The organism is Falsiruegeria mediterranea M17 (assembly GCF_900302455.1).
In the GTDB taxonomy this organism is placed as follows: domain Bacteria; phylum Pseudomonadota; class Alphaproteobacteria; order Rhodobacterales; family Rhodobacteraceae; genus Falsiruegeria; species Falsiruegeria mediterranea.
In genome coordinates this window covers 286,583-377,752 of sequence record NZ_ONZG01000005.1, presented here as the reverse complement: position 1 = coordinate 377,752, position 91,170 = coordinate 286,583, and the positions used below count along the sequence as shown (strand labels likewise).

91 protein-coding genes, 1 tRNA gene and 1 pseudogene are annotated in these 91,170 nt (G+C 57.4%); 60 read left to right on the top strand and 33 right to left on the bottom strand.

Features of this window, described 5'->3' with window-relative positions:
- Positions 1-126: pseudogene (locus tag TRM7615_RS12520) on the top strand (bifunctional methylenetetrahydrofolate dehydrogenase/methenyltetrahydrofolate cyclohydrolase); the annotation flags it as partial.
- An 82-nt stretch (positions 127-208) separates the two neighbouring features.
- Here the strand turns inward: TRM7615_RS12520 and TRM7615_RS12515 are convergent.
- A complete protein-coding gene (locus tag TRM7615_RS12515) occupies positions 209-1,060 on the bottom strand; it encodes an EamA family transporter (RefSeq protein ID WP_108787948.1) in 852 nt (283 codons plus the stop codon).
- A gap of 139 nt (positions 1,061-1,199) precedes the next feature.
- On the opposite strand from TRM7615_RS12515, the gene TRM7615_RS12510 reads away from it, so the two are divergent.
- Positions 1,200-1,619, top strand: coding sequence for a group II truncated hemoglobin (locus TRM7615_RS12510; RefSeq protein WP_108787946.1), 420 nt, complete (start codon positions 1,200-1,202; stop codon positions 1,617-1,619).
- 20 nt (positions 1,620-1,639) lie between these two features.
- Here the strand turns inward: TRM7615_RS12510 and TRM7615_RS12505 are convergent, their stop codons facing one another.
- The 7 genes from TRM7615_RS12505 to TRM7615_RS12475 form a co-directional block, all read right to left on the bottom strand.
- The gene (locus tag TRM7615_RS12505; protein ID WP_235824081.1) at positions 1,640-2,299 is read right to left on the bottom strand and encodes a type 1 glutamine amidotransferase; all 660 of its coding nucleotides are present in this window, start codon (positions 2,297-2,299) and stop codon (positions 1,640-1,642) included.
- A 130-nt stretch (positions 2,300-2,429) separates the two neighbouring features.
- Positions 2,430-3,758, bottom strand: coding sequence for a type III glutamate--ammonia ligase (glnT, locus tag TRM7615_RS12500; protein WP_108787942.1), 1,329 nt, complete (start codon positions 3,756-3,758; stop codon positions 2,430-2,432).
- Between the two features lie 79 nt (positions 3,759-3,837).
- Positions 3,838-5,166 carry an FMN-binding glutamate synthase family protein gene (locus TRM7615_RS12495; protein WP_108788018.1) on the bottom strand — a complete coding sequence of 443 codons (1,329 nt, stop codon included), beginning with the start codon at positions 5,164-5,166 and terminating at the stop codon, positions 3,838-3,840.
- 20 nt (positions 5,167-5,186) lie between these two features.
- Positions 5,187-5,870: a GltB/FmdC/FwdC-like GXGXG domain-containing protein gene (locus TRM7615_RS12490; protein ID WP_108787940.1), complete on the bottom strand. Its 684-nt coding sequence runs from the start codon at positions 5,868-5,870 to the stop codon at positions 5,187-5,189.
- A 1-nt stretch (position 5,871) separates the two neighbouring features.
- Positions 5,872-6,801 (bottom strand): class II glutamine amidotransferase, encoded by a 930-nt coding sequence (locus TRM7615_RS12485; protein WP_108787938.1) that lies wholly within the window; start codon positions 6,799-6,801, stop codon positions 5,872-5,874.
- A gap of 148 nt (positions 6,802-6,949) precedes the next feature.
- Positions 6,950-7,165 carry a hypothetical protein gene (locus TRM7615_RS12480; RefSeq protein ID WP_108787936.1) on the bottom strand — a complete coding sequence of 72 codons (216 nt, stop codon included), beginning with the start codon at positions 7,163-7,165 and terminating at the stop codon, positions 6,950-6,952.
- 12 nt (positions 7,166-7,177) lie between these two features.
- A complete protein-coding gene (locus tag TRM7615_RS12475) occupies positions 7,178-8,551 on the bottom strand; it encodes an ammonium transporter (RefSeq protein WP_108787934.1) in 1,374 nt (457 codons plus the stop codon).
- Between the two features lie 338 nt (positions 8,552-8,889).
- Between TRM7615_RS12475 and TRM7615_RS12470 the strand changes: the two genes are divergently transcribed.
- From TRM7615_RS12470 to TRM7615_RS12455, 4 genes are read left to right on the top strand one after another with little or no spacing between them, the layout of a single operon-like run.
- Positions 8,890-10,035 (top strand): aminomethyl transferase family protein, encoded by a 1,146-nt coding sequence (locus TRM7615_RS12470; protein ID WP_108787932.1) that lies wholly within the window; start codon positions 8,890-8,892, stop codon positions 10,033-10,035.
- A 55-nt stretch (positions 10,036-10,090) separates the two neighbouring features.
- Positions 10,091-10,687: a dimethylamine monooxygenase subunit DmmA family protein gene (locus tag TRM7615_RS12465; RefSeq protein WP_108787930.1), complete on the top strand. Its 597-nt coding sequence runs from the start codon at positions 10,091-10,093 to the stop codon at positions 10,685-10,687.
- A complete protein-coding gene (locus tag TRM7615_RS12460) occupies positions 10,684-11,646 on the top strand; it encodes a PDR/VanB family oxidoreductase (protein WP_108787928.1) in 963 nt (320 codons plus the stop codon). The genes TRM7615_RS12465 and TRM7615_RS12460 overlap by 4 nt, the downstream gene beginning before the upstream one ends.
- An 11-nt stretch (positions 11,647-11,657) precedes the next feature.
- Positions 11,658-12,725 (top strand): heme-dependent oxidative N-demethylase family protein, encoded by a 1,068-nt coding sequence (locus TRM7615_RS12455; protein ID WP_108787926.1) that lies wholly within the window; start codon positions 11,658-11,660, stop codon positions 12,723-12,725.
- A 52-nt stretch (positions 12,726-12,777) separates the two neighbouring features.
- Here the strand turns inward: TRM7615_RS12455 and TRM7615_RS12450 are convergent, their stop codons facing one another.
- The 4 genes from TRM7615_RS12450 to TRM7615_RS12435 all read right to left on the bottom strand — a co-directional run bounded on the left by TRM7615_RS12450 (position 12,778) and on the right by TRM7615_RS12435 (position 17,414).
- Positions 12,778-13,407: a helix-turn-helix domain-containing protein gene (locus TRM7615_RS12450; RefSeq protein ID WP_108787924.1), complete on the bottom strand. Its 630-nt coding sequence runs from the start codon at positions 13,405-13,407 to the stop codon at positions 12,778-12,780.
- A 961-nt stretch (positions 13,408-14,368) separates the two neighbouring features.
- Entirely contained in the window at positions 14,369-15,880 is a 1,512-nt protein-coding gene (locus TRM7615_RS12445) for a tripartite tricarboxylate transporter permease (protein ID WP_108787922.1), read from the bottom strand.
- 1 nt (position 15,881) lies between these two features.
- Positions 15,882-16,364 carry a tripartite tricarboxylate transporter TctB family protein gene (locus TRM7615_RS12440; RefSeq protein ID WP_108787920.1) on the bottom strand — a complete coding sequence of 161 codons (483 nt, stop codon included), beginning with the start codon at positions 16,362-16,364 and terminating at the stop codon, positions 15,882-15,884.
- Between the two features lie 69 nt (positions 16,365-16,433).
- On the bottom strand, positions 16,434-17,414 hold the full coding sequence (locus TRM7615_RS12435; protein ID WP_108787918.1) for a tripartite tricarboxylate transporter substrate binding protein: 981 nt from the start codon (positions 17,412-17,414) through the stop codon (positions 16,434-16,436).
- A gap of 109 nt (positions 17,415-17,523) precedes the next feature.
- Between TRM7615_RS12435 and TRM7615_RS12430 the strand changes: the two genes are divergently transcribed.
- From TRM7615_RS12430 to TRM7615_RS12420, 3 genes are read left to right on the top strand one after another with little or no spacing between them, the layout of a single operon-like run.
- The gene (locus TRM7615_RS12430) at positions 17,524-18,192 is read left to right on the top strand and encodes a response regulator transcription factor (protein WP_108787916.1); all 669 of its coding nucleotides are present in this window, start codon (positions 17,524-17,526) and stop codon (positions 18,190-18,192) included.
- Between the two features lie 34 nt (positions 18,193-18,226).
- Positions 18,227-19,549, top strand: a complete 1,323-nt coding sequence (locus TRM7615_RS12425) for a sensor histidine kinase (protein WP_235824080.1) — start codon at positions 18,227-18,229, stop codon at positions 19,547-19,549.
- Positions 19,528-20,535, top strand: a complete 1,008-nt coding sequence (locus TRM7615_RS12420; RefSeq protein WP_108787912.1) for an ABC transporter substrate-binding protein — start codon at positions 19,528-19,530, stop codon at positions 20,533-20,535. Before TRM7615_RS12425 ends, TRM7615_RS12420 begins: the two co-directional genes overlap by 22 nt.
- A gap of 161 nt (positions 20,536-20,696) precedes the next feature.
- Here the strand turns inward: TRM7615_RS12420 and TRM7615_RS12415 are convergent, their stop codons facing one another.
- Positions 20,697-21,584, bottom strand: a complete 888-nt coding sequence (locus tag TRM7615_RS12415; protein WP_108787910.1) for a LysR family transcriptional regulator — start codon at positions 21,582-21,584, stop codon at positions 20,697-20,699.
- 159 nt (positions 21,585-21,743) lie between these two features.
- Between TRM7615_RS12415 and TRM7615_RS12410 the strand changes: the two genes are divergently transcribed.
- Both TRM7615_RS12410 and TRM7615_RS12405 read left to right on the top strand, forming a co-directional pair.
- Positions 21,744-22,592, top strand: coding sequence for a TauD/TfdA dioxygenase family protein (locus TRM7615_RS12410; protein WP_108787908.1), 849 nt, complete (start codon positions 21,744-21,746; stop codon positions 22,590-22,592).
- A 54-nt stretch (positions 22,593-22,646) separates the two neighbouring features.
- Positions 22,647-23,681: a zinc-binding dehydrogenase gene (locus TRM7615_RS12405; RefSeq protein ID WP_108787906.1), complete on the top strand. Its 1,035-nt coding sequence runs from the start codon at positions 22,647-22,649 to the stop codon at positions 23,679-23,681.
- A gap of 216 nt (positions 23,682-23,897) precedes the next feature.
- Here TRM7615_RS12405 and TRM7615_RS12400 read toward each other — a convergent pair whose 3' ends face one another.
- The 3 genes from TRM7615_RS12400 to TRM7615_RS12385 all read right to left on the bottom strand — a co-directional run bounded on the left by TRM7615_RS12400 (position 23,898) and on the right by TRM7615_RS12385 (position 26,099).
- A complete protein-coding gene (locus TRM7615_RS12400) occupies positions 23,898-24,275 on the bottom strand; it encodes a hypothetical protein (RefSeq protein WP_108787904.1) in 378 nt (125 codons plus the stop codon).
- A gap of 17 nt (positions 24,276-24,292) precedes the next feature.
- The gene (locus TRM7615_RS25565; RefSeq protein ID WP_165821424.1) at positions 24,293-24,952 is read right to left on the bottom strand and encodes a short-chain dehydrogenase; all 660 of its coding nucleotides are present in this window, start codon (positions 24,950-24,952) and stop codon (positions 24,293-24,295) included.
- A gap of 442 nt (positions 24,953-25,394) precedes the next feature.
- The gene (locus TRM7615_RS12385; protein WP_108787900.1) at positions 25,395-26,099 is read right to left on the bottom strand and encodes a helix-turn-helix transcriptional regulator; all 705 of its coding nucleotides are present in this window, start codon (positions 26,097-26,099) and stop codon (positions 25,395-25,397) included.
- A gap of 106 nt (positions 26,100-26,205) precedes the next feature.
- Between TRM7615_RS12385 and TRM7615_RS12380 the strand changes: the two genes are divergently transcribed.
- Genes TRM7615_RS12380 through TRM7615_RS12365 form a run of 4 tightly spaced genes read left to right on the top strand, consistent with a single transcriptional unit; the run spans position 26,206 to position 28,188 of the window.
- Positions 26,206-26,643, top strand: a complete 438-nt coding sequence (locus tag TRM7615_RS12380) for a VOC family protein (protein ID WP_125133680.1) — start codon at positions 26,206-26,208, stop codon at positions 26,641-26,643.
- Positions 26,644-26,680: 37 nt separating this feature from the next.
- On the top strand, positions 26,681-27,037 hold the full coding sequence (locus tag TRM7615_RS12375; RefSeq protein WP_108787896.1) for a VOC family protein: 357 nt from the start codon (positions 26,681-26,683) through the stop codon (positions 27,035-27,037).
- A gap of 51 nt (positions 27,038-27,088) precedes the next feature.
- On the top strand, positions 27,089-27,715 hold the full coding sequence (locus tag TRM7615_RS12370) for an NAD(P)-dependent oxidoreductase (RefSeq protein ID WP_108787894.1): 627 nt from the start codon (positions 27,089-27,091) through the stop codon (positions 27,713-27,715).
- Positions 27,712-28,188, top strand: coding sequence for a GNAT family N-acetyltransferase (locus tag TRM7615_RS12365; RefSeq protein WP_108787892.1), 477 nt, complete (start codon positions 27,712-27,714; stop codon positions 28,186-28,188). Before TRM7615_RS12370 ends, TRM7615_RS12365 begins: the two co-directional genes overlap by 4 nt.
- Before the next feature lie 212 nt (positions 28,189-28,400).
- On the opposite strand, the gene TRM7615_RS12360 is transcribed toward TRM7615_RS12365, so the two are convergent.
- Together TRM7615_RS12360 and TRM7615_RS12355 are read right to left on the bottom strand one after the other, a co-directional pair.
- Positions 28,401-29,657, bottom strand: coding sequence for a hypothetical protein (locus TRM7615_RS12360; RefSeq protein WP_108787890.1), 1,257 nt, complete (start codon positions 29,655-29,657; stop codon positions 28,401-28,403).
- Between the two features lie 130 nt (positions 29,658-29,787).
- On the bottom strand, positions 29,788-30,141 hold the full coding sequence (locus TRM7615_RS12355; protein WP_108787889.1) for a hypothetical protein: 354 nt from the start codon (positions 30,139-30,141) through the stop codon (positions 29,788-29,790).
- A gap of 361 nt (positions 30,142-30,502) precedes the next feature.
- On the opposite strand from TRM7615_RS12355, the gene TRM7615_RS12350 reads away from it, so the two are divergent.
- The 11 genes from TRM7615_RS12350 to TRM7615_RS25930 all read left to right on the top strand — a co-directional run bounded on the left by TRM7615_RS12350 (position 30,503) and on the right by TRM7615_RS25930 (position 45,473).
- Positions 30,503-31,129 (top strand): hypothetical protein, encoded by a 627-nt coding sequence (locus TRM7615_RS12350; protein ID WP_108787887.1) that lies wholly within the window; start codon positions 30,503-30,505, stop codon positions 31,127-31,129.
- Positions 31,130-31,332: 203 nt separating this feature from the next.
- Positions 31,333-33,315 carry a winged helix-turn-helix domain-containing tetratricopeptide repeat protein gene (locus TRM7615_RS12345; protein WP_165821423.1) on the top strand — a complete coding sequence of 661 codons (1,983 nt, stop codon included), beginning with the start codon at positions 31,333-31,335 and terminating at the stop codon, positions 33,313-33,315.
- An 18-nt stretch (positions 33,316-33,333) separates the two neighbouring features.
- Positions 33,334-34,518: a phosphatase PAP2 family protein gene (locus tag TRM7615_RS12335; protein WP_125133679.1), complete on the top strand. Its 1,185-nt coding sequence runs from the start codon at positions 33,334-33,336 to the stop codon at positions 34,516-34,518.
- Positions 34,519-34,529: 11 nt separating this feature from the next.
- The gene (locus tag TRM7615_RS12330; RefSeq protein ID WP_108787881.1) at positions 34,530-36,554 is read left to right on the top strand and encodes a S8/S53 family peptidase; all 2,025 of its coding nucleotides are present in this window, start codon (positions 34,530-34,532) and stop codon (positions 36,552-36,554) included.
- Positions 36,555-37,053: 499 nt separating this feature from the next.
- Complete coding sequence (locus TRM7615_RS12325; RefSeq protein WP_108787879.1) at positions 37,054-38,316, top strand: ABC transporter substrate-binding protein; 1,263 nt, start codon at positions 37,054-37,056, stop codon at positions 38,314-38,316.
- A gap of 7 nt (positions 38,317-38,323) precedes the next feature.
- Positions 38,324-39,037: an ABC transporter ATP-binding protein gene (locus TRM7615_RS12320; protein ID WP_108787877.1), complete on the top strand. Its 714-nt coding sequence runs from the start codon at positions 38,324-38,326 to the stop codon at positions 39,035-39,037.
- The gene (locus tag TRM7615_RS12315; RefSeq protein WP_108787875.1) at positions 39,030-39,725 is read left to right on the top strand and encodes an ABC transporter ATP-binding protein; all 696 of its coding nucleotides are present in this window, start codon (positions 39,030-39,032) and stop codon (positions 39,723-39,725) included. The genes TRM7615_RS12320 and TRM7615_RS12315 overlap by 8 nt, the downstream gene beginning before the upstream one ends.
- Positions 39,725-40,651: a branched-chain amino acid ABC transporter permease gene (locus TRM7615_RS12310; protein ID WP_108787873.1), complete on the top strand. Its 927-nt coding sequence runs from the start codon at positions 39,725-39,727 to the stop codon at positions 40,649-40,651. The genes TRM7615_RS12315 and TRM7615_RS12310 overlap by 1 nt, the downstream gene beginning before the upstream one ends.
- Positions 40,648-42,174, top strand: coding sequence for a branched-chain amino acid ABC transporter permease (locus tag TRM7615_RS12305; protein ID WP_108787871.1), 1,527 nt, complete (start codon positions 40,648-40,650; stop codon positions 42,172-42,174). Before TRM7615_RS12310 ends, TRM7615_RS12305 begins: the two co-directional genes overlap by 4 nt.
- Before the next feature lies 1 nt (position 42,175).
- Positions 42,176-44,476, top strand: coding sequence for a N,N-dimethylformamidase beta subunit family domain-containing protein (locus TRM7615_RS12300; protein ID WP_108787869.1), 2,301 nt, complete (start codon positions 42,176-42,178; stop codon positions 44,474-44,476).
- A 25-nt stretch (positions 44,477-44,501) separates the two neighbouring features.
- Positions 44,502-45,473, top strand: a complete 972-nt coding sequence (locus TRM7615_RS25930) for a helix-turn-helix transcriptional regulator (protein ID WP_165821422.1) — start codon at positions 44,502-44,504, stop codon at positions 45,471-45,473.
- A 289-nt stretch (positions 45,474-45,762) separates the two neighbouring features.
- Here TRM7615_RS25930 and TRM7615_RS25925 read toward each other — a convergent pair whose 3' ends face one another.
- Positions 45,763-47,199: an ATP-binding cassette domain-containing protein gene (locus TRM7615_RS25925; RefSeq protein WP_108787865.1), complete on the bottom strand. Its 1,437-nt coding sequence runs from the start codon at positions 47,197-47,199 to the stop codon at positions 45,763-45,765.
- Between the two features lie 68 nt (positions 47,200-47,267).
- Positions 47,268-47,426 (bottom strand): hypothetical protein, encoded by a 159-nt coding sequence (locus TRM7615_RS25555; RefSeq protein ID WP_165821421.1) that lies wholly within the window; start codon positions 47,424-47,426, stop codon positions 47,268-47,270.
- A gap of 77 nt (positions 47,427-47,503) precedes the next feature.
- On the opposite strand from TRM7615_RS25555, the gene TRM7615_RS12285 reads away from it, so the two are divergent.
- Together TRM7615_RS12285 and TRM7615_RS12280 are read left to right on the top strand one after the other, a co-directional pair.
- A complete protein-coding gene (locus TRM7615_RS12285; RefSeq protein ID WP_108787863.1) occupies positions 47,504-47,725 on the top strand; it encodes a type 2 periplasmic-binding domain-containing protein in 222 nt (73 codons plus the stop codon).
- Between the two features lie 151 nt (positions 47,726-47,876).
- Entirely contained in the window at positions 47,877-48,380 is a 504-nt protein-coding gene (locus TRM7615_RS12280) for a hypothetical protein (protein WP_108787861.1), read from the top strand.
- A 9-nt stretch (positions 48,381-48,389) separates the two neighbouring features.
- Here the strand turns inward: TRM7615_RS12280 and TRM7615_RS12275 are convergent, their stop codons facing one another.
- From TRM7615_RS12275 to TRM7615_RS12265, 3 genes are all read right to left on the bottom strand, one after another.
- Entirely contained in the window at positions 48,390-51,071 is a 2,682-nt protein-coding gene (locus tag TRM7615_RS12275; RefSeq protein WP_108787859.1) for an AsmA family protein, read from the bottom strand.
- A gap of 174 nt (positions 51,072-51,245) precedes the next feature.
- Entirely contained in the window at positions 51,246-51,800 is a 555-nt protein-coding gene (locus tag TRM7615_RS12270) for a hypothetical protein (RefSeq protein ID WP_108787857.1), read from the bottom strand.
- 171 nt (positions 51,801-51,971) lie between these two features.
- On the bottom strand, positions 51,972-52,994 hold the full coding sequence (locus TRM7615_RS12265; RefSeq protein ID WP_108787855.1) for a LacI family DNA-binding transcriptional regulator: 1,023 nt from the start codon (positions 52,992-52,994) through the stop codon (positions 51,972-51,974).
- A 140-nt stretch (positions 52,995-53,134) separates the two neighbouring features.
- Here TRM7615_RS12265 and TRM7615_RS12260 point away from each other — a divergent pair, with 140 nt between their 5' ends.
- The 5 genes from TRM7615_RS12260 (at position 53,135) to TRM7615_RS12240 (ending at position 59,096) form a co-directional block, all read left to right on the top strand.
- Complete coding sequence (locus TRM7615_RS12260; RefSeq protein WP_108787853.1) at positions 53,135-54,646, top strand: tripartite tricarboxylate transporter permease; 1,512 nt, start codon at positions 53,135-53,137, stop codon at positions 54,644-54,646.
- Positions 54,643-55,098, top strand: coding sequence for a tripartite tricarboxylate transporter TctB family protein (locus TRM7615_RS12255; protein WP_108787851.1), 456 nt, complete (start codon positions 54,643-54,645; stop codon positions 55,096-55,098). Before TRM7615_RS12260 ends, TRM7615_RS12255 begins: the two co-directional genes overlap by 4 nt.
- A 43-nt stretch (positions 55,099-55,141) precedes the next feature.
- Positions 55,142-56,101, top strand: coding sequence for a Bug family tripartite tricarboxylate transporter substrate binding protein (locus TRM7615_RS12250; protein ID WP_108788014.1), 960 nt, complete (start codon positions 55,142-55,144; stop codon positions 56,099-56,101).
- A gap of 80 nt (positions 56,102-56,181) precedes the next feature.
- Entirely contained in the window at positions 56,182-57,591 is a 1,410-nt protein-coding gene (sauS, locus tag TRM7615_RS12245) for an acylating sulfoacetaldehyde dehydrogenase (protein WP_108787849.1), read from the top strand.
- The gene (locus TRM7615_RS12240) at positions 57,588-59,096 is read left to right on the top strand and encodes an AMP-binding protein (RefSeq protein ID WP_108787847.1); all 1,509 of its coding nucleotides are present in this window, start codon (positions 57,588-57,590) and stop codon (positions 59,094-59,096) included. The genes sauS and TRM7615_RS12240 overlap by 4 nt, the downstream gene beginning before the upstream one ends.
- Before the next feature lie 55 nt (positions 59,097-59,151).
- On the opposite strand, the gene TRM7615_RS12235 is transcribed toward TRM7615_RS12240, so the two are convergent.
- The 5 genes from TRM7615_RS12235 to TRM7615_RS12215 form a co-directional block, all read right to left on the bottom strand.
- Positions 59,152-59,637, bottom strand: coding sequence for a helix-turn-helix transcriptional regulator (locus TRM7615_RS12235; RefSeq protein ID WP_165821420.1), 486 nt, complete (start codon positions 59,635-59,637; stop codon positions 59,152-59,154).
- 54 nt (positions 59,638-59,691) lie between these two features.
- A complete protein-coding gene (locus TRM7615_RS12230) occupies positions 59,692-60,171 on the bottom strand; it encodes a hypothetical protein (protein WP_108787843.1) in 480 nt (159 codons plus the stop codon).
- A 185-nt stretch (positions 60,172-60,356) separates the two neighbouring features.
- Entirely contained in the window at positions 60,357-60,917 is a 561-nt protein-coding gene (locus TRM7615_RS12225; protein ID WP_108787841.1) for a hypothetical protein, read from the bottom strand.
- A gap of 254 nt (positions 60,918-61,171) precedes the next feature.
- Positions 61,172-62,989, bottom strand: coding sequence for a translational GTPase TypA (gene typA / locus TRM7615_RS12220; protein WP_108787839.1), 1,818 nt, complete (start codon positions 62,987-62,989; stop codon positions 61,172-61,174).
- Positions 62,990-63,068: 79 nt separating this feature from the next.
- Positions 63,069-63,404 (bottom strand): DMT family transporter, encoded by a 336-nt coding sequence (locus TRM7615_RS12215; protein WP_108787837.1) that lies wholly within the window; start codon positions 63,402-63,404, stop codon positions 63,069-63,071.
- Between the two features lie 484 nt (positions 63,405-63,888).
- Here TRM7615_RS12215 and TRM7615_RS12210 point away from each other — a divergent pair, with 484 nt between their 5' ends.
- The gene (locus tag TRM7615_RS12210) at positions 63,889-65,151 is read left to right on the top strand and encodes an agmatinase family protein (protein ID WP_235824078.1); all 1,263 of its coding nucleotides are present in this window, start codon (positions 63,889-63,891) and stop codon (positions 65,149-65,151) included.
- On the top strand, positions 65,132-65,674 hold the full coding sequence (locus TRM7615_RS12205) for a DUF3299 domain-containing protein (protein WP_108787833.1): 543 nt from the start codon (positions 65,132-65,134) through the stop codon (positions 65,672-65,674). The genes TRM7615_RS12210 and TRM7615_RS12205 overlap by 20 nt, the downstream gene beginning before the upstream one ends.
- A gap of 13 nt (positions 65,675-65,687) precedes the next feature.
- Here the strand turns inward: TRM7615_RS12205 and TRM7615_RS12200 are convergent, their stop codons facing one another.
- The 3 genes from TRM7615_RS12200 to TRM7615_RS12190 are packed head-to-tail and all read right to left on the bottom strand — an operon-like array spanning position 65,688 to position 67,758.
- Positions 65,688-66,851: an HD domain-containing protein gene (locus TRM7615_RS12200; protein ID WP_181893257.1), complete on the bottom strand. Its 1,164-nt coding sequence runs from the start codon at positions 66,849-66,851 to the stop codon at positions 65,688-65,690.
- Complete coding sequence (locus tag TRM7615_RS12195; RefSeq protein WP_108787829.1) at positions 66,848-67,105, bottom strand: hypothetical protein; 258 nt, start codon at positions 67,103-67,105, stop codon at positions 66,848-66,850. The genes TRM7615_RS12200 and TRM7615_RS12195 overlap by 4 nt, the downstream gene beginning before the upstream one ends.
- The gene (locus tag TRM7615_RS12190; RefSeq protein ID WP_085795704.1) at positions 67,105-67,758 is read right to left on the bottom strand and encodes an alpha/beta hydrolase; all 654 of its coding nucleotides are present in this window, start codon (positions 67,756-67,758) and stop codon (positions 67,105-67,107) included. The genes TRM7615_RS12195 and TRM7615_RS12190 overlap by 1 nt, the downstream gene beginning before the upstream one ends.
- A 181-nt stretch (positions 67,759-67,939) precedes the next feature.
- Between TRM7615_RS12190 and iscR the strand changes: the two genes are divergently transcribed.
- The 11 genes from iscR to TRM7615_RS12130 all read left to right on the top strand — a co-directional run bounded on the left by iscR (position 67,940) and on the right by TRM7615_RS12130 (position 77,517).
- Positions 67,940-68,401, top strand: coding sequence for a Fe-S cluster assembly transcriptional regulator IscR (gene iscR, locus TRM7615_RS12185; RefSeq protein ID WP_108787827.1), 462 nt, complete (start codon positions 67,940-67,942; stop codon positions 68,399-68,401).
- Positions 68,402-68,438: 37 nt separating this feature from the next.
- Positions 68,439-69,482: a cysteine desulfurase family protein gene (locus TRM7615_RS12180; protein ID WP_108787825.1), complete on the top strand. Its 1,044-nt coding sequence runs from the start codon at positions 68,439-68,441 to the stop codon at positions 69,480-69,482.
- A gap of 18 nt (positions 69,483-69,500) precedes the next feature.
- Complete coding sequence (sufB, locus tag TRM7615_RS12175) at positions 69,501-71,024, top strand: Fe-S cluster assembly protein SufB (RefSeq protein ID WP_085795701.1); 1,524 nt, start codon at positions 69,501-69,503, stop codon at positions 71,022-71,024.
- Positions 71,021-71,827, top strand: a complete 807-nt coding sequence (locus TRM7615_RS12170) for an FkbM family methyltransferase (RefSeq protein WP_108787823.1) — start codon at positions 71,021-71,023, stop codon at positions 71,825-71,827. The genes sufB and TRM7615_RS12170 overlap by 4 nt, the downstream gene beginning before the upstream one ends.
- Positions 71,828-71,954: 127 nt before the next feature.
- Positions 71,955-72,776 (top strand): polysaccharide pyruvyl transferase family protein, encoded by an 822-nt coding sequence (locus TRM7615_RS12165; protein ID WP_108787821.1) that lies wholly within the window; start codon positions 71,955-71,957, stop codon positions 72,774-72,776.
- Between the two features lie 14 nt (positions 72,777-72,790).
- Positions 72,791-73,546 (top strand): Fe-S cluster assembly ATPase SufC, encoded by a 756-nt coding sequence (gene sufC / locus TRM7615_RS12160; protein WP_108788012.1) that lies wholly within the window; start codon positions 72,791-72,793, stop codon positions 73,544-73,546.
- The gene (locus tag TRM7615_RS12155; RefSeq protein WP_108787819.1) at positions 73,546-74,826 is read left to right on the top strand and encodes a SufB/SufD family protein; all 1,281 of its coding nucleotides are present in this window, start codon (positions 73,546-73,548) and stop codon (positions 74,824-74,826) included. The genes sufC and TRM7615_RS12155 overlap by 1 nt, the downstream gene beginning before the upstream one ends.
- Positions 74,826-75,311, top strand: a complete 486-nt coding sequence (locus tag TRM7615_RS12150) for a YIP1 family protein (protein WP_108787817.1) — start codon at positions 74,826-74,828, stop codon at positions 75,309-75,311. Before TRM7615_RS12155 ends, TRM7615_RS12150 begins: the two co-directional genes overlap by 1 nt.
- Positions 75,308-75,874, top strand: a complete 567-nt coding sequence (locus tag TRM7615_RS12145; RefSeq protein ID WP_108787815.1) for a YIP1 family protein — start codon at positions 75,308-75,310, stop codon at positions 75,872-75,874. Before TRM7615_RS12150 ends, TRM7615_RS12145 begins: the two co-directional genes overlap by 4 nt.
- A 15-nt stretch (positions 75,875-75,889) precedes the next feature.
- On the top strand, positions 75,890-77,110 hold the full coding sequence (locus TRM7615_RS12140; RefSeq protein WP_108787813.1) for a cysteine desulfurase: 1,221 nt from the start codon (positions 75,890-75,892) through the stop codon (positions 77,108-77,110).
- A gap of 330 nt (positions 77,111-77,440) precedes the next feature.
- A tRNA-Arg gene (locus tag TRM7615_RS12130) sits at positions 77,441-77,517 on the top strand.
- Positions 77,518-77,561: 44 nt separating this feature from the next.
- On the opposite strand, the gene TRM7615_RS12125 is transcribed toward TRM7615_RS12130, so the two are convergent.
- Together TRM7615_RS12125 and TRM7615_RS12120 are read right to left on the bottom strand one after the other, a co-directional pair.
- Positions 77,562-78,026 carry a site-specific integrase gene (locus TRM7615_RS12125; protein ID WP_165821419.1) on the bottom strand — a complete coding sequence of 155 codons (465 nt, stop codon included), beginning with the start codon at positions 78,024-78,026 and terminating at the stop codon, positions 77,562-77,564.
- 23 nt (positions 78,027-78,049) lie between these two features.
- Positions 78,050-79,945: a fasciclin domain-containing protein gene (locus tag TRM7615_RS12120; protein ID WP_108787809.1), complete on the bottom strand. Its 1,896-nt coding sequence runs from the start codon at positions 79,943-79,945 to the stop codon at positions 78,050-78,052.
- 785 nt (positions 79,946-80,730) lie between these two features.
- Here TRM7615_RS12120 and TRM7615_RS12110 point away from each other — a divergent pair.
- From TRM7615_RS12110 to TRM7615_RS12050, 14 genes are all read left to right on the top strand, one after another.
- Positions 80,731-81,063 (top strand): amidohydrolase family protein, encoded by a 333-nt coding sequence (locus tag TRM7615_RS12110; RefSeq protein ID WP_108787805.1) that lies wholly within the window; start codon positions 80,731-80,733, stop codon positions 81,061-81,063.
- Positions 81,064-81,108: 45 nt separating this feature from the next.
- Positions 81,109-81,258 carry a hypothetical protein gene (locus TRM7615_RS25550; protein ID WP_165821418.1) on the top strand — a complete coding sequence of 50 codons (150 nt, stop codon included), beginning with the start codon at positions 81,109-81,111 and terminating at the stop codon, positions 81,256-81,258.
- Between the two features lie 105 nt (positions 81,259-81,363).
- Entirely contained in the window at positions 81,364-81,702 is a 339-nt protein-coding gene (locus TRM7615_RS12105) for a hypothetical protein (protein ID WP_108787803.1), read from the top strand.
- Positions 81,703-81,762: 60 nt separating this feature from the next.
- Positions 81,763-82,935, top strand: a complete 1,173-nt coding sequence (locus TRM7615_RS12100) for a dipeptidase (protein WP_108787801.1) — start codon at positions 81,763-81,765, stop codon at positions 82,933-82,935.
- A gap of 26 nt (positions 82,936-82,961) precedes the next feature.
- Complete coding sequence (locus tag TRM7615_RS12095; RefSeq protein WP_108787799.1) at positions 82,962-83,357, top strand: GYD domain-containing protein; 396 nt, start codon at positions 82,962-82,964, stop codon at positions 83,355-83,357.
- Between the two features lie 25 nt (positions 83,358-83,382).
- The gene (locus tag TRM7615_RS12090) at positions 83,383-83,634 is read left to right on the top strand and encodes a DUF3302 domain-containing protein (RefSeq protein ID WP_108788010.1); all 252 of its coding nucleotides are present in this window, start codon (positions 83,383-83,385) and stop codon (positions 83,632-83,634) included.
- Positions 83,631-84,554, top strand: a complete 924-nt coding sequence (locus TRM7615_RS12085; protein ID WP_108787797.1) for an HlyD family secretion protein — start codon at positions 83,631-83,633, stop codon at positions 84,552-84,554. The genes TRM7615_RS12090 and TRM7615_RS12085 overlap by 4 nt, the downstream gene beginning before the upstream one ends.
- Complete coding sequence (locus TRM7615_RS12080) at positions 84,551-84,841, top strand: hypothetical protein (protein WP_108787795.1); 291 nt, start codon at positions 84,551-84,553, stop codon at positions 84,839-84,841. The genes TRM7615_RS12085 and TRM7615_RS12080 overlap by 4 nt, the downstream gene beginning before the upstream one ends.
- A 54-nt stretch (positions 84,842-84,895) precedes the next feature.
- Positions 84,896-85,804 (top strand): carbohydrate porin, encoded by a 909-nt coding sequence (locus TRM7615_RS12075; protein WP_108787793.1) that lies wholly within the window; start codon positions 84,896-84,898, stop codon positions 85,802-85,804.
- 451 nt (positions 85,805-86,255) lie between these two features.
- Positions 86,256-86,744 (top strand): Lrp/AsnC family transcriptional regulator, encoded by a 489-nt coding sequence (locus TRM7615_RS12070; protein WP_108787791.1) that lies wholly within the window; start codon positions 86,256-86,258, stop codon positions 86,742-86,744.
- Between the two features lie 164 nt (positions 86,745-86,908).
- On the top strand, positions 86,909-88,051 hold the full coding sequence (locus TRM7615_RS12065; protein WP_108788008.1) for a glycine cleavage T C-terminal barrel domain-containing protein: 1,143 nt from the start codon (positions 86,909-86,911) through the stop codon (positions 88,049-88,051).
- Positions 88,052-88,131: 80 nt separating this feature from the next.
- Positions 88,132-88,581, top strand: coding sequence for an OsmC family protein (locus TRM7615_RS12060; protein ID WP_108787789.1), 450 nt, complete (start codon positions 88,132-88,134; stop codon positions 88,579-88,581).
- A 21-nt stretch (positions 88,582-88,602) separates the two neighbouring features.
- Positions 88,603-89,403: an enoyl-CoA hydratase gene (locus TRM7615_RS12055; protein ID WP_108787788.1), complete on the top strand. Its 801-nt coding sequence runs from the start codon at positions 88,603-88,605 to the stop codon at positions 89,401-89,403.
- 3 nt (positions 89,404-89,406) lie between these two features.
- The gene (locus TRM7615_RS12050) at positions 89,407-91,047 is read left to right on the top strand and encodes an acyl-CoA synthetase (protein ID WP_108787786.1); all 1,641 of its coding nucleotides are present in this window, start codon (positions 89,407-89,409) and stop codon (positions 91,045-91,047) included.
- Positions 91,048-91,170 lie beyond the last annotated feature (123 nt).

The window sequence follows — 91,170 nt, the reverse complement described above, 5'->3', positions numbered from 1 at the left end:
GCCGGCGCCATCACCCCGGTTCCCGGCGGCGTCGGCCCGATGACCATCGCCTGCCTGCTGGCCAACACGCTAACCGCCTGCTGCCGCGCAAACGGCCTGACGGAGCCAGAAGGCCTGACTGCCTGAGCGAAGCGGGAAGGAGGGCGCAGCGCGTCAAGGTTATGCTCTTCGTCGTTCCGGCGCGGATACATCGCAAAGTGTCGAACCGTCAGGCGCTGAAGGCAAGATAGCCGATGCCCGCAAAGGCAACGATACAGCCAAGCCATTGGCTATTGGCCATGCGCTCTTTTAAAATGGCCCAGGCAAGCACAACCGTGAGTAGGCCAAAAACAGAGGCCGCCACTGAGGCATATTGCGCATTTGGCAACCCGCCAGCAGCCACCACACTCAGGATCGCGATAGCATCCAGCACGCCCATCACGCATAAAAGCGGAAGAGCTTTTACCCCAGGCCACATCGATCTGCGCGAGACAAGAGTAATCGCGAGCAGCGCGCTGATCGCCGTTACACGCCCGATCAGGGATACATTAAATTCGTCGCTAAGCTCGGTCGCATACTGGCCCAAGGCAAAGGAGGCCGCAAACCCCGCAGCGGCCAGCATCGACAATGCAATTGTCGGCCCTGTTGCAGGATAAGAGGTGTCTGTATCGTCTGATTTTGCGGCGACAATCGAGACTCCAACTCCAATTGCGATGACGGCTAACCATTGCCAAATGCTGACGGTTGACCCTCGCCAAATCGCCACAGAAATCGACAGAACCGGATAACTTGCCACCACGGGGGCTACCAGCCGAACCGGCCCACGATGAAAGGCTGCGAACATGCTAAGCCCGGCCAAAAGATAGAAACCACCTGCAGCAATTGCATAGAAAACTGCATGTCCCGGCATGGGGGCAAAATGCCCCCAGGTGACAAGCAGCCCAAGTTGCAGGATGGCGCCAACAATCAACACAGTCATGAGCGATGCGACAATACTGACGGATTGACTGATGTATCTGACCGAAAGGTCATGAATACCCCAGCACAAAGCGGCCAGAAGTCCAAGAAGCAGGGCGCTCATTGCTGAGCCATGAGCAAGTGTTCGGGTGCGATCAGCATGAAGGTTTCCAGCAAACAAGTAGAGCCAATATGACACTGTTGATAAACAAATATTCCTGTTAAGCAATATTCTAAGCGACAAGATCTCGGAGATTGCACTTATGCCCTCGGCTTTGGATCAACTTGGTGGTGAAGATCAACTGCGCGCACTGGTTGAACGGTTTTATGATCGAATGGAGACGGATCCAGCTGCGCATGCTCTGCATCGACTGCATTTTCGAGGCCATGGGCTGAACCACACGAGACAGACCCAGTTCGAGTTCCTAAGCGGGTTTCTGGGTGGTCGGGCGTATTACCGTGAACGGTTCGGTCATATGGATTTGCGCGAAATTCACGCTCATGTACCGATCCGCGAAGCGGATGCAGAACTGTGGTTGGAAACTTTTGACGCGGCATTGGCCGATTGTGAAATGCAAGGTCCTGTCGTGGACAAGATGCGGGCCTCGTTGCGCCGCGCGGCATTGATGCTGGTCAACGATGTGCCTGACTGGCGGGGCGAGGCTGACAAAGGTCAGGTGTGACACAGAGTTTTGTGGTGGCGCTAAATCTGACGCAAGCGGTTGTAAATCTCGGACGTTGCTTTGAATTGATCCGCGGCGATCTCATTGCTCTCACGGGTCATAGTGCCAACTGCTTGCGCTGTCCCCAGCCATTCAACAGCACTTTGGTAGTTTGCCGGATCGCCCATCCAGGATTCAATAGTACCCCGCACAAGTTCGGGGTGAAATTGAACGCCCCAGGCGTTGTCGAACACGCGTAGGATTTGAACAGCACAGGTGTTTGATCGTGCCAGAACAACCGCACCCAAAGGCAGCTCAACCGCTTCGACCCCGTGCCACTGAAGAACTGGAAACTGATACTTTGACGCCTGAAAAAGCGGGTCGTGTCGTGCGGGATCAGTCAACGTTATCGGCAAGACGCCGATTTCCGGGGACGTCATTCGGGCGCACCGTCCGCCAAGAGCATCCACCAGCAACTGATGGCCCAGGCAAATCCCAAAAAACGGGCGCCTGAGGTCGAGTACCCATTCCCTGATCGCGCGTTTTTCAAGGGCTAGCCAAGGGTGAGCTTCGGTCTCCCACACATCCATAGGCCCGCCGAGGACCAGCAGTATGTCGAATACGTCAAGTTTGGGGATGTTCTGTCCATCATACAGATGCACGATCTGAGCAGTGTCGCCGTGCGACGCGATATGATCCACGAATGCGCCTGGGTTCTCTCCCGGTGTGTGTTGAAAGATCAAAACATTCATCAGGCAGCAGGTGTTGCTAAATCAAATAACAAAGGACCGCAGAAATACTGCGGCCCAGATGTTCGCGCGCGTCATCGGTTTAGATGTCGAGCGTGTGCTGCTTTTCCCACCGCGAAAAATGGGACACAAACGAATTCCATTCCTGGTTCTTCATCTTGAGATAAGCCGCCGAAAACTCGTCGCCCATCATGGACTTAAGCTCGGTGTCTTTGTCGTACTCGCGCATGGCATCCAGCATGTTCAGTGGCAGGCGCGGCGCGTCTTTTACGGTATGCCCTTCAGCGTACATGTCTATGTCGTGGCGTTTGCCGGGATCCGCTTTGGATCGGATGCCAGACAGACCGGCCGCGATGATGACCGCTTGAAGCAGGTAGGGGTTTGTCGCCCCATCGGGCAGGCGTAGTTCGAACCGGCCTGGACCGGGAACGCGAACCATGTGTGTCCGGTTGTTGCCCGTCCATGTCACGGTGTTGGGCGCCCAGGTTGCACCCGACATGGTGCGCGGTGCGTTGATCCGCTTGTACGAATTTACCGTCGGGTTGGTGATTGCGGCCAAGGCGCTGGCGTGTTTCATGATGCCGCCCAGGAAATGCTTGCCACGTTCAGACAACCCAACCTCGCCGGTTTGGCCATCGCCTTCACCCGCAAACACGTTGGTTTTGGCGTCCGCTCCGGGCGCGTCCCAAACCGAGATATGCGCATGGCATCCGTTACCGGTCAGCCCCTCGACGGGTTTGGGCATGAACGTCGCGCGCAGCCCATGCTTTTCGGCAACCGACTTGGTCATAAACTTAAAGAACGAGTGTTTGTCGGCGGTGCGCAGAACGTCATCAAACTCCCAGTTCATTTCGAACTGGCCGTTGGCGTCTTCGTGGTCGTTCTGGTAAGGGCCCCAGCCCAGTTCCAGCATATAATCACAGATCTCACGCACCACATCATAGCGGCGCATGACCGCCTGCTGATCGTAGCAGGGCTTTTCTGCCGTATCGAACGGGTCGCTGATCTGCTCGCCATCCGGCGTCAGCAAAAAGAACTCTGCCTCGATACCGGTTTTGACGTGCAGCCCCTCGGAGGCGGCTTCATCTATCAGGCGGCGCAACACGTTGCGGGGGGCTTGGGCGACGTCTTCGTCTTCCATGACGCAGTTACCCGCGACCCAAGCAACCTCCGGTTTCCATGGCAACTGGATCACCGATGATGGATCCGGCACCGCCAGCATGTCTGGATGGGCCGGTGTCATGTCCAGATAGGTGGCGAACCCGGCAAAGCCTGCGCCCTCTTCCTGCATGTCTGCGATGGCTTGGGCCGGAACCAGTTTTGCCCGCTGCCCACCGAACAAGTCGGTGAACGAGATCATGAAATACTTGGCGCCTTTTTCTTTTGCGAAAGCTGCGAGATCTGTTGTCACGATTGCTTTCCTTTCCCTGTTGTTTTTTGGTATTCAAAGCAAAAACGCGGCCCCCTTTCGGGAGCCGCGCAGCATCGGTTCAGAAGCCTTCCTTGCCGGGGTACCAGCTGGTACCAGCCAGCGGCACGCGGGCCATTGCAGCGGCCTCCATCGTCAAGGCACACAGATCCTCGGGTTCAAGGTTGTGCAAATGATTGTGTCCGCAAGCGCGCGCGATGGTCTGCGCTTCAAGTGTCATAACCTTGAGATAGTTACGCAGACGACGCCCGGCCTCGACGGGGTCAAGACGGGCTGCCAGTTCCGGGTCTTGGGTGGTGATGCCTGCCGGGTCCTGGCCCTCGTGCCAGTCGTCATACGCGCCGGTTGTGGTGCCCAGTTTCTGATACTCGGATTCCCATTTGGGATCATTGTCACCCAAAGCGACCAGGGCAGCTGTCCCGATCGCAACAGCATCAGCACCCAGGGCCAAGGCTTTGGCCACGTCTGCGCCGGTGCGAATGCCACCCGAGATGACCAGTTGCACCTCGCGGTGCACGCCCAGATCCTGCAACGCCTGAACGGCGGGGCGGATACAGGCCAGTGTCGGAATACCGACATGTTCAATGAACACATCTTGCGTGGCAGCAGTGCCGCCCTGCATCCCGTCCATGACCACAACATCAGCCCCGGCTTTCACAGCCAGCGCGGTGTCGTAATAGGGGCGGGTGGCCCCGACCTTGACGTAGATTGGCACCTGCCAGTCGGTGATTTCGCGCAGTTCAAGGATCTTGATTTCCAGATCATCGGGTCCGGTCCAATCCGGATGACGACAAGCTGAGCGTTGGTCAATGCCCTTGGGCAGGGTGCGCATCTCGGCCACGCGATCGCTGATCTTTTGACCCAGCAACATGCCACCACCACCGGGTTTTGCACCCTGACCGACAACGATCTCGATCGCATCAGCCTTGCGGAGGTCGTTGGGGTTCATACCGTAGCGCGAGGGTAGGTACTGATAGACCAGCTTGTTGGAATGACCGCGCTCTTCCGGGGTCATGCCGCCATCACCGGTGGTGGTCGAAGTGCCTGCAGCAGACGCGCCACGGCCAAGGGCTTCTTTTGCGGGGCCGGAAAGCGCACCAAAGCTCATGCCCGCAATGGTAACCGGAATGTCCAGCTGGATCGGCTTTTTGGCAAAGCGTGTGCCCAATGTGACCGAGGTGTCGCAGCGCTCGCGGTACCCTTCGAGCGGATAGCGGCTGACACTGGCGCCTAAAAACAGCAGATCGTCGAAATGAGGCACCTTGCGTTTGGCACCGCCACCCCGAATGTCATAAATGCCGGTGGCCGCCGCACGGCGGATTTCGGCATTGATCGGGTTGGTGAATGTCGCCGACTGGATCGGCAGGGTGCGGGGGATCTGATCGTCCATATCTTTCATACCCTTTGTCCTTAGTACGCGGCTGCGTTGTCGACGTCGAAGTTGTATAGTTGCCGGGCCGAGCCATAGCGCTTGAACTCTTCCGGTTTTGCGTCTGCGCCAGCCCTCTCAAGCAGGTCAGCCAGAATTTCCAGATGCTCGTGGCGCATTTCCTTTTCGACGCAATCCGCGCCAAGGCTCTTGACGGACCCGCGCACGAATAAGCGCGCCTCGTACAGGCTGTCACCGAGCGCATCACCAGCATCGCCACAAACCACAAGGTTCCCAGCCTGCGCCATGAAGGCCGACATGTGGCCAATATTGCCATGCACCACGATGTCGATCCCCTTCATCGAAATCCCGCAGCGCGAGCTGGCGTTGCCTTTGATGACCAGCAAGCCACCATGACCGGTGGCGCCCGCATACTGGCTGGCGTCCCCGTCGATGATGACCGTGCCTGACATCATGTTCTCGGCCACGCCCGGCCCGACCGAGCCGACAACATGCACGGTCGCCTGCTGGTTCATTCCAGCGCAGTAATAGCCGGTGGAACCTTTGACAGTGACTTCAATCGGGGCGTCCAGCCCAACGGCAATTGCATGGCTGCCTTTGGGGTTAACAATCTCCCAGCTGGTCTGGTTGGTTTCACCACTTTGGGCCTGCAGGATCGAATTCATGCCACGCAGGCCGTCCGCTTCTAGATCATAGGTCTGCATATCAGGCGGCTTTCTGACTAGGGGTGGTGCTGTCGTTGTGGGTCCAGAAATAGACTGTCGCGGGCTCAGGCTCCCATACGCGGGCGTCTTCGATACCCGGCAGGTTCACCAGCGCGCGATATTCGCTGCCAAAGGCCACGTATTGATCGGTTTCGGCCATAACAGCGGGTTTGCAGGCAATCGGGTCGCGCACGACGCCAAAGCCATCCTTGGTTCCAACAACAAAGGTGAAGAAGCCGTCCAAGTCATCCAGGCTGCTTTCCAGCGCCTCACCCAGAGAGGCCCCGTTCATCATCTTCCACGTCAGGTAAGCGGCCCCAACTTCGGTGTCGTTCTCGGTCTGAATGACCACCCCTTCGCGGCGCAGTTTGCGACGAAGCGAATTGTGGTTAGACAGGGAACCGTTGTGGACCAGACATTGATCCGACCCGGTATTGAACGGGTGCGCACCCATCGTGGTTACGGCGGATTCCGTTGCCATGCGCGTGTGGCCAATGCCATGGGTGCCGGTCATGCCGCTCAGGTTAAAGCGCTCTGCCACATCTTTGGGCAGACCCACCTCTTTATAGATTTCAAGGGTATCGCCCCGACTCATGATGCGCACATCGGGCCGGATTTCTGCAAGCGCATCGCGCGCAGCTTCAAATTGACCTGCCGGAATCTCCAACACGGTATGTGTGCTGATGTCGTTTTGCGTGACCGTCGCACCTAGGCTTTTGCCCAGATCTTCGGCCAAATTGGCAAAATCGGATTCAGCGTTTGGCGATTGTAACGTGATCTTGGTTTTGCCCTGCGCCCCATCGCCATAAATGGCAATGCCAGCACTGTCAGGGCCGCGATCGGTCATGGTGATCAGCATGTCTGTCAGCATATTGCCCAACTCGGGCGCAAGAGACTGATCTTTGAGGAACAATCCAACAATTCCGCACATGGCTGGCAGATCTCCTTGTGAGTTTCATTATGATTCTAAGGTACCAGCAAACATTTGGGACATCAATAATCATAGGAAAGTTATTTTCCTGTCATGCAATGTGCGAGAAGCAATGCTCCCCGCCCATTTTTGGCCTTTTACAGCACGATCAATATCGCTCGAGCTGTGCCTTCACCTTCTCTTCGTCCCCGGTGTGGCGCGCCTTTTCCAGATGCTCGCGTTCACGCACGAATTGAATGCGATGCCACCCGATCCAGAAGGCAACGCCGACGATGACCATCAAAACCTCGGACCCCTGAAAGGGATAGATTGCTCCGACGTCGGCCATGTCGACAGCCCAGTTTGAATATCCGTTCGTAGACATATCAGTTCTCCCTTACTTTGCAGCTACGCCGCGGTTGGCCAGTTCTTCCTTGTCAGCCGCGATGATCGCGGCTTTGGCGTCCTCGTAAGCGTGATGCTCGGCGTAATCGAGACCCTGCAATTCGACCTCTTCGGGGATCCGCAGAACCCCGGCAGCAGCCTGCATCTTGGCGACGGCCCAGCCTGGTACGAAACCAAGGACAAAGAACATGATGATGGCACCGATGAACTGACCGACCGGGTTGATCGCGGCGTACCCTTCATATGGCGACGACGGGACACCCCACAGGACAAAGCCCGAGATCACAAGGCCGACGAAACCGGCATAGCCGTGCACGGCAACCGCGCCGACCGCATCATCCAGCTTGAACTTGCGCTCCATCCAGTAGTGCAGCTTGTACACGATCACGACACCAACAGCGCCGATGATCATGGCCTGAATCGGGTGATACAGATCGTTGCCTGCAGATGCGGTGATGATACCGGCAAGACCGCCCGAGAAGGTCCAGAACGCGTCACCCTTGGAGATCACATAGGCTGCCATCAACCCGCCCGAGAGTGACATCAGGAAGTTGAATGTGATGCCCGACAGTGTGGTCGGTGCCAGATAGATGTTGGTTGCGGTCCAGGTTACGCCCGTGATCTGACCATCAATTCCTTCGGGTGAGATGACCGGAACATTGCACGCGGCATAGAAACCCCAGAAACCAGTGTAGATCAGGAAGATGCCAATGGTCAGCAGCCATGGATTGTGCGGAGGGATGTCCCGAGGTGTTCCATCCTTCGCAAATTTGCCCAGACGCGGCCCCAGAACCATGATCACGCCAAGCGCGTAACCCCCTGCAATCGCATGGATAACACCTGACGCATAAGCATCGTGATAGCCAAGTTCGCGCACCATCCAGCCGCCATAATGCCAGCCCCACGCCGCATCAATGATCCACCAGACCGAACCGATGAGAACGGCGTGTACCCAAAGCGCCGAAGAGCGGATCCTCTCGATCACCGAACCGGATACGATCGACGCAGCCGTCCAGGAAAACAGCAGGAACGCGGCCCAGAATACCCCTGTGATTCTGTCGCCTGCGTTGGGCCCCATAGTGTCTGCCCAAGGCAGGTTTGCGGCTCCGGATTCGGTGTCCAGCCCACCCCAGAACGGAAAGTTCGGGAACGCCCAGTAGATCCACCAGCCAAAGAAGAAGAATGTGACCGTGACCAGAGGAATGATCATGATGTTTTTCATCAATGTGTGCATGTGGTTACGTGCCCTGCTGGCGCCAACCTCGTACATGCAAAATCCAACATGGATCAGGAACATGAAAACAACCGTCACCCAGTAGTAAAACTCGGTAAACACAGTTGTGAGTGCGTTTAGATTACCGTCCACTTCTTACTCTCCCTTTTGTTGCAGCAGGAGGCTTCCCCATGGTAATTTTCCTGCTGGGAAATTTTATCCACTCAGGGGACAATCTGAAATCTCACCTGTCAATAGATATGTGGGGCAAACATCTTTCACTCACCTGTCGCAACTGACATTTGAAGGGTCGTTTTGCCCCTCAACTATTTGCAAGTTAATTACTTTTTGTAACTCCACGCCGGAACCTTTGGGTCTAATAATTGCAGTCAAATATTCCCAACAGGAAAAACTTCTGCACGTAGGTGTTGATTTTCAATCTGACATCGGCCTCAATATCGGTAACAAATGATCAACGGGAGAGCTGAACCATGGCCATTCTTTGGAGGACGTCCGCGCTTGCGCATCGCCACGCCGAGATCGGCGGCGAGTTGGAAGATTGGAACGGAATGGGCACCGCGTGGTTCTATGACCACTCACCAGAACGGGCCAAAGCCGACTATGAAGCGGTCCGCACCAAGGCTGGTTTGATGGATGTTTCCGGCCTGAAAAAGGTTCATGTGGTTGGCGAAGACGCGGCATATGTGATTGACCGCGTCACCACCCGTAACGTCGAAAAGATCATGCCGGGGCGGTCGACCTATGCCTCGATCCTGAACTCCGAAGGCAAGTTCGTAGACGACTGCATCATCTATCGACTGTCGGTGAACACTTGGTTGGTCGTGCATGGAACCGGAACCGGGATGGAGCAGCTGACCTCCGTGGCGGCGGGTAAGAATTGTTCTGTCATTTTTGACGACGACATGCATGACATGTCGCTACAAGGCCCGGTGGCCGTTGAATTCCTGGCCAACCATGTGCCCGGCATACGCGATCTGGCCTATTTCGGGATCATGCAGACCAAGCTTTTTGGTTGCCCCGTGATGATTTCGCGAACTGGCTACACGGGTGAACGCGGGTATGAGATTTTCTGCCAGGCGAAGCACGCCGTGTACCTGTGGGATAACATCCTGGCCGAGGGCAAAGACATGGGTATCGTCCCGGTCCAGTTCTCGACCCTCGATCTGCTTCGGACCGAAAGCTATCTGTTGTTCTATCCCGGCGACAACTCGGAAACCTACCCGTTTGATGGAGAAACCTGCGGCGACACCCTGTGGGAGCTGGGTCTGGAGTTCACCGTTTCGCCCGGCAAAACCGGCTTTATCGGCGCGGAGAACCACTATGCCTCGCAGGGCAAAGAACGGTTTAAGATCTATGGGGTACTGCTTGAAGGTACGACGCCAGCAGACGAAGGTGCCGATCTGCTGCAAAACGGCGAAAAGGTCGGCGTTGTCACCTTTGGAATGTATTCCGAGGTCAACGGCCACAACGTCGGCATTGCCCGCATGCCGGTTGCCTGCGCCTCGCCCGGTACCAGTCTGACGGTCAGGAACGGCGACGGCACCGAGATCGCAGCAACGGCGCAAGAGATGCCGTTCTACGACAAAGACAAGTCGATCCGTACCGCCAAGGGCTGATCTTTCAAGGGCGCGACGGGCTTTCCGTGGCGCCCTTTTCCTATCTGAGGGCACGATGTCAAAGTTCGAATTTCCCAAGTCAATCGCAAGCCGCCCGGTCTGGGGCACGTTAGAACCTCGCCAGGGCGAACATCATCTTATGATCGCCGATGCCGAAGGCGCCGAAGCCGTTCTGGACATAGCGACACCCGACCTGATGGCCAAAACCCATCTGATCTACATTCCGAAAGGGACGGACTACGTGGAACGGCTGCAGGCGCTCAACCCTGCGCAGTTCTACGAGGGTCCATCTTATGAGGCCGCGCTGCAGCGCATTCGCCGCGTTCTGGAAGACGCCCATATGGGGCTGCAGGTCTATTTGACCGGCACCGAGGGGATGATGGGGCAGGCCATGAACGAGGTGATGACCGTTGGCCTGCCACATACCGCAATCCAGACCGAGCATCGCGGATCGGCCGCGCGCCGGATGCAATGCGTGCATTGCAAGGGCATCACCGAGGATGTCGAGGTTGACCCGTTTGTGTGTTCACATTGTGGGTTGAACCTGTTCGTGCGCGATCACTATTCCCGCCGCCTTGCCGCCTATCAAGGAGTCCGCGTAGACGCCGAGGATCACGGCAACCTGCCCGAGCCAAAGGGGATCTACGAATGAGCGGTGCCGAGAAAATTCAGGTCAAGGTGACCGAAATCACTCCGCTGAACGAGCTTGTGACACGGTTCCGGTTCGAACGCATTGATGGCGGGCATCTGCCAACCTTTTCGGGTGGCGCACATACCGTTGTCGAAATGCAGGACGGCGGGATCACACGGCTGAACCCATATTCACTGATGTCATCGCCCTTTGATCAGTCGTCGTACACGATATCTGTGCGCCGTGACGATCAGGGCAGAGGCGGGTCGCTGTTCATGCACCAGCAGGTCAAGCTGGGCGATGAAATGACGATCAGTTACCCGGTTAACCTGTTCTCGCTCGATCTGCGCGCACGCAAACATCTGTTTCTGGCCGGTGGCATCGGGATCACGCCATTTCTGGCGCAGATCAAACAGTTGGAACTGCTGCACGGTCACTGGGAGTTGCACTACGCCTGCCGGAATGAAGGGCTGGCATCCTATGCCGACCAATTGACCGACCGGCATCCAAACGAAACGCATCTGTATTACGACGATCAGGACCAGGTTATTGATCTGAAAAACCTGCTCAGAGGGCAGCCTTTGGGCACGCATGTCTATGTCTGCGGCCCCAAGGGCATGATCGACTGGGTGCGCAACACCGCCTCCGCCGACGGCTGGCCCGAAGACTGTGTGCACTACGAAGAGTTCCTGGCACCCCAACCTGGCAAACCGTTTGAGGTGCGACTAGCCAAGTCCGACAAGGTTATTCATGTGGGCGAAAATGAAAGCCTGTTAGAGGCCATTGAACGTGAAGGCGTGGATGCGCCGTATCTGTGCCGCGGCGGGGCTTGCGGGCAATGTGAAACCGTTGTGCTTGATCACGATGGAAACTTTGTACATCGCGACCATTGGCTGACTGACGAAGAAAAAGCTGCGGGCAAGAAAATCATGCCCTGCGTATCGCGTTTCGAGGGCAAGGCCCTCGTGCTGGACCGCTGAAGGGGGCCTACATGACCATTCAATTCAACGATGAATCCTTTCGCGACGACTATACGTTCCACAACTCGGACTGGGCAATCAAACGCTTTCCGTTCCCGTTCCACGAAGACAGCTACATGTATTCGGTCAACATGGAACAGCATAAGGGCGGGCCCGAAGGGTCGGTTTACGAGATGCGGTTCGATGTCGACGAGCACTATGTATCCGAGATGAAAGATCGCGCTCTGGTTCTGGATCAGGACCCGCTGCGCTGCCAGTCCCTGCCTCATATGACTTTGGCTGGCTGGGATCTGCTGGAGTTGATCATGGTCAGCAAGTCCGAGGACTATCCAGACCTGTTCGAATTGCATCGCAACGGCAACCAATGGCGATGGATCAACAAGCCAATGGGCATAGACCACAGCTTTACCTTCATGGACGAAACCACCCTGCCTTATGGACCGATGGAATACATCACCCGTCAGGCACAGGGCGATTTCGTTGTGCTGGACCAAAGGGATGAGATGTTGTGGATGGATGCCGGTATGGTGACCACGCAGGCTGATTGGAGCCTGGATTTCGATATCGGCATGAACTTTTTCGAGTGGCACGCACCAGTGCCCAAAGCGCATGAAATGGGCATCTTCAAGCGGGCGCTCAAATTCCTGCTGAACATCCAACAGGGCGCACCGGCGCGGCGTCTGAACTGGACCATGACGGTGAACCCACTGCTGGATACAAGCCCGGAAAATTACCATCAGTGGGGCATTCAAAAGACCACGCTGACACCGGAAAACATCGGCCACAAACAACACCTGCGGGTCGAGCTGCAGACGTTCTTCCGCTTGCCGCGCTCAAATGCTCTGGTATTCCCGATCCGTTGCTATCTGTGCAGTTTTCAGGATTTGATGACCGCTCCCAAATGGGGGCGTCGCCTGCACCGGGTTATCCGGGATCTGCCGGATGAACTGGCCACTTACAAAGGCTTTATCGACAATCGCCCGATGATGCTGGACTATCTCAGTCAGTTTGACGATGGGTTGCCGACCTCAGCCGGAGTTTGGCCCGATTTGGAAACCGAACCGCCTTTGGCCAAGTAAGGCACCACCGGGCCAGGCAAAGCGCACACTGAAAGCGGGTGAACGCCCGCCTTTAGTTTGTTTGCGGATAGCTGATCACCGACAGATACCGGGCTGGTAATGTGACCAGGCGCTCTGGTCCATGCGGTGCATCTGCATCAAAGAACAGGGTATCGCCGGGTTTCAGCGGATAGATGTTGTCGCCGTGACGATAGTCAACTTCGCCTTCAAGCAAGTAAATCGTCTCAATCCCGCCGTGCTGGAATGTTGGGAATACGTCGGACTCTGCGGTCAACGTAATCAGATACGGCTCGACAATGACACCCGATCCGTTGGCACCGATGTGGCCAAGCAGGTTGTATTGATGATTGGCACGTGTCCCTTCACGCTCCAGCTCTACGCCTTCGCCTGCTTTGGTATGTACGGCCTCACGGCGTTCTTCGAATTGGCGGAAAAAGCTTGTCAAAGGCACCGACAAAGCATCGGCCAGCAGCTGTAACGTTGTCAAAGACGGTGACGTATTGCCGTTTTCGATCTTTGACAGCATGCCGATGGACAGGCCCGTGAGATTGGCCACTTCGGCAACAGTGATGTTTTGCTGCTTTCGAAAAGCACGGACTTCGCGACCGATGGCAACTTCGAGCACTTTTTCACGCTCGCCTGTCCGAACAGAGTGTGGATTCTGGGTCAGATTTCCGGCCATTTCTGTATCACGTTTCTTCAATTTAGTACCTTCAGCGGCTTGCTACACGTGTCCAAACAGGTTCCGCAAGCAAGTGCCACACAATACGTGTTTCACTTGGGTTATCCAAGTATCAATCTTTCCTGACAGTGAAGTTATCATGCTGGCAGGCAAGGTGCCGGTGGCGTGATTTCTTGCGACTTGCACGTATTTGGTGGTTTAGTGAAACTTGATCTTTGACCTGTGGTGAACAAAGAGTGGATCGCCAAGAACGAGACGCGGTCGTTAAGACGTTGATCTTTGAAATTTTGAGAATGCTCAGTCCAAGTGCAAAAAAAACAGCTTTGCAGTTGAGGTGAACTTGTTGTTTGCAAACCCGCCAAAATCCTCCACCAGCTAGACAGCCCATTCACTGAGTTTGAAAACCATGAAGACAGAGCACGGACAATGTGAAAATCACTCACACGGCTTCGCTTTGTTTTAGTTTTGTTCGTGTGTCCAATTTTGTGCAAGCGGTTGGAAATGTTGCTTTTTTACATGATTTATAATCCCCCGCCTTCACGGGCGTGAAAGTTCGAGTCTTTCCTTGGGCACCACTTTTTCTGCAAGTATTGAAAAATAAATGAATTTCCGGGATGAAAGTCCCCGAAAGGACCCTCTTGTGGTTCCCCCTTAGAGGGTGAGATCCTCTTCTAAGAAGCGATCGACGGTTGGCATCTATAGTGATTAGTCCCAAAGTGGACCCAACTTAAGGTTAGCTAACATGCCGAAAAAGAAACACAAAATACCTAAGCATGTGGTCATCAAGCGACCCACTAATGTGTACCACTACAAGCGCCTGAACGTCACGGCACCGTGCGACTAGCCAAGAGTGCCGGCTTGATGACCTGCTTTGTATCACGCGGCAATGCAGGCTGGGCAACGGATACGACAGTTCATATGGCCGGACACGGGGGTCCGGCCTTGACCACATCAATGATGTTCAGTCCCCGTCGGCAACCCCGTCTGCCCGAGCTTTCGACCGCCGTGCACGATAGCTTGGCAGCACGACCAGAAGCGCGGCGATGATGAGAAGGGCCAGTGTCATTGGGCGTTCCCACATGAAGGCGATACCATCATACAGCTGCATTGAGCGGGCGAAATTATCCTCCATCATCCCGCCAAGGATGAATCCGATTAACAGCGGGGCGAGGGGGTAGTCGGCAAATTTCAGTGCCGTGGCGCAGATTCCAAAACCAACGAGTATCAGCAACTCGGTCGCGTTGTTTTGCCCGATATAGGCGCCCATCAGCGTGAAGAACAGAATGAACGGGATCAGGTAGTTGCGCGGCACGGACAGCACCTTGGCGATATATGGGATCAGCGGCAGGTTCAGGATCAGCAGAACCAGATTGCCGATGAACATCGACATGATGACGGCCCAGAAAATCTGTGGTTCATCAATCATCAGGCGCGGGCCGGGGGTTACGTTCAAGGCGATCAATGCGCCAAGCAGGATGGCGGTGGTCCCGGACCCCGGAATGCCCAACGTCAACAGCGGAACGAATGAGCCCGTACAGGCCGCGTTGTTGGCGGATTCAGGAGCGGCGAGCCCTTTGATCGAGCCCTTGCCGAATTCATCCTGCTCCTTCTTTGGCGCGATGTTGCGTTCGACCGCGTAACCCAGGAAACTGGCGATTGTGGCCCCGGCGCCCGGCAGGACACCGATGAAAAAGCCCTGGATCGATTGGCGGCCGATCACGGGCGCAATGGCCTTTGCTTCGTCCTTGGTAATTCGCAGGTCCTTGATCTCTCCGTCGCCGCCTTTCAGGTCCTTTGGTTTCAGAACCAGAAACAGCGCTTCGGGCAGGGCGAACATGGCCATGGCGAGGGTGATGAAGCCAAAGCCCGATTGCAGATCCATGATCCCCATGGTGAAGCGGGGCAGGTTGAACAGCGCGCCTTCACCGACAGTGGCCATGATCAGGCCAAGGATCGTCATGATCAACGCCTTGGCAACCTGACCCGATCCGGCAAAGGCCGCAATCGCAGACAGGCCTACGACCATCAGGGCGAAGTATTCTGCCGAGTGAAACAGCAGCGCGACCGAGGACAGGGCAGGGGCGAAGACCATCAGCAGAACGGCTCCCAATGTACCGCCTGCGAAACTTGCGATCGCCGCAATGGTCAGAGCTTTGCCGGCCTTGCCTTGTCGCGCCATCGGATAGCCGTCAAAGCTGGACGCAACAGTGCCTGCGACCCCCGGCGCATTGAGCAGGATGGAAGAGGTCGAGCCGCCGAAAATCGCCCCATAGTACACGCCTGCCAGTAGGATCAGGGCAGCCGAAGGGTCGCCCATCGAAATTGCGACCGGGATCATGATGGCGATGATCGACATCGGGCCAAGGCCGGGCAACATCCCGATGAATGTGCCGATCAGGCAGCCTGCGACAACCATCAGCAGGTTTTGGATTGAAAAGGCCGTTTGCAGGCCGATCAGAAGTCCTTCGAGCATGTCAGCCTCCGAAAATGCCGGGCAGGGGGCGCATGTAGATGCCCAGGACTTCCTGAACCAGATACCAGACCGTGCCGGTGGCGATGAAGGCGACGGGCAGCATGATGTGCCACTTGCGCTCGCCCAGAATGAAAGACCCAAGGATCAGGAAGGCCGAGGTTGAGATCAGAAAGCCAACAGGCCGCAGGCACAGTGCGTAGATCACCATCAAGGCCAACAGCATCAGGGCCTGATCAAGGTGATAGTCTCCCAGCCGTCGGTAATCGATGTCGGCCTCTTTCGGCTCGGACTTTTCAAGGCCCAGCAGGATGATGACGCAGGCAATGATGCCCAGAATCGATAGCACTTTGGGGAATGTGCTTGGCCAAATGGGGTTGCGTTGCATGAAGGGGGGCAGGCCTCCGTCCATCGTGAACCAGGCGGCATAGCCATAGGTCAGACAGACCCCAAGCAAAACAAGCGCGATCCAGCGATCCAGCGCCATGACATTCCCTCCCTCGTGTGTCTTGGTGGTTGTGGCAGAGCGGATGGACCGCTCTGCCAAGTGCTGTGCTTAGAGGAAGCCCAGCTTTTTCATCAGATCGCCGATCTGCTGTTCCTGCTGCTCAAGGAAAGACTGGAAGTCGTCGCCCGAGTTGTGGATGTTTACCCAACCGTTGCGTGCGCGTACTTCTTCCCACTCGGGGGTGTCGTACATCTTGGCAATGGCTGCCTGATAGGCGGCCAACTTGTCTTCGGGCAGGCCGGGGGCGGCGAAGAAACCGCGCCAGTTCACGAATGTAGTGTCGATCCCCTGTTCCTTCATGGTCTGCGCGTCAGGCGCTGCATCGACGCGGTCCTCAGAGGTGACGCCAATGATCTTGACTTCGCCTGCGTTGGCCAGATCGACGGCTTCCGAGAACCCGGTCGAAAGTGCCGCGATTTCTCCGGACAGCAGCGCCGCCATGGCTTTGCCACCCGCATCATATGGGATGTATTTGACGCCAAGCGCGTCCTTTCCTGCGGCTTCCATGACCATGGCCGCGACCAGGTGATCCATGCCACCGGGAACAGAGCCACCACCGATGGCCGTACCGGACGGATCGGCGTCAAAGGCTGCCATCAGGTCCGCCATGGAATTGATCGGGCTGTCCTTGCCAACGACAATTGCGGCGTAGTCGCCAATTGTGCCGGAAACCAGGGTCAGATCGCGGAAGTTGTGTGGGAACACACCGGTCAGCGAGCGGATCACGATGGGGGTCGAGTTGACCATCAGCGTTCCATGGTTGCTGTCTGCGTTTTCGATCAGGAACCCGATGGCCTTGCCGCCGCCGCCGCCCGACATGTTTTCGTACGACGCAGTGCCCACAAGACCGGCGTTGGTCAGCGCCTCACCGGTTCCGCGCGCGGTTCCGTCCCAACCACCACCAGCGCCGCCGGGGATCAGGAAGTGAATGCTGTCAACGACTTGATCTTCGGCCAGAACAGGCCCGACCAGACCAAACGCCGCAACGGCCGAAATAAGGGCCCGACGGCCCAGTTTGAAATTCCACATATTGTCCTCCCATTTGACAACTGCCCGCATGGCAGTTCAGCTAGCAGGGACAACTACACATCAACCTGACATCAACCTGTCACAACAGAAAAGGGGCCCAGAGAGGGGGATGAAGTTCCTACTGGTGGAAGACAATCAAGACCTTGCCAATGCAATCCTTTCACGGATGACGATGGCCGGACATGTTATTGATCATGCAGCGAATTTAGGGGATGCGTCGGCCTTTGTCGCGACCGGACAGTACGATCTGATTCTGCTCGATATCATGCTGCCGGATGGCGATGGCCGCACATTCCTGAAGCAGCATCGCGCCAGTGATCTGGACACGCCAGTGATCGTTCTTACCGCGAGAAGTCAGGTTTCAGATCGAATCGGTTCGCTTGATATGGGGGCCGATGACTATGTTACCAAGCCATTTGACCACGCCGAGCTTGAGGCCCGCAGTCGCGCGGTTTTGCGTCGCAAGTCCGGCTATGCCAAAACAACGATCGAGATCGGAGGCGTCGTCTTTGATCCGGTCGCGGGTCACCTGACCGTAGGTGGTGAAGAAGTCCAGATGCGCAATCGCGAATTGCGTCTGCTTGAACTGTTCTTGAACGCTCCGGGGCAAATATTTTCAAAAAACAAATTGGCTGACCGGCTGTTTTCTTATGATGACGACGTCTCGGAAAACGCGATCGAAGTCTATGTCGGCCGCTTGCGCAGGCATCTGAAACCTTCTGATCTGAGTATCACGACACTGCGCGGGTTGGGCTATCGATTGGATCACGATGAATAGTCCCGCCGTTTCCGGGTCGCTCAGGAACCGGTTGATGCTGACGTTGATCGGAGGGGCCGCGGTCCTGGCGTTGATCCTTTTTTTCGCGGTTCGAAACTATGCGGTTCAGGTCGCGCAACAGGGTCAGGACACCATCCTTGATGCATCGGTCACGTCGATGCTTGACGCGGCGACAATCCAAGATGGCACGGTCGAGCTAGATCTGCCCTACGCCGCATTCTCGATGCTTGCGACATCGGCCGATGATCGGGTTTTCTATGCGATCTTGCGAGACGGAAAGTTCCTGTCGGGCTACGAAGAATTGGCAACTGCTGGTAATTTTCTACCCGACAGCCCCGTTTTCCAAACCAGTCAAATACGCGGTGCACCGGTAAGGACAATCAGTGCCAGCCGAACATTGATCGGTGCGAACGAAAGGGTCGACGTCCAGATTTTTCTTGCTCAGACGCAGGACGCTCTGTCCGAAACGCTTGACCAGATCTCGCGCAACGCTGCCCTATTGGGTGTCGGGTTCTTTACCCTGGCGGCAGTGCTTTCGTTCTGGGCCACGTCGGCAACCATCGGACAGCTTGGCAAGCTGACCACGTCGGTGACGCGACGAGGGCCACAGGATCTAAGACCATTCACCAAACCGGTTCCGCGGGAAATGGTTCCCCTGGTGAGTTCGCTCAATTCCCTGGTTGGGCGACTGGACCAATCGCTCACCCAGTCTGAGGATTTCATTGCCGAGGCGGCGCATCGGGTTCGAACGCCGCTTGCCACGGTAAGGTCGTACGCTGAGGCGACGTTGCAGCGTGTCGACAAAGAGGAAAACCGCGAAGCGATGCGATCAATGATAAAGGCAATCGACGAAAGCTCGCGCGCTGCAGGCCAGCTTCTGGATCATGCGATGATCACCTTTCGCGCAGACCATCTGGAGCGGGACGCAATTGACCTGACCGAATTGGTGAGTGACCTGGCACAGCGATTGGCCCCCATCGCGGAAATGAAGGACCTTTCGATTGCGCTCCGGGGGGATCCACATGTTCCTTACTCCGGTGATCCCGTTCTTCTTCAGAACGCCGTACGCAACCTGATCGACAATGCGATGAAGTACGGACCAGCCGAAAGCTCCATCGAGATTACCGTCTCCGGCAAACCCAAACCGCAGATCATGGTTTGCGATCACGGTCCCGGCTTCCCCGAGAACGAAATCGAAACCTTGACCACACGTTTCCAACGTGGGGCAAATGCCACGGATTCGATTGGCTCGGGCCTTGGGCTGACCATCGCGCAGGATGTTGCGATGGCCCATGGTGGCGGCATCCATCTAGAAAACCGGTTGGAGGGCGGCGCGTGCGTTACTTTATCGCTTTAGCTCTGAGCTTCTTGAGTCACGCCGTATGGGCGCAGGACTGGGAGGATCGGCAGACCTTCAATGAGGCGGATGCAACAACAAGCTTGCGGATTATCTCAAGCACGGACACGGACTTGTTTGCGCCGCTGATCGAGGCTTTCGTCGCTGAAAACCCTGATGTCGCCATCGACTACCTGGTGACCGAAACCGCAGACATCGACCGGCGGTTTCGGAATATGCCGGACGCTTTTGACATTGCGATATCCAGTGCCATGGACCTGCAATTCAAGCTCACGAATGACGGGTATGCCCTGGAGCTGCAAAACGTCTCTCATCCGGCCTGGGCGCAATGGCGGCAAAGCCTGTTTGCGTTCACGTCCGAGCCCGCAGCGATTGTCATCAACCGGGCCGCATTCGATGGTCTTCCGATCCCACGAACGCGGCAAGAGCTGATCGAGGCGCTACGCGCGCGCCCAGAAGTGTTTCGGGGTCGCGTTGGCACCTATGATGTCCGCCAATCAGGTCTGGGCTATCTGTTTGCGACGCAGGACGCGCGGGCGTCAGAGACATTCTGGCGGCTTATGGAGGTGATGGGCGGACTTGATGTCCAGCTTTACTGCTGTTCGGGCGAAATGATCGACGACCTGACAGACGGAACAATCGCGGTGGCCTACAATGTCCTTGGAAGCTATGCCGAAGCCCGCACCGAAAGCCGAAACGCATTTGAGATCGTTCTTCCGTCCGACTTTCCGACGACAATGATGCGAACCGCTTTTGTATCAAAAGCTTCTGCCGAGCCTGCGGCGGCAGAGCGTTTCATCCAGTTTTTGGTGACCTACCAGTCCAACCCCATCGACGGAACACGGTTGCTGCCGTCGCTTCAGGATAGAGACAGCGGCACCGAACGCGCGACCATCGCGTTGGAACCGGCTTTGATGACCTTTCTCGACGCCTTGAAGCGAAACAAGTTCACGTCTGAATGGGAAAACGCGCTTATTCAAAACTAAGGTCGATCATTCCTGTGTGAATGCACCATTGGGTCATCAGGGGGCGGTGCGGCCATTCTCCGCGTTGCACGCCAATGATTGACCCGGGCCAAACCTGACCTCCAGATTTCCTAGTTTAAGTGGTCGAAAACCATCTTGTGGGGACTTGCTGGAGTGCTAGCTCAAAAATGAACTTGCTGGTCACCTGCTGCGTCCAATAGTGCCGTCGTAACAGCGTCGATCATCTTGGTGCGAGGCGACGCTGACATACTGGCCAGGCCAACAATCCGCTTAGGTCCATTCTGCTCAAGCGGGATTCTTTTGAGCCGCAGATGGTCATATGCAGCCAAATGGCTGTCTGGAATGATGGATACACCTAGGTCAGCGGCCACCATACTTGAAATTGCTTCAAGGCTCTCCAGTTCCATGGCGTCCCTGACTTCAATGCCGTTCCTTTGCAGCCAAGTCTCGATTTGCCGCCCAACAACCGCATCGCGCGTAAAGCGAATGAATGGGGACGCAGCGAGCAAGTCTTTTGGAGGTAGATCCGGGGTGTTCTCGGAAACAAGCAGGACCAATTTCTCGGATACGATCTCAGAGAACTCCAAGGTGCTTGGCAGAATATCTGGACGAGAGACAATTGCCGCTTGGATCTGCCCGCGATCCAACTGCAGCAAAAGCTGATTGGTCAAACCCGGGACAATCCTCACATGGATGTTCGGATGCACGGATTTCAGCTTTGACAGGGCAATCGGCACCAATCCAGTCAGGGTTGTGGGAACGGCACCCAAAGTGATTTCGCCAGAAAGTTCGTTGTTCGACCTCACTCTTTCCGCCAAACCGTCATATGCGGCCACCACTGCAGCGGCCTTTCCGACGAACATTAGACCGGTATGGGTCAGTTCGGGTGATTTGGCCGTTCGGTCAAACAACTCGAGCCCCAACGAGACCTCGAGGTTGCGCATCTGGTGGCTGACCGCCGACGGTGTCAGATGCTCTGCCTCTGACGCGGCACGGAAGCTTCCATGTCGATGAACTGCGATCAGAGTTCGCAGTGACCGAATGCTCATACCGATACCCTCGCTACCGTCTAGTCAGTGTTTTATGTGTGAAAGTTTTTCACTTAAGGGTCAAATATTTTTCGTTTTTGTTCATTTTTTTTAATCTGTATCTTGCGCGGAGCACGCCCAACGAAACCACGCCCAACGAAACCACGTCCAGAGGTCCTTATGGTTGCTCCCATATCCAACGCCTATACGTCCATCATCGCCAAACCCTTTGCTCCAAACCTTGGCGCCGAGATCTATGAGGTCGATCTAAGTCGGCCTGTGCCTGACGATCAGTTTGCCGAGATTCGCGACGCATTTCACACCTATCAAGTGCTGTTCTTCAAAGAACAGAAAGAAATTCCACCTGAGCAACATATTGAATTCGGGAAACGTTTCGGGCCGCTTCATGCGCACCCTGCGGCCCCGACAATGGAAGGATATCCAGAGATATTCGAGATCCATGCAACCAAGAATTCCAAAGTTGCCAACGGTGAGTTCTGGCATTCCGACGTCTCTTGTGACGAGACGCCGCCCCTTGGGACCATGCTTCAAATCCACATCGCCCCACCTTGCGGCGGGGACACCATGTTCAGTGACATGTACGCGGCCTACGACGATCTCTCAGATCCGATAAAGGAAATGCTCAACGGGCTAAGCGCTCTTCACAGTTCGGAGCATATCTATAAGGGCCGCTACAGTGACCGGGGCCAAAAGGACAGCGACATTGACTGTCCCGAGGCGGTTCATCCAATTGTTCGAACCCATCCCGATACGGGCCGGAAATCATTGTTTGTGAACCGAACATTTACCACCAGGATTCTGGGCTTGTCGGATACGGAAAGCGATGCAATCCTCAACATGCTTTTCGAGCATGCGGAACAAATCAACTATCAAATCCGGTTCAGGTGGTCGCTGAACGACATGGCCTTTTGGGACAACCGGTGCTGTATGCATCGCGCCATCTGGGACTATTGGCCTGCCGAGCGAAAAGGGCGGCGCGTGACAGTGAAAGGTGACAGGCCAGTATAGTTCTGACTGACTGGACTGGATTGATCAAAGAAACCAAATCTTCAGGAGCACCAAGTGCGAGCTGCAGTCGTAAGAGAGTTTTGTGAGGACCTTTCGATTGAAACGGTTCCAGATCCAGCCTGCCCAGACAATGGGGTGATCCTGGAGGTCGCCGCCTGCGGCGTTTGCCGTTCGGATTATCATGGTTGGACTGGTGCGCACCCCAAAGTTCAGAACGGCTCCATCTTGGGGCATGAATACTGTGGAACCGTGGTAGAGGCCGGGCCGCAAGCAAGGCACAAAATTGGCGACCGCCTCATAGCGCCATTCATCTTGGGATGTGGCAGCTGCAACGCGTGTCAAACAGGCGTGTCAAACACCTGCGCTGAACAAATCGTGCCAGGGTTCGGAACGCCTGGAGCCTACGCAGAATATGTTGCAGTGCCCTTTGATCACAATCTGGTTCACTTGCCAGAAACGCTGTCTCCTGCCTTGGCCGCCGGTCTTGGCTGTCGTGTGACGACTGCATGGCATGCCTTGACGGACCGCGCAGATGTCGCAGCGGGCGAATGGGTGGCTGTCCACGGAACAGGTGGGATCGGCTTGTCCGTTCTACTATTGGCAAAAATGCTTGGGTGCCGCGTTGTGGTGGTGGACGTCGTTGATGAGAAACTTGAGCATGCAAGGCTTCACGGCGCGGACGCCACGGTAAATGCCAGCAAAGAGGACGCCGCAGAGGCGATCCGCGACATAACGGATGGTGGCGCGCAGGTTTCCATAGAAGCACTGGGGATAGAAATAACGACAAATGCGTCCTTGGAGTGTCTCGCCGTCCTTGGACGACATGTGCAGATTGGCATGCCATCGGGCGACGGCCAGATGCAGGTGAACATGCGCGCAATCTATGCCAAACAACTCTCGTTTTTTGGCACGCGGGGGATGCCGTCCTGGAAATACCCCCGTCTTCTAGGAATGATCGAACGTGGCGACTTGGATATCCAGCCAATGGTCGCCAGAGAGGTTCGCTTGGAAGAGGCCAGCAGAGAACTGCGCGCCATGAGTGGACCGACGTCCCCCGGAACCGCCGTCATCACAAGGTTTCGGCCATGAACTGAGTGAATAGCCAATAGGTTTCCTTGAGTGGTCAATCACGTGACGCGCGCGCTAAGTCGCAATTGCCGCTATTCGCGGGAACTGGCAGGTGGATCAATGCCAGGTGAGGGCCGCCAGAAAGGGCGGCCCAAGGTTTGAGATATCGGTTTTCAGAGATTGCAAATGGGTCTCCGGCACGCGTAGTTGAATGCGTTCCAAACGACGATCCATCAATCATGGGGACCGCTGGGCGTAGGCTATGGTCAAAACTGCGATGATCACAAGTTCACCGACCAGCGGCTGCAAGACGGCCTTGCCGATCCCATCGGCCAGCAAGCCGACAATACGTCCAAGGGCCACGATACCCATCAGGATCGCCACGGCCACGTAACCCAGCGTCTGCCCGGTCGTCAGGCCAATCACCCGCAAAGCAACCGAGGCCAAAAACAGACCACTGATTACCGAGCGGATCGTGCTGAGCCCGGCAGTGCCCACAGGCTCAATGGCAAAATTGGCGACCATGCGCCCGGGGGTGGCGAACATCGACATGATGCCCAGCCCGGACAGCAATAGCGTTGCAAGGATGACGAGGACGGTCAGTGTGGTTTCCATTTCGTTTCTCCTTTGGGTCAGGCGAGCTGCCGTAGCGCTTGGTTTGCATTGTCCTTGGCGGCGGTGTTCGACAGCGTTGCATCAATGCTGGCCTGATCCACCACGGGCCCGGTGGGATATCCTGCTTTGCCGACGTAGAAATGGCCGGTCTTGAATTCCGGGTTGAGCAATCCGTCCAGATACCGTTTTGCCCCGGCTTCGACGCTGTTCATCATGCCGAACAGAGGCATCAGCACACCGCCCACATGTTTGAAGATGATACGTTTCACCAGCGGCAGATGGTCAATGCCCGCGGTTTCGGCGGTTCCACCGGGCTTATGGTGACAAACGGATGTATGGGTGCTGGCGCGCCATCGCGCCCATCCACAGGGTCGCCACCAGCTTGGCATAGCCATAGGTCTGCATCGGATCACCCTCGGGGCTGAATTTGCTGCCATCGGCAATTGATCTGAATTCCTCCACCATAGCTTCGGGCAGATCGGGCGCTGCATCCCCATTTTGGGAATGCCGCGTGCGGCCTCTGATCCTGCATAAAGAACTGTGGATGCCACCAGTTGACGCTCCAGCAGCGCGTCCACCAGAACCACATGTCCCAGAACGTTTGTGGCAAAGATGTTGGTGACGCCCGCGCTGGTCAGGTTGTTGGGGGTGCGCCCACCTGTACCGCCCGCGTTCAAAATGACGGCATCGATCGGCGTAATGAGATCAGCGACCGCTGCGCGAGGGGTTGAACCTGATCGGGTGGCATGAACCCGAAGAGGCGACGACGGCCAAATCGGCTAAAGACAGCCACTATCCGAAAGCCCAGCTAAAGCACCGTGTTTCGGAACTTGTGCCATTGATCACATTGGCGGCCTCCGATCTTGGCAGGGTTTAACTGGCTTGCAACCTAGGGGATCGACACCCCAACCTGATCCGGGCACCATTTCAAAAACCCCTACCTTACCGAAACATCTGGCTTCTTCTCCATCGTGATCTGCGAAACACGGCAAGGGTCAGGCTGTTTGTGGATTTTTTGGCTGAACTGATTGCGATCCTCGGACAGCACAAAACGGTCGATGATTTCCTCGCGTACCGCGATACCAAAGCTGTCCTCGCGCAACTCTCCAAAGTTCCGTCTTACAATCCGTCTTCATAGCGCTTCCGTTCCGCGTCCGTCTCGCGGCGCCACTCGGCGCGCAGGAGATCCATGCGCTGCGGGATGCTGTCATCAAGCACTTCCGCCTCAATAATCCTTTCGGTTCGGAAATATCGAAACCCCTCACGCATCTCGCACCAGGCGGCGATGATGCGGCTGGTGTCCCGGTACCCCAGCAAAATGGGCCAGATCACCCGCAGGGTTCTTTGGCCCGAGTTGTCACAATAGGTCAGCGCTATCTTCTTGCGGCGCCGAATGGCCAAGCGAATGGCGGCCGAGCCAAGCACTTCTTGCGGCTGGTCAACGGGTGCGACGCTGACGGTCGGCTGAAGAAAGGACGTGCGGTATTTGTCCGGTGCGACGGCTTCCAGCTTTGTGATCAGTTTCTCAGCGGCCAGCGCCAATTCGGGCTCGCCTCGGGTTTGGACCCACAGCATGCCAAGCGTCACGGCCTCAATCTCGTCCGGGGTAAGCATCAAAGGCGGCATATGAAAGCCGGGCTCCAACACGTAACCGACGCCAGCCTCGCCGTTGATTGGCACACCCTGACCGATCAGCGCAGCAATATCGCGGTAAACCGTGCGCTTGGTCACGCCCAACTCGTCACCAATGGACTGGGCAGAGATCGGCCCTTTGGCACGTCTCAGAATCTCGATGATCTCAAATAGCCTGTCGCCGCGTCTCATGGGGCCTCCTTTCGATAGAGCAGATCATACTGACACCATGCTGACAACACGCTGTCAGCATGGGCGCGGTAGAAGCACGAAAGACACCGAAAAAGGAGATCAAACCATGAGACGTTTCATTGCCCTGACATTTGCCGCAGTTCTGCCGACGGCACTCGGTGCCGAAGACGCAAAACCTGTGGATGTCGCGCCGATCATGGCCATGGGCGCCTATGTCCCGACCGATGATATGGAAGGCTCAAAAGCCTTCTACCGGACCCTGTTCGGCAGTGACCCGGCAATAGGTCTGCCGGATTTCGTGGCCTTCGAAGTCGCTGGTGGCTGGTTCGCAATCGTGTCGCGGGAGAAATATGCACCGGGATCAAAGGCAGGTTCGGGCGCGGTCCCTTACCTGCAATCCAGTGATCTGGAAGCGCTGCAGGCTCGCGCCACCTCGGCCGGTGTGAGCACGCCGAACATCATCGAGGAACCGGGTATCCATCTGCTCAAGATCACCGACCCCAACGGCCAGTTGATCGAATTTTTCAAGCTGACCGGCCAGTGATGCACCGTACTCGATGCACTTTCAAAGGACACCACCCATGCAGATGAACTACTTTGTCGTCGGAACCAATGACATGGCCGCTGCGACGCACTTCTATGACCAGATCTTTGGGCAAGCGGGCGTGGAACGTGTCACGCCGACAGAAAGAATGACATACTGGCTGGGGCCTGATTTTGCCTTCGCTGCTGCGGTCCCGTTCGACGAAAACCCTGCCACGAACGGGAACGGAACGATGGTTGGATTTAGCGTCGGATCAAACGAAGAGGTAGAAAGGCTTCACGCTCTGGCGATTGAGCTTGGCGGAACAAGCGACGGTGAACCGAAGCAACGCGGGCCACGCTTCTCGGCCTATGTCAGGGATCTGGATCAGAACAAGATATGCCTCTCAGCCTAATCCAGGACTGAGCAGCCCTGATAAGGGTATCGCGATTGAAAGGACACGAATTTGAAACTTGTCGTTTTGGGCGCGAACGGCCGGACGGGTAGGCTGGTGCTCCAAGCTGCGCTTGCCAGGGGCATGGCGGTGACAGCGGTCGTGCGTTCTGAAGACAGGGCGCCTGACCTGCAAGATGCACGGCTGACGCTCGCGGTTGGTGATCCCTGCGATCCCGCGTTCCTTGCGTCGGTCTTTTCCGGCCAGGACGCCGTGATTTCGACCTTGGGAGGTCGGTGGCCAACAAAAACTGCCACTTCGGTGTATTTCCGATCTGCTGAAGCCGTGGTTCACGCAGCGTCGGCGACGGGCCTTAAGCGGGTTTTGGTGACATCGACAACTTTGTTGTTCCCGGGCCAGGCGCTGCTTGGAACAGTCCTTCGTGTTGTTGTGCCGAACGTGGTGCACAGCGCGGTACGTATGGAGGATACCTTGAAACTGTCAGGCCTCGACTGGACTTCGGCTCGCGTGGGGTTCCTCAACGACGACGCCGTTTCAGAGTATCGGGCCAAAAGAAACGCTTTGCTGAAAGGTGGAACAGCGGTACCAAGGTCGGCCCTTGCACATTCCTTGATCGACGCGCTTGATGATCCACAGACCATAGGCGCTGCATACAGCGTGGCACAAACGAACACATGACCAAGATCACCTTTTCGCACCTTTCCACGGTCCCGGTGGATGACATTGCAGCGCATATGTCCGACCCGATACTCGCCAATCACATGCCGCTTCTTCAAGGCGCTTGGGATGCACAACGCGCGGCTGATTTCGTGGCAATGAAAGAAGCCCGGTGGGCGCAGGATGGCTTGGGTCACTGGGCCATCCTTGCGGATGGCGTCTATGCGGGATGGGGCGGCTTTCAACGCGAGGGGCCTGACTGGGACTTCGGTCTTGTCCTCAAACCCTCGGCCTTTGGGTTGGGAGCGAGGATTACCCAACAGGCGCTGGAGTTCGCGCGCGGCGATGCGCGTATCCCATCCGTCACGTTTCTGCTTCCTCCCAGCCGCACAAATTTGGGAGCTCTGACGCGCATGGGCGCCGAGTTTGAGGGTGAGAAGACATTCGATGGCGCGCTGTTCCGAAAATATCGGCTGGTAACCAGTGCGCCTTGAAAGTGACATGTGCGAGGAGCGCCGCTAGTGGTACATCGCCGATGAGGCAGACTTGGGTGATTGGATCAACGAGGGCTTTGGGCGCATCGTAACTGCGAATTGGTGACGATGGGTAGAAAACCGGGGCCACGTTTAGAAGATCGTAAACGTAAGTCACCGCCCGAATACAGGCGGTGACTCGATTGGTTGGGTGAGAGCTGATCTATTCAGGGTCAGCTTTGCTCACCAACGAAATGGGTATCGCCAAGAACGACCAGGATTTCGTCTGCGACTTCTGCTGCATACCCATCGCGCACCAGTTTCGACAAGCTCTCGGCAGGCGCGCTGTTTGCTGCGACGCGCCAGATCAGAGAGTATGAAATCGACGCATGCGCAGGCAGAACCGGGAATTCAACGTTCAGCGTTCCGTCATAGTTTGCCGGGACTTCGATGTCCGCGAAGATCTCTTGATCCTCGCCCGTCACCTTGGCTGAATGTTCGAGCCCCAGGTCGTCGATCTTCATCGCAACAACTGCCCCTTCGGGTACATTCCGGCACCGGGCGACAAAGCGGAACTGCGCAGGAACATCGTCGTTGTTGTAAAAGGCCAGTGGCTCGTTTCCGGTCTGAGAGACGTTCACATTATGCCAGCCGGCTGCGCCATTGTAGGTGATCCAATGAGCAGAACTGCCGTTGTTCCAATTTGCCCCACTGATGGATGCGGGATCATTCGAAAAATACTCGGTCTGAGCGCAGACAATCAGACAGTAGTGCCCGGCGCCCGGCGGCTCGAAACCAAACGAGGTGTCACATGCGGAACGTTCGCCCGGGCGGATTGCCTTTTGATCGTTGATGTTCACCAGGTCCGCCGTCTGCTTGCTGCCATCATAGGTGAACAGTTGGGTCCACGAAGCAGGCGGCTGGTTGAACCCGTTCGAGGTGAAGTAGATCTTGATCTTGCCCTGTTTGATCGGCACCTGAAGGTTCTTGTTCTGACCCCGACCATAGGTGTTGTTTTTCAAGCCGGGTTGGGGGCCCCAAGTCGTCTGATCCCACTTGGTGATCATGTCATAGGGATCCAAGGTGGTAAGCCCATTTATCAGCACATCCGGGCTGGCCGTGAATGAACCGGTTTTCGGGATCAGCCCGTCATTGGACGTGTTGCACCGCACCAGCATGCCATACCAAAGGCGATAGGCATTGTTGGCGGCTCTTTGGCAGTCGGGCGGGTTGATGCCGGTTGCTGCGTTCATGTATTGGGCCAACAGATCCGCATCCATCTGCAGCTTTTGGTCGCTCCAGAAGGTGTCGCCATAAAGATTGCCGACGATGGCAGCGAGCAGGTTTAGGTCGCCAGGTGGTGGAAGTCTGCGCCAAACCGTCTTTAGGGCGGTTTGCGCGTTGTCGCCTTGGTTGAAACACTTCAGCCCCAAGTCCCAGTATTGCTGGTTCGGGCCTGCTGAAATTTCGGGCACTGCGTACATGTTCATGGGAAATCTCCTGAATTCCTCCGACACTGGTGGGACACCAGTGCCGGAGTAGATCGGTTCAGTTATTTGACTTTATGGAAATGCGTCTGACCGGTTGCTCACATTCCGGGTCAGCTTGAAATCCTGTAGGTCAGCATTTACCGAAGGTTTTGGTCACGATGACCTTGCCTGCGACGCTAATCGTCACCCGGACACCTGTGGGAATGCCGAAGGTCGTGCAGATATGCAGGCAGGCTTCGGCGGCGGTGCCATTTGGAATGATGCTGGGGATCGGAAAACAGTATTTGCCGATGCCCAAGGGCAGGTTCAGACAAACCTTGCCGTCTTCCACGGTGACCGAGATACAGCCACCCGCAACTGCCAAATGGCCGTCGTCCGCGGGGTTGACTGCACTTGCATCCACGACGCCGTCAAAATGTGCGCGGGCGGCGTCCAAAGCGGATTGAATGGCTTTGTCGTCGAAGCTGTGGAATTCGTTGGCCATGATATTTCTCCTTGTCAGAAATCGGTTTTGGGTGGCGGCGAGCCTGCTTGGTTGAAGCGGCAGGAGTGTCTCGCTGCACCTAAAGGGTTGCCCAAGACCACAGAGGAGTCCCGAAAGGCACCCGAAATCCCGGCGATCATTTTCTGGTGCCGAGCGGCGCGGGTTTTCTTGGGAATTTCAGAAAGATTTCAGGAAGAAATCAGGACTTCATACTGGATCAGAGCCACAATCGAATGGGCAATTCATCCCAGCAACCGCGATCGGCAAGCCCCTCTGAGTTGCCCGCCGATCGCACTGTTTCTTAACGAGTGTCACGATATCGAGCAAAGTGTTTAACGGTATGGAGCTGAGCATAGTCAGAATGACGGATATTCAGATCTTCCCATATTTCAACTCGGTGTCGCTTGAGGTGTTTCCTTGTTTGGAGGCTTCCGAGGGCAGGCATGCCTTCGGGGGCTTCCAGGCAATGGCCTATGAAGCGCTGGAAGTTCACGATGTCCGCATGACCGGCGAGCTGAGCGTTGGGGCCACATACATCGGGGTTGGGAAAAACAAGGCAAACGAGCAAACCCAAATGCATTGGATGTATTGCACGCAAGTTGCGCCTTTCCCCACCTTTGGCATCGCCAGAAACCACCGCATTCCCGGTGTGACGGGGCCTGCGCCCTTTCTCGAATCCTCGCTGTTTGCCCATCTCGAGCCGCTGCGAAACATCGTCGGGTTGAACGTGACCCCAGTCACGAACCACAGCATTTCCGAATTTCGACTCGGTGATGAAGGTGAGCTGATCTCATCCGCCTTCGGAGCCCCAAACGTTATGGGGGTTCAAGTGCATTCGCCTTTTCTGCCCCCTCATTTTCTGATCGGCGCGCGTGACCTTGTCATTACCGCAGAATCCGAACGCACCGGCCAGGTCATGGTGATGCAGCATTTGACCTGCTTGCGCGCTTCGGCACCGGCGATCTTTGTTCAGGAAGTCCCGTCATGATCGCCGAAAATCTGCGTCTGCCATCGCTGAACACAATTAGAGTTCCCCCCGCAAGCGCCGAAGCCCGCGCAAACATGGCGGACCAAACGCACAAATTGAACGATCGCCCAATTGGTAAAACTAACTTTAATGTTGATCATGGTTATGCATTGTTCAATCTTAGGTATAACGGAAGGGATGCCGATCCCAGGGGGATGCTCTGTGTGAGTGCTGACGATGTACGAGTTGAGCGGATTTCACTCGGGGAAATGATTTACGTTCCCGAGCATGATCAGCTGTACCAACAAGATGGCACACCGGTCTATTTGCGGGCTCAATCTTCCAAGGTGCTACAACATCTGACGCAGCGATTGGGGCTTTTGGTGACGCGTGACGAGTTGATCACCCACGTTTGGCGCGGTCTGGCCGTGACAGACGACAGTCTGACCCAGTGCATTTCGGATCTCAGGCGCGCATTGGAAGACAAGGAACGCAAGGTTCTTAGAACTCTGCCCAAACGCGGCTTTGTTTTGAATGGAGAGGTCGTCCCAGTCGGGGAAGCCAGCATTGAAACCAGCGTGCCTGTTCTGCAAGCGCACGAGTTTGGGGATCACCTTGGACAAGAGGTGATCGCGAGCGTTCAGAATTGGGAAAAGGTCCAATCTCCAGAGCTTCGGAACCAGGCCGTGATTGTTTCCTCTGGAACCGATCGGATGTCTGTCAAACAGATCCGCTTTGCGAACATCGCTCGGGCAGCCGCAGCCTGTAGCCAATGGGCCAGGCAACATGGTGCGATCATCGCGTTGACGGTTCCAGGGGAACCCTTTGACAGTCTATTGTTCGCCGCCGGTTCCGGAGAGGTCCTGGCCAGTGTCGAAGTTCGTGAGCTTGCGCATCAACACCCGGCGTTGTCGTTCGAAGACTTGGGGCATTTCAACGAGCATGCATCGTATCGTGCCTTTAGGCTGACGCCGGACGGTTTGGATCAAGCATTTGAACCGGCTCTTGGCGGGCAGGCCCTGCTTCCGGCCGTTGCGGTTCTGCCCCTTCAGAACATCCAGGGAAGCGAACCGGACATCCTTGGGACAGTCTTTGCCGATCTGGTTTCCGGCACGTTGAGTGCCGCAGAGGAGATCAACGTGATTTCCCGGCTGTCCACTGCTGCCTTCTCTCGCGGGAAGCCGAACATGGACGACGTTGGGCGCTTCTTGAAGGCCGAGTTCGTGTTGTCGGGGTTTTTCATTCGTCGTGACGACAAGATGCAACTCAATCTGGAGTTCGCCGAAGTTTCAAGCCGTCGAATGCTGTGGTCCTATCGACTTGAAGTGTCGATTTCCGACTTGTTGGGTGAATTTGAGCCAGCACATGAGATTGTGGCCAGGATCCGGCGCGCCATCCTGATCAATGAAATCCGGCGCGCGAGCATCAAACCCCTTGGCGATTTGCAAAACTATTCCTTGATGCTTGCAGCTGTCGGGCTGATGCATCGCTTGTCCCCGCATGAATTCACCAAGGCCCGCAAGTTGCTGGATACCCTGGCAGACCGTGCCCCAAACCACCCCGTCCCGTTGGCGTGGACAGCGCGGTGGCATCTATTACGTGTCGTTCAGGGGTGGTCGGACGATCCCGCCAAAGACGCGCAAGCGGCTTTGGGGTGCACAGGGCGCGCCTTGGACGCGGACCCCGAAAACGTGCTTGCGTTGGCCTGCGAAGGGCATGTGTTGACCAATTTGACCCATAGGTTCGATGAGGCCGAAGATCGGTACGACCGAGCACTGGAGAACAACCCGAGCGATCCCAATGCCCGGGCGTTGCGGGGCATGCTGCTCGCGTTTCAGGACAGAGGCGAGGAGGGGGTGCGCGATACCGAACTGGCGCTGCGCCTGTCACCTTTGGACCCACACCGGTTCTTTTACCTCGCCATGGCCGCCGGTGCCTGGTTCACGCCCGGAGATTTCGAGAAAGCCGAACACTATGCCCGGGCGTCATTGCGCTTGAACCGAACCCATCTGTCGACGCTGCGCATGCTTGCCGCAGCGCAACAAATGTCAGGAAAACATCAGGCCGCACGCGACACGGCCGCAGAACTCATGCGCCTGCAACCCGGATTGCGGGTCACTTCGTGGCTCAAATCATCACCTAGTGCTGATTTCAGAACTGGACGCCTTTTCGCGCAAGCCCTGCGAGAGGCCGGCGTCCCCGATTGACAATAAGGGAGGTCTCACATGACCGCGGAATTTTTCGGAACCCCTCAGGGGGCATATGGAGCCTATGGTGCGTACGGGGCCTATGGATACAGCGGGGCCTACGGTGCATATGGGGCGTATGGCGCCTATGGTGCGTATGGATTGCCCGAAAGCCCGGTCGCGGCCGAGGCACTGGTGACAACCCGCGACGGCATCGTTGGCGCCCCGCTGGAACACCTGCCTGCGGCGCGTCCGGGCGTTCCAAATGATGTGCAAAACCTCAAGCGCCTGTCGCGCGAGGTACGGGCGGCGATCTTTGCATTTGAGCTCAATTCGAAGGTCGAGATGTCGGTGACGGTGGACGAGACCGCAACGGCAACTCTGTGGCGTCGTGTTGGTGGCGATCAAGACGCCGCCCGCCCAAGCTTCAAATACCGCGAGATGGTCGAGATGACGGCCCCGCGTCAGGACGTTTTCGAAAAACAGTTGGGCTTTCTGACGGGCTATGCCGATATTCGGCAGGATCGCGGGGCTGAAATCCTGTCGCAAATCGCGGCCCCGATCCCGTTCTACCAAACCATTTCCTTTATCGACCCGGCGCGCACGCCTTACACGCTGGAACTGTTGGCAACGGCATTGCGGTTCACCAACTACTGTGAACAGCAGATGAAATATGCGTTGGCCGTGAAACGCCCCATCGAACTGTCCCCCCAGGTGCAGCCGATGATCCAGACCCCGACCCATGGATCGCTGCCAAGCGGTCATGCGACCGAGGCTTTCGTTACAGCCCGATTGATCTGGAAGCTGATGCTGCATTCCGGCACGCCGCAGTATGAAGCGGGTGGACATTGGGGCGAGATGCTGATGCGCCTGGCCTCACGCATCGCCGTCAACCGCACGGTCGCCGGGGTGCATTTCCCTGTGGACAGCGCCGCTGGGGCGGTTCTGGGACTGACGCTGGCCGAGTTTGTTCACGGGCAGTGTACGGGCGGAGGCTGGACCACCTCCAGGTTTAACGGGTTGTGCTACAGCCCATCCAGCGACTTTGACTGGCATGGCCTGTATGTGGCCGCCAATGATCACCAAAGGGTCGAGACCGAAGGCCCAGATGGCGTTTGGGCCAAGGCCAAACAGCGCAGACCCGAGGGCAGCAAGGCGCCGGCGCTGGCCTGGCTGTGGAACAAGGCGCAAGAGGAGTGGGTCGATTTTGATCCCACTACTTAAGGGGTGTCCTGATGACTTATGACTGGATACCGGAAGCTGGAGATGGCCCTGCGCCGATTGACGCCGTGACCTTTACGCGACTGACCTATGGTGTGTCTTCGGTGCCCGACACGGCGTGGTGGTCTGCCATGATCGAGTTGGATCAGACGAGCATCGCCGAATTCCAACAGGCAGTTGCGCAGGATTTCCCGCAGGATCTGTTGGTCCCTGCGGCGTATGACGCCAACGACCGTGCGGCGCGACCTGAACGGCAGTTCGTGGCGATATTTGCGCGCCGTGCGCTGGTCGACGTCCTGAACCGGCACGGAAACGGCTATGGTGTCGTAAACGTTCATTTGGGGCTCGTGACGCCTGCCGACTGGCTGAACGTCGATGCCGAACCGCAAACCGTTCCCGTTGCCGAGGTCGCGGTCGATACCGTCGTCACCGGCATGATCGACGATGGCTTGGGCATCGCGCATGAGTTGTTTCGAAAAGGCAATGGATCGACGCGCGTGGATTATTGCGCGATCCTCCCAACGCCGCCCGACCTGAGGGACGTCCATACGTCGCAAGGCCGTGCCTGGAACGCTCGCCAGATCGACAGCCTGTTGCAGGCGCTGACCTGGTCCGGTTTCCTGGATGAGGAACAGTTCTATACGGAAACCGGGCAAATCGATCTTGGTGCGGGTAAGTTCTCGCCGCTGTCGTTGCAACGCTCGCACGGGACTCATGTGATGGGGCTCAGCACCGGATATGCGCCGGTTGCCGACGTCACCACACGGCCAATCATCTGCGCTGTGCTGCCGCCACGCGTGGTCGAAGACACCTCGGGCATCAGCTTGCTGCCGTCACTGTGCCTTGCTCTTCAGATGCTGAGCAAGCGCGCATCACGCTTTCAATCCGGGGGGCGACCGGTGCCCTTTGTCCTCAATTTCTCTTACGGCAACTTCTCTGGTCCGCACGACGGGACGGATGAAGTGTCACGGCTGTTCGAACAGTTTCTGGCCGCCGATCCCGCGCAAAAACGCTGGATGACCTTGCCTGCGGGCAATGGCAATCTGGCCCGGTCTCATGGGGTCATCGCTTTCGCAGAAACAGACCGCAGCGAAATTGAACTGTCTCTGCGGGTGTTGCCAGACGACATGACGGCCAGCCATGTCGAATTCTGGATGCCGTATTCGAAGGCCAAGACACCTCGGGACTTTGTGTCCGTCACCGTCACGCCGCCATTTGGACCTGAAAGCGCGACCGTGGACGCGAAAAAGGGGCAAAAGCAAACTCTGCGTGACAGAAAGGGCCAAGTGGTCGCGACACTGCTCTACACTTATGAACCGGCCCCAACGGCCCGTGGAGTGATCACATTGGCAATCGAGCCAACCGCAAGCTTGTCCGGGGATCGCGCTCTTGCGCCGTCCGGCCGTTGGAAAATCACGGCAAAACAACGCGAGCTTTCACCAGATAAGAAGATCGAGGTCTGGATACGTCGGGATCAAACCCTGCCGGGCTATCGGCCCGGGGGGCGTCAGTCCTACTTTGACAACGGCGATTATCAGCGCTTTGGCCCCTTTGGCAGGCCTTTGCCAGTTGATCCCCCGGACGACATCTGCCCGGTGAGGCGATCAGGAACGTTAAGCGGATTTGCCGATGGCAGCTCTCCCATGGTCGTCGCGGCCTACACAGAACAAAGCCGTCAGCTTTCGGATTATTCCGCAGCAGGCCCGCTTACGGAAACTCCAATGTCGCCCACGCCCTTTCGTGAAGGTCCGGATGCTGCGGCCAAAGCGGACCAATCCGATGTCATATGGGGCGTGCTCAGCGCGGGTTCCCGATGTGGGTCTTATGTTCGTCTCAACGGGACAAGTGTCGCGGCACCTCGGGTCGCGCGACTTGCATCCGAGCATATTGGAAATTGCGAACACAGTGCCCGTGAATGGCTTGCACATGCAGTCCAGGAGGCGCCATTTGATTTGGCCGACAAACCGGCACATACACGGATGGGGCAGGGCGGTATCTCGATCCCGGTCGAATGGACGGTGGGCCCCAAGCAGGGCTAGCAAAGTTGACCATTTCCCGGCCTCGTTCGTGGCGAATTGGGCGGGCTGTTTTGGGTGCTTTTGGCGGAGGATGGCTTTCGAATTGTCCGAGCGCTCCCTGTTGCCTCGACGAGGTTCCCGCCTGGTCGAGGCAAAACGCGATGACTCAAAACAACCATCCGCTTTCCGGAAAGCGGCGGGCGCATCACAAGCTCCAGGGGGTAAAATCAGCTTTTCATTGTTATCGAATAGGTGCGGTGACTCACTGGCAGGTCGAACTTGGATCAGTCTTTTATCTGTCTGAATCCATTTGGAAATGACGTCATTTCGCACGTCTTCGGTCGAGGCGTGCTTGCCATCAATACAACGAGAAATCCGGTTTCCAGGACGCCGGGACAATGACCGGATTTGTGGACTCTGATGGGTGCAATGGGGGCGGTTGTTCATAGGTCATTTGCACTATGGACAGGTTTTCTCCTTGGTCTGCACACTACGGCACAGCATTTCTCCGGAGGAAAAGATGGTCAACATAACCAGAAGAACCTACGCAAAAATCGCAATCGCCGCGTCGCTCACCCTGGGCCTTGCAACCGCACCAGCGGCGGCAGAGAACATCGTAATTGGCGTGCCCGCAGCACAGTCCGGACCGGTCGGTGTGGCGGATCACCAGGATTGGACCAATGGTGTCCAAATGGCGATCGAGGAGATCAACGCGGATGGCGGAGTGCTGGGGCGCCAGCTGGAAGCCAAGATCATTGATCTGGACATGCTTTCGCCCGAAGGGAACGTGGCAGGCTTTCAGTCGCTGATCGAAGGGGGCAGCCACGCGCTTGCCTCGGCTTTTACCATCATCCCGCCGCCTGCGATGGATGCGGCCGCCCCATCGGGTATTCCTTATGTGCACGGCAACACGTCTTCGTTGAACGTGGACCTCTATCAGGGCGACAAGGAGAAGTACCGCAACATCTTTCAGCTTGATGTGCCGGAGATCTACTACGGCACCGGTTTTGTTCGGTTTCTTCAGGACATGGTCTCGTCAGGCCAGTGGACGCCCAAAAACAACAAGGTGCACATCGTTCAGGGCCAGATCAGCTATACCCAACTGATCAGCCAGGCGACACAGGACCAGATCGCCAAGACGAACGGGGCGTGGGAAGTTGGTGCGGTGACCGACATCCAGTTCCCGGTTCAGGATTGGGCGCCGGTGATCCGCGCTCTGCAGGACACTGACGCCGCTGCGATCATGATCGATCATTGGGTCGCCGCCGAACTTGCAGCCTTTGCGCAGCAATACGCCTTTGATCCGGTTCCCGGTTCCATCGTTTACCTGCAGTATGGGCCGTCTCAGCCGGAATTCCTCGACTTGGCGCAAGGGGCCGGTGAGGGGATGGTGTGGGGCACTGTTTATGGTGTCTATGCCGACGAAATGGGCGCCGCCTTTCGCGAACGGTATCGGGCAAAGTTCCCGGGCACCATGGGAATGGTCTACACCGGCGGCGGCTATGATGCGGTTCATATCCTGGCCAAGGCCTGGGAAGAGGTTGGGGATCCAGACAATTTCGACGCCGTGGGTGATGCAATCCGCAACACTGAATACCGGGGTGTGAACGGATTCTACCGCTTTGACCCGGAAACCAACTCTGGCATTTCCTATCCAAACATGACCGACACCCTCGAAGAGGGGCAGGCCCATTTGTTCTTCCAGGTGCAGAACAACGAGCATCGCATCATTGCTCCCGCAGCACTGGCCGAAGTGCCTTTTGCGGCACCCCCTTGGTGGTGAGACCGCGATGTTTTTCGGATGCGAAGGGGTGTGTCTGTCCTTTGGGGGCAGGCGCATCCTGGATAAGGTGAACTGCAGTGCGGAACCTGGTCGGATCAACGGCCTTGTGGGACCAAATGGCGCCGGTAAAACATCGCTGTTCGAAGTGATGTCCGGACGCTACACGCCGGAACAGGGAAGTGTTGTGCTGGATGGCGAGGATCTGACGCGGTTGCCGTTCCACAACCGGGCCCGCGCGGGTCTTGCGCGGACGTTTCAAAGCCCGGTGGTGCCTTCGACACTGACCGTTGGCGAGGCTTTTCGCGCCGCGCGCAAGTCGCACCGTCCCTATCTGAGCAAACATGACGCCGAATGGGCAGCCCGGTTGGTGCATCTTGAGGTGTCATGGGAAACGCCTGCGGCCTCTCTTGGTACCTTTGACCGGCGCAAACTGCTTCTGGCGTGTCTGGTGATGCGACGTCCCCGGGTGCTGCTGATGGATGAACCTGCGTCAGGTTTGATCAACGCCGAGATTGACGAGCTGGACCTGATCATGCGGCGGCTGGTGGATGAATACGCCATGGCCGTCATACTGATCGAACACAGGTTGGAACTGCTGGCGGCTGTGGCAGACGATTGTGTGGTGTTGGACCTGGGTCGTGTCATCGCAACAGGCGACCCGCTGACTGTCTTTGATGATCCGGCGGTCAGAGAAGCCTACTTCGAGACTCCCGATGCCTGAGCTTTTGGAAGTCCAGCAACTCTCGGCCGGGTATGGCCCGTTGCGTGTCCTGCACGAGGTCGATCTGACCGTGCGGGCAGGGGAACGCTTGGGGCTCGTGGGGCTCAACGGACATGGCAAAACAACATTGATGCGGGCGCTCACCCATATGACGTCCTGGCAGCAGGGCTCCATCAAGCTTGATGGCGCCGAGATCGGTGGCACGCGCTCTTTGGGGGCTGGCCGACGCACGTCGGGGCTGGTGCGGCGCGGTATTGGCGTGGCTCCGCAGGGGGATGCAATTTTTCCCGGTCTTTCGGTGCGCAAGCATCTGGAATGCGGCGCCCACACCAAAACGGCCTGGCGCACGCGCCAGGAACGGATCGAGCGCATTTTCGATATTTTCCCCCCCCTTCGTCCGCTGGAACACGCGCTGGTCGGCAAGTTGTCCGGCGGCGAGAGACGCATGGTTTCCATAGGTCGGATGCTGATGGTCGAGGCGCGTCTTTATCTTGTTGATGAGCCGTCGCTGGGACTGGCGCCGAAAATTTCCGAACGGGTGATGACCGCGCTTTGGGACCTGCCTGTAGAGGGCGCGATGATCATTGCCGAGCAGAACGTCGCGCTGCTGACCGGCCGTTGCGATCGGGTAATCGGCATGCATGCAGGCCGCATGCGCGGTGACGTCGGGCACGTGGGGTTGGGCTGATGGATCTTGGACTGGTTGTATATGCCATGAACCTTGCCGCGATCTATGCGCTGATGGCCGTGGGTATTTCGATCCTGTGGTCATCCGTGGGGGTTATCAACATGGCCCATGGCGCCACCTTTGCCGTGTCGGGGTATGCCGCATGGATTTTCACCGGAGCCATGAAGCCAGTCATTGCAGGGGCTTTCGGGACATCGGCAATGGCGACGTTGGCACTGGCCGGCGCGTTGGTGGCGTCGGCGCTGATCGCAGGCGCGCTCTGCGGTTTGGTTATCTATCTGCTGGCGTTTCTGCCCATACATGACAAGCCGAACTTTCAGGTGCGCGCCCTGATCATCACGCTGGGCCTGAACATCGCCACCGTGCAAACGCTGCTATGGTACTTTGGGCCGCGCAATCAGGGATTGCCCAAGATCTTTGGGTTTGGCCGGTGGGAGGTACTTGGCACCCGTATCAGATATGATCAGGCTGGCACGATCATCGGGGCCACCCTGATCATGGCACTCACGCTGGCCTGGCTGCGGTATTCTCGCAAAGGTTTGGAAGTTCGCGCGATGATGCAGAACGCCGAAGGTGCGGCGTATTCCGGCATCTCGCGCCAGGCCACGGCCCTGCCTGTCTTGATGCTGACCGGAGCACTGGCGGGAATGGCCGCCGCCCTGCTGAGCCAAACGATTTTTGTCAGCCCCACCTCTGGAACCATCCCGTTGGTCAAAGGGCTGACAATTGCGCTGTTGGGCGGGTTGGGGTCGGTGTCCGGCGCGTTGATTGCCGCACTTCTGGTCGGTTTTCTGGAAGCCATCATTGGCGCGGTTCCGTTCCTGGGACAACGCTACGTGCTGTTTGGCACGTTTATTTTCATCATCGCTGTTTTGGTGATCCGCCCGCGCGGCATCGGCGGCCTGTTGGATGACACAAGAGAATGAACGATAAGGTTTTTCACAAGGTCGGTCGCAGACCGTGGGAGTGGCGGGGCAAGCCGGATGGCGATACCGAGCGTCGCCGCCGCCGCGTGCCCGGGACCAAGCGGCATTGGCTGAAATGGCGCGATGTTCACAACGATAAATCCCTGACCCGCGAACGCGTTTTGGCAGACAAGATGCCGCTTTGGTGGACGCTTGGGCTGGGTGCGGTTGTTCTGGTCACGCCCTTCCTGTCAAACACCATGATCGGGGTGGTGACAATCTTTTGCATCTATGCGGCGATCAACGTTCTCTGGACGCTGATCGTCGGCACTGCCGGCATCTTTTCCCTGGCCACGCTCGCGGTTGTTGGTGCAGCTGGATACGTCGCGGCGGCCTGCAACGTCTATCTGGGGGTGCCTTGGCCGCTGATGTTCCTGATCGGCCCTTTGACTGGGTTGGTTTTCGGCGCAATCCTGGCGGCCCCGTCGACACGCCTTGACGGCCTATACTATGCGCTTTTGACTATGGGCGTCGCGGAAATCTGCCGCGTTTTCATTCTGCAGCTGCGTGCGCTCACCGCATCCGGTGGCGCGATCACGAACGTGGATGGGTTCATCCCCGAAGACTGGTTTCTGCAGCGTCCCGGCCTGCTCTTGGGTTTTGCCGGGGCTTTCGTCTTGCTCCTTGGTGCGTTGTTGGTGTGGCGGCTGGTAAATTCTGAACGGCTTGGCATGCTTCTGCGTGTGGCGCGTGCCAGCCGCGAGGACGAGGCTTTTGCCGAAGCGGTTGGCATCGATTTCCGTCGCGCGCGATTGATGGTTTTTCTGATCAGTTCCGCGGCCCTTGGTGCGGTCGGCGCCTTTTACGCGATGTATTTCGGCTCCATTTCGCCACAAATCTTTTCACTCGACACCATGTTGCTGCTCTTTGCGATGATGGTCATTGGCGGGTTGGGCCGGGCAGAGGGCGCAGTCCTGGGCGCCGCCATCGTGACGTTTATCGACAAGGGCCTGATCGAACTTGGCCCTCCGCGCATCATCCTTGTCGCGCTTTGCATGATTGGCGTGACGATCTTTGCCCGTGAAGGGTTGACCGGCGCACGTGCGCAATTCCGGGATTTCAGAAACCGCAAATCCGGCGAGGCCCGCGCCCGCCGCACCGAAAAAGGGGGCGAAGCCATGCCCGAAGAAGCCACCGAAGTGCATGACAAACAGGAACTCTACTATCGGCGTTTCAACAAACGCCTGAGGGATCGACTGAAGCAGTTGATTACGCCGGACCTGATCGCCGAGCACAAGAAGGATCCGTTGGGTCATCACTCGGACGGGCTCGCACGGGTGCTGAACTATTTCCGAAGGGGCGAGATGGCGGACAAATACGTCATCCATCGAATGAAACCGGCCGAAGAGCGCTTTCGCATCATGGCGATTTCTGGCGAGCGTGGCCGCCCGCCGCGCGTCGTCGATGACCGGGAATACACGGACATCAAAGAAGCCTATCACGCGGTCTTCCTGCTGCGCGTCAACGATCTGATGGAAAGCTGAAATGACAGATGCAAGACTTTTTGGCTATGCCGATCCTCTGTGCGCGCAAGCTGGGAAATCCGTCGACTTCATGGTGTCCGCCGAGGGTACCACAGAGGTGAAGGCCGAGCTTGTTCGGCTGGTTCATGGCGATTTCAACCCCGACGGACCCGGCTTTATCGAAGAGCTTGTTGCGACGGACATTCCAACAACGCTGCCTGTCACCAGACAGTACACCCAGAACGGGTCATTTGCCCGCGTCGAAGATCCCGACGGGCAGCTTGCCCCGGACGGTGCGTTCACCGTTTTTGCGTTCATATGGCCGTCCATGCCCCAAGGGCGTCGTTCGGTGATCCTGAGCCGCTGGTCCGTCAATGACTCGCGGGGGTATGCACTGGGGATCACACCCGAAGGCAAGTTGGAATTCTGGGTGGGAGACGGCAAAGAGGTGGACCAGGTCACAGCCGATGCGCCACTGGTGCCAAAGGTCTGGGTGCTGGCCTGCGCCAGCTTCGATCCCGCCACAGGCGAGGCGCGCCTGCGTCAGATCGATGTGCAGAACGCTTGGAACAGTCACATCGGTCCAGTGACCCCTTACGATCACAACGCTCATGTGGTTGAAACCTTGCGCTGCAAGCCCGAACGGGCGGATGCCCCGTTTCTGATCGCGGGTGCCCATGAGGAAAACCCCGAGCGCGGCACGTTTGTCTCGCTGCATTTCAATGGCAAGCTCGACCGCTCAGGGCTGATCGGCCGAGCTTTGTCCGCCAATGAAATGGCCGCGCTCGCATCGGATGAGGCTCCGCACGATCCTGTTGCGTATTGGGACACCACTGCGGGCTACACCGACACTGGCATTGGCAACGTCATTCAGGACACCGGCCCACGTGGGTTGCATGCGGTGGGTGTCAACCGGCCCGTGCGCGCCATGACCGGTTGGAACTGGCAAGGGCGCGACGACAGTTTTCGCCTGAACCCCGCGCAGTATGGCGGCGTTGCCTATCACGATGACGCGTTGACCGATTGTGGCTGGACGCCGACGCTCAAGTGGACCCCTCCTGATGACCTGCGTTCAGGGGTCTACGCGCTGAAGGTTTCTGCAGGCGAAGCGGTGGACCGTATTCCGGTCATCATCCGCCCCGACAAACCGCGCGCCAAGATCGCGGTGTTGATGTCCACCTTCACCTATCTGGCCTATGCCAACGAACACCTCAGCTTCGAGGCCGCGATTGCCCAAGCCATTGTCGCGCATACGCCTGTGATCTCGGGCGACGACCTGGAATACAACAAGCTGCAGGAATTCGGCCTGTCGACCTATGACCATCACACCGACGGGGCGGGTGTCTGTTATTCCAGTTGGAAACGGCCAATCATCAACATCCGCCCCGGCTACCGCATGGCAGGAATGAACTTTCCCTGGGCGCTCCCGGCTGACTTGTCGCTGCTGTGGTGGTTGGAGCACGCAGGTTATGATTATGACCTGATCACCGACCATGATCTTGACCGTGAAGGCGCAGACGCTCTGCGTCCTTACAAGGCTGTGCTAAACTGTACGCACCCCGAGTATTATTCCGAAGGTATGTTGGACGCGACCGAAACCTATCTTTGCGAAGGTGGGCGCATCATGTACCTCGGCGGAAACGGTTATTACTGGGTCACTGCCACGTGTCCGGACGATCCGGCGTGCATTGAGGTGCGCAAGCTCGACAGCGGCTCGCGCGCTTGGCAGGCAGAACCTGGAGAGGGCTATTTGGCCAGCACCGGCGAACGTTCCGGTCTTTGGCGCAACCGAGGGCGGGCGCCGCAAAAGCTCGTGGGGCTGGGGTTCACGACCGAAGGCATGGATCGGTCCGAACCGTTCGAGAGAATGCCGGACAGCTTTCACAAGCGTGTCGCCTGGATATTTGACGGGATCGGAGACGAAGAGCTTATCGGCGATTTCGGTCTGGCCCTCGGCGGGGCTGCAGGTGTTGAACTGGACCGATATGATCTTGCTTTGGGAACGCCGCCACACACGCAGTTGCTGGCCGCGTCGATCAACCATACGGACAACTATCCGCTGGTATCTGAAGAGATCACCTACGCTTTTCCCGGGCGAGGAGGGTCCCAGGATCCGCAAGTGCGCGGCGACATGATCTATTTCACGACGCCAAACAACGGTGCGGTTTTTGCGGCCGGTTCCATCGCCTGGAGCCAGGCTTTACCCTGTCATGGTGGCGAGAACAACGTGGCCATCATCATGCGCAACCTGATCGACGCCTTCCAAAAAGATGGCGCATTGCCGGGTTCGGCCTATACTGGCGATGAAAAGCACTGGCGATAAAAGGTGGATTGCACAAGGGGGACACATGTATTCGCGGGTGAGCGCACTGTCCGATTTTTTGCTGAAACTTCAGGACAATTCCCGGCATCTCGATGTCGCGTCGCTCGTTGCGGATGCCGTGTCGGATCTTGCGGATATCCTTGGTTTTGACAGCGCCTGGTACGGTTGGGCGCAACTGGATCCGCAGGAAACCGTCATCCACGCCAACATGAGCCTGAACCTGCCAGCATCCTATTACGCGTCATGGCAGGCCATGGCAGACCAGGATGTGCTGGTCGAGCAGTTTCTGGAAGATCCAACCGGTGTGCCGACCTATGACAGGAGCGGCAATGTCCAGACCGACGGGATGGAGCATCTTGCCGATACCTTTGGGCTAAAGAAAATGGCCACCGCCATGTGCATCAGACCTGGGCGCGCAGCCTCGTTCTATCTGTCGGCTTATCGGTGTGGCCAGAATGCGCCCGCTTGGGACTTGGAAGACCGCGAGTTCCTGCAATGCGCCGTCAACAACATCTCTCAATCAGCGCGCAGCGCGGCCGCAAAAGAGTTGAGCAGTGGCTCGGGCGCATCGGTATCTGCCTATGTCAGCCGCCGGGGAAACATTGTCGTGGGCCTTGCCGAGATGCACGAACGATTTGGCCATCTTTGGTCGCGACGTGGTCACGATAGGTTACCCAGGCTTCTGATGGATTACATTGGTGCAGCGGGCGAGCATCTGCTGCCAGAGGAAGACCTTGTCATAAAATGCGAGCCTGGCCTTGGTCCACACGGCATGGACTGGCGAAAACTGTCGATCAGACCAATGAACAAACTTGACGTTCTGACACCCCGTGAGCGGGAAGTCGCACAGGCATTGGCGCAGGGCAAAACCCACAAGATGGTTGCCATCGATCTTGGGACGTCTCCGTCAACTGTTCGGAACCAAACCCAGGCTATCTACGGCAAACTCAACATTGGGAATCGAGCGGACTTGGCAAAATTGATCGCAGGGGGCTAGTGACCAACCGCTGGGCGCGTGTTCGGGTCCTTGTGCCTGACCGATGTGTTTGGCCCTTGGGGCCGTATGTCAGAGCACGCCATTCCCCACCGCAATCATGAATTCTGTTACGATGTTCGGCCAAAGTGCCATCGATCAACTCAGGTTTAACCAGTGACCAGAGATTTGCTCGGCTAGGGCAGCGAAGACCGGGCAACCGTGCTGCGCCGTGATGGGCGCAACCCGGTGTGATTGGCAGCCCAAAGCAGGTTCTAACGCGTGGGCAGCAGATCCTGGTTTCCGGCGGCGCTTAGAGCGTCTCCGTCAAGCTCATCTTCCGGAATGTGGCAGTGGATGACATGTCCAAAGCCCAGTTGCCGGGCCGGAGGCATGGTGCTGGCGCAGATATCATCCACGCGGCGCGGGCAGCGGCTTGCACCGAAACATCCAGCGCGTTGGTCACTTCATCGCACAAGATTACTTCGGGACTTGCAGCAAATGCGCACGCGACGCCGACGCGCTGCTTCTCTCCGCCCGACAGTTGCCCAGGAAAACGGTCGAGGTAGCGCTCGGGCAAGCGCACGGCCTGGAGCAGGTTTTTGGCCTTGTCTCGTGCAGCTTGTCCTTCCAGACCGAAGTAAAGCTGCAACGGAGCGCTCAGAATCTCGGCGATGGTCTGGCGCGGGTTGAGCGAGGCATCCGCGTTCTGAAAGCTCATCTGGACCTTGCGCAACGTCTCGCGATCACGACGGCTGACAGAGGCCGCAAGGTTTTCACCCTCGTTGAGCGTGATGGATCCGGCCCGAGGGCTCACCAGCCCTGCAATCGCACGTAGAATTTTCGATTTCCCCGAGCCAGATTCTCCCCCGATGCCAATGGTTTCGCCCGCGTTAAGCTCTAGCGACACACCGCGCAGGATCGGGGCACGGCGCCCGCCTTCGGCGGTGAACCCGATGGAGAGGTCTTCGATTTTGATCAATGGATCGGTTATGTCTGTCCCCTTAAACGGAGATGGCAGTGGCGCGGTGCTGATCAGGCTGCGCTGTTGCGCGACCATAAGACCCCAGTCCGGTGTCGGCGGGGTTGCGCCAAAGCCCAGAAAGCTGCGCGATGAGAAGGCCAGCAGCATCCGGATCCACTGCATCGCACCTTCGACAAACCGGGTGTCACTCAGGTACGGAAACATTTCGCGCGAGATGATCAGCCAGATTTTTTCACCGCGTGCGCGTGCGGTGGTCACATAGTCGCGGGTCGCGACTTGCATGGCGGCCCCCCGGACAACCCGCAGGATGGCGACGCCATAGAAAAAGCCCAAAGTCGGGATGATTGTGGCGGGCCCGGCACCGCCGATCGAGATGATCAGCAACAGGAACAGCGACCAGAGCATCGACAGGAAAGCAGCGACAATGCGCATCGAGTTTTCGTCTACGCGCCCACCGACGGCGCCAAAGAAAATCCCGGCAAACCCACCCCATAGTGTTGCAATGACAGCTGCAGCGAAGGTGACGGAAATGGCAAGGTAGCTACCATGGATGACGCGGGAGAATACGTCTTGGCCCAAGGAACCCGTTCCCATCCAGTGTTCGGCATTGGGGGCCAGCAGGATGGCGTCGGCGTTCTGCATTGTGGGGTTATAAGACGCGATAACAGGGGCCAGAAGTGCGATCAGTTCATGGAGCACGGTCAGACCCAGACCAATTGTGCCAGAGGGTTTCGAGACAATGGTTTGTATCAGGTTTACGCCCACTTAGATGACCGAAACAATCAGTGTGATGGTCTGAACTAGCGGCAGGTCACGGTCATGGATCGCCTCGATCATGAGCGTGCCAAGACCGGGAAATTGAATACCTTCTCGACCACCACAACGCCTGCCAGCAACCGTGCAATGCTCAGCTCGATCACGTTCAACGCGGGGATCATGGCGTTGGGCACCGCGTGGGGGGGGCGGTGTTCTGATCGAGAGCGCAGGGCCACGTGCTACCTCACCAACGCGGCGGATCGCGACGGGGGTTGTCCATCAACAAGAAGGACGGCTCATTCAAGTCAATTCAATGGGTGCGGCTATTCAATTGGCCAAACAGAACACGGGCGTGGCCTTGGCCGCGCTACCGTTTGTTGCAGAAGCGCTAAAGGCTGGTGCTTTGGTCGATGCTGGCCCGGGTAACTCTCTGGAAGGAAAGAACCACGGGTTCACGTTGCGACAGATCGAAAGCGTGCGGCCGATTGTGAAGAGGGTGGCGTATTGGTTGATTGAAAAATCGGACAAACATTGAGCGTGTCGCAACTTTGGGCTTTGAGAACTGATGCCCTTTGGCCATCTTGACGCATGAAAGGCTGGGCGGGCCTAGCGTCGTTTTTCTTGGCTCACACGCCTTTGACTGGCATGATAAATTCAAACAGATGATTTTTTATTGAGGGGCCGATATGAAAGTGTTCTTGGCGACTGCCTGTTTCGGTGTTTTGAGCTGCGGTGCAGCCTTGGCTCAGGATGGGGTTTCCTCTTGGGGCAACTCGGGAGACTGGGACATCATGGTTGATCCCGATGTGGGTCACGGATGTTTCATGCAAAAGAGTTTTGATGATGGCACCGTGGTGCAGGTGGGCGCAGTGCCGGACCGGCAAGGTGGGTTCTTTGCCGCCTTGAACGCGGCTTGGACCGAGATTACCGACGGGCAAGAGGGTGTTTTGACCTTTGATTTTGGTGACGCGAAATTTGCGGGCGATGCTCTTGGGGTCATCCGACATGGCGTTCCCGGAGGCTATGCGTTTTTTGACAACCCCAAGTTTGTCGACGAATTCGGAAAACGTAACGCCGTCAAGGTCACGGGAAAAAGCGGCCAGTCCATCGAGGTCGATCTGAAGGGAAGTCAAAAGGCCATAGCGGCGGTGCGGGCCTGCCAGGACGAACAGCCCAAGCAAGAGCCATAACCGTATGATCTATTGCAGACGGTCAGGTTTGCACGGTGTGCGCTCGGTTTGAACTTGACGGTTGCCGTCTTCCTGGCTGCGCACGCCGCCGACGTGCAGCTTGAACTTTGGCTCGGATAGTGTGCCTGACACCGAAAATGGCCAGGCGCTGCGGGCGAGGGGGCGGCCCACGGGGCGCGGTTCGGCCCGCAGGGCGATGGTGCCATTCTTCCAATCCACTCCGCCGGCCGCGACCAACTGAACGCTCTTGGTCTCGACCACGACCGCATCGGAAGAGATCTTGCCCGCACTGATCGCCAACGGGGCCACGGCACAGACGATATCGGTGTATCCCTGCTGCAACTCGCCGGAAAACAGCCAGGGGAATATGCCAAGACCGGCAAGCTCGATCAGGCTGGTCGAGATGTCGCCGTCTTGCATCGAGATCGTTGCCCGGCCAGACATGGTGTTGATGAATGCATCGATCGACGTGCGGTTGCCGCTGACGTTGAAATCGCCACGGAGCGTACCATGGGCCTGAATGCCCAGACCAACCGCGTCAAGTATCTTGCCGAAATCCCAGCCGCTTGTGGCCCCAGTAACCGTTAGTCGATCCGGCGCGTCCAGCAGGTTCATACCTGCACTGGCGCGGAAATACCCACCACCATAGTTCAGCTCTAACGGGCCAAGATCGGCTTTTCCGTCCTTGAAGGTGAGCGAACTTTCGACCTTGGAAATGCCCTGTTGCCCCACGATTTGGGCGATATTGACCAGGATTTCCAAATCGGTTTCCCGCAGCCGTCGGTCCAGATCAACGAATTTCTCTCCCTCTGGCAGAACCAGAGGCTGCACATCGCCATCCTCTTCTTCCTTGGCCAAAACCAAAGGCTGCACATCCCCCTTGCCGGGACCGTCCTCGATCAGCTTGTCCAGCTGAACAAAGGCTGCCACACCCTGTTGAAGGTCTTTCAAGTCCAGCTTCTCACTGCTGATCTTGCCTCGCACAAAGGGCGCACCGTCGTTGGGTTTGACGTCCAGTTGCGTTTCCAGCCGGGAACTGTCGACTGCCGCCTGTGCGTTCATACTAAGCGCCTTGTCCGCGCCCTTGACACTCAGCAGAAACTCCAACGGCCCGGCGTCCACCGGTTCAAGGTTCAAAGCCTCCAGAAAGGCGCGCGTTTCGGGAATGTCGAGATCAATTCCCAGCTCGGCCTGACCCAAATCCAGAACGCTGCCGGTCTTGGCATGGGCCTCAAGCGCCCAAATCTCGGTGTCTTGCGCGCTGGCCTGAAACTCGACAAGGCGCATATGGCCAGGCTCGTCGTCGACCTCGAAGCTGGCACTGACCCGACCGAATTGCGCGGCAACGTCTGGCCCCAATTCCCCGAGCAACAAAGAGGCAGGTGCCATCAAATCGCCTGCGAAAGCCAGGTCCTTGAGTTCGAGCAGGTTGTTGATTTCACCTTGCGATTTCAAATAGGGCGCGTCTAGTGGGCCAGCCTGGATTGAAATGTCTCGTATGGACAATGTGCCGTCTTCGGTGCGTCCAAACTTGCCCAAAGACACTGGTCCCAAACTGTCCAACCCCTGTTCAAAGGCGTTGGTGCCAAAATACATTTCACGCAATTCAAGCGTGCCCCGGTCGCCGACAAGCTCGACCCGAGCTTCTGTAAGTTTTAGATCGGCAATCTCGCGCGCGGTCGGGGGCGGGGCACCTTCCGGGTGCAAGCGAGCGGCCAGTTTGATGTCGATGTCGTCGCCGCCCACGATATCCCCAATCGAACCGCTGGCCTCCAGCCGCTGACCCTCGCTCAGGTCAATGACCGTTTGCGTGTCCGAGATGTGAAGCTTGCCCCCCTGATTGAGCATCTGGGCCGAAAAGGTGCCTGTTCCGTCCAGAACAGGATCAAGCCGCAATACCTCAAGGAAATCGGCAAAGGACCCGGTGTCGAGTGTCAGTTCGGCCGAGTATCCACCGCCTTGATCAAGCGGGATCGGGGTGCCGTCAAAGGTCAGTTTTACATCGCCAAATGACGCACGTGTGGTGAAATCGGCCCCAACTGGGAACTTGGCATCGATCAGGAAATCCTGGCCATTGACGCCGCCCTTCCCGGTGACCAGCTTGAGTTGTCCGTCCTGTTCTTGAGTAAGCGAGAGCACTTCGATCTCAAAGTCGAAGGTGAAGCCTGTGATCTCGTTTGTTCGGATTAGGGTGATGTTCGAAAACGCCACCGTTTTGTCCGCCAAAAATTCTAGAATACCGCCGTTTTTCTGCTCATCCGGGGTCTCTTCGCGGTTGTTGATGCTTGCGGTTTCCCGTTCGGACCAGGATTTGCGACCGTCCGCCAGATGCAACAGGTTCACGCCCAATCCATCGACGATCAGGTTGTCGAACTCAATGTTGCCTTGCGCCAACAGCAGCAAGTCCAACTCCAGTTCCAACAGGCTGAGTTCGGCCAGGTTCTGGTCGGGGATGTTTTCGCTGGGGATTTCGACGCCCGAGACATAAATCGCGCTTACGACGCCAGGGTTCAGGCGGACGTCGCCGTTTATGACAACAGATTGACCCATCTGGTCCGACAGGATGCCGGCAACCAGATCCTTGCGAAATCCGGAAAAGAGCGAAGCGGCGAGAACCATCCACAGCAGGCCAAAGACAATTGCGCTGGTGACAACAAGCCAAAGGGAAATGCGATAAAATCTATGTAGCATGTCAGCATCCGGTCAGCAGTTCGTGCAATCAGGCACGAGCAGTTTGAAACTCAAAACTCAGCACGAAGTATTGGCAGGTGCCGGACCAGAATATCCGCTTTCATACAAAAATAAAGATTTTTCAATTTGTTGCCATGCCCCCGGTCCGTGACCCGGCCCGGGGGCATGGGCTGATCAGCTTGCAAACAGCGCTTTGAGCTCTTGCAGCTTGGCGTCAAACGTCTCGGGCGAGGCTTTGATGTCGGCCAGGATTTTGAGAACCGAATCTTTGGTGTCCTGCGACAACGCACTGCCCTGAACCGCCAAAACAAGCGCGTCGTAGTTGAAGCCATCCTTGGTCAGGATGCCGGTGTCCTGCATGCTTTGGACCCATTTTTCGCCATCATTGGCCAGGCTTGCGACCTGCTCCGAGGCTGCATTGGCCAAATCGGTTGCAGCTGTGGTGGCCTGATCCGCCGCCTCGGTCGCGGCTTCGGTGGCTTGTTCAACGGCCTCGGTTGCGGCGTCAGTGGCCTGTTGTGCCACGTCAGCTGCCTGTTCGGTCGCCGTTGCAACGGCGTCCTCGGCTGCGTCACGCGCGGCATCTGCCGCATCACTGAGCGCGTTACCCGCATCTTGGGCGGCACTTTCCAGCCGCTCTGCCGGTGTGGGTTCCGGTTGGTTCATAAAATAATAAGCTGCGCCGCCACCGACGATGACAATAGCAGCAATAACAAGGATACGAGACATCACATGATCTCCTGAAGAAACAGATGCTACCCAGATGGGTCATTCTGCCCCAAGGGTCCAGCATGTTAGGAAAATTGTCATGCAATCACAACATTTGGGCCAATTTCCGCAAGTTTTGCGTGTATGGCGCGGCGGGATTTCGCCCGGTGATAAAGGTGAGGGGGAATTCCCCTATACTTTGCGCGTGGTGGCCCGGCTTACCAGTTTCACGTCACATTGGACTTGCGTCGGCGGCGTTGTCTGATCGGCAATGGCGCGGGTGATCTCTTCGCCTGCAAGTCTTCCGATGGTTTGCGCGGGAATGCGGATCGTGGTCAGCGCGGGCTCCATCTCCTCAGATCCTTTGAAATCGCCGATCCCGATCACCGACAGATCGTCGGGAACGACCAGCCCAAGCTTAAGCGCGGCATAGATCGCGCCCTGAGCGATGACATCATTGCCGCACAAAAGCGCCGTGGGACGGGGGCCGTGTTCGAGCATCTCGCAGGCGGCTGCCTTGGCCTGTTGCAGGCTGTATGGCGCTTCGCTCTGCCAGGTGTCGGGCACAGAAATGTCGTTCTGTTCCAGAGTGCGCATGGCACCTTTCAAGCGATCTCCGGCGCGGTCGTTGCCTTGAGTCGGCGGAAACACGGTGCCAATTTCACGGTGCCCCAAGTCAAGCAGATGTTGCGCGGCCATGGCACCAGCCTTTTGATTGTCGGCCCCGATGCAGGCAATCGGGGCGCTGTCCGAGAAGTTCCAGATCGCGATCACGGGCACACCTTGCTGGTCGAGCAGTTGAAAGGTCTCATCGTGATGATCCAGCCCGATAAGGGCAACACCATCTACACGGTGCTCCAGCAATTTTCGCAAAACGCCATATTCGGCCTCAAGGTCATACCCGTGCGAGGCGATGAGGATGGTGAATCCCTCGGCCTCAACCGCGCTTGAAAAGGCCTGGATCACTTCGGCAAAGATTGCATGGTTGATGGTGGGCACGATCAGTCCAATGGTGGCGGACCGTTTCCCATGCATCGCCTGGGCGGCACGGTTACGGATGTAACCAAGCTTGCGAACCGCCCGATCAATCTTTTTCCGAGTCGCAAGATTGACCAAACCCGGGTGGTTGAAGCTGCGTGAGACAGTTGACGGTGACACCTTTGCGGCCTTTGCAACAGCCACAATGTCTACCTTAGGTGATTGTTTTGGCGTCATTAAACTGGCCTCTTCAGGTTATTTTATGAAAACATTTGCAATACTATTTTCATCCCATACCCTAACTTGTCAACAAAGCTGTGCATCGCATTGCTGACGACCTGTCCACTCACTGGACAGACGGGTTGGGAGGCCCCGGAATGGAATTTATCTACTACTTTGGCGATGTCTTTTCGCCGCTCTCATTTGCCCTACTGCTGGGGGGAACGATCGGGGGGCTCATCCTTGGGGCAACACCCGGATTGTCACCCACAATGGCCGTGGCACTGCTCATCCCCTTCACCTTTCAACTTGAGGCGGTACAGGGCCTGATCCTGCTGGGGGCGGCCTATACCTCGACTGTGGCTGGGGGCGCTGTGAGTGCCATTCTGCTCAAGATCCCCGGTGCACCGGCCAATATCGCAACGACCCTCGACGGGCACACGATGGCGAAGAAGGGGCAGGGCGCGCGGGCACTGCAACTGTCGTTCCTGGCCTCAGCTGTGGGTGGCGTGTTCGGTGTCCTCTTGCTGATTTTCCTGACGCCTGTGCTGGCCCAATGGGCGCTGGCGTTTGGTCCGTCGCATCTGTTCTGGCTCGCTATTCTCGGCGTCACCGTCATTGGCTCACTCGACAGTGACTCGGTGGTCAAAGGCCTGCTCTCCGGCTGTATCGGTCTGTGGCTCGCCACCATCGGGTTCGATGACATCATGGGCGCGCAGCGGTTCATCTTTCACCCCTCGCTTGGGGGCGGGATCAACATCATCGCCGCTCTGATCGGTCTGTTTGCGATCCCGCAGGTGCTGACCATGTTTGCCAAGGGACGCAAAACCCAAGGTGCCGAGGTGATCGAGGTTCAGAAGCATTCCGTCGGCAAGGCCGCGGGAGAGTTGGTACGCAATCCCCGTGCTTTGACCATCGGCACCATAACCGGTTCGATCATTGGCTTGATCCCAGGTGTCGGTGGTCAGATCGCTGGCCTGGTTGCTTATGACCAAACCAAAAAGTTCAGCCCCGATCAGGACAAGTTCGGCACCGGCCACCCCGAGGGCGTGATCGCGGCCGAAAGCGCCAACAACGCCATGGTCGGCCCCTCGCTGGTGCCGCTGCTGACCCTGTCGATCCCTGGCAGCCCGACGGCCGCAGTTTTGCTAGGCGGTCTGCTGATCCACGGGATCTTCCCAGGCACGGACCTGTTCGACAACCACCCCGATGTGGCCTGGACCTTCATCAACTCGATGCTGATCGGTCAAATCCTGATGTGCATATTTGGCTTGTACGTCGCTGGCCTTGCCGCCCGCGTCGCTCAAGTGCCGCAGTCGGTCATGGCCGCCGTGGTTTTGGGGCTGTCGGTCTTTGGCGCCTATTCGGTGCAAAGCTCGATGGGTGACGTTTATGTCATGGCCTGCCTTGGCGTGATGATGTTCTTCCTTGAGCGGTACGGTTTCTCGGCGGCGCCGCTGGTGCTTGGCCTGATCCTGGGTCCGATTGCCGAGGCAAACTTTATCCAAGGCTCGATGATCGCCAACGCCAGTGTTGGCATGGGCCCGTACTTCCTGGGCGGTCCGCTCAACATCTTCCTGATGGTCGTGGTCGCGGCCTCCGTCGCCTATTCGGTCTGGACTGAGCTGCGCACCCGCAAAGTTCAAAACGCAGTCGAGGTGCAATCATGAGCCGCACACAACACATCATCCCGTCAGGTATCATCTTTGCGGTCGGCTGCTGGATCGCCTGGATCAGCTACACTCAACAACCCGCCGAGGCATTCCTGTTCCCACGCCTGATCTCATCTGTCTTTGTGGTGCTCGCGGCCTGGACATTCGGCAAGGCCTTGATGGGCCTCAGCCGGGTCGGCACGGGGGTGTCCCGCACCATGATCATCAATCTGGTGCCGGGGCTGGTGGTCGCGCTGATCTATATCTTCTGGGCCGCCAAGACTTTTGGGTTTTACACCGCCACCACCGTGGCCTTCTTCATCCTGCTTTCGCTCTATGATCCTGCGCCCCACAACGAGGCGCGCACTTGGGTCAAACGAGCGGTGATCACCGCAGGGTTCATCGCCGTGATGTACGGGCTCTTTGCCATGCTGCTCAAGGTCTACACACCACGTGAAATTCTATTCTGACCGCGACGAACGCGGCTGAGTTCCAAGGGAGGAAACACTCATGATGAAAAACTGGATTGCAGGGGCCGCTGTGGCCTTGATGGGACTGACGGGGGGCGCGATGGCGCAAGATTACCCTGACCGTCCGTTGATGATGATGGTGTCTTATGGCGCAGGTGGTGCCACAGACTTCCAGGCGCGGATCGTTACTATGACCGCTGGCAACGAAGATGCACTTGGCATGCCGATCGCCATCATCAACAAGCCGGGCGCCGGTGGGCGCGTTGGCTGGAACTGGTTCGCGACGCAAGCGGATGCAGATGGCTACACTCTGGGCGCGTATAACGTGCCGCACTTTATCGCGCAGTCGATCAAGGGCGGGGTGCAGTATTCCACCGACAGCTTCGAACCCATCGCCAACTGGGGCGCAGACCCGGCGGTGTTCGTGGTTGCCGCCGACAGCGAGTTCAACTCGATGGATGATGTTGTGGCCTTTGCCAAGGAAAACCCCGGCAAGCTGACATTCTCGGGCGCGGGCCTGTTTGTGGGGCATCACATTGCCGCGCTGCAGATCGAAAAGGCCGCAGGCGTGAAAATGGCATACATCCCCACCAAAGGTGGCGGTGCGGCTGCGATGAAGGCTGTGATCGCGGGTGAAGTCATGGGCGGTGTCAACAACCTGTCCGATGCCTTCCGCGCGCAAGAGGCAGGCAACGTCAAGATCCTGGGCGTGGCCGATCTGGAGCGCAGCACTTTCTTGCCGGATGTCCCGACGATGAAAGAGCAGGGCCTGGATGTCGACAACTCATCCGTGAACTTCCGCGGCGTGATGGTCCCTAAAGGCACCCCGCCCGAGGTGATCGAGCGTCTAGCTGCAACCGTGCCTGCGATGTTTGAGAACAGCCGTGTCGCCAAGAAGATGAAGGCAGGCGGATCGCCCATGCACATCATGACCCGTGACGAGGTGATCGAGATGTGGGCCGCACGTGAGCAGACTTTGAAAGAACTGCTGGCGGGTCTCTAACCCCAACTCCCCGAGAGAGGCGGCGGATGCGCCGCGTGCCGCTGCCGCCTCTCCATTGGATTATGACAGGACACTTACCTATGAATGCTCATGATGATCTTGGCTTGATTGAGGCGATTGTCGCCCGCGCACGGGCCGCACAGGCAGCCTATGAGGAAGGCGCTGATCAGGCGCGCTATGATCGGGCCGCGCAGGCTGCTGGTTGGGCCATCATGGAACCCACCCGCAACCGGACGCTCGCGGAATTGGCCGTGAAAACCACCGGATTGGGCAATGTGCCCGACAAGATCATCAAGAACCACCGCAAGACGCTAGGCTTGCTTCGCGACATCGCAGAGGCACAGACGCATGGCGTAATCAGCGACGATCCCGCCACCGGGATTACCGAGATTGTACGTCCCGTCGGTGTTGTGGGTGCGGTTGTTCCCTCGACCAACCCGGCGGCGACCCCAGCAAACAACATCATCAATGCGCTGAAAGGCGGCAACGCCATCATCGTGGCCCCGTCGCCCAAAGGCGTCGCCAGCTGCGAGCTATTGCTCGACTACATCCACGCCGAGTTCGACAAGGTCGGATTGGACCGTGATCTGGTCCAGATGGTTCCTGCGCCGGGCTCCAAGGCCAAGACGCAAGCCTTGATGGAAGCCTGCGACCGGGTGATCTGCACCGGCAGTCAGAACAACGTCCACCGCGCACAGACTGCAGGGACCCCGGCTGTGGCCGTGGGGGCAGGGAATGTGATCACCATCGTGGATGAGACCGCCGATTTGCAGGCGGCGGCGGAAAAGATCACCGCCTCCAAGACCTTCGACAACGCCACATCCTGTTCGTCCGAGAATGCGGCCGTGGTTGTGGATGCGGTCTATGACGCCTTTGTAGGTGAGATGGCCAAAGCAGGCGGCGCGCTGGTGCCAGCCGATCAGGCCGATACGATCATTGGCAAGCTCTGGCCTGATGGGCATCTGAACCGTGAGGTTATCGCGCAGGACGCTGACAAGATGCTGCTCGCCCTCGGCATGGGCGATCAGGTTCCCGCCGAAACCAAATTCATCGCGGTGGAGACCGACGGCATCGGCGCCGATCACCCGCTGAGCGGCGAGAAGCTGAGCCGAGTTCTGGCGCTCTACCGGGCCAGCGATTATGAGGCTGCGGTTGAGACTGCCAAGCGGGTGCTCAATTATCAAGGCGCAGGCCATTCGGTCGGCATCCATACCGCGCAAGACGCGCGCGCCGTGGAATTGGGCCGCTCGATGCCCACATGCCGCGTGATCGTCAACCAGGCGCATACTTTTGCCACCGGCGGCTCATTCACCAATGGCATGCCATTCTCGCTTTCGATGGGGTGTGGCAGCTGGGGTGGCAATTCCATCGATGACAACCTGCATTGGCGGCATTTCATTCAGACCACCAAGGTTATCCGCGAAATCCCCGCGCGTGAGCCGTCGCTTGACGATGTGTTCGGTGCCTACTGGGCCGAGGCAGGCAAATGAGTGTCGGTAAGAACCACCCGCCCAAGGGGACAATCCGCGACTGGGTTGATGCCCGCGCCGACAGCGGTGGCGAAGGGTTCGTCTTCCCCGAAGGGGAGGCTGCGCTGCGCTGGTACGAGTTGCGCTTGACCGCGCGCCGTATCGCGCAGGATCTGACTGCGCGTGGCATTCAGCCGGGCGAAAGCGTGGCGCTGATGATGCCCAATGGGCGTGCTGCCGTCGAGGTGCTGTTTGGCGTTCTCTATGGCGGCTTCCGGGCCACCATGATCAACCTGGTGGCCGGGAATGAGGCGATCACCTATGCGTTGGATCACAGCGGTGCGCGTTTTGCCTTTGTCGGTCCAGATCAGCAGAACCTGTTTGCGGCCACAACACCCGGCAACGTGCAGCCGCTCGACCCCTCGCGCCTTGGCGATGGAGACGAGGTCAAACTGCACAAGGTGGCACCGGACAGTCACGCATTGCTGATGTATACCTCGGGCACGACGGGCAAGCCCAAGGGTGTGGTTCACACCCAAGCCAGCCTGCTTGCAGGGGGCTGGACGACTGCGGTGGCTCATGCGTTGACGCCTGAGGATCGCGGACTGTGCGTGCTGCCGATCTATCACATCAATGGGCTTTGCGTGACTGTCATGGGGGCGCTGGTGTCGGGTGGATCGCTGGCGATGTGTTCGAAATTCTCGGCCTCGCGCTTTTGGAGGCACTGCGAGGAGGGCGAGGCGACCTGGTTCTCGGTCGTGCCGACGATCATCTCACATTTGCTGGCTTCGGAAACCGACCCGGACGCGGCCACACGGGATCGTCTACGGTTTGGTCGCTCAGCCTCATCGGCCCTGGCCCCAGACGTGCAGCGCGCGTTTGAGGCGCGGTTCGAGGTTCCGATCATCGAAACCATGGGACTGACGGAAACCGCAGCACAGATACTGTCGAACCCGATGCCACCGGGCGTGCGCAAGATCGGCTCACCCGGCTGTGCTTACGGCAATGAGATTGCTATATTTGGTAACGATCTCAAACCTGTATCTGCCGGAGTTGAGGGAGAGCTCGTGGTGCGTGGCCCCAATGTCATGCTGGAATACCTCAACAACCCTGACGCCACGCGCGACACGTTCACTCCAGACGGATGGCTGCGAACGGGCGATCTGGGGCGGCAGGATGAGGACGGATATGTGTTTGTCACCGGTCGGCTTAAGGAACTGATCATCAAGGGCGGCGAAAACATCGCTCCGCGTGAGATCGACGAGGCGCTTTACACCCACCCCGATGTGGTCGAGGCCGCCGCCTTTGCTCGGCCCTGCAAATCCTATGGCGAGTTGGTTGAGGCAGCGGTTAAACTCCGCGACGGGTCAGACCAGACCGAAGACAGTCTACGCGCGCTGTGCAAATCTAAGGTGGGTGCGTTCAAAGCGCCGGACCGGGTGCACATTCTGGATGATCTGCCCAAAGGCCCCTCGGGCAAGATCCAAAGGCGTCTGCTCGTTGACATGACCGTTTCCGACGCTTGAAGCGGGAACGGATCGAGCAGCCCCCTTTCTCGTCTGCCAGAGCGGGAAAGGGGCATTACAACAAGACATCCTCGACAATCAGAGAAAAGAGCTGTGATTTGCCGCTGACGCCCGCCTTGCGGTAAATGGCGGTGCATTGCGCCTTGACCGTGCCCTCACGTGTGTTTCTGAGCTGGCCAATCTCGGCAATCGACTGGCCCTTGAGCAGAAACCAGGCCACCTCGGTTTCCGCAGCGGTCAAATCGAGCGTCTGGAAATACTCATCCACCGCCGAGGTGAACTCTCCCGAGGTCAGGCGACGCGCGTTTTCGGCCCGCTTCATCTCACGGCTGGCGACGCGGGCCAATTGAATGCCCAGGACAGCGCCCAGGATAAGACCAAGGCTGGCGCCGATCTCTACCAACTCACGCATCTGCCAACGCAGGGGCAGGGTCGGCAGGCCCAGGATCGAGGCCAGGATCTCCCACAGAAAGTACGCGCCGCACAGGGTTTGAACGGTCACCAGGATCCATACGAGGGCAGGGTGTTTCAGCACGGGCACTTACCGGTTCTTCGGCCGGTTCTTCGTCCGGGGCTTTCTGTGAACAGGATCATCTCAATTCTGCGACGCGCCGCCGCCTCCCTGTCCGTCAGATCCGCCGGGGCCACCCTGGCCACCCGGACTGCCCGCACCATCGGGACCGCCTGAGCCGCCAGGAGCGCCCCTCCCGCCAGGACCAGTGCGACCTGAATCGCCAGGGCCCGTGCCGTGGACAGGCTGCGGATCTGTGCCAACAGAGGGCGACGACGGTGTCTCAGTCGAACCATCAGAGCTGCGCAGGGGGAACACACGATCGCGCAGGATCTCTCCGGTGGTCCGATTGAGCACAATCTCGCGAAGGTGCCCTTCGGTGGTGGCGGTGATCAGGATACGGCCCAGCCAGGTGCGGCTGACCTCGGTCACGGCATAGCCTTCGGTCTGCAGACGCGACACCATAGGTTGGGCGATATCAGGTGTCTGGCTTGCAGTCTGGGCCGCCGCTGGTTGATGCGCAAGCATCAGCAGCAACAATGCGGTCGAGGTCAGGCGCGGCACGGGATGTGTTCCTTTATTGTCATCCGCCGAACGTACAGCACTTTGCAAAAGACAGGAAATCCCTCATTGCGGGCAACACGTTGAAAATCCGGGGATCATCCGCGGCCCAAGGGGGTGTTTTGCGTCAAGCTGTGATTGATGTGCGGCGCAGGTGATCCGCTGCGCCGCACGAGACAGAGCGGGGCTTACTCGTCACCTCCCGGTGCACCGTCACCACCTGCACCCGCTCCACCGGGACCTCCTTCACCGCCGCGACCTTCGCCTCCTCGACCTTCGCCGCCACGACCTTCACCACCTGCGTCTGCGACTTCGGCTCCTTCGCCACGTGAGCCGCCATCCCGACCACCACCGCCGACCGCTTCACCGCGATCTCGTCCACCGCGTGGCGCAATGCCTTGGTCGGCCAACTGATCCCCAATGTTCTGACGGTCTTCTTCGCTCAGGCTGGATATGTCGATGTCGGTGATCGAAACCGTTTCCCCTGTGGTTGTATCAACCACACTGGGAGCCTCTCCGCGCTCGCGTCCGCCTCGTGGTGCAATGCCTTGATCGGCCAACTGGTCGCCGATGTTCTGGCGATCCTCTTCACTGAGGCTTGCGATGTCGATCTCGGTGATCGAAACCGTTTCGCCAGTGGTCGGATCGACAACCGTGGGCGGTTCGGATGCAAAGCTGCTCAATGATGTGGCCAGCAGAGCGGCCGCAGCCAGCGAGAGGGTCAGTTGGCTGAATGTCAGGGAACTCATGATCTTACCTCGTGTACTGTTTGAACTTTTGCATCCCGTCTTGGGCTGCATGAATTCACCTAGAGGCATCAAAGCCCGCCCTGATATTGGAGAAAAGGCAGGTTCCGGGGCGCATAAACCAAAGTCGTATGTGGTTTGTCGATTGGGTGAATGCTGGTAGTGATCTGAAAGATATGAATATTTTCGGAGATTCTCCGGAAAAGAAAAAAGGCGCCCGATTGGGGCGCCTTTTTCTGTATTGATTTGCCTGGGCCTTAGCTGACTTTGGACATCCGTTTGCGTTCGTGAGGGTCCAGGTAGCGTTTGCGCAGGCGCACGGAGTTTGGCGTCACCTCAACCAGCTCGTCGTCGTTGATGTAGGCAATCGCCTCTTCCAGAGACAAGGTCATTGGCGTGGTCAACCGAACGGCATCATCAGTGCCCGAGGCGCGCACGTTGGTCAGTTTCTTACCCTTGAGCGGGTTCACTTCCAGATCGTTGTTGCGCGAGTGCTCGCCGATGATCATGCCCGTATAGACATCCGCCTGAGCGCCGATCATCATCTTGCCACGCTCTTCGAGGTTCCACAGCGCAAAGGCAACCGATGTGCCGTTCTCCATCGAAATCAACACGCCAGCACGGCGGCCCGGGATCGAACCCTTGTGGGCGGTCCAGCCGTGGAAGACGCGGTTCAGAACGCCGGTGCCGCGGGTGTCGGTCAGAAATTCACCGTGATAGCCGATCAGACCACGCGACGGGACATGTGCGATGATGCGGGTCTTGCCAGCACCTGCGGGACGCATTTCGACCAATTCACCTTTGCGCGCACCGGTCAGTTTTTCGATCACTGCGCCGGAATATTCGTCATCAACGTCGATGGTGGCCTCTTCGACCGGCTCCATGCGAACGCCTTCTTCCTCGCGCATGATCACCTGCGGACGCGAGATCGACAATTCGAACCCTTCGCGGCGCATGTTTTCGATCAGAACGCCCATTTGCAGTTCACCGCGGCCCGAAACCTCGAACGCATCGCCGCCGGGGGTGTCGGCGATTTTGATGGCGACGTTGGACTCTGCCTCTTTCATCAGGCGGTCACGGATCACGCGCGACTGCACCTTTTTCCCGTCACGGCCTGCCAGCGGGCTGTCATTGATGCCAAAGGTTACGGTGATGGTAGGCGGGTCGATGGGCTGTGCGTCCAGAGGCTCGTCCACGGCCAGGGCGCAGATGGTGTCGGCCACGGTGGCTTTGGCCATGCCTGCGATGGAGACGATGTCGCCGGCCTGTGCTTCTTCGATGTCCTGCTGGGCTAGACCGCGGAACGCCTGGATCTTGGTGACGCGGAACTGCTCGATCTTCTGGCCGATGCGGGTCAGGGCCTGCACGGTTGCACCAACTTTGAGCGTGCCGGATTCAACGCGACCCGTCAGGATGCGGCCCACAAAGGGGTCGGAACCCAGGGTGGTGGCCAGCATGCGGAAATCTTCGTCCTGACGCTTGATCTGCTTGGGTTCTGGCACGTGGTTCACGATCAGGTTGAACAGCGCGTGCAGATCCTTGCGAGGCCCATCCAGCTCGGCATCGGCCCAGCCGTTTCTACCGCTCGCGTACATATGCGGGAAATCCAGCTGATCCTCGTCCGCGTCGAGCGACGCAAAGAGGTCAAAACACTCGTCCAGCGCGCGGTCAGGCTCGGCATCCGGCTTGTCGACCTTGTTCAGCACCACGATCGGGCGCAGGCCCAGGGCCAGCGCCTTGGACGTCACAAATTTGGTCTGCGGCATCGGGCCTTCGGCGGCATCCACCAACAGGACAACACCGTCCACCATCGACAGGATCCGCTCAACCTCGCCGCCGAAATCGGCGTGGCCGGGGGTGTCAACGATGTTGATCCGGGTGCCTTTCCATTCGACGGACGTGGGCTTGGCAAAGATGGTGATGCCGCGCTCGCGTTCCAGGTCGTTGCTGTCCATGGCACGCTCGGCCACGGCCTGATTTTCCCGGAATGCGCCGGATTGTTTGAGAAGCTCGTCAACCAGGGTCGTCTTGCCGTGGTCAACGTGAGCAATGATTGCGATGTTACGCATGTCCATGAGAGGTCAGCCTTTGAACGGAGAGTTGCCGCGCGCATACAGTGCTGCGGCGCAATATACCAGCGAAAAGACGCAAGCCTTAATGGCTGGCGGAATTCGAGAACAGATGGATGATCAGGATGCCGGAAATGATCATACCCAGGCCCAAAACGGCGGGCCAATCCAGATGCTGGCCAAAGACAAGGTAGCCGATCAGCGCGATCAACACGATGCCCAGCCCCGACCACATTGCATAGACAATGCCAACCGGCATGTGGCGCAGCGTGATGGACATGAAGTAGAACGCAAAACCATACCCAATCACCACGATCACCGATGGCCACAACCGGGTGAATTGTTGGCTGGCTTGCAGGGCCGTTGTGCCGATGGTTTCGGCAATGACGGCGATCAGCAGAAAGAAATAGGCCTGGGGCATGGGGGTATCCACAAAGAGGGCAGGGATAGGGAAGAGAACTCGGGCCCTGGGGCCGATTTATTGCGTGTTAATCACGAATCCCATTTGTTGAGCAACTGGATTTGCAACGCGTGAATTTTGTGCAATTTCAGCACACAACACATCATAGCGACCTTGGTCCGGGATACCCGACTTTGAAATGGTAAGAGCGGTGCCTATATTGGTTATCGTTATGTGTTTGTTTTGAAAGGTTCACGTTATGACACCATTTGCAAAGAAGATTATTCTTGCGTCGTCTCTGCTGGCTGCGGTCGGCTGGGTTGTTAGCGCGGCTTCGGTATAGACCCGGCAAGGGCCGATCTTGGTCCATTGCATGCGCTAATCCACTACGCAGACGTCAACGAATGTAGGAAGCGGGGACCGTTTTGGCCCCCGTTTTTCTTTGAGAAATCGCGAGCTTTATGCACACTGTGAATAGTTGATCACTTTCGGAGGGGAGACCGAATTGAGACGTTCTATTCTCGCAGTGCTTTTTTCTTTTGGGATGGTGACACAAGGCGCCGCCCAGTATTTTGGACATGAATACGAGGGCACCCAGGCGCCTGTACGAGAGGGAGAACAGCCAGTGATCCCGCTCGATACGGGTGATCCATCGTACAACGCCTGGCAGACACCGCTTCCCAGCTTTGAAGGGGAGCGAGAGGGGCGAACGCCGGGCCTGACCAATCCCGCCAGGTTCTTTGGTCAAGGCTACATGCAACTCCCGACATTCCTGCATCAACCTTTGGCATTCACGCCCGAAGACCTTGCTGTCGGAAACGTCGATGTAGCCATCATGGGGGCCTTTACCGATATGGGTGGCGGAGCGCGTGGGGCGTCGCGCGGGCCAAATGCGGTGCGCAATTCGTCGATCTATCTGGGATACGGCGCACGCCAGCCGCATATGCATGTGATGGTCGATCCGCTGCAGGAAATGGTCGTGGTCGATTACGGCAATGCCCCGAACGACATGATGAGCACCGAACGGACGATCCATGCGGTCCGTTCGTTTGTCCGACAGGTGGTCGAGGTGCAGCATGAAGACGGTCGCCGTGTGATCCCCTTTATCATCGGTGGGGATCATTCGCTGATGTACCCGGATGTTGCCGCGCTGACTGATGTTTATGGCAAGGGCAACGTGGGGGTCGTGCATTTTGACGCGCACTATGACGCGGGAAAATATGGGATGGGGCATCTGATAAATCACGGGATGCCGGTCTATCGCCTGATCGAAGAAGGCCTGGTGGAAGGCAGGAACTTTATCCAGGTTGCCTTGCGCGGCTATTACCCTGACGAAAAGGCATTCGAATGGATGCGAGAGAACGAGTTCCGCTATCACACCATGGCCGAGATCGAACAGCGCGGCTGGAATGATGTGATGGAGATCGTGATTGCCGAGGCCAACGATGGTCCGGAATACATGTACATCTCATTCGACATCGACACGCTGGACCCGGCCTTTGTGCCCGGCACCGGCACACCGGAACCCGGTGGCCTGATGCCACGTGAGGTGTTTCCGATCATTCGCCGCCTGTGCGCGGAATCCAATGTGGTCGGGTTTGAGTTGGTGGAACTGGCCCCATTGATGGACCCGACCTATGTTTCGGCATTGAACGCCAACCGTGTCATTCGGGAATGCCTGACCGGTATTGCCATGCGCAAGAAGGGCATCACTGAACCAGACTACAAGAGCCCGCTGACGGTCAGCCATGGTCAGAACGACAATTAAGGCGTTATCGACAGCCGTGCTGGTTCTGGTTGCCCAGCACGGCGCACCGCACGCTGAGCCACTGCAATCGACGTGGAAAGACTTGCGCAAAGAAAGGCCTGCCGAATGCCTGGCCTTTCTGGAACAGTATCTGGCTGATCCCGATTGTGCCCGACAAGCCCTGATGGCAAGAATGATTGCAAAACGGATCGCCCAGTGCACGTCGGGTGACAGTTCGCTGGACGGAAAGACCATCACCATTGCGGGGTACGCACATCCCTTTGAATTGGAGTTCAATGGCGTCAAAGAGTTCCTTTTGATCCCGCGAATGCCGCAGGCGTGTCGGCACCCACCGCCGCCATTGCCAGATCAGATCATTTCAGTGGAATTCCCGGACGGTCTGGACATAAACCTTGATCCGGTCTGGGTGACTGGCATTTTACGAGTACGAACGGGCAAGACCCATCTCGCGCCGTTCAGCTACTTTCTTGAGGCAACCAGCGTCGCACCAGCCCTGATCCCCGATGTGCCGGAAAGCGGGTGAGGTCTTCCCCTGATCAGGCTGTCTGCAACTTGTCGAAATGCGCCAAGAGCTGCGGGCGGAGCCAAGCCCAAAGGTCCGGCGCACCGCGTTTGACCGGCACGCCCACGCGCTGATCAATCTGTTCCAACGTGACATTGTATTCCACCCAGCTACCACCACCGTTTTCCAGATTGGCAATCGGGGTTTGTACCCGGTCGACCGATTTGGCGAATTGCGCGTCCGGTGTTTCAGCACCCTCGAACTCGTGCCACAGCCTATGCAGGTCTTGGTACTGGTTCTGAGGCAACAGTCCAAACAGTCGCTCGGCCGCGGCCTCTTCCTTGGCGGCCATGGCGGCGTGATCGACCTGACCATGGATAGGCGCGTCGCCTGCGTCGATCTCGACAATGTCATGGATCAGCAGCATGCGCAGGACGCGGTCGATTTGCACATCCTGTCCGGCCTGATCCGCCAGCACCATCGCATAGAGCATGATGTGCCACGAGTGCTCAGCAGAGTTTTCAAAGCGGGAATCATCGATCAACCGCGAGGCCCGATAGATGGATTTGAGTTGATCCGCTTCGGCCAGGAAGGTCAGCCATTGCGGCACAAGCCCTGTTTCAGCGGCATCAGCTTTCCCCAGCAAGTTCTTGGCATGCCAATAGATTTCAGGACAGGCTTGTTGCAGATAAGCGGCCCGACCCGAGGCCAGGTTGTCGCGAACAATTTGCAGGTGGTCCGGCAAAGGTGCGGGTGCATAAAGCACCTGAAACAACGGCTGCGACCGGTCGAGCATCTTGGCGAATTGCGCGTCCGGTGTCTCGTCGGCCTCGAACTCAGTCCAGAGTGCCAGGTACTCGGCGGCCTGATCATCCGGCAACAGCCCAAAGATCCGGCGCGCGGCCAATTGTTCACGTTTTGCCACGTCGTCCCAATCAACGGCTTCGTGAATGGGGTGATCGCCCACATCAATTTCGACCAGATCATGCAGCAGAAGCATCCGGATCACGCGATCCAGTGACACATCACGACCAGCCATCGGGGCAAAGATCAGCGCGTAAAGCGCCAGATGCCAGCTGTGCTCGGCCGAGTTTTCCGGGCGTGACAGATCCAGCAGCACATTCGACCGATCCACCTGCTTCAGCCGATCGGCCTCTTTCAAAAAGGCGATCTGGGCTGAGATACGGGCGTTGGTCATTGGGATTTCTGTGCCTCGGTTTTTGCTTGTGCGGCGGCCTTGAATTCAGTCGCCTTCTTGATCAGGAACCTGCGCGCCACGCGTTCGGCCAGACGCACGCGGACCTCGGTCAAATAGGCCTCTTCCAAAGACTGCGATGCCGCGGCCAGCACATTGCCGACCTCGACATACAGGCGGTCTTCGCCGGTTTGGTCCATGACCTTCATCGTATCCTCGGCCAGTTTGGCGGCCAGGTCTTCGATGGTGTTCGACATCAGCGGGTGTTCTCGGTCAGGCGACGTTTCACATAGTCGGTGGTCGTCGTCATCAAGGTGTCCATATGCGGATCCTGGAAGAAGTGATCAGCGCCTTCGACCTCTTCATGGGTGATGGTGATGCCCTTTTGCTCGTGCAGCTTGTTGACCAGCGACACGGTGTCGGCGGGCGGGGCCACTCGGTCGGCTGAGCCGTTGATGATCAGGCCCGAGCTGGGGCAAGGCGCCAGGAACGAGAAGTCGTACATGTTGGCGGGCGGGGACACGCTGATGAAGCCGGTGATTTCCGGGCGGCGCATCAACAGCTGCATGCCAATCCAGGCACCAAACGAGAAACCCGCAACCCAGCAATGCTTGGAGTTGTTGTTCATCGACTGCAGATAATCCAGCGCCGATGCTGCATCGCTCAACTCACCCACGCCCTGGTCGTATTCGCCCTGGCTGCGGCCCACGCCGCGAAAGTTAAAGCGCAACACGGTGAATCCCATGTTGTAGAACGCATAGTGGAGATTATAGACCACCTTGTTGTTCATGGTCCCACCGAACTGGGGGTGCGGATGCAGCACGATGGCGATCGGTGCGTCTTTTTCCTTTTGCGGGTGGTAGCGGCCTTCCAGGCGGCCTTCGGGTCCGGGAAAAATCACCTCGGGCATATGTGCGTTCATCCTGTCTGTTATTATTCGTGTGCTTCGGAATGTTGACGAATTCCCTAAGGCACTTTAGAACGGTTCTAACTACGGCGCGACGTCAAGTGACACCGTCATTGCGGAATACGCATTGATGGTGAAAAGGTCAATGATTGCGCTCAAATGTCACAGGGCTGGAAGGCAAGAGATGAAACTATCGACAAAGGGACGTTATGCGATGGTGGCGCTGGCCGACATCGCGCTGCAACCCGCTGATACGCTTGTGACATTGAGCGAGATTTCGGAGCGTCAGGATATCTCGTTGCCCTATCTTGAACAGTTGTTCGTCAAGCTGCGCCGGGCAGAGCTAGTGACATCGGTGCGTGGCCCGGGTGGTGGATACCGTCTTGCGCGTGCTGCATCCGAGATTCGCGTGGTCGAAGTTCTGGCCGCTGTGGATGAAACCGTCGATGCCATGCACAAGGGGGCAGGTGCCTCGGGTGGCTCGTCGGGTAGCCGCGCGCAATCACTGACTAACCGTCTGTGGGAGGGGTTGAGCGCACATGTCTACGTGTTCTTGCACCAAACCCGGTTGTCGGACGTGATCAAGAATGACCTTGCGCCGTGCCCGGCCGTTCCGAACCTCTTTGCCGTTGTGGACGCGGAATGAGGGTTAGCGGCTTAACCATGTCAGAAAAGATGTATCCATGAGGCGTGTTTACCTGGATCACAACGCGACAACCCCGCTGCGGGTTGAGGCGCGCGAGGCGATGATCGCTGCTATGGATGTGTGCGGGAACCCGTCGTCTGTCCATGCCGAGGGGCGCGCGGCCAAGGCGTTGGTGGAAAAGGCGCGGGCGCAAGTGGCCACGGCTTTTGGCGCGGACGGGGCGGACGTCGTGTTCACCTCTGGGTCGACCGAAGGCGCGGCGCTGACACTGTCGGGACGCGGATTGCACGGTTCATCACTTGAACATGACGCGGTAAGGGCTTGGATTTATGAGGATTTACCTGTTTCGAGTGCAGGGCAGGTAACGGTGGCAGATCCGGCATCTTCCACCCTTCAACTTGCCAATTCGGAAACCGGCATTGTGCAGGAGTTGCCGCGGGGCCTTGCGGTCACGGACGCGACTCAGGCCTTTGGCAAGCTGCCGATCGCCTTCAACTGGATGGGCGTGCAGATGGCAATGATCTCGGCCCACAAGCTGGGTGGGCCTAAGGGAATCGGTGCTGTTGTCATGCCGCGCGGCACAGACCTGCAGGCGCAGATCAAGGGCGGGGGCCAAGAGATGGGGCGCCGGTCCGGCACCGAGAATGTGCTGGGAATGGTCGGTTTTGGCGCCGCGGCACAAGCCGCTGCTCGGGAATTGGCGGATGGCGTATGGGAACGGGTTGCGGAACTTAGAAATATTCTAGAAAAGGCTCTTGAGGCTGGTGCAAGCAAGACTATTTTTGTCGGGTATGGACAGAAACGTCTGCCTAATACGCTTTGTTTCGCCACACCCGGCTGGAAGGGCGAAACCCAGGTGATGCAGATGGACCTGGCCGGATTTGCCATCAGCGCGGGCTCTGCCTGCTCAAGCGGCAAGGTCAAGGCCAGCTCAGTGCTGACCGCGATGGGATATGACGAGGCCACGGCAAGCAGCGCGATCCGCGTGTCGCTGGGGCCCGAGACGAGTGAAGAAGATGTGCTGCGCTTTGCGGATGCGTGGCTGCAAAAGGAAAAAAAGCATCACGCGCGTGCTGCGTGATCTGACGGAGGGTTTGTCATGGCCGCATTGGACCAGACACAGGTTAAAGAAGGCGTTGATCAGGAAACCGTGGATGCGGTTCGCGAGGTCGGCGGCGCTTACAAATACGGTTGGGAAACCGATATCGAGATGGAATATGCCCCCAAAGGGCTGACCACCGACATCGTCCGTCTGATCTCGGAGAAAAACGAAGAGCCCGAGTGGATGCTCAATTGGCGGCTTGAGGCGTATGACCGCTGGCTGACCAAGAAAGAGCCTGACTGGGCCATGGTCGACTATCCGGAAATCGATTTCCAGGACCAGTATTATTATGCCCGTCCCAAGTCGATGGAGGTCAAACCCAAGTCGCTGGACGAGGTCGACCCCAAGCTGCTGGCCACTTACGAAAAGCTGGGTATCCCGCTGAAAGAACAGATGATTCTGGCCGGTGTCGAAGGTGCAGAAAACATGCCTGCCGAGGGCCGTAAGGTCGCAGTTGATGCGGTGTTTGACTCCGTCTCGGTCGGCACAACGTTCCAGGAAGAGCTGAAAAAGGCAGGTGTCATCTTCTGCTCGATCTCTGAGGCGATCAAGGAACACCCCGAACTTGTGAAGAAATACCTCGGTTCGGTTGTTCCGGTGTCGGACAACTTTTACGCCACGCTGAACTCGGCTGTCTTCTCGGACGGTTCGTTTGTCTACGTTCCACCGGGTGTGCGTTGCCCGATGGAGCTGTCCACCTATTTCCGTATCAATGCGGAAAACACCGGTCAGTTCGAGCGTACCTTGATCATCGCCGATAAAGGCAGCTATGTCAGCTACTTGGAAGGCTGTACTGCTCCGGCACGTGACATCGCTCAGCTGCACGCAGCTGTGGTTGAGATCATCATAGAAGAAGACGCCGAGGTGAAATACTCGACCGTTCAGAACTGGTATCCCGGGGATGAGAACGGCAAAGGTGGCATCTACAACTTCGTGACCAAACGCGCCGATTGCCGCGGTGACCGGTCCAAGGTGATGTGGACGCAGGTGGAAACTGGTTCCGCCGTGACCTGGAAATACCCGTCCTGCATCCTGCGTGGCAATGAAAGCCAGGGCGAGTTCTATTCGATCGCCATCGCCAACAACATGCAACAGGCCGATACCGGCACCAAGATGATCCACCTGGGCAAAGACACCAAGTCGCGCATCGTGTCCAAGGGCATCAGTGCGGGCAAGGCGCAGAACACCTATCGCGGTCTGGTCAGCATGCACCCCAAGGCCAAGAACGGGCGCAATTACACCCAATGTGACTCGCTGCTGATCGGTGATAAATGCGGGGCGCACACGGTTCCGTACATCGAGGTCAAGAACAACTCGGCCCGCGTCGAGCATGAGGCGACCACATCCAAGGTGGACGATGATCAGCTGTTCTACTGCCGCTCGCGTGGAATGGACGAGGAAGAGGCAGTCGCCCTGGTGGTAAACGGTTTCTGCAAGGACGTGCTTCAGGCGCTGCCGATGGAGTTTGCCATGGAAGCCCAGCAGTTGGTGGCGATCTCGCTTGAAGGGTCCGTTGGATGACACCTGACGCGGGACAGCCGCCGGTTCGGGTCCAAAAACGTGAACGCCATTTCGAACTTGAGGCCGCCAAAGCGGCGATCAAGAACGGTGATCCGTATGTGTATTGGAGCACCGACGCGATCCCGTGCGAAATCGAAGGCAAACACGTTCTGTTCGCAACTGACAAGTTGCGTGATCCCATCCAGCGTGCTCACCGCACTGGTGCGTTTTATGAACAGGAAGAGCTGGACAAGATCCGATCGATCTTTCCCAACAAGGGCGGCATTTTTGTGGATATTGGCGCGAATGTCGGCAATCACAGCCTGTTCGTGTCGCTGTTCCTGTCGCCCGCCAAGGTCATTCCGTTCGAACCAAACCCGTTGGCGTACCGCTTGTTGCTGGCAAATGTCGCCTTCAACGGCCTGGGGCCGCTCTTTGATCTGGACAACATCGGATACGGTCTGTCCGACACGTCCGAGGGCGGTTATGCCATGCGCAAGCAAGAGAAGAACCTGGGCGCTGCGCGGATGATCGCCGGGGAAGGCGACATTGAGGTGATCGTCGGTGACGATGTTCTTGCCGACGTGGACCCCGCCCTGATCAAGATCGACGTTGAAGGGATGGAGATCAAGGTTCTCAATGGCTTGAAGAAGACAGTTGCGCGCAGCAAGCCGGTATTGATGATCGAAGTCGACAATGAGAACGAAGACGCGTTCTTTGCCTGGGTCAAGGATGTCGGCTACCAGGTGCTGGACGTGATGCAACGCTATCGCTCGAACAAGAATTATTTTGTTGGCGCGGCCGAGACCCAGTCCGGAGCTTGATATGAAGAGCCGCTTGAACCTCATGACACACGGTGAACACTTTGGCCCTGCTGTGCCCAAGGTGTCTGTTGTCCTGGTCGAATGCGTGGGTTGAAAGGGCATTGTTGTGACGAGCGCTGCGCTTCATATGGAACCAATCAAGCTACACTGGTGGAAATCTGTCCCAAATTTCGGTGATGCTCTGTCTGCCTTGATTGTTGCGCTGGTGTCTGGCCGTCCGGTTGCCCATGCAGGACCCAAAAACTGTGAAATGGTCGCCATCGGCTCTTTGTTGCAAGTCGTGCGCAGGAATTTTTCAGAGGCAAGACCAGGTCGCGAGAAACCCGTGATCTGGGGCACGGGCCTTTTGCATCCGGTGCCCAAGGATTTCTTGCCGAACGTTGATATGACCTTGGTTCGCGGCCCTTTGACTGCGGCTTTGTTGGGCGTGAAAACCCGTCGCTTTGGTGACGCAGGGCTGCTGGTCCCGGGTTTGATTGACGATGCGCCGTCCATGCAAGATCGCGTGGCGCTGGTGCCGCATCATAGCCACATGGATGATCCTGAGCTTCGCGCACTTGCTGCGCGAGAACCGGTGTTGGATCTGGTGGATCCGCGCGGCGATGCGCTGGACGTGTGCCGCCGGATTGCGTCCAGTCGCCACGTGATCGCCAGCAGCCTGCATGGCCTGATAGTGGCGGACGCGTTCGGCGTGCCGAGCACCTGGCTCAGCCCCGGTGAGCAGTCACATCTGAAGTACCACGATTACGCGGCGTCCGTTGGGCGCCCGTTGATTTCACCGATCGAAACTCATGAGGTCCTGGACGTTCTGTCCACACTCAAAGATGGAACCGAACTGACCTATGGCGACGGCATCGCACGTGCCCGGGCCGATCTGATTGAAACCTTTCCGGCACATCTGCGTGCCGCCCCTGACAGTTCCCGCGCATCCGCTGCGGGCCAGAGATGAAAAGCGAGGCAAAAATGCTCGAAATCAAAAACCTGCACGTCAAACTTGAAGAAGAAGAGAAGCAGATCTTGAAAGGCGTCGACCTGAAGGTCGACTCTGGCAAGGTGCATGCGATCATGGGCCCCAACGGCTCAGGCAAATCGACGTTGTCCTATGTTCTGTCGGGCCGCGACGGCTACGAAGTGACCGAAGGCGCCGCCTCGCTCGACGGCGAAGACCTGCTGGAGTTGGAGCCGGAAGAACGCGCCGCAGCTGGCCTGTTCCTGGCGTTCCAATACCCGGTCGAAATCCCCGGTGTCGGCAACATGACCTTCCTGCGGACGGCTGTGAACGCACAGCGCAAGGCGCGCGGCGAAGAAGAGCTGAGCGCCGCCGACTTCCTGAAAATTGTACGCGAGCGCGCCAAGTCGCTGAAAATCAACGCTGACATGCTCAAGCGTCCGGTGAACGTGGGCTTCTCGGGTGGTGAGAAAAAGCGCAACGAGATCCTGCAGATGGCGATGCTGGAGCCCAAGATGTGCATCCTGGATGAGACCGACTCGGGTCTGGACGTCGATGCGATGAAACTGGTCGCCGAAGGCGTGAACGCCCTGCGTGACGAGGGTCGCGGGTTCCTGGTGATCACCCACTATCAGCGCCTGCTGGATCACATCAAACCCGACGTCGTTCACATCATGGCGGACGGCCGCATCGTGAAAACCGGTGGGCCCGAGCTGGCGCTCGAGGTGGAAAACAACGGTTACGCCGACATTCTGGCCGAGGTGCAGTAATGGCTTTGCCCGAGATTAAACAAACCGCAACCGAGGCGCGCCTGGCCGCGCTGGAGCTGCCGACGGCGGGCTGCACCAAGCCCGCGCGCGAAGCGGCAGTTGCCCGCGTGCGCGAGATGGGTCTGCCGGATCGCCGCGACGAATATTGGAAATACACCCGTCCCGACACGCTGGTTCAGGCCGACGCCCCAAAGGCGGCACTGTTCGACAATGACGAACCACTGATGTTCGATCAGATCGATCGCCTCAAGATCGTGTTTGTCGACGGTATCTTTGACGCCGACGCGTCGGACGATCTGTCCCTCGAAGGGGTGCAAATTGAACGGCTCGAGGACATCTGTTGCACGGACATCCACTGGGCCAAAGATCTGTATGGTGTGCTGGAAACACGGGGCCACAATCCTGTGCCGCGGCCGCTGGCGGCTCTGAACACGGCCTTTGCCGCAGATGGCGTCGCGATTCACGTGACGGGCAAACCCTCGAAACCGATCAGCCTGATCTACGTACACAAGGATGAGGCGTCGGACGCGTTCCTGCATCACATCGTGCGGGTCGAAAGCGGGGCCGAGGCGACGATTCTGGAAAACGGTCCGGCGGCTGCGCGTTTCAACAAATGCATGGAGATCGACATAGCGGATGGCGGCATCCTGCATCACGTGCGCTCGCAAGGGCGCGATCACGAGCGTCGTGCTGTGACCCACATGTTCACCCGTTTGGGCGAGGAATCGGTCTACAAGTCCTTCACCTTGACAGTAAACGGTGTGCTTACGCGGAACGAACAGGTGATCGAGATCCTGGGCGATGATGCGGTTGCGCATGTGGCGGGTGCCTGTGTGGGTGATGGAGATTTCCATCACGACGACACAGTGTTCATCACCCATGACGCGGTGAACTGTGAAAGCCGTCAGGTGTTCAAAAAGGTGCTGCGCAACGGTGCGACCGGCGTGTTCCAGGGTAAGATTCTGGTCAAGGCAGGCGCGCAAAAGACCGATGGTTACCAGATCAGCCAATCGCTGCTTCTGGACGATGACAGCCAGTTCCTCGCCAAGCCTGAGCTTGAGATCTATGCCGACGATGTGGCCTGTTCACACGGCTCGACGTCGGGCGCGATCGACGAGACTGCACTGTTCTATCTGCGCTCGCGCGGGTTGCCTGTGGCGGACGCGACCGACCTGCTGACCTTGGCGTTTCTGGCCGAAGCGGTCGAGGAGATCGAGGACGAGGATCTGGCGGCGGACATCGTCAACCGTCTGGAATCCTGGCTGTCGCGCCGCCGCTGATGTCGGTAACGACGGACATCGTGGCCACGTATCGTGGCCCCGGGCGCGTTGTGCGGCGCCTGCTGGACATGGGACAGCGCGAAGACCGCGCGCTGGCCATTCTCATGGCCAGTTGCGTGGTGCTGTTCATCGCGCAGCTGCCGCGCCTATCGCGTGAGGCCCACCTTGAGGGCCGCGATCTGAACGAGCTGATGGCCGGCAGCCTGATGGCCCTGATCCTGATCGCGCCGCTTTTGATGTATGTCATCGCGGCGGTGTCGCACGTTGTGGCCAAGGTTGTGGGCGGCAAGGGTGATTGGTACGGAGCGCGTCTGGCATTGTTCTGGGCGCTGCTGGCGTCCAGCCCGCTGGTTCTGTTGCATGGGCTGGTGGCCGGGTTCATTGGTCCGGGTCCATCGCTGCAACTGGTGGGTGCTGTGTGGTTTGCGGTTTTTGCGTGGTTCTGGATCGCGGGGATGTTTCAGGCGGAAAGGGCAGGCAAATGAACGCTCTGAATCTCAAGGATCTGGCGGTGATGTCCGTCACCAATCCCGCTCAGGCGGCCCAGGTCCTGTTGGCGCACAACCTGCGGCGGGATGTGCTGTGGCTGGGACTGGCCTTGGCCGTCGTTCTGAATACGCTGCTGTTTTCGCTGTCCAACATGATGCTGCCGGGCCCCGAAGGCATGCCGGTGCTGATCCGGTCACCCATGGTTTACGCAGGCTTTGTCGGCGGCGGCATTCTGGCCACCATCATCTCGATTCACCGCGTCGGCTCCATGCTGGGCGGGCAGGGGTCGTTCGACGACGTCATGATCTTGATGGTCTGGATGCAATTTCTGCGCGTCGCGGTACAAGTGGTCGCACTTGTATTGATGCTGACCATCCCGATCCTATCCTTTCTATTGGTGCTTGGGGCATCGCTGATCGGTCTTTTCATCTTTTTGCACTTCATCGACCAGGCACATCGTTTGGGATCGCTGATGAAGGCCGCAGGCGTATTGGTCGGGTCCGTCTTTGCCATTGCGGTGGTGCTTTTCATTCTTCTCTCCCTTCTTGGGGCTGGCTAACTGGGATCGTTTCTCATGTATGACGTCAACAAAATCCGGGCCGATTTCCCGATCCTCTCGCGCGAGGTGAACGGCAAGCCGCTGACCTATCTTGATAACGGCGCTTCAGCTCAGAAACCGCAGGTGGTGATCGATGCGATCACGCAGGCCTATTCGATGGAATACGCCAACGTTCACCGCGGGCTGCACTTCCTGTCCAATCTGGCCACCGACAAATATGAGGCGGTGCGCGGGATCATTGCCAAGTTCCTGAATGCAGGCTCCGAGGATGAGATCGTGCTGAATTCGGGCACGACCGAGGGCATCAACATGGTCGCCTATGGCTGGGCCATGCCGCGTCTAAAGGCGGGTGATGAGATCGTTCTTAGCGTGATGGAGCACCACGCCAACATCGTGCCTTGGCATTTCCTGCGCGAACGCCAGGGGGTGGTGCTGAAATGGGTCGACGTGGACAGCACTGGTGCGCTTGACCCGCAGGCGGTGATCGACGCCATCGGACCCAAGACCAAGCTGGTTGCGGTCACTCAATGTTCCAACGTTCTGGGCACCATGGTCGACGTCAAGGCAATTACCCAAGGCGCACATGCCAAGGGTGTTCCGGTATTGGTCGACGGCAGCCAGGGCGCGGTTCACATGCCGGTCGACGTGCAAGACCTTGGCTGTGACTTCTACGCCATCACCGGCCACAAGCTGTATGGCCCCTCCGGCTCTGGCGCGATCTATTGCAAGGCCGAACGCATGGCGGAAATGCGCCCCTTTATCGGCGGCGGTGACATGATCCGCGAAGTGTCGAAAGAGGCCGTCACCTACAACGATCCCCCAATGAAGTTCGAGGCCGGAACCCCCGGCATCGTGCAAACCATCGGTCTGGGCGTGGCGCTGGAGTACATGATGGAGCTGGGGATGGATAACATCGCAGCCCACGAGGCGGGTCTGCGGGACTATGCCATGTCCAAGCTGCAAGGGCTCAATTGGCTGCAGGTGCAGGGCACCACGCCCGACAAGGCCGCGATCTTCAGCTTCACGCTGGACGGGGCAGGGCACCCGCACGACATCTCGACCATCCTGGACAAAAAGGGTGTCGCCGTGCGCGCAGGCCACCATTGTGCTGGTCCACTTATGGACCACTTGGGCGTCACAGCCACCTGCCGCGCCAGCTTTGGCCTCTACAACACGACGGACGAGGTGGACACCCTGGTCGACGCGCTGGAACTGGCACACGAGCTGTTTGCCTAACCGCGAGTGCTTGGAGAAGCCGAAGAAATTTCGGCTTTTCCGATTGCAGAGGGGCAAGTGATCTTTTATAGCCCATCCATAGGCACTTGTAGCTTAGCTGGTAGAGCGCTGCCCTCCGAAGGCGGAGCGACCAGAGGTTAAGGTGCTGATTGCACAGGATAAAGACGCAAGCGTGTCTCTTGAGTGTGTAGAATAGATGCGGTCCAGTAGCTCAGCTGGATAGAGCGTTGCCCTCCGAAGGCACGTATCTAAAATGCTAAGCTACTGTGCTTGAATAAAAAATTGGCTTCCATGCCACGTTGTTTTTGTTACATGTAACAGAAACGGTGCGGTCCCATAGCTCAGCTGGATAGAGTGCTTGCCTCCGAAGCAAGAGGTCACAGGTTCGAATCCTGTTGGGACCGCCAATAATTTCAACGTCTTAGAAGGTGTTTCGGGAAGTGCGCGCGGGTTACCGGCGCTCAACGGCTTTCAGAGCCGATTCTTGGAAGTCTGGCGAGTGGTGGCCGTAGACCTTCGCAATCGTTTCTGGGCTGGTGGAGAAGTATCCAGCGGCGTCCCAGATCGTCGCGCCGTTTTGCAAGGCCCATGTGATTGCCGTGTGTTTCAGGGTGTGAGGTGTGCAAGGTTGCACCTTGGCATCTGTTGTTGCCTTGGCAAAGGCGCGCTTGATGTCGCCAACACGTGCGCCCTGATATTCGACGGCCCAGACGCAACCCTGCGCCTTCCAGCGTCGAAGGTGGGCAAGCAACGGGCGGGGGATCTTCGCGGGTCTGCGCAGCTTGTTGGTCGAGCGTTCCCATTCGCCTTTAGCGTGCAGAGACGAGCGAACTGATCCTCTCTGCGGCCGGGTTTTGCTTGCCGCTCTGGCATTTGATGCCACTAGCCAGCGTGTAGAGAGGCCGGAGGGCAGCAAAGCACCACCCTCCGATGTTGTCGCTATAGGATGAAATCGCCGTCTGCAAACGACAGGACTTCCACGTTCACCAACAGGTCAGTTCCATCACCGCCTGTCGCGCCAATGAACTCAACCCGTGCCTGGTTGCCCGTCAGGGTTATGCTGTAGTCGCTTCGGTTGCCGAAATACACCGCGGTGTCTGTGCCAAGCCCGCCAGAGATCAGGTCGTTGCCTGCGGCGCCAACCAAGACATCATCGCCGTTTTCGCCAAGAAGGTAGTTGTTGTGCCGGTCACCTGAAAGTTGGTCGTCAAAATCCGAGCCCTGAAGGTATTCGACATTGGAATATCGATCACCCTCATACCCTCGACCGCGCAGAAGAGAAGCCTCAACACCTTCATCTGCGTTCAGATATGTCACCAGGTCCGCACCGGCCCCGCCGACTGCGACGTGCGAACCGCCCTCGGAGAAGTCAAAGACATCGCGGCCGCCCAAGCCACGAATGTAGTTGGCTCCGTCTCCAGTCGTGAATGTATCACCTTGCGATGAACCTGTGATGCCTTCCACGTCGTTAAACGTGTCAATACCGTTCCCATTGTTGGCTTGCCCAGATGCTGTATTCACCTGAACGCCGACAGATACATCTGCATAGGTGATGAAGTCGAACCCGTCTCCGCCAGCGATGATGTTGTTGCCGCCAACCGACACGAACCAATCGTTGCCACCTTCGCCTTTCAGCGTGTCGTCGCCGGTCCCGCCGCGGATGATGTCGTTTCCATCGCCGCCCAGAACAATGTCATTGCCTGCGCCAGCGTCTATTTCGTCTCGGCCACCGCGACCATCTATCAGGTCGTTGTCGGCGCCAGTTGCCAAGACTTGATCCGTGTCATCGCCAATGATGAAATCGACATCATTCGATCCGTCGCTTTGCAACAAATCCGCTGGGATCAGGACGCCATCGAGCACGTGCACGATTCCGTTGGACGCCTGAATATCCAAGGCAATTAAATTCGGGTTGGGAATATCGGGATCTGCGTCGACCAGGCTGGTTCCGTCAACTGTCAGGGTGCCGGTTTGCAGTGTTGTCACTTGCCCGGCTGCGATCACCTGACTCGATTGCAGGCTTTCACCGGCCACGTGGTACGTCAAAACCGTGCTGAGCAGGTCAATCGGATCTTCCCCGGCACTGAGCAAACGCAAGCTATCCAGAATATATGTCAAGGCGCCAGCTTCGTCGCCGCCGCCGTACCCCAGAGCCTGAGACAGGCCAACGAAGGCCGCATCATTCGGCGCAAAGACGGTGAAATCACCGGGCGCATCAAGACTTCCGGCAAGATTTGCTGCTGTAACAGCTTCGCGCAGCAGGTCAAAATCCCCGCCGTTGTCATCAAACCCGGCAGCACCACTGGCTGCAACGACGGTTCCCGTGATGCTGGGTACATCGTTTCCAGGCAGATCGACCGGCAAAAGAACACGATCAATGATGTGCACCACGCCGTTGCTTGCGAAGTTGTCCGTGCTGATCAGAGTTGGATCCAAAAGGTCGGGTTCCACATCCTGCAATGTCGGAAGGGAACCGGTGGAAATCGTCCCTCCCTGAAGGGTTGTCACTGTCCCGTTGGCGGCGATATCCATCGCCGACTGGGCGCCAGCAGAGACGTGGTAGAGAACAACTGCGTTCAATGTTTCGACGGGCACGTTGCCCGCAAGAAACCCAATGACGGCCCCTTGGTCATCCGGGTCGCCCATAAACCCAAGATCTGTCGCCAACTGTGAAAAGGCAGCGTTTGTCGGCGCAAAAACTGTCAAATCGTTGCCAGCATCGCCGACTGTGTCGACAAGTGCCGAGTTTTCTATGTTGTCGTCCAGAAATTGCAGAACGTTTACCAAGATACTTAGATCGGCGCTTCCGATCGCGACGTCCTTGATGGTAACCATGTTTTCTCCCCTTTGCTGTCTCGCAGCAGAAATGCTCTGTCCCAGAGCGTCCGGTTTCCGTGCGCGAGCTTTGTGCTCTCCGTACTGTTTTGCTCAGCCCAGCCGTCAGGAACCTAGGTGCCATGGCCCTTGGATTTGCCTGTCGGCATGACAAACGATGGGAGTACTACGGGGGCGGTCACAAAGTAGATCACTGAAACACTTGCGCATTTTCAGAGCTCAACTCCAATGAAACACACCAAAAACTCTTGGTTCTGAAAAGTAGATTGTCCGAGATTTGGAATTTCGACCATTTCAGAAGAAGCACAAACGCATCCGCACTATCGACTTCACCTGAGCGGGATCAGAAAGGTTTTCTGCTCTACCCGAGCAGAGAACAGGTTGGCTCGTCGTCGCCTTGCTTCACAAATCCAGAGAGGGAAAAGTCTCTTTAATCCAGTATGATAGAACTGATGCGTTGGTATTTTGAGCCCGAGGGGCTGCAAGGCCCCGAGCCCGTCGCTGCACCATGCCATCCATGAGCGGCCAAGATGGCCGTCAATCTGGTTTGATCCTTGGATGGTCTGGACCTGACCACCACCAGATCAGCGCGGCCGTCGCCAGCGTTTCAGCGATGTCACGATCCATACTATCCATGTCTTCACGGTTTTGTGTGTCTTGCCCCTGCGCAACCGAGACGACGCTGGCCCAAAACCCGAGACCAGCTTTCGCAAACAACGCAAGACGGTGATGCCTCACTACCTTGGCACACGACGGTTCGGGATGCCTGTGGTCAAGGCGACGAGATGAAGAAACTTATCGATCAGGGAATCTTGGCCGGGCCGCGAATTTATCCGAGTGGTGCGTGCATCGGTCCACAATCCGGTCACACGGACTGGCGCAGCCCCCGTGCCCGTGCTGAAGGCGGCCCGGTCGCACAGGTGGAGCAACTCAATCTTGCAGTCGTTGCAGATGGAGTGGACGAAATCAGGACAGCCGCACGCCGGAACCTCAGCTATGGGGCGACGCAGATCAAACTCACGGTCGGCGGTGGCGTCTCTTCGGAATTGGACCCGCTTTGGTCTGTAGGGTACGGCGTGGAAGAAATTAGGGCGGCCGTAGAGGTCGCGGCCTTTTAAGATACCTATGCCTTCACACACGCCTACACGGACGAGACTGTCCAAATGGCATTGGATGCAGGCGTAAAGGTCATCGAACACGGCCAGATGGTTACTGAAGAAACAGTAAAGCGCATGGCCGACGAAGGAGTCTTCTGGTCGCTGAACACCGCCGGGTTCTCGCCAATTCTGTTCGAGCACCCTAACTTTGCATAGGGCACTCCTGCAGGAGACAAACTGACAATTGCGCAGGACCAGAGCAAAGATCTCATCGAACTGGTCAAAAAGTACAAGCCCAAGGTCGTCCACAACGTTGATACAGTGCTCTCAACGCTCGATCAGGGCCGTGCCCATCGTGATTTTGAAAAGTATCAGTTTGCCGACTGGTTCGGCAATCATGCCATGCTGGTCTCGGCCACGTCCACGGCGGGCGAGTTGGCCCAGTTGACCGGCCAGCGCAATCCTTATCCTGAACAACTGGGCGTAATCAAAGCGGGAGCCTATGCCGATATCCTGATCGTCGACGGCAACCCATTGGAAGACCTATCTGTCCTGGGCGCCCAGTCAAAGTGGTTTGACGCAGAACCCCGAGAAGAAGGTTTCGACACCATCCGTGTGATTATGAAAGACGGTACATTCTACAAAAACACGCTGGATTGAAACCGCTATTGGGCAGGGGCATAGGCCTCTGCCCAACATCAATTTCTTGGAGATTGAAAAATGAAAACGCGCCTAATTGCCCTTCTGGCCGGAGTGACGGCATTCTCTACCCCTGCCTTGGCTCAGAACCCCAGCGATGAAGAAATTGCGGCCCGTATCGAGAAACTTGTTGAAATGGCTGACCCACGCGGGGACGACGCGCGCGATGGTGATCTGCCGTATCGCGAACGTTATGCTGATGCGTTCATGATCGACGCGCTTGCGGTTGGGTCGCCTGGATTTGAAAGCATCAATTTCCTGTTGAAAGACTGGGAAAATCTTGCGGGACACTACGAAGAATACGGGTTTGCGGCATTCAGCACGACGATCTCAAACGGGTCCGAAGGCGCTCTTGCCGTTCTTGAACGCATCGACGTAATGCAGAAATGGATAGAGGATAACGCTGATCGCTTCACGCTTGCGACAACGGTCCAGCATCTGCACGAGGCAAAGGACGCTGGCAAAGTTGCCATCATGATGAATTCCCAGAGCATGGATATGCTGGATGAAAATCTTGCCTATGTTCAGAAGTACTGGGACCTCGGCATCCGGCAGATGAACTTCAGCTACAACCAAACCGGAGCATATTCAGCTGGAATGGTGGCCAATGATCCTCTGATCATCGACCCCGGTATGACGGAACTGGGCTACAAGGTTGTCGCCGAAATGAACCGTGTGGGTATGATTGTCGACTGCTCGCACTCTTCCTGGCAGACCTGCATTGATGCTGCCGAAATCACCACCAAACCCATGATGATCTCGCACAGCAATTCAGCTGAGCTTTATGACAATTACCGCAACGTATCCAGTGAAGCCATTCGCGCAGTCGCGGCCACAGGCGGTGTCATTTGCGTGAACTTTCTTGGTGGCTTCTTGAACCCTCAAGGGTCTGCAACGCCCAAATCCATTGCCAAGCACATCGACTTCATCGGCCAGATGGTTGGAAAACAGGCGACATGCTTCGGGGTGGATTACGTCGAGAACTATGGTGTGGCGCTCGATCCGATCATCAGGAACCCGGAAAAATACCCACCAGCGCAAGGTTATGGTCTGCCGACACATATGGCACCCCCGGCGGATGTTTGGGCCGTGGCCCGGACTCTAGAAGAAGAGCACGGCTGGAGCGAGGGCGACATTCGTGGCGTGATGGGGGCAAATCTGATGCGGCTTTACAAAGCGAACTGGGGTGAATGAACCCAAATAATCAATGAGGTGACCACATGAATAAACTTCTGTTCCCAATGTTGCTTTGCGGTTCCATGGCTGCTGCGGAAGATGTCCCGGACATGCGCACCTTTCTGTTTATAGGCACGCCAAACAGTGCGGCGTGGGAAATACAGATTGCAAACCCGGGCGACCGTGCCGCTGCGGTCAAGGGCGGCATCGAGGCGCTTGGCGGTGAGCTTCTCAGCTACTATTGGGGATTTGGGAACGGTAAGAACTATATCACGGTATCCCTTCCCGATGACCCCACCTTTATCCAAGCGTTCTATCTCACGCGTCTGGGAGACGGGGTGTTGGATGATTACCAAATGATCGAATTGATGAGCAGCGCGGACATGGGCACGGCTCTGGAACGTGTTTCCGAAGTCAAAGCAGCGGATGACATGAAATGAAGTTCGAGTGGGAAGGGTTCTGGTCGTGACTGGATTGGACTATGCCGCATTGGGTATGCTGGCATTTATGGGCGCGCTGGCAATTGGAGTGATTGTGTTCATCGGCGGGTGGCCCGGCCGGGTCGCGGCAAAACGCAATCATCCTTACCGCAGTGCGGTAACTGTCGGCGGCTGGATTACGTTGATTGCCGGCGGAGTTTTCTTCCCCCTGGTGCTGATCTGGGCCTATGCGGGAACCCCTGACGCCGAAATCAATACGTCGGAGGGCTCAGCATGATCACCCTTATCATTGCGATCTGGATGGGGTTTCTCTGGCTGTTGGTAAAGGTTGGTATCCTCAAGAAATGGCACCTCTGGATGAAGATTTCCCCGGTTGTCGTCTGGGCAGCCGCGCAGGCGATCATCTTTCTTCCACTGAGCTGGATCGCTCCAGTCGGGCCGGTATCAGTTGTCGTCTCTTCGGTTCAGGTGCGGCCGTCTGTTACCGGCCCGGTAATTGAAGTGCCGGTGGCTTCTTGGACGCCGCTTAAGACCGGTGACGTGTTGTTCCGGGTCGATCCAGAGCCCTATGCTGCGAATGTTCGACAAGCCGAGGCGCGGCTGAAACTAGCCGAGGAGCAACTCACGCGAAAACGCCAACTGTTCGCACGTCAAGCCGTTGCAGAGGCCGAAACCGAAGCCGCCGAAGCCGAAGTCGAAATGGCCCGCGCACAGATGAACCTCGCCAAAATCGACCTGGAAAACACCACCGTGCGAGCGCCAATGGACGGTATCGTTCCATCTGTCGTGCTGTTGCCCGGCAATCGGGTGGCCGCGGGTCAGGACGTGATGGCAGTACTGGATGTCGATAGGCCCATTGTCGCGATGATCGTCAAACAGAACGCGATCCGTCATGTTCGGCCTGGTCAGCCTGCAGAAGTCGTGTTCCGCAGCCTTCCCGGGCAAACTTTTGCCGCGTCAGTCAGCAAGCTATACCAATCCGCACCGCATGCCGAATTTAACACCAGCGGCAAGACCCCGGATGTCCCTGAGATCCGCGATACTACCTATGCTGTCGAGCTGAGTGTCGATCTGCAGGGTGAAGCCCTGACACCCGGAGTATCCGGGCAAGCCGCTATCATGACCGATAAGGTCGGATCACTTGGGGTTATCCGGCAAATCACCCTTCGCATGACAACCTGGATGAATTTTCTATGAATGCACTGTCATCTCACCTCACGCGCTTGTTTGGTGCAATCTGTCTGTTCGTTTCCGCTATGTCTGCCTCTGCGCAAGACGTCAAAAAGCTCGAAGCGGCAGCGCAAGCGTCATTGGGTGGTCCGGGATCCGCCAGCGCGCAACAGGAACAGGATAGGCTGCGACGGCTGGAAGAGTCGCGTTGGCCGGGTCTGGACCGTGCCCTTGATCCGATAGAACAGTCTTTGGGTCGGTTCCGGGAAAACACAGGTTTGGCGCTCAGCTTTGACTATCAGGCCCTGTATTAGCGCAGTTCGCATGATCTGACTGGCCAAGACGAGTCCACCTCGGGGCAACTCAGGATGATCGGCACATGGGAATTGGCAAACCGAGGCGGCGCAAACCCCGGTAGCTTTGTCTTCATTCTGGAAAACCGGCATCGGCTGGGCCAGCCCATTGCGCCTTCGGCATTAGCTGGTCAGATCGGCTATCAAGGCGCCACTGGTGTTACTTTTGGGGACACGGATACAACTCTGTCGGTCGCATACTGGCAGCAGGGATTTGGAAATGGGCGAGGGGGATATGTCGTCGGCCGCATCGATCCCGGCGACTACTCTGACATTCTTGGATACGTGAACCCACGAACAACATTTTCGAACTTTTCGATCATGTTCAGCCCGGTCTTACCGATTCCCGATCCAGGGTTCGGTCTAGTGGCGGGCGGATATCTGACCGACCAGATCTACGCCTTGGGGGTGGTCAGTGATGCAAATGGGTCTTTGACCGATATAGAATGGTTTCCCGGTGGTAGCGAATTTTACAAATATGCGGAAATCGGATGGACACCGGAGCGTTCCAAAAGGTTTCTGACAAACGTTCATCTTGGAATTTTCCACACGGACGCGCGTCAGGATGCAGGCGTGCCAGAAACATACGGTCTGACCTTGGCTGCCAACCACACATTTGAAAATGATCTGATGGTCTTTGGACGACTGGGTTGGTCCAACGGTGGTGGGGCACTGGCAGAAAAGGCTGTAAACGCAGGCTTGTTGTGGCGACCCGGAGCCTATGACGATCTGTTTGGCTTGGCTGTCACGGTAGCTGATTTGACAACACCGGGACTTCCAAAACAAACAACTGTTGAGGCATTTTACCGGTTGGATCTGGCAGACAATCTGGCGCTGACCGCAGATGTTCAGTACCTCAACAATCCTGGATCAAACCCAAACGACCCGCTGGTGTTCGGGTTGAGGTTGAGGGTAAATCTTTAACAAGTAATTTGCTCATTGTTGCGTCATTCCGTTCGGTGTCCGGTAGGGCACTGAGCAGCTGAGGTGGCGGGTGAGTGGGCCTCTCCATTTTGCGTCTATAGGCAGCCCAATCGTCTGCGCGAGCACTGTCAGCCCGAAGAAGCAGAAGACAAGTGATTGTTGCGAAAGCATCCGGTAGTGAAACTAATAAGAATGGCTGCAAAGCCCGGTTATCGGAAATTACAAAATCATTCATTGAACGTCGGCTTTGGGCTGCTCGCGAAACTTTGCAAAGGTCGACAACTGCGCAATGTGTATATCGCAAAGTAGCAAGGCCATATTGGCGTTCCTGGCACCGAAAGGGGCAGAAAACGAGATGCATTCTTTGGTATTCACCGTCTAAATGTCTTCATCTTCCAAAACTGGGGCAATTGTCAGACTATGCCCCTCACTCCAACGAAATAGCGGTCTCATGAAAAAACCCAGCCTTGATGCAACAGACATCCGCATACTGAGTGCTGTTCAGACGTACGGACAATTAAGCAAAACCAAATTGGCCGAGTTGGTGAACTTATCGCCAACGCCCTGCTGGGCGCGGCTCGATCGTCTAAAGGCTTCAGGATACATTCGCGGGTATCACGCAACTCTCGCTTTAGAGCGCATTGTCGATTTCACCGAAGTCGTCGTAACAGTCTCGCTCACCCATCATCGCAAAACGGATTTCGAACGCTTCGAGGCCCATATTCAGGGCTTGGATGAGGTGACTGAGTGCGTCGCGACAGGTGGCGGGATGGATTATGTGATGAAGATCGCAACGCGCAGCCTGGCCGCGTTTCAGTCGATGATGGAAGAGATGCTGTCAGCCGATCTGAAAATCGACCGCTACATGACGTACATCGTGACGCGGCAGGTCAAGACGAGTCGGCCAAATCTGGAAAAACTTGTCGCAAACAGATCATGAAAACAGGCGTAGGCTGAACAGTCTAAAAGCTGCGCGTTAAATAGACTGTTCAGCCTGAGAAAGTGCTCTTTTCAGACCAATACACTCAGGCCATTTGATTTAGATCGTCCACAGGTTTTACCACTTCAATGGCCTATCAGGCCACCTGCTATGAGGGCGAAAATATGACGCTGACAGATGATTTTGGCTTCGGCACACAGATCCGCAAATCCCCTTATTTCGACGCTACTGTTCGCTGGGGCGCAAAGGGGTTCTCTGTTTATAACCATATGTATATCCCCCGTGATTTTGGCGATCCGGAGCAGAACTTCTGGAACCTCGTGAATGAGGCGATACTCTGCGATGTGGCTGTTGAGCGTCAGGTCGAGATCACAGGACCTGATGCCGCAAAATTCACCCAGATGCTAACCTGCCGTGATCTTTCGAAGATGGCCGTTGGGCAGTGCAAATACATCCTGATCACCAATGCCGACGGCGGCATCCTGAACGATCCGATCCTGCTGCGCCTCGCCGAGAACCATTTCTGGATCTCTCTGGCCGACAGCGACATCCTGCTCTGGGCGCAGGGCGTTGCGATCAATTCCGGTCTCGACGTTCAGATCACCGAGCCGGACGTGTCGCCGCTTCAGCTTCAGGGCCCGAACTCCGGTAAGATCATGGTCGAGCTTTTCGGCAGAGACATAATGGATCTGAAATACTACTGGCTACGCGAGGTCGAGCTGGACGGCATTCCGCTTATCGTGTCGCGCACCGGTTGGTCGAGCGAGCTGGGCTATGAGCTTTATCTACGCGATGGCTCTATGGGTGATCAGCTCTGGGAGCGGATCATGGCAGCAGGCATTGCGCACGGTCTCAAGCCGGGTCACACCTCCTCAATCCGCCGTATCGAAGGTGGCATGCTGTCCTATCACGCCGACGCGGATATTCGCACCAACCCGTTTGAGCTGGGCTTTGACCGTCTGGTCAATCTGGATATGGAAGCCGATTTCATCGGCAAGGCCGCCCTGCGCCGCATCAGAGAAGAAGGCCCCAAGCGCAAGCAAGTTGGCCTTGTGATCGATTGCGAGCCGCTCACAGGCCCGAATACGACATTCTGGGCGGTCAACCAAAACGAGACTCAGATCGGCAAGGTGACCTCGGCGGTCTACTCGCCGCGTCTGGAGAAGAACATCGCGCTGGCGATGGTTGATGCCGATGCCGCAGTGCTTGGTGCCGAGGTTGCGGTTGTAACACTGTCCGGTCCGGCCAGAGCGACCGTGGTTGAGCGCCCCTTCTACGATCCCAAGAAGCAGATCGCAGCAGCCTAAAGCCGTTTCCATACGCAGTGCGCACTCTTTTACGAGCGCGCACTGCGCCCCTGCTGAATTGAATGTAAGAGACTTCCCTCATGTCTGATCTATCTATCGAGCTGCACTGGCAGCGCGCCGAACCTGTTTTGCAAACCGGCAAATATTCGAACGAACATACCGTTCAGTTCAACAACGCCTTTGATGTTCTGGTAGATTCCGCGCCGGATTGGGGCGGCGACCCCGCAAATACAAATCCTGAGCAAGCATTGGCCTCGGCCCTTTCAAGCTGCCACATGATGACCTTTCTGGCTCTGGCCGCAAAAGCAGGCTGGCCCGTGGCAAGCTATCATGACTTTGCCGTGGCGCATTTGGGTAAGAACCCCAAAGGCCAGATGTCGGTCACGCGGATCGATCTTCATCCCGTAGTGCGCTTTGATACCGGGTTTTCCGTGGATGATGCGGAACTGACCCAGATGCAGGACCGCGCGCACCGCCATTGCTTTATTGCCAACACGCTGGCCGACAGCGTTGAGATCAACATCCGCTAACCCAATAAGGGGGACTGGCCCATGACATCGAGTGATTTTCTTTTGCGCGAGCTGAGCGATGAGGGCGTTCTACGTCTGACGCTCAATGATGTGAAACGGCGCAATGCGCTGTCTGAGGCAATGCTGGGCGCGCTTGGCACCGCTTTTGAAGAGGCAGGTAAAGATCCTGCAGTGAGGGTGATCATTCTTGCGGCCAACGGGCCAGCCTTTTGCGCAGGTCATGATCTGAAAGAAATGACCGCAGGACGCGAAGGCGATGATGGCGGCGAAGCCTATTTCGCCAAGATTATGACCATGTGTTCCGTTGTCATGCAAGGCATCGTGAATTGTCCCAAACCGGTGATTGCCGAAGTGACGGGGATTGCGACGGCAGCGGGCTGCCAATTGATCGCAAGCTGTGATCTCGCAATCGCCGCCGAGAGCGCGCAATTCAGCACGCCCGGGGTTCATATCGGGCTATTCTGCTCCACCCCGATGGTTGCGCTGTCACGCAACGTGGTGAACAAACATGCGATGGAAATGCTGCTGAACGGCGATATGATTTCAGCGGCGCGCGCTGCAGAGATCGGGCTGGTCAACCGCGCTCTGGCCAAGGATGCTCTGCAAGAGGCAACAGGTGAGGTTGCACGCAAAATCGCCTCTAAATCCAGCATGACCTTGGCCACTGGCAAACGCGCCTTTTATGCGCAGCGTGAGATGCCCTTGGCCGAGGCTTATGATTATGCCAGCCAAGTAATGGTCGAAAATATGCTGGCGCGCGATGCCGAAGAAGGAATCGGTGCCTTCATCGAGAAGCGCCAGCCCCAATGGCAGGACGCCTAAGCCATGGCCGCAAACCCCTATAACACCGATCTTGACCGTACTGCGGCAAATCACCAACCGCTCACGCCGCTGACCTTTCTAGAGCGTGCGGCGACCGTTTTCCCGGAACATACGGCGATCATCCATGGCGGTTTGCGGCGCAGCTACGCGCAGTTCTACACCCGCGCGCGGCAATTGGCATCTGCGCTGACAAAGCGCGGCATCGGGCCCGGCGATACGGTCTCGGCCCTTCTGCCCAACACGCCCGCAATGCTGGAATGCCACTACGGTGTGCCAATGTGCGGCGGGGTTCTGCATTCGATCAACACAAGGCTCGATGCAGCGATCATCGCTTTTCAGCTGGATCACGCGATGTCGCAGATTGTGATCGTCGATTCCGAGTTCATGCCTCTGCTGCAACAGGCGCTTGAACTGGCGCAAGCGTGTCCGCTGGTGATCCAGGTTGACGACCCCGAGTTTGATGGCGCGCGCGCGGGATTTGATGGCGAGGATTACGAAGCCTTCCTTGCGCGCGGCAATCCCGCGTTCGAATGGCTTATGCCAGAGGATGAATGGGACGCGATCTCGATCAACTATACCTCCGGCACCACGGGCGATCCCAAGGGTGTCGTCTCGCACCACCGGGGCGCCTATCTTCTGGCCCAAGGCAATGCGTTGACTACCTCTATGGCCAAACATGCTGTCTATCTCTGGACCTTGCCAATGTTCCACTGCAACGGCTGGTGCTTTCCATGGACGCTTTCGGCGATCATCGGCACACATGTCTGCCTGCGCCAAGTCCGGGCCCAGCCGATCTGGAACGCGCTCGCTGATGAAAAAGTCACCCACCTCTGCGGCGCTCCGATCATCATGTCGCTGCTGATCTCGGCGCCTTCCGACGTCCAGCGTGCGCTCGATCACATTGTGCAATTTTTCACCGCCGCAGCACCGCCCCCCGAAAAGCTGCTGGCGGACATGAAAACCGCAGGCTTTGACGTAACCCACCTGTACGGGCTCACTGAAACCTACGGGCCTGCCGTGGTGAACGACTGGCATGAAAGCTGGTCATCTCTACCCGCCGAAGAACAAGCGCGGCTCAAATCACGCCAGGGCGTGCGCTATCTGCCTCTTGAGGGGCTCGATGTTCTTGATCCCGAAACCATGGAGCCCGTCCCACCCGACGGCCAGTCGATGGGCGAGGTTATGTTCCGCGGCAATGTCGTGATGAAGGGCTATTTCCGCAATCCCTCTGCCACGCGACAGGCTTTCGAGGGCGGCTGGTTCCATTCCGGCGATCTGGGCGTGATCCATCCCGATGGTTATATCCAGCTCAAGGATCGCTCAAAGGACATAATCATTTCGGGCGGCGAGAACATTTCTTCGATCGAGGTGGAAGAGGTGCTTTATAGCTATCCCACCATCGAGATCGCCGCCGTTGTCGCCATGCCGCATGAGAAATGGGGCGAAACCCCTTGTGCATTTATCGAACCTTCCCAAGGTCATGAGATCGACACCGTAGCGCTACGGACTTGGTGCCGCGATAGGCTGGCAGCCTATAAGGTTCCTAGACGGTTTGTCGTGACCAGTATTCCCCGAACCTCGACGGGCAAGATTCAGAAATTTGCCCTGCGTGAACGCGCTAAGGAGCTTGCGGCACAATCATGAGCCAACGCCCGTGAGTTTGCGCCAGATATTCATGGATTGCTGTGTCAGCACTCCAGGCGAAAGCCATACAATCGCTGAATTCTTGATCCGTCGGGTCACATAGCAGTCAATCATGCAACTTGC

Coding starts and splice junctions, on each gene's coding strand:
- TRM7615_RS12515 (WP_108787948.1), bottom strand. CDS start 1,060: ATGAGCGCCCTGCTTCTTGGACTTCTGGCCGCTTTGTGCTGGGGTATT.
- TRM7615_RS12510 (WP_108787946.1), top strand. CDS start 1,200: ATGCCCTCGGCTTTGGATCAACTTGGTGGTGAAGATCAACTGCGCGCA.
- TRM7615_RS12495 (WP_108788018.1), bottom strand. CDS start 5,166: ATGGACGATCAGATCCCCCGCACCCTGCCGATCCAGTCGGCGACATTC.
- TRM7615_RS12490 (WP_108787940.1), bottom strand. CDS start 5,870: ATGCAGACCTATGATCTAGAAGCGGACGGCCTGCGTGGCATGAATTCG.
- TRM7615_RS12485 (WP_108787938.1), bottom strand. CDS start 6,801: ATGTGCGGAATTGTTGGATTGTTCCTCAAAGATCAGTCTCTTGCGCCC.
- TRM7615_RS12480 (WP_108787936.1), bottom strand. CDS start 7,165: ATGTCTACGAACGGATATTCAAACTGGGCTGTCGACATGGCCGACGTC.
- TRM7615_RS12470 (WP_108787932.1), top strand. CDS start 8,890: ATGGCCATTCTTTGGAGGACGTCCGCGCTTGCGCATCGCCACGCCGAG.
- TRM7615_RS12465 (WP_108787930.1), top strand. CDS start 10,091: ATGTCAAAGTTCGAATTTCCCAAGTCAATCGCAAGCCGCCCGGTCTGG.
- TRM7615_RS12460 (WP_108787928.1), top strand. CDS start 10,684: ATGAGCGGTGCCGAGAAAATTCAGGTCAAGGTGACCGAAATCACTCCG.
- TRM7615_RS12455 (WP_108787926.1), top strand. CDS start 11,658: ATGACCATTCAATTCAACGATGAATCCTTTCGCGACGACTATACGTTC.
- TRM7615_RS12450 (WP_108787924.1), bottom strand. CDS start 13,407: ATGGCCGGAAATCTGACCCAGAATCCACACTCTGTTCGGACAGGCGAG.
- TRM7615_RS12445 (WP_108787922.1), bottom strand. CDS start 15,880: ATGCTCGAAGGACTTCTGATCGGCCTGCAAACGGCCTTTTCAATCCAA.
- TRM7615_RS12440 (WP_108787920.1), bottom strand. CDS start 16,364: ATGGCGCTGGATCGCTGGATCGCGCTTGTTTTGCTTGGGGTCTGTCTG.
- TRM7615_RS12435 (WP_108787918.1), bottom strand. CDS start 17,414: ATGTGGAATTTCAAACTGGGCCGTCGGGCCCTTATTTCGGCCGTTGCG.
- TRM7615_RS12430 (WP_108787916.1), top strand. CDS start 17,524: ATGAAGTTCCTACTGGTGGAAGACAATCAAGACCTTGCCAATGCAATC.
- TRM7615_RS12425 (WP_235824080.1), top strand. CDS start 18,227: ATGCTGACGTTGATCGGAGGGGCCGCGGTCCTGGCGTTGATCCTTTTT.
- TRM7615_RS12415 (WP_108787910.1), bottom strand. CDS start 21,584: ATGAGCATTCGGTCACTGCGAACTCTGATCGCAGTTCATCGACATGGA.
- TRM7615_RS12410 (WP_108787908.1), top strand. CDS start 21,744: ATGGTTGCTCCCATATCCAACGCCTATACGTCCATCATCGCCAAACCC.
- TRM7615_RS12400 (WP_108787904.1), bottom strand. CDS start 24,275: ATGGAAACCACACTGACCGTCCTCGTCATCCTTGCAACGCTATTGCTG.
- TRM7615_RS12385 (WP_108787900.1), bottom strand. CDS start 26,099: ATGAGACGCGGCGACAGGCTATTTGAGATCATCGAGATTCTGAGACGT.
- TRM7615_RS12380 (WP_125133680.1), top strand. CDS start 26,206: ATGAGACGTTTCATTGCCCTGACATTTGCCGCAGTTCTGCCGACGGCA.
- TRM7615_RS12375 (WP_108787896.1), top strand. CDS start 26,681: ATGCAGATGAACTACTTTGTCGTCGGAACCAATGACATGGCCGCTGCG.
- TRM7615_RS12365 (WP_108787892.1), top strand. CDS start 27,712: ATGACCAAGATCACCTTTTCGCACCTTTCCACGGTCCCGGTGGATGAC.
- TRM7615_RS12360 (WP_108787890.1), bottom strand. CDS start 29,657: ATGAACATGTACGCAGTGCCCGAAATTTCAGCAGGCCCGAACCAGCAA.
- TRM7615_RS12355 (WP_108787889.1), bottom strand. CDS start 30,141: ATGGCCAACGAATTCCACAGCTTCGACGACAAAGCCATTCAATCCGCT.
- TRM7615_RS12350 (WP_108787887.1), top strand. CDS start 30,503: ATGACGGATATTCAGATCTTCCCATATTTCAACTCGGTGTCGCTTGAG.
- TRM7615_RS12335 (WP_125133679.1), top strand. CDS start 33,334: ATGACCGCGGAATTTTTCGGAACCCCTCAGGGGGCATATGGAGCCTAT.
- TRM7615_RS12330 (WP_108787881.1), top strand. CDS start 34,530: ATGACTTATGACTGGATACCGGAAGCTGGAGATGGCCCTGCGCCGATT.
- TRM7615_RS12325 (WP_108787879.1), top strand. CDS start 37,054: ATGGTCAACATAACCAGAAGAACCTACGCAAAAATCGCAATCGCCGCG.
- TRM7615_RS12320 (WP_108787877.1), top strand. CDS start 38,324: ATGTTTTTCGGATGCGAAGGGGTGTGTCTGTCCTTTGGGGGCAGGCGC.
- TRM7615_RS12315 (WP_108787875.1), top strand. CDS start 39,030: ATGCCTGAGCTTTTGGAAGTCCAGCAACTCTCGGCCGGGTATGGCCCG.
- TRM7615_RS12310 (WP_108787873.1), top strand. CDS start 39,725: ATGGATCTTGGACTGGTTGTATATGCCATGAACCTTGCCGCGATCTAT.
- TRM7615_RS12305 (WP_108787871.1), top strand. CDS start 40,648: ATGAACGATAAGGTTTTTCACAAGGTCGGTCGCAGACCGTGGGAGTGG.
- TRM7615_RS12300 (WP_108787869.1), top strand. CDS start 42,176: ATGACAGATGCAAGACTTTTTGGCTATGCCGATCCTCTGTGCGCGCAA.
- TRM7615_RS25930 (WP_165821422.1), top strand. CDS start 44,502: ATGTATTCGCGGGTGAGCGCACTGTCCGATTTTTTGCTGAAACTTCAG.
- TRM7615_RS12285 (WP_108787863.1), top strand. CDS start 47,504: ATGGGTGCGGCTATTCAATTGGCCAAACAGAACACGGGCGTGGCCTTG.
- TRM7615_RS12280 (WP_108787861.1), top strand. CDS start 47,877: ATGAAAGTGTTCTTGGCGACTGCCTGTTTCGGTGTTTTGAGCTGCGGT.
- TRM7615_RS12275 (WP_108787859.1), bottom strand. CDS start 51,071: ATGCTACATAGATTTTATCGCATTTCCCTTTGGCTTGTTGTCACCAGC.
- TRM7615_RS12270 (WP_108787857.1), bottom strand. CDS start 51,800: ATGTCTCGTATCCTTGTTATTGCTGCTATTGTCATCGTCGGTGGCGGC.
- TRM7615_RS12265 (WP_108787855.1), bottom strand. CDS start 52,994: ATGACGCCAAAACAATCACCTAAGGTAGACATTGTGGCTGTTGCAAAG.
- TRM7615_RS12260 (WP_108787853.1), top strand. CDS start 53,135: ATGGAATTTATCTACTACTTTGGCGATGTCTTTTCGCCGCTCTCATTT.
- TRM7615_RS12255 (WP_108787851.1), top strand. CDS start 54,643: ATGAGCCGCACACAACACATCATCCCGTCAGGTATCATCTTTGCGGTC.
- TRM7615_RS12250 (WP_108788014.1), top strand. CDS start 55,142: ATGAAAAACTGGATTGCAGGGGCCGCTGTGGCCTTGATGGGACTGACG.
- sauS (WP_108787849.1), top strand. CDS start 56,182: ATGAATGCTCATGATGATCTTGGCTTGATTGAGGCGATTGTCGCCCGC.
- TRM7615_RS12240 (WP_108787847.1), top strand. CDS start 57,588: ATGAGTGTCGGTAAGAACCACCCGCCCAAGGGGACAATCCGCGACTGG.
- TRM7615_RS12225 (WP_108787841.1), bottom strand. CDS start 60,917: ATGAGTTCCCTGACATTCAGCCAACTGACCCTCTCGCTGGCTGCGGCC.
- typA (WP_108787839.1), bottom strand. CDS start 62,989: ATGGACATGCGTAACATCGCAATCATTGCTCACGTTGACCACGGCAAG.
- TRM7615_RS12215 (WP_108787837.1), bottom strand. CDS start 63,404: ATGCCCCAGGCCTATTTCTTTCTGCTGATCGCCGTCATTGCCGAAACC.
- TRM7615_RS12205 (WP_108787833.1), top strand. CDS start 65,132: ATGGTCAGAACGACAATTAAGGCGTTATCGACAGCCGTGCTGGTTCTG.
- TRM7615_RS12200 (WP_181893257.1), bottom strand. CDS start 66,851: ATGACCAACGCCCGTATCTCAGCCCAGATCGCCTTTTTGAAAGAGGCC.
- TRM7615_RS12195 (WP_108787829.1), bottom strand. CDS start 67,105: ATGTCGAACACCATCGAAGACCTGGCCGCCAAACTGGCCGAGGATACG.
- TRM7615_RS12190 (WP_085795704.1), bottom strand. CDS start 67,758: ATGCCCGAGGTGATTTTTCCCGGACCCGAAGGCCGCCTGGAAGGCCGC.
- iscR (WP_108787827.1), top strand. CDS start 67,940: ATGAAACTATCGACAAAGGGACGTTATGCGATGGTGGCGCTGGCCGAC.
- TRM7615_RS12180 (WP_108787825.1), top strand. CDS start 68,439: ATGAGGCGTGTTTACCTGGATCACAACGCGACAACCCCGCTGCGGGTT.
- sufB (WP_085795701.1), top strand. CDS start 69,501: ATGGCCGCATTGGACCAGACACAGGTTAAAGAAGGCGTTGATCAGGAA.
- TRM7615_RS12170 (WP_108787823.1), top strand. CDS start 71,021: ATGACACCTGACGCGGGACAGCCGCCGGTTCGGGTCCAAAAACGTGAA.
- TRM7615_RS12165 (WP_108787821.1), top strand. CDS start 71,955: ATGGAACCAATCAAGCTACACTGGTGGAAATCTGTCCCAAATTTCGGT.
- sufC (WP_108788012.1), top strand. CDS start 72,791: ATGCTCGAAATCAAAAACCTGCACGTCAAACTTGAAGAAGAAGAGAAG.
- TRM7615_RS12155 (WP_108787819.1), top strand. CDS start 73,546: ATGGCTTTGCCCGAGATTAAACAAACCGCAACCGAGGCGCGCCTGGCC.
- TRM7615_RS12150 (WP_108787817.1), top strand. CDS start 74,826: ATGTCGGTAACGACGGACATCGTGGCCACGTATCGTGGCCCCGGGCGC.
- TRM7615_RS12145 (WP_108787815.1), top strand. CDS start 75,308: ATGAACGCTCTGAATCTCAAGGATCTGGCGGTGATGTCCGTCACCAAT.
- TRM7615_RS12140 (WP_108787813.1), top strand. CDS start 75,890: ATGTATGACGTCAACAAAATCCGGGCCGATTTCCCGATCCTCTCGCGC.
- TRM7615_RS12120 (WP_108787809.1), bottom strand. CDS start 79,945: ATGGTTACCATCAAGGACGTCGCGATCGGAAGCGCCGATCTAAGTATC.
- TRM7615_RS12110 (WP_108787805.1), top strand. CDS start 80,731: ATGAAGAAACTTATCGATCAGGGAATCTTGGCCGGGCCGCGAATTTAT.
- TRM7615_RS25550 (WP_165821418.1), top strand. CDS start 81,109: ATGGCATTGGATGCAGGCGTAAAGGTCATCGAACACGGCCAGATGGTT.
- TRM7615_RS12100 (WP_108787801.1), top strand. CDS start 81,763: ATGAAAACGCGCCTAATTGCCCTTCTGGCCGGAGTGACGGCATTCTCT.
- TRM7615_RS12095 (WP_108787799.1), top strand. CDS start 82,962: ATGAATAAACTTCTGTTCCCAATGTTGCTTTGCGGTTCCATGGCTGCT.
- TRM7615_RS12085 (WP_108787797.1), top strand. CDS start 83,631: ATGATCACCCTTATCATTGCGATCTGGATGGGGTTTCTCTGGCTGTTG.
- TRM7615_RS12080 (WP_108787795.1), top strand. CDS start 84,551: ATGAATGCACTGTCATCTCACCTCACGCGCTTGTTTGGTGCAATCTGT.
- TRM7615_RS12075 (WP_108787793.1), top strand. CDS start 84,896: ATGATCGGCACATGGGAATTGGCAAACCGAGGCGGCGCAAACCCCGGT.
- TRM7615_RS12070 (WP_108787791.1), top strand. CDS start 86,256: ATGAAAAAACCCAGCCTTGATGCAACAGACATCCGCATACTGAGTGCT.
- TRM7615_RS12065 (WP_108788008.1), top strand. CDS start 86,909: ATGACGCTGACAGATGATTTTGGCTTCGGCACACAGATCCGCAAATCC.
- TRM7615_RS12060 (WP_108787789.1), top strand. CDS start 88,132: ATGTCTGATCTATCTATCGAGCTGCACTGGCAGCGCGCCGAACCTGTT.
- TRM7615_RS12055 (WP_108787788.1), top strand. CDS start 88,603: ATGACATCGAGTGATTTTCTTTTGCGCGAGCTGAGCGATGAGGGCGTT.
- TRM7615_RS12050 (WP_108787786.1), top strand. CDS start 89,407: ATGGCCGCAAACCCCTATAACACCGATCTTGACCGTACTGCGGCAAAT.